The 100,244-nt window shown below is 59.5% G+C and carries 95 protein-coding genes and 1 tRNA gene; 47 read left to right on the top strand and 49 right to left on the bottom strand.

Features of this window, described 5'->3' with window-relative positions; genetic code table 11:
• The 13 genes from VMC84_RS05260 to VMC84_RS05200 form a co-directional block, all read right to left on the bottom strand.
• Window positions 1–148 (bottom strand): formaldehyde-activating enzyme (locus VMC84_RS05260; protein WP_325378819.1); only part of this gene is annotated, 148 nt, incomplete at its 3' end.
• Window positions 149–576: 428 nt separating this feature from the next.
• On the bottom strand, window positions 577–1,398 hold the full coding sequence (locus VMC84_RS05255; RefSeq protein WP_325378811.1) for a winged helix-turn-helix transcriptional regulator: 822 nt from the start codon (window positions 1,396–1,398) through the stop codon (window positions 577–579).
• 24 nt (window positions 1,399–1,422) lie between these two features.
• On the bottom strand, window positions 1,423–2,181 hold the full coding sequence (gene trpA / locus VMC84_RS05250; RefSeq protein ID WP_325378817.1) for a tryptophan synthase subunit alpha: 759 nt from the start codon (window positions 2,179–2,181) through the stop codon (window positions 1,423–1,425).
• A gap of 59 nt (window positions 2,182–2,240) precedes the next feature.
• Window positions 2,241–3,413 (bottom strand): tryptophan synthase subunit beta, encoded by a 1,173-nt coding sequence (trpB, locus tag VMC84_RS05245; RefSeq protein WP_349256746.1) that lies wholly within the window; start codon window positions 3,411–3,413, stop codon window positions 2,241–2,243.
• Entirely contained in the window at window positions 3,406–4,050 is a 645-nt protein-coding gene (locus VMC84_RS05240; RefSeq protein WP_325378807.1) for a phosphoribosylanthranilate isomerase, read from the bottom strand. Before VMC84_RS05240 ends, trpB begins: the two co-directional genes overlap by 8 nt.
• Window positions 4,047–5,090, bottom strand: coding sequence for an anthranilate phosphoribosyltransferase (gene trpD / locus VMC84_RS05235; protein WP_325378805.1), 1,044 nt, complete (start codon window positions 5,088–5,090; stop codon window positions 4,047–4,049). The genes VMC84_RS05240 and trpD overlap by 4 nt, the downstream gene beginning before the upstream one ends.
• Window positions 5,091–5,660: an aminodeoxychorismate/anthranilate synthase component II gene (locus VMC84_RS05230; RefSeq protein WP_325378803.1), complete on the bottom strand. Its 570-nt coding sequence runs from the start codon at window positions 5,658–5,660 to the stop codon at window positions 5,091–5,093. It abuts the gene before it with no gap.
• A 1-nt stretch (window position 5,661) separates the two neighbouring features.
• Window positions 5,662–7,146, bottom strand: coding sequence for an anthranilate synthase component I family protein (locus tag VMC84_RS05225; RefSeq protein ID WP_325378801.1), 1,485 nt, complete (start codon window positions 7,144–7,146; stop codon window positions 5,662–5,664).
• A complete protein-coding gene (locus tag VMC84_RS05220; RefSeq protein ID WP_325378799.1) occupies window positions 7,147–7,905 on the bottom strand; it encodes an indole-3-glycerol-phosphate synthase in 759 nt (252 codons plus the stop codon).
• Window positions 7,906–8,030: 125 nt separating this feature from the next.
• Complete coding sequence (locus tag VMC84_RS05215) at window positions 8,031–11,639, bottom strand: efflux RND transporter permease subunit (RefSeq protein WP_325378797.1); 3,609 nt, start codon at window positions 11,637–11,639, stop codon at window positions 8,031–8,033.
• Window positions 11,640–11,650: 11 nt separating this feature from the next.
• Window positions 11,651–12,262: a TetR/AcrR family transcriptional regulator gene (locus VMC84_RS05210; RefSeq protein ID WP_325378795.1), complete on the bottom strand. Its 612-nt coding sequence runs from the start codon at window positions 12,260–12,262 to the stop codon at window positions 11,651–11,653.
• A gap of 259 nt (window positions 12,263–12,521) precedes the next feature.
• Window positions 12,522–13,427, bottom strand: coding sequence for an adenosylcobinamide amidohydrolase (locus VMC84_RS05205; RefSeq protein WP_325378793.1), 906 nt, complete (start codon window positions 13,425–13,427; stop codon window positions 12,522–12,524).
• A gap of 52 nt (window positions 13,428–13,479) precedes the next feature.
• A complete protein-coding gene (locus VMC84_RS05200; protein WP_325378791.1) occupies window positions 13,480–14,955 on the bottom strand; it encodes a cobyric acid synthase in 1,476 nt (491 codons plus the stop codon).
• A 159-nt stretch (window positions 14,956–15,114) separates the two neighbouring features.
• On the opposite strand from VMC84_RS05200, the gene VMC84_RS05195 reads away from it, so the two are divergent.
• The 3 genes from VMC84_RS05195 to VMC84_RS05185 all read left to right on the top strand — a co-directional run bounded on the left by VMC84_RS05195 (window position 15,115) and on the right by VMC84_RS05185 (window position 18,631).
• Window positions 15,115–16,092, top strand: a complete 978-nt coding sequence (locus VMC84_RS05195) for an ABC transporter substrate-binding protein (RefSeq protein ID WP_325378789.1) — start codon at window positions 15,115–15,117, stop codon at window positions 16,090–16,092.
• Between the two features lie 167 nt (window positions 16,093–16,259).
• Complete coding sequence (acs, locus tag VMC84_RS05190) at window positions 16,260–18,350, top strand: acetate--CoA ligase alpha subunit (protein ID WP_325378787.1); 2,091 nt, start codon at window positions 16,260–16,262, stop codon at window positions 18,348–18,350.
• A gap of 74 nt (window positions 18,351–18,424) precedes the next feature.
• Entirely contained in the window at window positions 18,425–18,631 is a 207-nt protein-coding gene (locus tag VMC84_RS05185) for a hypothetical protein (RefSeq protein ID WP_325378785.1), read from the top strand.
• Between the two features lie 383 nt (window positions 18,632–19,014).
• On the opposite strand, the gene VMC84_RS05180 is transcribed toward VMC84_RS05185, so the two are convergent.
• A complete protein-coding gene (locus VMC84_RS05180; protein WP_325378783.1) occupies window positions 19,015–19,575 on the bottom strand; it encodes an XTP/dITP diphosphatase in 561 nt (186 codons plus the stop codon).
• 106 nt (window positions 19,576–19,681) lie between these two features.
• Here VMC84_RS05180 and VMC84_RS05175 point away from each other — a divergent pair, with 106 nt between their 5' ends.
• Complete coding sequence (locus VMC84_RS05175; RefSeq protein ID WP_325378781.1) at window positions 19,682–20,875, top strand: FprA family A-type flavoprotein; 1,194 nt, start codon at window positions 19,682–19,684, stop codon at window positions 20,873–20,875.
• Window positions 20,872–20,979 (top strand): rubredoxin-like domain-containing protein, encoded by a 108-nt coding sequence (locus VMC84_RS05170; RefSeq protein WP_325378779.1) that lies wholly within the window; start codon window positions 20,872–20,874, stop codon window positions 20,977–20,979. Before VMC84_RS05175 ends, VMC84_RS05170 begins: the two co-directional genes overlap by 4 nt.
• On the opposite strand, the gene VMC84_RS05165 is transcribed toward VMC84_RS05170, so the two are convergent.
• From VMC84_RS05165 to VMC84_RS05120, 10 genes are all read right to left on the bottom strand, one after another.
• Window positions 20,976–21,743 (bottom strand): HEAT repeat domain-containing protein, encoded by a 768-nt coding sequence (locus VMC84_RS05165; protein ID WP_325378777.1) that lies wholly within the window; start codon window positions 21,741–21,743, stop codon window positions 20,976–20,978. The genes VMC84_RS05170 and VMC84_RS05165 overlap by 4 nt on opposite strands.
• Before the next feature lie 95 nt (window positions 21,744–21,838).
• A complete protein-coding gene (locus VMC84_RS05160; protein WP_325378775.1) occupies window positions 21,839–22,378 on the bottom strand; it encodes a zinc ribbon domain-containing protein in 540 nt (179 codons plus the stop codon).
• 40 nt (window positions 22,379–22,418) lie between these two features.
• Complete coding sequence (locus VMC84_RS05155) at window positions 22,419–23,186, bottom strand: uroporphyrinogen-III synthase (protein WP_325378773.1); 768 nt, start codon at window positions 23,184–23,186, stop codon at window positions 22,419–22,421.
• Window positions 23,183–23,923, bottom strand: coding sequence for a uroporphyrinogen-III C-methyltransferase (gene cobA / locus VMC84_RS05150; protein WP_325378771.1), 741 nt, complete (start codon window positions 23,921–23,923; stop codon window positions 23,183–23,185). Before cobA ends, VMC84_RS05155 begins: the two co-directional genes overlap by 4 nt.
• On the bottom strand, window positions 23,916–24,833 hold the full coding sequence (gene hemC, locus VMC84_RS05145) for a hydroxymethylbilane synthase (protein WP_325378769.1): 918 nt from the start codon (window positions 24,831–24,833) through the stop codon (window positions 23,916–23,918). Before hemC ends, cobA begins: the two co-directional genes overlap by 8 nt.
• Entirely contained in the window at window positions 24,830–26,104 is a 1,275-nt protein-coding gene (gene hemL / locus VMC84_RS05140) for a glutamate-1-semialdehyde 2,1-aminomutase (RefSeq protein WP_325378767.1), read from the bottom strand. The genes hemC and hemL overlap by 4 nt, the downstream gene beginning before the upstream one ends.
• Window positions 26,105–26,109: 5 nt before the next feature.
• Complete coding sequence (gene hemB, locus VMC84_RS05135; RefSeq protein ID WP_325378765.1) at window positions 26,110–27,081, bottom strand: porphobilinogen synthase; 972 nt, start codon at window positions 27,079–27,081, stop codon at window positions 26,110–26,112.
• On the bottom strand, window positions 27,056–28,306 hold the full coding sequence (hemA, locus tag VMC84_RS05130; protein ID WP_325378763.1) for a glutamyl-tRNA reductase: 1,251 nt from the start codon (window positions 28,304–28,306) through the stop codon (window positions 27,056–27,058). The genes hemB and hemA overlap by 26 nt, the downstream gene beginning before the upstream one ends.
• Before the next feature lie 80 nt (window positions 28,307–28,386).
• Window positions 28,387–29,016: a bifunctional precorrin-2 dehydrogenase/sirohydrochlorin ferrochelatase gene (locus tag VMC84_RS05125; RefSeq protein WP_325378761.1), complete on the bottom strand. Its 630-nt coding sequence runs from the start codon at window positions 29,014–29,016 to the stop codon at window positions 28,387–28,389.
• Window positions 29,016–29,666, bottom strand: coding sequence for a DUF4013 domain-containing protein (locus tag VMC84_RS05120; protein ID WP_325378759.1), 651 nt, complete (start codon window positions 29,664–29,666; stop codon window positions 29,016–29,018). Before VMC84_RS05120 ends, VMC84_RS05125 begins: the two co-directional genes overlap by 1 nt.
• Window positions 29,667–29,771: 105 nt before the next feature.
• Between VMC84_RS05120 and VMC84_RS05115 the strand changes: the two genes are divergently transcribed.
• A complete protein-coding gene (locus tag VMC84_RS05115; protein WP_325378757.1) occupies window positions 29,772–30,899 on the top strand; it encodes a M20 family metallopeptidase in 1,128 nt (375 codons plus the stop codon).
• Window positions 30,900–31,235: 336 nt separating this feature from the next.
• On the opposite strand, the gene VMC84_RS05110 is transcribed toward VMC84_RS05115, so the two are convergent.
• Window positions 31,236–31,775, bottom strand: coding sequence for a molybdenum cofactor biosynthesis protein B (locus tag VMC84_RS05110; protein ID WP_325378755.1), 540 nt, complete (start codon window positions 31,773–31,775; stop codon window positions 31,236–31,238).
• A 156-nt stretch (window positions 31,776–31,931) separates the two neighbouring features.
• Here VMC84_RS05110 and VMC84_RS05105 point away from each other — a divergent pair, with 156 nt between their 5' ends.
• The 4 genes from VMC84_RS05105 (at window position 31,932) to VMC84_RS05090 (ending at window position 39,193) form a co-directional block, all read left to right on the top strand.
• Complete coding sequence (locus VMC84_RS05105; protein ID WP_325378753.1) at window positions 31,932–35,321, top strand: DNA polymerase II large subunit; 3,390 nt, start codon at window positions 31,932–31,934, stop codon at window positions 35,319–35,321.
• A gap of 272 nt (window positions 35,322–35,593) precedes the next feature.
• Entirely contained in the window at window positions 35,594–36,709 is a 1,116-nt protein-coding gene (locus VMC84_RS05100; RefSeq protein ID WP_325378751.1) for a hydrogenase small subunit, read from the top strand.
• On the top strand, window positions 36,706–38,454 hold the full coding sequence (locus tag VMC84_RS05095) for a nickel-dependent hydrogenase large subunit (RefSeq protein WP_325378749.1): 1,749 nt from the start codon (window positions 36,706–36,708) through the stop codon (window positions 38,452–38,454). Before VMC84_RS05100 ends, VMC84_RS05095 begins: the two co-directional genes overlap by 4 nt.
• Window positions 38,447–39,193 (top strand): cytochrome b/b6 domain-containing protein, encoded by a 747-nt coding sequence (locus VMC84_RS05090; RefSeq protein WP_325378747.1) that lies wholly within the window; start codon window positions 38,447–38,449, stop codon window positions 39,191–39,193. Before VMC84_RS05095 ends, VMC84_RS05090 begins: the two co-directional genes overlap by 8 nt.
• An 8-nt stretch (window positions 39,194–39,201) precedes the next feature.
• On the opposite strand, the gene mobA is transcribed toward VMC84_RS05090, so the two are convergent.
• A complete protein-coding gene (gene mobA / locus VMC84_RS05085) occupies window positions 39,202–39,807 on the bottom strand; it encodes a molybdenum cofactor guanylyltransferase (protein WP_325378745.1) in 606 nt (201 codons plus the stop codon).
• A gap of 123 nt (window positions 39,808–39,930) precedes the next feature.
• Window positions 39,931–41,322, bottom strand: coding sequence for a DUF92 domain-containing protein (locus VMC84_RS05080; protein ID WP_325378743.1), 1,392 nt, complete (start codon window positions 41,320–41,322; stop codon window positions 39,931–39,933).
• Window positions 41,323–41,383: 61 nt separating this feature from the next.
• Here VMC84_RS05080 and VMC84_RS05075 point away from each other — a divergent pair, with 61 nt between their 5' ends.
• From VMC84_RS05075 to VMC84_RS05060, 4 genes are all read left to right on the top strand, one after another.
• Window positions 41,384–42,025: an undecaprenyl diphosphate synthase family protein gene (locus tag VMC84_RS05075; protein WP_325378741.1), complete on the top strand. Its 642-nt coding sequence runs from the start codon at window positions 41,384–41,386 to the stop codon at window positions 42,023–42,025.
• Window positions 42,022–43,074, top strand: a complete 1,053-nt coding sequence (locus tag VMC84_RS05070; RefSeq protein ID WP_325378739.1) for a lysylphosphatidylglycerol synthase transmembrane domain-containing protein — start codon at window positions 42,022–42,024, stop codon at window positions 43,072–43,074. The genes VMC84_RS05075 and VMC84_RS05070 overlap by 4 nt, the downstream gene beginning before the upstream one ends.
• A 90-nt stretch (window positions 43,075–43,164) precedes the next feature.
• A complete protein-coding gene (locus VMC84_RS05065; RefSeq protein WP_325378737.1) occupies window positions 43,165–43,617 on the top strand; it encodes a bifunctional nuclease family protein in 453 nt (150 codons plus the stop codon).
• Between the two features lie 72 nt (window positions 43,618–43,689).
• The gene (locus VMC84_RS05060) at window positions 43,690–44,439 is read left to right on the top strand and encodes a hypothetical protein (RefSeq protein ID WP_325378735.1); all 750 of its coding nucleotides are present in this window, start codon (window positions 43,690–43,692) and stop codon (window positions 44,437–44,439) included.
• A 385-nt stretch (window positions 44,440–44,824) separates the two neighbouring features.
• Here VMC84_RS05060 and VMC84_RS05055 read toward each other — a convergent pair whose 3' ends face one another.
• Window positions 44,825–45,340 carry a GTP-binding protein gene (locus VMC84_RS05055; RefSeq protein WP_325378733.1) on the bottom strand — a complete coding sequence of 172 codons (516 nt, stop codon included), beginning with the start codon at window positions 45,338–45,340 and terminating at the stop codon, window positions 44,825–44,827.
• Between the two features lie 104 nt (window positions 45,341–45,444).
• Here VMC84_RS05055 and VMC84_RS05050 point away from each other — a divergent pair, with 104 nt between their 5' ends.
• Window positions 45,445–46,125: a site-2 protease family protein gene (locus VMC84_RS05050; protein ID WP_325378732.1), complete on the top strand. Its 681-nt coding sequence runs from the start codon at window positions 45,445–45,447 to the stop codon at window positions 46,123–46,125.
• 285 nt (window positions 46,126–46,410) lie between these two features.
• Here the strand turns inward: VMC84_RS05050 and tatC are convergent, their stop codons facing one another.
• Together tatC and VMC84_RS05040 are read right to left on the bottom strand one after the other, a co-directional pair.
• The gene (tatC, locus tag VMC84_RS05045; RefSeq protein WP_325378730.1) at window positions 46,411–47,133 is read right to left on the bottom strand and encodes a twin-arginine translocase subunit TatC; all 723 of its coding nucleotides are present in this window, start codon (window positions 47,131–47,133) and stop codon (window positions 46,411–46,413) included.
• Between the two features lie 37 nt (window positions 47,134–47,170).
• Window positions 47,171–47,572, bottom strand: coding sequence for a hypothetical protein (locus VMC84_RS05040; protein ID WP_325378728.1), 402 nt, complete (start codon window positions 47,570–47,572; stop codon window positions 47,171–47,173).
• 75 nt (window positions 47,573–47,647) lie between these two features.
• Here VMC84_RS05040 and VMC84_RS05035 point away from each other — a divergent pair, with 75 nt between their 5' ends.
• From VMC84_RS05035 to VMC84_RS05010, 6 genes are read left to right on the top strand one after another with little or no spacing between them, the layout of a single operon-like run.
• Complete coding sequence (locus VMC84_RS05035; RefSeq protein WP_325378726.1) at window positions 47,648–48,064, top strand: hypothetical protein; 417 nt, start codon at window positions 47,648–47,650, stop codon at window positions 48,062–48,064.
• Window positions 48,057–48,644 (top strand): hypothetical protein, encoded by a 588-nt coding sequence (locus tag VMC84_RS05030; protein ID WP_325378724.1) that lies wholly within the window; start codon window positions 48,057–48,059, stop codon window positions 48,642–48,644. The genes VMC84_RS05035 and VMC84_RS05030 overlap by 8 nt, the downstream gene beginning before the upstream one ends.
• A complete protein-coding gene (locus VMC84_RS05025) occupies window positions 48,622–49,053 on the top strand; it encodes a DUF7285 family protein (protein WP_325378722.1) in 432 nt (143 codons plus the stop codon). The genes VMC84_RS05030 and VMC84_RS05025 overlap by 23 nt, the downstream gene beginning before the upstream one ends.
• Before the next feature lies 1 nt (window position 49,054).
• Window positions 49,055–50,149: a DUF7284 family protein gene (locus VMC84_RS05020; protein WP_325378720.1), complete on the top strand. Its 1,095-nt coding sequence runs from the start codon at window positions 49,055–49,057 to the stop codon at window positions 50,147–50,149.
• Entirely contained in the window at window positions 50,142–53,102 is a 2,961-nt protein-coding gene (locus tag VMC84_RS05015; protein ID WP_325378718.1) for a DUF7286 family protein, read from the top strand. The genes VMC84_RS05020 and VMC84_RS05015 overlap by 8 nt, the downstream gene beginning before the upstream one ends.
• Window positions 53,099–53,650: a sarcinarray family MAST domain-containing protein gene (locus tag VMC84_RS05010; protein WP_325378716.1), complete on the top strand. Its 552-nt coding sequence runs from the start codon at window positions 53,099–53,101 to the stop codon at window positions 53,648–53,650. Before VMC84_RS05015 ends, VMC84_RS05010 begins: the two co-directional genes overlap by 4 nt.
• A 310-nt stretch (window positions 53,651–53,960) precedes the next feature.
• Here VMC84_RS05010 and VMC84_RS05005 read toward each other — a convergent pair whose 3' ends face one another.
• Window positions 53,961–54,533, bottom strand: a complete 573-nt coding sequence (locus tag VMC84_RS05005) for an aldolase (RefSeq protein ID WP_325378715.1) — start codon at window positions 54,531–54,533, stop codon at window positions 53,961–53,963.
• A gap of 97 nt (window positions 54,534–54,630) precedes the next feature.
• Between VMC84_RS05005 and VMC84_RS05000 the strand changes: the two genes are divergently transcribed.
• The 6 genes from VMC84_RS05000 (at window position 54,631) to rnhB (ending at window position 59,600) form a co-directional block, all read left to right on the top strand.
• On the top strand, window positions 54,631–55,230 hold the full coding sequence (locus VMC84_RS05000) for a class I SAM-dependent methyltransferase (RefSeq protein WP_325378713.1): 600 nt from the start codon (window positions 54,631–54,633) through the stop codon (window positions 55,228–55,230).
• 320 nt (window positions 55,231–55,550) lie between these two features.
• A complete protein-coding gene (locus tag VMC84_RS04995) occupies window positions 55,551–56,180 on the top strand; it encodes a hypothetical protein (protein WP_325378711.1) in 630 nt (209 codons plus the stop codon).
• A gap of 40 nt (window positions 56,181–56,220) precedes the next feature.
• On the top strand, window positions 56,221–56,991 hold the full coding sequence (locus tag VMC84_RS04990) for an HAD family hydrolase (protein WP_325378709.1): 771 nt from the start codon (window positions 56,221–56,223) through the stop codon (window positions 56,989–56,991).
• Window positions 56,992–57,023: 32 nt separating this feature from the next.
• A complete protein-coding gene (locus VMC84_RS04985) occupies window positions 57,024–57,905 on the top strand; it encodes an endonuclease III (protein WP_325378707.1) in 882 nt (293 codons plus the stop codon).
• Window positions 57,889–58,950, top strand: a complete 1,062-nt coding sequence (locus tag VMC84_RS04980) for a DUF2117 domain-containing protein (RefSeq protein ID WP_325378815.1) — start codon at window positions 57,889–57,891, stop codon at window positions 58,948–58,950. The genes VMC84_RS04985 and VMC84_RS04980 overlap by 17 nt, the downstream gene beginning before the upstream one ends.
• Window positions 58,941–59,600, top strand: coding sequence for a ribonuclease HII (rnhB, locus tag VMC84_RS04975; protein ID WP_325378705.1), 660 nt, complete (start codon window positions 58,941–58,943; stop codon window positions 59,598–59,600). Before VMC84_RS04980 ends, rnhB begins: the two co-directional genes overlap by 10 nt.
• A gap of 168 nt (window positions 59,601–59,768) precedes the next feature.
• Here the strand turns inward: rnhB and VMC84_RS04970 are convergent, their stop codons facing one another.
• The 3 genes from VMC84_RS04970 to VMC84_RS04960 all read right to left on the bottom strand — a co-directional run bounded on the left by VMC84_RS04970 (window position 59,769) and on the right by VMC84_RS04960 (window position 61,439).
• Entirely contained in the window at window positions 59,769–60,641 is an 873-nt protein-coding gene (locus VMC84_RS04970) for a presenilin family intramembrane aspartyl protease PSH (protein ID WP_325378813.1), read from the bottom strand.
• Window positions 60,642–60,742: 101 nt separating this feature from the next.
• Window positions 60,743–61,051, bottom strand: coding sequence for a DUF2102 domain-containing protein (locus tag VMC84_RS04965; RefSeq protein WP_325378703.1), 309 nt, complete (start codon window positions 61,049–61,051; stop codon window positions 60,743–60,745).
• Between the two features lies 1 nt (window position 61,052).
• Window positions 61,053–61,439 (bottom strand): hypothetical protein, encoded by a 387-nt coding sequence (locus VMC84_RS04960; RefSeq protein ID WP_325378701.1) that lies wholly within the window; start codon window positions 61,437–61,439, stop codon window positions 61,053–61,055.
• 92 nt (window positions 61,440–61,531) lie between these two features.
• Here VMC84_RS04960 and VMC84_RS04955 point away from each other — a divergent pair, with 92 nt between their 5' ends.
• From VMC84_RS04955 to lysS, 7 genes are all read left to right on the top strand, one after another.
• A complete protein-coding gene (locus VMC84_RS04955; protein ID WP_325378699.1) occupies window positions 61,532–62,170 on the top strand; it encodes a metallophosphoesterase family protein in 639 nt (212 codons plus the stop codon).
• A gap of 218 nt (window positions 62,171–62,388) precedes the next feature.
• Window positions 62,389–63,102, top strand: coding sequence for an RAD55 family ATPase (locus VMC84_RS04950; protein ID WP_325378697.1), 714 nt, complete (start codon window positions 62,389–62,391; stop codon window positions 63,100–63,102).
• A gap of 3 nt (window positions 63,103–63,105) precedes the next feature.
• Window positions 63,106–64,086, top strand: coding sequence for a phosphotransferase (locus VMC84_RS04945; protein ID WP_325378695.1), 981 nt, complete (start codon window positions 63,106–63,108; stop codon window positions 64,084–64,086).
• Window positions 64,083–64,886: an HAD family hydrolase gene (locus tag VMC84_RS04940; protein ID WP_325378693.1), complete on the top strand. Its 804-nt coding sequence runs from the start codon at window positions 64,083–64,085 to the stop codon at window positions 64,884–64,886. The genes VMC84_RS04945 and VMC84_RS04940 overlap by 4 nt, the downstream gene beginning before the upstream one ends.
• Before the next feature lie 43 nt (window positions 64,887–64,929).
• The gene (locus tag VMC84_RS04935) at window positions 64,930–66,252 is read left to right on the top strand and encodes a B12-binding domain-containing radical SAM protein (protein ID WP_325378691.1); all 1,323 of its coding nucleotides are present in this window, start codon (window positions 64,930–64,932) and stop codon (window positions 66,250–66,252) included.
• A gap of 45 nt (window positions 66,253–66,297) precedes the next feature.
• Window positions 66,298–66,708, top strand: coding sequence for a VOC family protein (locus VMC84_RS04930; protein ID WP_325378689.1), 411 nt, complete (start codon window positions 66,298–66,300; stop codon window positions 66,706–66,708).
• 35 nt (window positions 66,709–66,743) lie between these two features.
• Window positions 66,744–68,354, top strand: a complete 1,611-nt coding sequence (gene lysS / locus VMC84_RS04925; RefSeq protein WP_325378686.1) for a lysine--tRNA ligase — start codon at window positions 66,744–66,746, stop codon at window positions 68,352–68,354.
• Between the two features lie 215 nt (window positions 68,355–68,569).
• On the opposite strand, the gene guaB is transcribed toward lysS, so the two are convergent.
• From guaB to VMC84_RS04910, 3 genes are all read right to left on the bottom strand, one after another.
• Complete coding sequence (guaB, locus tag VMC84_RS04920) at window positions 68,570–70,039, bottom strand: IMP dehydrogenase (RefSeq protein ID WP_325378684.1); 1,470 nt, start codon at window positions 70,037–70,039, stop codon at window positions 68,570–68,572.
• A gap of 125 nt (window positions 70,040–70,164) precedes the next feature.
• Window positions 70,165–70,860 (bottom strand): (5-formylfuran-3-yl)methyl phosphate synthase, encoded by a 696-nt coding sequence (locus tag VMC84_RS04915; RefSeq protein WP_325378682.1) that lies wholly within the window; start codon window positions 70,858–70,860, stop codon window positions 70,165–70,167.
• A gap of 254 nt (window positions 70,861–71,114) precedes the next feature.
• Window positions 71,115–72,233, bottom strand: a complete 1,119-nt coding sequence (locus VMC84_RS04910; protein ID WP_325378680.1) for an OB-fold nucleic acid binding domain-containing protein — start codon at window positions 72,231–72,233, stop codon at window positions 71,115–71,117.
• A gap of 134 nt (window positions 72,234–72,367) precedes the next feature.
• Here VMC84_RS04910 and VMC84_RS04905 point away from each other — a divergent pair, with 134 nt between their 5' ends.
• The 3 genes from VMC84_RS04905 to VMC84_RS04895 are packed head-to-tail and all read left to right on the top strand — an operon-like array spanning window position 72,368 to window position 75,400.
• On the top strand, window positions 72,368–73,645 hold the full coding sequence (locus VMC84_RS04905) for a 3-isopropylmalate dehydratase large subunit (protein ID WP_349256745.1): 1,278 nt from the start codon (window positions 72,368–72,370) through the stop codon (window positions 73,643–73,645).
• 2 nt (window positions 73,646–73,647) lie between these two features.
• The gene (locus VMC84_RS04900) at window positions 73,648–74,223 is read left to right on the top strand and encodes a 3-isopropylmalate dehydratase small subunit (protein ID WP_325378676.1); all 576 of its coding nucleotides are present in this window, start codon (window positions 73,648–73,650) and stop codon (window positions 74,221–74,223) included.
• 37 nt (window positions 74,224–74,260) lie between these two features.
• Window positions 74,261–75,400, top strand: coding sequence for an isocitrate/isopropylmalate dehydrogenase family protein (locus tag VMC84_RS04895; protein WP_325378674.1), 1,140 nt, complete (start codon window positions 74,261–74,263; stop codon window positions 75,398–75,400).
• Window positions 75,401–75,415: 15 nt separating this feature from the next.
• On the opposite strand, the gene VMC84_RS04890 is transcribed toward VMC84_RS04895, so the two are convergent.
• Window positions 75,416–75,637, bottom strand: a complete 222-nt coding sequence (locus VMC84_RS04890) for a hypothetical protein (protein ID WP_325378672.1) — start codon at window positions 75,635–75,637, stop codon at window positions 75,416–75,418.
• Between the two features lie 157 nt (window positions 75,638–75,794).
• Here VMC84_RS04890 and VMC84_RS04885 point away from each other — a divergent pair, with 157 nt between their 5' ends.
• Together VMC84_RS04885 and VMC84_RS04880 are read left to right on the top strand one after the other, a co-directional pair.
• Window positions 75,795–76,586, top strand: coding sequence for a winged helix-turn-helix domain-containing protein (locus VMC84_RS04885; protein WP_325378670.1), 792 nt, complete (start codon window positions 75,795–75,797; stop codon window positions 76,584–76,586).
• 39 nt (window positions 76,587–76,625) lie between these two features.
• Window positions 76,626–77,270 (top strand): DUF2225 domain-containing protein, encoded by a 645-nt coding sequence (locus VMC84_RS04880; protein WP_325378668.1) that lies wholly within the window; start codon window positions 76,626–76,628, stop codon window positions 77,268–77,270.
• On the opposite strand, the gene VMC84_RS04875 is transcribed toward VMC84_RS04880, so the two are convergent.
• From VMC84_RS04875 to VMC84_RS04865, 3 genes are all read right to left on the bottom strand, one after another.
• Complete coding sequence (locus tag VMC84_RS04875) at window positions 77,267–77,596, bottom strand: hypothetical protein (protein WP_325378666.1); 330 nt, start codon at window positions 77,594–77,596, stop codon at window positions 77,267–77,269. The genes VMC84_RS04880 and VMC84_RS04875 overlap by 4 nt on opposite strands.
• 33 nt (window positions 77,597–77,629) lie before the next feature.
• On the bottom strand, window positions 77,630–78,598 hold the full coding sequence (locus VMC84_RS04870) for a hypothetical protein (protein WP_325378664.1): 969 nt from the start codon (window positions 78,596–78,598) through the stop codon (window positions 77,630–77,632).
• A gap of 234 nt (window positions 78,599–78,832) precedes the next feature.
• Entirely contained in the window at window positions 78,833–80,323 is a 1,491-nt protein-coding gene (locus tag VMC84_RS04865; RefSeq protein WP_325378662.1) for a DNA-directed DNA polymerase II small subunit, read from the bottom strand.
• A 121-nt stretch (window positions 80,324–80,444) separates the two neighbouring features.
• On the opposite strand from VMC84_RS04865, the gene VMC84_RS04860 reads away from it, so the two are divergent.
• The 4 genes from VMC84_RS04860 to hmgA all read left to right on the top strand — a co-directional run bounded on the left by VMC84_RS04860 (window position 80,445) and on the right by hmgA (window position 83,708).
• Entirely contained in the window at window positions 80,445–80,996 is a 552-nt protein-coding gene (locus VMC84_RS04860; RefSeq protein WP_325378660.1) for a S26 family signal peptidase, read from the top strand.
• Window positions 80,997–81,080: 84 nt separating this feature from the next.
• A complete protein-coding gene (pyrB, locus tag VMC84_RS04855) occupies window positions 81,081–82,010 on the top strand; it encodes an aspartate carbamoyltransferase (RefSeq protein WP_325378658.1) in 930 nt (309 codons plus the stop codon).
• A 1-nt stretch (window position 82,011) separates the two neighbouring features.
• Complete coding sequence (gene pyrI / locus VMC84_RS04850; protein ID WP_325378656.1) at window positions 82,012–82,482, top strand: aspartate carbamoyltransferase regulatory subunit; 471 nt, start codon at window positions 82,012–82,014, stop codon at window positions 82,480–82,482.
• A gap of 8 nt (window positions 82,483–82,490) precedes the next feature.
• On the top strand, window positions 82,491–83,708 hold the full coding sequence (gene hmgA, locus VMC84_RS04845) for a hydroxymethylglutaryl-CoA reductase (NADPH) (RefSeq protein ID WP_325378654.1): 1,218 nt from the start codon (window positions 82,491–82,493) through the stop codon (window positions 83,706–83,708).
• Between the two features lie 234 nt (window positions 83,709–83,942).
• Here the strand turns inward: hmgA and VMC84_RS04840 are convergent, their stop codons facing one another.
• Together VMC84_RS04840 and VMC84_RS04835 are read right to left on the bottom strand one after the other, a co-directional pair.
• Window positions 83,943–84,698, bottom strand: coding sequence for a tRNA (adenine-N1)-methyltransferase (locus VMC84_RS04840; protein ID WP_325378652.1), 756 nt, complete (start codon window positions 84,696–84,698; stop codon window positions 83,943–83,945).
• A 20-nt stretch (window positions 84,699–84,718) separates the two neighbouring features.
• Window positions 84,719–85,069: a nascent polypeptide-associated complex protein gene (locus VMC84_RS04835; RefSeq protein ID WP_325378650.1), complete on the bottom strand. Its 351-nt coding sequence runs from the start codon at window positions 85,067–85,069 to the stop codon at window positions 84,719–84,721.
• Window positions 85,070–85,982: 913 nt separating this feature from the next.
• Between VMC84_RS04835 and VMC84_RS04830 the strand changes: the two genes are divergently transcribed.
• Window positions 85,983–87,347: an ORC1-type DNA replication protein gene (locus VMC84_RS04830; RefSeq protein WP_349256744.1), complete on the top strand. Its 1,365-nt coding sequence runs from the start codon at window positions 85,983–85,985 to the stop codon at window positions 87,345–87,347.
• 107 nt (window positions 87,348–87,454) lie between these two features.
• Window positions 87,455–87,526: transfer RNA gene (locus VMC84_RS04825), tRNA-Arg, on the top strand.
• Between the two features lie 70 nt (window positions 87,527–87,596).
• On the opposite strand, the gene VMC84_RS04820 is transcribed toward VMC84_RS04825, so the two are convergent.
• The 6 genes from VMC84_RS04820 to VMC84_RS04795 form a co-directional block, all read right to left on the bottom strand.
• Window positions 87,597–88,115, bottom strand: a complete 519-nt coding sequence (locus VMC84_RS04820; RefSeq protein ID WP_325378646.1) for a DUF5788 family protein — start codon at window positions 88,113–88,115, stop codon at window positions 87,597–87,599.
• A gap of 377 nt (window positions 88,116–88,492) precedes the next feature.
• Window positions 88,493–89,986, bottom strand: a complete 1,494-nt coding sequence (gene pap, locus VMC84_RS04815; RefSeq protein WP_325378645.1) for a polyphosphate:AMP phosphotransferase — start codon at window positions 89,984–89,986, stop codon at window positions 88,493–88,495.
• Window positions 89,979–90,209, bottom strand: coding sequence for a hypothetical protein (locus VMC84_RS04810; RefSeq protein WP_325378643.1), 231 nt, complete (start codon window positions 90,207–90,209; stop codon window positions 89,979–89,981). The genes pap and VMC84_RS04810 overlap by 8 nt, the downstream gene beginning before the upstream one ends.
• Window positions 90,210–90,290: 81 nt before the next feature.
• Entirely contained in the window at window positions 90,291–92,321 is a 2,031-nt protein-coding gene (locus VMC84_RS04805) for a PAS domain S-box protein (RefSeq protein WP_325378641.1), read from the bottom strand.
• 409 nt (window positions 92,322–92,730) lie between these two features.
• On the bottom strand, window positions 92,731–95,382 hold the full coding sequence (locus tag VMC84_RS04800; protein WP_325378639.1) for a PAS domain S-box protein: 2,652 nt from the start codon (window positions 95,380–95,382) through the stop codon (window positions 92,731–92,733).
• 148 nt (window positions 95,383–95,530) lie between these two features.
• Complete coding sequence (locus VMC84_RS04795; RefSeq protein ID WP_325378638.1) at window positions 95,531–95,698, bottom strand: hypothetical protein; 168 nt, start codon at window positions 95,696–95,698, stop codon at window positions 95,531–95,533.
• 451 nt (window positions 95,699–96,149) lie between these two features.
• Between VMC84_RS04795 and VMC84_RS04790 the strand changes: the two genes are divergently transcribed.
• Window positions 96,150–98,525, top strand: coding sequence for a winged helix-turn-helix transcriptional regulator (locus VMC84_RS04790; RefSeq protein WP_325378636.1), 2,376 nt, complete (start codon window positions 96,150–96,152; stop codon window positions 98,523–98,525).
• Between the two features lie 115 nt (window positions 98,526–98,640).
• On the top strand, window positions 98,641–100,244 hold a 1,604-nt coding region (locus VMC84_RS04785), incomplete at its 3' end, for an RCC1 domain-containing protein (RefSeq protein ID WP_325378635.1).

Genomic DNA, 100,244 nt, shown 5'->3' with positions numbered 1-100,244 from the left:
CCGCCAGCAGCGGGGTGTGCCCCGCGGACATGTTCGTCATGCCGTTGGCGAAAGCCATGCCGACCGGGCCGGCCTTGTCTCCGACTAACAGATCGATGTGGGCGACCTCGTTGCCCTCGCCGATCAATGCTTCTCCGACTAGATACACGATTCCTACCTCATGACGCCTTAATACCCTGATACGTTATAAATTTTGGCGTAATCGTGTCAAGGCCCACAAAAATAGGTTAAGCTACACGAAGACCGTTATAGCCCCGCCAAGTGAAAACAAGCCCGCGAAGACTGTTTCGAGCGCTAAGGCCGCGAAGCTAACGCAAAGACCGCGAAGATATATAAATGAAGGTCATATCATAAATTGAAAAATCGAAAAGCCATTAGACATAAAATAATTATTAAATAAGTCTTCGCGGTCTTGTATTCACTTCGCGGGCTTAAAACAAGTCATCCAGAAAGACAACAGCTATTATACAACACAGCATAAATGTTAAATAATATCCTCGTGTCGCTTCAGGCCCGCTTCGAGTTACTTCGTGGCTGAAATAGTCTTCGAGCGTTCTTATTGAGCCTGGAGAGGCTTTATTCTTTCATGAGGCCCGGGCACTGGTAGTTTCGGGGCATGAGCTTGATAAGAGGCTCTTTAGCGCCCTGGCTGATATAATAGAGCTTGTTATTGCCCTCCCACTCGAAGGTGACGATGCCGTCGTCCAGAAGCTTTTGCATGTACCGGTAGACCAGGCTCTTCTCAATGCCCAGCTTATCGGATAGCCGCTGGTTGGTGATGCCTGGGGTGTCCATCAGCGCGCTAAGTATCTGGCGGCTGGAGTCGCTCCTCAGGTAAGATGCGATGAGCTTCTCCCGGTCGTCGTAGGTGTGCGAGTTCACGAAAATGCGGTTGAACTTGCCGATCTTCCGGAGCACGATGCGGCCCTCGGCCTCGAGGCACTGGACGTAATAGCGGACGGTGCCGATGTTCATGTATTCATCCCTGGCCAGCTCGGGCGCCGTGCAGCCCGGGTTGTCCGTAATATAGGTAAATACTTCGCGCTTATTTGGATTATTGCTCTTCCTGGTGCGGCGGACGACGAATACCGCCGCTCCGAACGAGGCGATGGCGCCGATCAGTATCCCCGGCAGGGCGTAGAGCTGTATCCACAGGGGCAACTGAAAAAACGAGACGGCGCTGTCGGCTCCGCCTGTATCGGCCCCGGCCATCTGCTCGGGCGTCCCGATGCCGACTTCATTCGCGCTCGAGTTATGGGGTACCACGACGTAGCCGCCGTTGCCGGCGGCAGTATGGGGCCTCACAATTTCCAGCAGCAGGAAATATGCCAGTACGCAGGCTACGATAAGCACCATTGCGACGGCTGCAAGCCTTAAAGCTCCCCGCTTCCCGGCCATGCTAAGAGGATACTGCTCAGGTTGTTATTTAATCTTTTCCTGCCCCGCAGAAACCGGGATTCCGGCGAGCGTGCCCTCCTTCAGCCGTTTCACAAAGCCCAGGGTCTCGCCCGGGCCCGCCCCCCTCGCAACCATGGCCACGATGGCGCTCCCCACGATGGCGCCATCGGCGCCCATGCCGATGATATCCCGCACGTGCTCCGGCCCCGAGATGCCGAAGCCGACGGCGACGGGCGTGCCGTTCGAGCACTCGACGGCGCGGGCGACCGATGCGCCCAGCCCCTTTGCCAGGTCACGGCGGGCGCCGGTGACGCCCATGCTGGAGACCAGGTATACGAAGCCCGAGGCGTTCTCCATTATCATCCGCATGCGGGCCGGGGGAGTGTTCGGCGTCACGATGTGGATGTAGTCGACGCCGTTCGCCCGGCAGGCATCACGGAGCCGGCCGCTCTCCTCGAAGGGCAGGTCGGCGACGATGAGGCCGCCGACGCCCGAGTCCTTGCAGTCGGCCGCGAACTTCTCCACGCCCCTCTGTAGCACGATGTTATAGTATGTGAGATATACGACGGGCACTTTTTTATCGAGCCTCTTCGAGAGCTCGAACGCCAGGTCCGTGTTCATGCCCGCCTTCAGCGCCCGGTCCACGGCCGCCTGGATGACCGGGCCGTCGGCGATCGGGTCGGAGAAGGGGACGCCCAGCTCGAGGACGTCGACGCTTCCGGAGTCGATGAGCGCCTGGGCCAGGATGAAGGACTCCTCGGGCGACGGGTCGCCTAAAGTAATATACGCGAGCAGGGCGCCCTCGCCCTTTTCCTTCAGCTCCGAGAACTTTTCGTCCAGCCTCAGAGCGACACCCCCATGTGCTTAGCCACCGTTTCGACGTCCTTATCTCCCCTGCCCGAGAGGTTGATGACCACGACGGATCTTTTATTGAAGTCTCCGCGGTTCTTCATGGCCCAGGCCACGGCGTGCGCCGACTCCAGCGCCGGCAGGATGCCCTCCACCATGCCCAGCTCCTGAAAAGCGGCGAGGGCCTCGTCGTCCGTGGCGTAGCTGTACTCCGCCCGGCCCACGTCGCGCAGTAAGGCGTGCTCTGGCCCCACGGCCGCATAATCTAATCCTGCCGAGACGCTGTGCGTGTCGAGGATCTGGCCATAGCGGTCCTGGAGGATGTAGGTGTAGGAGCCGTGTAGCACGCCCTTCTTTCCCGTCTGGAAGCGGGCCGCGTGTTTTTTTGTGGAAATGCCGCAGCCCCCGGCCTCCACCCCGATAAGCCGCACCCCTTCGTCGTCGATGAAGCCGGAAAAGATGCCGATGGCGTTGCTTCCGCCGCCCACGCATGCCACGACGGCGTCGGGGAGCCTGCCCTCTTTATCTAATATCTGCTCCCGCGCCTCCCGGCCGATGACGCTCTGGAAGTCCTTGACGATGGCCGGATACGGGTGGGGCCCGTAGGCCGTGCCGAACAGATAGTGAGTGTCGTCCAGGCAGGTGACCCAGGAGCGCATTGCCTCGCTGATGGCATCCTTCAACGTTCGCGTACCGTTCTTCACGGCGACCACTTCGGCGCCCAGGAGCCGCATGCGGAACACGTTCATCTTCTGGCGCTGGATGTCCACCTCCCCCATGTAGATGGTGCACTTCATGCCCAGCGCCCGGGCGGCAGTGGCCGTGGCCACGCCGTGCTGGCCCGCCCCCGTCTCGGCGATGAGCCTCGTCTTGCCCATCCGCTTCGCCAGTAATGCCTGGCCCATGGTGTTGTTGATCTTGTGGGCGCCGGTGAACGCCTGGTCCTCCCTTTTTAGATAAATGTTAAAGCCGTACTTCGCGCTCATGTTCTTCGCGGGCGTCAGCGGCGTGGGCCTGCCCACGTACTCCCGCAGGTAAGCTTCCAGCTCGCCGCGGAACGACAGGTCGTCCTTATACCGAAGGTATGCCGCCTCCACTTCCTGAAGGGCGGGCACCAGCATCTCGGGCACGTAGGTGCCCCCGTACTCGCCGTACCGGCTACTGATGGCCATCGGAGGCCTCCTTCGCGTTCTCGATAAATGCGGTGACGAGCCGGATGTCCTTGGCCCGGCCCTCGCCCTCGACGCCGCTGGCCACGTCCACGGCGTATGGCCGGACCTCCCGGACGGCGGAGGCCACGTTTTTGGGGTTCAGCCCCCCGGCGAGTATCACGGGCTTTTTCACGGCAGCGACGATCCTCTTAGAGATAGCCCAGTCGTGGATCGCCCCGCTGCCCCCGCGGTTCGGGGACGCGGTGTCCAGCAGGATGGCATCGGCCACCTTCTCGTATTCCAGGGCCTTCTCCATCTCCCGGCCCTCGCCCACGTGGACCGCCTTGACGATGCACGTCCCCGGCAGCGCCTTCTTTATTTCAGATACCATTTCGGGCGGCTCGTCGCCCTGGAGCTGTATGGCCCCGGGGCGGATGGCGTGCGCCGCATCCACTGCCTCGCCCACGGTGGATGGCATCATCACGATGACCGGCCTCACGGCCGGGGGCAGCGTCTTCGCGATCGCCCGGGCCTGCTCGACTGTAATGCGCCGCGGCGACCGGGCCAGGAGCATCCCCACGGCGTCCGCGCCCGCCTCGGCGCACTTCATGGCGTCCTCCGGCGTGCAGACGCCGCAGATCTTTACTTTCACGTGCCGGCCTCCGAGCACGAATATTCAATATATTCCATCAGCTTATCGTAGGCCGCGCCGGAGATGACCTTTTCCGCCGCGACGTCCAGGGCTTCCGGCAGCGTCGGCGCGCCGCCTCCCACGTAGATGCCGCACGCCGCGTTGAGAAGCACGATGTCGAGCTTCGGCCCGCGGGCGCCCCGGAGGATGTCGAGCGTCGTGGCGGCGTTCGCCTTCGCGCCCCCTCCCCCCAGGTCTTCTACGCTCGCCTTTTTGATGCCCAGGCTTTCGGGCGTCAGGGTGTACGGGCGGACCGTGCCGTCCCTTAATTCACAGGCGTATGTCGGCCCGAACGTGGAGGCCTCGTCGAGGCCCCCGGCGCCGTGGACGACCAGCGCCCTCTCGACGCCTAAATTGCTCAGTACCCGGGCGATGGGCACGACCAGGCCCCGGTCGTAGACGCCCATGACCTGGGCCCGCGCCGAGGCCGGGTTCGTCAGCGGCCCCAGCAGGTTGAACACCGTGCGGATGCCGAGCTCTTTCCTGGGGCCGAGCGCGTGGCGCATGGCCCCGTGGAAGGCCGGGGCGTACATGAAGCCGAAGCCGATGTCCTCGATCATCCGCTTCACGGCGGCCGGGGCCAGCTCTATGCGGGCGCCGAGGGCCTCGAGCACGTCTGCGCTGCCCGACTTCGACGTGACCGACCGGTTCCCGTGCTTGGCGACGGGTATGCCGGCCGCCGCCACGACGAAGGAGGCCGCGGTGCTTATGTTAAAAGTCTTGATGGCGTCTCCTCCGGTGCCGCACATGTCCACGAGCGGCCGGCCCACGTCGGGCGTTATGTTTAGGGCGAACTCTCGCATCCCCATGGCGAAGGCGGTCACCTCCTCCACGGAGGCGCCCTTCATGCGCAGCGCCGTCAGGAACCCGCCGATCTGGGAAGGGGTGGCCCGGCCGGACATGATGTGGCGCATGGCGTCGGCGGCCTCCTCCCGGGACAGGTCTTTGCGGTCCACGAGCTTCTGGATGAAAAAGCCCATGTCATGGGCGATCAGCTGCATTCAGACACCCCGGTATAAAAAGTTCTTCAGCAGCACCTTGCCGTAGTCCGTGAGGATCGATTCCGGGTGGAACTGGACGCCCTCGATGGGGTACTCCCGGTGCCGTATGCCCATGATCTCCCCGTCGTCGCTCTTCGCCGTGACCACCAGGCACTCGGGAAGCCCCTCTTTTTTCACGGCGAGAGAGTGGTACCGGGCGGCCGTGATGGTGTCCCGTATGCCGGCGTAGATGCCCCGGCCGTCGTGCCGGATGCAGCTCGACTTGCCGTGTAATGGAGCGCAGGCCCGGGACACGACGCCCCCGAAGGCGATGCCGATGGCCTGGTGGCCCAGGCACACTCCCATGATGGGTATCCGGGGCCCGAGCTCTTTTATTATCTGGACGCAGCTCCCGGAGTCCTCGGGCTTGCCCGGCCCGGGGCTCAGGATGATGCGGTCTGGCGCCTTTTCGAGCACCTCGTCGACGGTGATGGTGTTCGGGACTACCTCGGGGTCGGCCCCGAGTTCGCCGACGTACTGGTACAGGTTATACACGAACGAGTCGATATTGTCGATGATCAGCACTTTCACGCTATTCGCCTCCTTTAAGCGATCTTCCCAGGGCGCCGAGCATGGCCGCCCCCTTATTCATCGATTCCAGGTGCTCCTTCTCGGGCACGGAGTCCATGACGATGCCGGCGCCGGCCTGGACGTACGCCTTCCCGTTCTTCAAAAGAATGGTCCGGATGGCGATGGCCAGGTCGGAGTTCGAGTTAAAGCAGAAGTAGCCCACGCAGCCCGCGTAAAGTCCCCTCCGGCGCCCCTCGAGCTCCTCGATGATCTGCATGGCCCGCGTTTTCGGGGCGCCCGACACCGTGCCGGCCGGGAAAGTAGCCACGAGCACGTCCACGGCGTCCATGTCGTCGCGCAGGTCGCCCACCACGTTGGACACGATATGCTGGACGTGGGAGTACTTCTCCACGGACATGTAGTCATTGACCCTGACGCTGCCGAACTTTGCCACCTTGCCCACGTCGTTCCTCCCCAGGTCGACGAGCATCACGTGCTCGGCCAGCTCCTTGGGGTCTGACTTCATCTCCTGCTCCATGAGCAGGTCCTCCTCCCGGGTCCGGCCGCGCTTCCGTGTGCCGGCGATGGGGCGGACGGTGACTTTCCTGTCCTCGACCTTGACGAGGATCTCGGGGCTGGAGCCCACGATGCCCGTGCCCCCGCACTCGAGGAAATACATGTACGGCGACGGGTTGATCTCCTTGAGGGCCTGGTACAGCGCCACCGGGTCGAAGTCCGCCTCGGCCTCCGCCCGGAGCGAGAGCACGATCTGGAAGGCGTCCCCGTCCAGGATGTACTCCTTCGCCCGCTTCACCATCTCCATATATCGCTCCCGTGGCATGGAGTATGTAAGCTCCAGCTTCACGGCCTCCGACGAGGGCGGCCGGGCCGTCTCGCCGCCGGCCAGTGACCTCTTCATGGCGGCTATGCGGGCCTTTGCCCCTTCGATGTCGCCGGAGAAGTCGTTCGATATCAGGAGCAGCTTTTTTAAGCCGTGATCGTACACGGCCAGGTCCCTCACGAAGGCCAGCTCCGCGTCGGGGCAGCCAAGGTCGTCGCACGCCGAGCAGCCCACGCTGTCGAAGTACCGGATGAAATCGTAGGAGATATACCCGGCGAGCCCCCCGTAGAAGACGGGCAGGGGCGCCTTCTCGTTCACGAAGACGGGGCCCGCGGGCCGGAAGCCGGCCAGCACGTCCTTGAGGAATGCGACGGGGCCCTTTTTGTAGGGTATTTTTTTACCGTTGAGGAGGATGGAGCCGTCCTTGACGGTTATGAGTTCGCCGCCGGCACCGACGAACGAGAACCTGGCGGACTTTTCTCCGAGGTCTGCCGACTCGAACAGGAAGGCGCGGTCTCCATGGCCCTTGAGGCGCAGGTACGCGTCCAGAGGCGTGGCTGACGGCCTGGCCACTTCGATGATCGGCGTGACACACGCCGGCCTCCGGAGGCGTTCCCGTATCGATGCCGGGCTCAGCAGGGGCCGGCTATAGTCGTATTCGAGCATCTACGGCACCCCGTAAACGAGCAAGCTCAGGGCTTTTCCGGGGTCCTTCGACCGCATCAGGGCGCTCCCGACGAGGGCGGCGTCGCAGTATTCGAGCGCCTCCATGAGCTGCTCCCGCGTCCCGATGCCGGACGCGCTGACTACGGTGCCGTCGATGAGCGGCGCCAGGCGGGCCGTCCTGCGGAGGTCGACCTCGAGCGTGTCCTTGTCCCGGTTGTTCACCGCGTACAGCGTGGCCCCGGCGGACCCGGCGCGCTGGATGTCGTCCTCGCCGTGCACTTCCACCAGGGGCTCCATCCCGTAGGACCGGGCTTCGGAGATCATGTCGGAAAGGCAGTCGGGGGAAAAGAAGGAGGCGATCAAAAGTAGGCTGTCGGCGCCGAGGGCGAACGATTCTTTTATCTGGGCGGGATGAAAGAGGAAGTCCTTCCGGAGCACCGGCAGGCCGCAACTGGCCTCTTTCAGGCTGGCGGTCGAGCCCCCGAAGAACCGGGGCTCGGTGAGCACCGATATGCCGCAGGCGCCGTTATTTTTAAAGGAGAGCGCCAGGGACGATACGTCGGCTACCCGTCTCAGCCGGCCCGCGGTGGGCGAGGCCGGCTTGACCTCGGCAATGACAGGGGGCCTTCCGTCCTGTTTTGCCGCCGCAATAAATTCCACGAGGCTTAATGGCCGCCTGTCGGGGCCTGCGTCGCCCTCGTATGGCACGTAGTCGCGCTTGCGGGCCTGGAGTATGTCAGTAAAGTTCAACCGGTTCACCACGTACAACTTTATACTTTGATGTATAAAAACATACATCAAATTATTTATTTATACTTTCCGCATGGCCGGCGAAAACGATGGTAAAAAAAGGGAAAAGTGGAGCCATAAAGGCTCCGGCGCTTTTATTTGGGCTTCTGGATTTCCGGTACGGCGGCCAGCTTTGCCTCATCGTCCTTGACGAACGGCATCCACCAGTTATACTTTTTAAGCAGGACCATGATTGACGGCACTATCACCAGGCGCATCAGCGTCGCGTCCAGGAGGATCGCCATACACAAAACGAAGCCGAACTCCTTCAGCATGATGGTGCTCGACAACATCATGGACCCGAAGGCGGACGCCATCACGAGGCCGCACAGGGTGATGATGGTGCCGGAGGACTCGATGGCGTTCTCGATGGCCGCCTCCTCGCTGAAGCCCTTGTAGACCTCCTCCCGTATGCGCGTCACCAGGAAGATGTCGTAATCGACGCCCAGGCCCATGAGCACGCAGAAAAGGATAATGGGCAGCATCCAGTAGACCGAGGCATGGAGCCAGAACTGGAACACCAGGATGAACACGGCCAGCGTCCAGAACATGCTCATCAGCAGGGTCATGATCAGCCGGGCGGGCGTGAAGACGGACCGGAGCAGGACGAGGAGCACCAGGAATATGCCGATGAGCACGACCGGTATGACCAGGATGTACTTGTCGGTGCACATCTTCTGGTACTCGTAGGAGCCCACCGAGCTACCGCCCAGCAGGAGCGCGGTCCCGGGGTTTTCGGCTTCGTACGCCTTTAGCTCCTGCTTCATGGCGTCGGTGGACCTCTGGGCCTGGTCTGAGAACGGCGAGCCGTTGAACGCCACGTAGATGACCGTGGTGCGCCCGTCGATGCCGGTGCTGTTGTCCATGTAGTTCTGGTAGTACTCCTTTTCGGCGCCTTTGTAGGCCGACAGGTTGTCGTACTCGATGGTCACCCCCTCGGGGCGGGTCATGGAGTACACCTTATCGACGCCTGGCGTGGCCGCGAGCATGGAGGACAGGGCTTCCACCCGGCCCAGGGCGGCGGCCGAGTAGTTCCCGTCCGGCCCCGCCAGGTTCTCCGGAAGCGTGGCGACGACCATGCCCTTTTCGAGTGCTCCGCTGCCGAACTCGCTGTTCATGAGGTCGTAGCCCATCTTGCTGGCGTAGGAGTCCGGCATCATTGAGACGAAGTCGTTGCCCAGCTGGAGGTTCGAGTAGATATAGAGCGCGGGCACGGTGATCAGGAGCGCGATGGCGAATATTACCTTTGAGTGCTTGAGCACTTTATGGGTGATCGCCCGCCAGGCCTTGCCGAGCTTGCCCGGGCCGGACATGTAAAGCTTCTTGGGCCAGAAGAGCCGGTCTCCGGCGATCGTCAGGACGGCGGGCACCAGCGTCAGCGCCACGAGCATGCAGAAGAGCACGGCGCTCGCGGTGCCGATGCCAATGGACCGGAATATGCCGTTGTCGATGAGCATGAGCGAGCTGAAGCCGATCATGGCCGTCGTGCCGCTGGAGGCGATGCTCTTGCCGGCATTTTCCATGGACGAGATGACCGAGGCCTTTATTTCCGCGCCCTTCGAGCGCTCCTCCGCGTAGCGGGAGAGGATGAACACGCAGTAGTCCGTGCCCGCCCCCAGCATGATCACCACCATGAAGGTCATGACCAGGTAGAACACATCGATCTGGGTGGTCACGATGCCCATGAAGCCGAACGCCACGACGACCCCGATGCCGGTGATGAGCAGCGGGATGAACGGCGTGAGGAACGAGCGGAAGTAGATGGCCAGGATTATCAGGACGAGCACGATGGTCACCTTGTCGATGTTGTTGACATCGTCCATGGCGGACGCCTTGGTGTCCATGGATATCGCCGTGGAGCCGGTGACGTAGGCCCTGACGCCCGAATAGCGCTCGTCTTTGGCGAGGCCGGCCACGTGGTCCTGGATGGCCTTGACGGAGTCGCTGGCGCCCGTGGACGACTCGAGGTCGCTGGTGGTGACGATGTACAGCGTGACCTTACCGGCGGCCAGGCCGCTGACCACCGAGTCCGGCAGTATCTTCGGGTCATCATAGCCATGGGACGCTTCCCAGCTCCGGGCGAAGTCCTTGAGCTGGTCATCGGTCAGGTTCCTGTCCAGGCTCAGGAGGGCCATGAAGTAGGTGGTGTTAGACGTGAGGTTCAGCTCGTCCAGGGCCTTGCCGATGACGTAATTCTTTATGGTGTCGTTGCTCGCGTTCCGGCCGAGGGCGTATATTTCGGCCAGCGTCCGGTTCTCCGAGGCGTTCAGGTCCTTGCCGGCTTCCCTGAGCACGTATGAGCTGATAACGGAATCATTCGGATTTCTGCCCCAGCCCCAGATCTCCTCCACCGTCTGCCTTTCAGTGGAGTTCAGGCCCTTCTCGGCCTTGCTCAGGACGTAGTTGTCGAAGTTCTGCTCTGTAGCCGAGGGCCCGAGGTTCCAGGCGTCGTGAAGCATGTCGGTCGCGTTCTGCAGGTCCGACGCGCTCATGTTCCTGCCGTCGGCCGAGTCCCTCAGGCTTTCGACCGCCTTGTTCACCACGTAGTTGCCGATGGTGCCATCTGACGGGTTCCTGCCCAGGTAATAGATATCCTCGATGGAGCCTTTATCAACGCCCCCCTGACTCGCCGCCATGCTGATCACCAGGTTATCTATGGCCGTGGAGGACGGCGACGCCCCCAGGTCATAGGCGGCATAGAGCTGCTGCTTCAGGGACGAGTCGGTGATGCCCTGCATGCCGGCCACGGTGTTCACGCAAAAGTCCCTCTCGCCGCCGGGATAGTTCGAGAGTGGAAAATTATTCACTATATTCAGCATCATCGGCCTCTGACTTTCGGGCATGGCGCCGATGAAGCCGGACACATCAGTTGAGCGTATGGAGTTCTGCGCTCGCGTCATCGGCTCTCCTGAGCCGGTGGTCCAGGCGTGATAAAATGCATCGAGGTAGTTAGAGGCCGGGCCGGATAGAGAACTTTTTACCGCCTGATACGCGACCAGGCTGCGGTTTGCGTCATCGAGCGACGAGTCTGTCCCATTATAGGCCTGCACAAAGCTCATCGGGACTCCGAGGATCATGTCCGCGGCGCCTTTGATCTGGTACAGGCCATCGTGGGCCGCGACGATCTGGTCCCGGGCGGAGTACAACCGGGCGCTGGAGTCGACGATCTGCTTGCGGGCCTTGTAGAACTGGTCGTTGGTCTTAGTGACGTTATCCCACAGCCAGTACAGTCCGTTACTGCTGTTGCGGACTTCGTCCGTGGCGTTGTATAGTTTCTTGTTCCCGTCGCTGGTGTTGTCCATGGCGTCGTACAATGAATGGAACAGGTCGGGCGTCATGTTGACGACCGCGTCCCGCTGGATGTTGTAGATGGACGACGTGCCGGTGACGTTGGTGACGTTCGCGTCGGCAAGGACGGCGGCGTCCAGGTCGTCCATGAAGTGCATGGCGGTGGTCTTGTTGTCCGACTGAATGACCACCAGGATATGATTCGAAGAGTTGCCCGGGAACTGCTCGTCGTATTTGTCCTGGGCCGCGATGGCGCCCAGGTCCTTCGGGATGAACCCGGTCGTATCGTATTTCAGGTTTGACGTGAACACGCCCAGTAGAGGAAGAGATACGACGAGCGCCACGATCCATAAGGCGACGAACGCCCACGGGTGCTTCGTGATGATCTCGCCGAACGTCTTGAAGATGGAAACCATGATGATGCCTCTCAGATGTTAAGCTCTATGCCTTTTTCCTTTAGCCCTAATACCTTTACCACGATGTCCTCGGCGGCTTTGACCTTCCTGCCATAGTCCCCGTTCGCTGACCTCTCCGCCGATTCGTGCATGTACGTGAACATGACCAGAAGTAGCTCTGCAGTCTCCCGGGGGTACGGCACCGTGAACATGCCCGATGCGATGCCCTCCTCCAGGACGTCGGTGATGATCGGCACGAACATATCCCGGACCTTCAGCATGTACTTCTGGCGGGATGCCATGTTCTTGTCTGTGTGCAGGAACTCCATGACCTTCCTCTCTCCCATCTGGAAGCTCAGCGACTCTTTAATGATCCGATCGATCTTCTGCATCGTGTCCAGCGAGCCGTCGGCCATGATGCCCTTGACGGCAGGCTCGAGGTGGTCTTTCAGGTAGTGGTCGAGCACGGCGTCCAGGATGTCGTCCTTGGACTTGAAATAATAATAGAAGGTTCCCTGGGCGACGCCGACCTTCTTCACGATGTCGCTCACCGACGTTTCCTCGCAGCCGTTTTCCCTGAAAAGTTCCTCGGCCGTATCGATGAGCTCATTTCGCCTCACTACGGGGTCCTTGGCCACACGCATAATAACACGACGATGTATTGACTGACAGTAAGTCAGTGTAACAACGTTTAAAGTATTTAAGGGTTGCTTTAGGAGAAAAGCGCTTATTCGCTTGGAGTTATTATAAATAATTGGTGCATATGGTGTAAGCTCCGTGCGATTGAAACCATCGTGCTCACAAGTAGTACCAAGGTTACACCAAATTCACTAAAAACTGTTATAATCACCAATTACACCAGGTTTACACCAGGCGGCACCAACTCTTTTTTAATATTAATTGTTATTCCAGATGCTTGAGTTCTTTGGTGCTTGTGTCCGGATGCTTAGCCAGATAGTCCACGGCCTTCTTGTGATGTAAAAGAGTGCAGTCCTTGCAGGTCCACACCGGGTAGCCCCGGCTGCTCTTTATCCACTCGCCCAGCTCCGGGTCCTCGCAGGGATAGAGCGGGCAATAACAGCACGTGCAGTCCTGGCCCTCGAAGTGGCACGGGTAGTACTCGCACTTACCCTTTCCGCAGTTCTCCCGGGGGAACTCGATCCAATAGGGGCCTTCGTCGGAGACGGCGTATACGAACAGGCGGCTCCTGTTGTTCCCGCCCACGAGGGCGTGCTGGCGCTTGATGCCCTCCACGACGCCCTTTTTCACGCACCGGTAGATGCTATGGCCAATGTCCGTCCCGGAGCCCGAGTACTCGAAGTACACGGGGCCGCAGACGTCGGTCTTTAATTCCTCGCTCAGGACGGCGACGGCGTCGGTGGTCGTGCCCGTGAAGTCGAAGCCCATGTCGAAGAGCGCTTTGGACTTTGCTTCGGTCGCCGTTATCACGGCGCTCGCCATGGCGCCCTCGGACATATGGCCATGGACCACTAAAATGACGTTTATGGTGCCCGGCGCCTGGCACGGGTTGCTCACGCCTGCCGTGACGAAGGCCGTCACCTGCCGGTCCCGGACGACGCACAGGTTTTCCATGTAGACTGCCGTTAAAAAGTAAAAGCAGGGGCATTCGACGCCCAGCTTCGAGGCCACCGCGTCCATATAGGCGACGGGCTCGTCGTGGCCGAAGTCTTTGTCGACCTCGTGGTTAATGATGGCTTTGACGCGTCGCCGGCCGCCGTTTATTCCCGTGCTCAGGCCGTCGAAGTCGCCTTTGACGACGAGCGTCTTATCCACAACGTAGTACCTCACTTACGCACCTCGAAATGCTAAAGGCCATTATATCACGGCCGGCCTCAAATAGTTAATCGCAGCCGGCCTCTATGATTGACATGAGCGCTTTCATGTCCAGGCATGGCTCGACGATGCCCGCCAGCTCATCGTATGCGTCCCGGGGCTCGTCACCCGGGGAATAATCGAGGCCTTTTCTCCTGCACGCGTACGATAATAGCGAGTCCGTCAGGCCCCTGTTCTCGAACAGGCCGTGGAGATACGTCCCGATCACCAGGCCCGAGGGGTCCGCGCAGCCGTCGTCCTCGAAAACATGGCTGCACGACGCCGTCTGGCCCATATGGATCTCGTATCCGCTGACCGTCGAGCCCTGCAGCGGGCCCAGGATCGGCCCGTCGCCCGTGACCCGTTTCGTGACCTGGCGCGCGGTCTTCTCATAGGCGTCGAACCTGGTCTCCACTGGCAACAGGCCCAGTCCCCTCAGCGTACCCGCATTATCGCCCTCGATGCCGCTATCGACGACGCGCTCGCCCAGCATCTGGTATCCGCCACAAATGCCGATGACGGGCGTGCCGCCCGCGGCAAGCGCCTTTATTTTTGCGAACATGGGCGAGCCGGAAAGGTCCCTGAGGTCGCTCACGGTATTTTTAGTGCCAGGCAGGATGACGATGTCCGGGTTCCCGAGGTCGCCGCCGAGCGGAACGTACCTGACGCCCGCCACGCGCTCCAGCGGCTCGAAGTCCGTGAAGTTGGAGATGAGCGGGAACCGGATGACAGCGATGTCGATCGGCAACCGGCCTGTTTCTCTTTTATCCTCTATGGAAACGGAGTCCTCCGACGGTATGGACAGGCGCTCGTAGGGGATGATGCCGAGCACGGGAACACCGGTCATTTTTTCCAGCGCCTCGATGCCCGACCTTAGTAAAGACGGGTCGCCCCGGAACTTATTGATGATGATCCCTTTTACGAGCTTCCTGTCCTCTTCCGGGAGCAGCGCGATGGTCCCGTAGAGGCTCGCGAAGACGCCGCCCCGCTCGATGTCGCCGACGAGAATTACGGGCGCTCCGGCCGCCTTAGCCATCCTCGTGTTGGCGATATCCCTGTCGTATAAGTTGATTTCCGCCGCCCCTCCGGCGCCCTCCATGACGATGACGTCGTAGGAGCTCGATAACCGGCCCAGGGCCCCGGTCGCTATGGCCATCATCTCCTCCGTTGTGGTATAGTACTGGCCGACGCTCCGGTCTCCCAGGGGCACGCCAAGCACGATCACCTGGGACGTCATCCCGCCCTTGGGCTTCAGGAGCACGGGGTTCATGTCGGCCGAGGGCTCCGCGCCCGCGGCAAAGGCCTGGACGGCCTGGGCGATGCCGATCTCCTTATTGTCTTTCGTGATCCAGGAGTTGAGGCTCATGTTCTGGGACTTGAAGGGTGCGACGCGATAGCCCCGGTTCTTCAGTATCCGGCACAGGGCGGTCACGATGACGCTCTTCCCGGCATGCGACTGGGTGCCGAGCACGGCGAGCACTTTTGCACGGCCATTGGGAGACATAGCAACTCCGTTTTACTTTATATCGCTAAATTAAACTTGATTTACTATAAAAGCCCTCGCAATATGCATGGATGACGAAGGGTTAACGAGTAATTTTTTATATGAGTAGCACATACTAATCAAAAAAAATTGATTTAAATCAAATTATTTTGAGGTAATATGGTGAAATATAAGGACCTGACCATTATCGTTTCTATCTGTATCGTGGCGGTAGTGCTCGCGCTCTGCGGCTGCACCACCAGCTCGCCGCAGGCGTCGCCTACCCCGGCGCCGACTACAACGGCCGGATTCCCGATGAACGTCACTGATAACTTCGGGAGGGTCATCACGCTCTCCCACGCGCCCGAGCGCATCGTGTCACTATCGCCGGCCAACACCGAGATCCTGTTCGCCCTCGGCGCGGGCAATAAGCTCGTCGGCGGAACGGACTACGACGACTACCCGGCCGAGGCGAAGAACGTTACGCACGTAAGCGGGTTTAGCGGCGTCAGCTACGAGAAGATAGGGAACGCCAGCCCCGACGTGATCTTCGCCGAGGACATCACCAGCGAAGATGCGGTCAATAAGCTGACCAGCATGGGGTATCCTGTCATCATCTTAAAGAACAGCAACATGACGAACATCGAGAAAAATATCCTGCTGATGGGCAAGGTCACCGGCAAGGAGGCCAATGCGACGGCCATTGTCAAGAACATCGACGACCGGATGGCCGCCATCACGGCGAAGGCGGCCAGCCTGAACGATAGCCAGAAGCCCTCCGTCCTGCTCCTGGTCGGGTATGTTCCAGGGGAAAGCATCTACGTTTATGGCTCGAATACATACGGGGATGACCTCATCCGGCAGGCCGGCGGGAAGAATACGGCCGCGAACGTCAACGAGTTCGCGGTGATGAGCTCCGAAGCCATCGCCAGCGCCGACCCGGATTACATCATTGTGCCGGTTGACGGGCTCATGACGACCACGGACAGCTTCAACGCCTTCAAGAACGGCAGCCTGCCGTGGATGGCGAACATGAAGGCCTACAAGAACGGCCACATCATCATGGTGGACGGCAACCTCATGGAGCGCCCCGGCCCCAGGCTTCCGGACGCCGGCCTAGCTATTGCCAGGGCCATCCACCCCGAGCTATTCAGTTAAGGAGCCTCCTGGCTCCCAATAATATTTTTTATAATTTATCATTATTTTTCATTGAGTTTATAGCAAATGTTATTTATTATAAGCGTTAACATCTGCTAGCAAATTCCTCCGGTAATGTTGCAAGGATGACATATTAACGCGTAAACAACTTTCAGGTATGGAGCTACATGTTGGAGAATATGTTTAACCCGGAAAGCGTTGCGATCATTGGCGCTTCGCACGTCAAGGGGAAAGTGGGCAGGGCGGTGCTCGACAACCTCCTGAACGGCTATGAAGGAAAAATATATCCTATTAACCCGAATTCCGACGAGATCGAAGGGCTCAAGTGCTACAAGACCGTGCTCGACGTGCCCGGCCCCATCGACCTGGCGGTCATCGTCATACCCTCCAAGCTCGTGCCCCAGGCCGTGCGGGAATGCGGCGAGAAGGGCATCAAGTACCTGGTCATCATTTCTGCCGGCTTCAAGGAGGTAGGCGTCGAGGGCGCCCGGCTCGAGAACGAGGTCAAGGACATCGCGCGCTCCTATAGCATGCGCATCGTGGGCCCGAACTGCCTGGGCATCCTGAACACGCACACGAAGTGCAACGCCTCCTTCGCCAAGAAGATGCCCCCGGCGGGCAACGTATCCATCATCACCCAGTCCGGTGCCCTGGGCACCGCCATCCTGGACTGGTCTGACGCCACTGGCGTCGGCTTCGACTACTTCGCGAGCCTCGGGAATAAGTCTGACCTGAACGAGATCGACTTCATGGAGGCCTGGAAGAATGACGATAACACGCGGGTGATCCTCGCCTATCTGGAGGGGATCACCGACGGCCGGCGCTTCATCCAGGCGGCCAGGGACGTATCGAAGGCCAAGCCTGTCATCGTGGTCAAGAGCGGCAGGACCAGCGCCGGCGCCCGCGCCGTGTCCTCACACACGGGCAGCCTCGCCGGCTCGGACGCCGCCTACGATTCGGCGTTCATGCAGTCCGGAGTGATCCGGGCGGACACGATGTTCGAGTTCTTCGACATGGCGGGCGGCTTCTCCTGCCAGCCCGTGCCCCGGGGCGACCGCGTCGCCATAATAACCAACGCCGGAGGGCCGGGCATCCTGGCGACGGACTCCTGCGAGCGCTACGGCCTGCGCCTGGCTACTTTATCAAAGGAAACGGTGGACACGCTCAAGACGACCCTGCCGGCGGCGGCGAGCTTCTACAATCCCGTCGACGTGCTGGGCGACGCCAGCGCCCACCTGTACCACTTCGCCCTGGAGACCGTGGTCAGGGACGAAGGCGTGGACGGCATCCTGGTCCTCGCCACGCCACAGGCCATGACCGACCCCGTCGCCATCGCGGATGTCATCGGCGAAATAAAGAAGAAGACGGACAAGCCCATCCTGCCCTGCTTCGTGGGCGGCCTCGTCATGGACGAAGGCGTGCAGGTCCTGAAGCAGCACGGCCTTTACAACTATGACGACCCCGCCAGGGCGGCGTTCACCATGCGGATGATGTCGAAGTACCAGAAGATCAGCCAGCGCGTCTACGTCCCGCCGAAGCGCTTCGACGTCGACATGGAAAAGGTCCGGGGCATCATCGACCATTCCCGCAGCATGGGCATCACCGTTCTGGGCCTGGAGGCTTTACCGGTCCTGGAGGCCTACGGGATACCGACGCTCAAGTACCGGATCGCCTCGAGCGTGGGCGACGCCATGCAGGCGGCCCGCGAGATGGGCTACCCCATCGTGATGAAGATAGTCTCCCCCGACATTATCCACAAGTCGGACGTTGGCGGCGTAAAAGTGGGCATCGGCAGCGACGAGGAGCTGGAGAACGCCTATAACAGAATGATGAAGGACGTGACCCTGGCGGCGCCCCGGTGCCGCATCAGCGGCGTTTTAATCCAGCAGATGGCCACCGGCGGCAAGGAAGTAATTTTAGGCATGAACCGGGACCCCCAGTTCGGCCCGCTGATCATGTTCGGCCTCGGCGGCATCTACGTGGAAGTCCTCAAGGACGTGCAGTTCCGGGTAGCACCCCTCAACGAGAGGGACGCGTACGGGATGATCTACGGCATCAAGACTCACCAGATGCTCGAAGGCACGAGGGGCGAGAAGCCCTCCGACATTGAAAAGCTGGCGGAGTTCTTAGAGCGCCTCTCGCAGCTTGTCACCGACTTCCCGGACATCCTGGAGATGGATATCAACCCGGTCAAGGTCTACGAGAAGGGCCGGGGCTGTCTGGCATTAGACGTCAGGCTGGCCATATCGCCGAAATAAGCTCGTTTTTCTTTAGGGCACGAATAAGGATTTATCCCGCCTTAGCGTAAGTAGGACTAAGGGATGGGTGGCAATTGACGTTTAGCTCAAAGCTTCGCTATACGGTCGCGTCGATCATCATAGTGGCCGCCATACTGGCCATCGTCGTCATACCCTTCTTTAATTCGTCGCTGAGCATCTACGTCTCCGTCCTGGCCATCGCCCTCTCGCTGGCCCTGCAAAAGTACATGGCCAGGCTTCGCCGGCTACTTCGTCCACCTCCATCGCCGATAGGAACGTGATCAAGACGCGCATCTCCATGGCGTTCCTGGAGCGCACCAAAGGCGATCAGGACATCGCCATCGGCGAGAAATGACCACGGGGCGCACGGAGGCACCACGGAGGACACGGTTTAATATTCACCACAGAGGGCACGGAGGGCACGGCGCTCTTTAATATTCACCACGGAGGGCACGGAGGACTTTTATTTCCTGAAGGGGGCTGACGCCGCGCGGAGCGCTCTTGATTACCCCTCGGAGACCCCTTACTTAATTATATTATCAGGAAGCCGTGTCGCCGTGCGTCCGCCGTGCCGAATATTAAAGAGCGCCGTGTTCGCCGTGTCGCCGTGGTGAATAATTAACCGTGTCCTCAGTGGCGCCTCCGTGCGCCCCGTGGTGAACTTTTACTTGATTTTGCTCAGGTACCAGTCCCGGAACTGGATCATCGACCGCCGGCGGTGGCTGACCTCGTTCTTCTGCTCCACGGTCATCTCGCCCACTGGGTACTTGCGATAGGAGAAGATGGGATCGTAGCCGAACCCGTTCCTGCCGGTCTCCTCGGTTAAGATGTCGCCCCACCAGATTCCCGTGAACGTTACCGGCTCCTGCCCGGGAGCACAGTATCCCACGACGGAGCGGAACTCGGCGCGCCGGCCCTCGACGCCTTCCATTAGCTTGAGAATGCCTTTGTTGCCCAGCGTCTTCTGCACGAACGCCGAATAGGGCCCGGGAAAGCCCTTGAGGGCGTCGATGAACAGGCCGGAGTCCTCGACGATGACCTCCTTGTTCAGGGCGTCGGCGCAGTAGCGGGCGCCGTAGGCGGCTATTTTACTTAAATCGTCCTCCTGCAGCTCGGGGTACGTCGTGTCGACCTGCTCCACCTCGAAGTGCTCTTTAAATAAGTCCTTCGCCTCACGGAGCTTGCCCGCGTTGGTCGTGACGAAACAAATAATGGGCCTCAGCATGCTAAAATAAAGTACTTGCGGGCAAAAAAACGTTTCCTAAAGCCAAAATATATGCCCGAATAAATAAATTATCTTTAGATGATTAAAACGTCCAGGGAGTAATATCGTGAAGTGCGAGGTCAAGAACGGGATCTACTGGGTCGGCGCCATAGACTGGAATATGAGGGACTTCCACGGCTACGACACGCCGAAGGGGACTAGCTATAACGCGTACCTCATCGTAGACGAGAAGATCGCGCTCGTGGACACGGTGAAAGGCGGCTTTTCCGAAGAGATGTTCATGGGTATCCGGGAGCACGCGGACCCGGCGAAGGTCGACTACGTCATCGTCAACCACCTGGAAAAGGACCACTCCGGGTCCCTGGAGGACGTCATGGCCGCCGCGAAGGGCGCGCAGATCTACTGCTCGACAAGGGCGAAGGCCGGCCTCGTCGACAAGTACGGCGAGAAATGGCCCATCAACATGGTGAAGACGGGAGACACCCTGAAGCTGGGCAAAAAGACCCTGCGCTTCATCGAAGTGCCCATGATCCACTGGCCCGACAGCATGTTCACCTACGCCGAGGGGGATAAAGTACTGTTATCGAACGACGCGTTCGGCCAGCACCTGGCGACCTCGCAGCGCTTCGAGGACGAGGTGAGGGCGAACGTCCTGTACGACGCACGCGCTTATTACGCGAACATCCTGATGCCGCTGTCCCCTATCATCGCCGAGGCGCTCAAGAAATTACCGGGGCTCAACATCGCGCCCGAGATCATCGCCCCGTCGCACGGGCTCATCTGGCGGAAGGACCCGGGCCGGATCGTCACCGCCTACGCGGCCTGGTCGAGCTTCCGGCCAAAAGCAGAGGCCGTCATCGCCTATAGCTCCATGTGGGGCCTCACCGACATGATGGCGCGGCTCATCGCCTGGGGCATCATGGACGAGGGCGTCGACGTGCGGCTCTACGACATCCACGCCTCGACCCTGGCCTCGATCATGACCGACCTCCTGGAGGCGAAAGCGGTCGTCGTCGGCTCTTCCACACAGAACAACATCATGCTCCACAGCACGGCCGAGTTCATGGCCTACCTGAGGGGCCTGCGGCCGAAGAACAAGATAGCCGCGGCCTTCGGCGCCTACGGGTGGGCCGGCGGGGCCGTGAAGGAGATAGACGACGGCCTCAAGGCCGCCGGCCTGGAGACCATGGAGCCGCTTGCATTTAAACACATCATGACCACGCTCAGCGAGGACGATAAGGCGAAGTGCGTCGAGTTCGGCCGGGGCATCGCGAAAAAGGTCAAAGGAGGCTTACAATGAAGTGGATGTGCAAGGTGTGCGGCTACATTCACGAGGGAGAGGAGCCGCCCGAGGAGTGCCCGCTCTGCGGGGCCCCGAAGTCGGAGTTCGAAAAGGTACCCTAGAGCATTTTCCGCTTCATGGCGGCCACGATCGTGTTCATGACGCCCGGGTCGCCGATTCTGCTCAACGAGGCCAGTGCCTCTTTCCTGACGGCCTCGTCGCCGTCCTCCAGGGCCGCGGATAGCGCGCCCATCGCCCGGCGGTCGCCGAGCTTGCCCAGCGCTTCCGCCGCATGGAGCCGGACGGCGGGATCCTTATCCCGCAAAGCGTCCGATAGAAGGCCTGCCGACCGCCTATCGCCCGTCCGCTTCAGCGATTCTGCGGCCTCAAAGCGGACCGGGTAGTAAATATCATTGAGGCAAATGGCCACGAGCACCGCGGACGCCCGCTCGTCGCCGACCTCGCCCAGCGCCGCGACCGCGTTCAGGCGGATGGAGTCGTCGATGCTGTAGGCCGCCTTTATCAGCCCGTCGATGTCGGGCTCGACCTTCAGGCTGTGGACGTGGCTGATCAGCATTTTCTTGGCGAGGGCGCGTATGCCGGGGTCCGGGTCATTTAATGCTGCGGAGAGCACGTCCATGGAGCGGGGGTCTTTTACTCTTCCGAGCGCGTGCACAACGTCCAGCCGCACCCGGGAGTCCTCGTCGTCGAGGGCCCTGCCCAAAGCGACCACCACCCGGCCGTCAAAAATATCGCCCATCGCCAGGGCCGCCTCTGACCTGACGGTGCTGTCCTTTTTATAGTTCAAGGCATCGATCAGTCCCTCGACGTCGCCCTTCTCCTTCAGCTTTTCCACGTCCGGCCTTCCAAAGCCCTTGATAGCCATTGACCCCGCCCTGCTTGTTTAAGCTGATAGTAAGCGCCGGGGGTTTAAATAAATTTGTTTGATATGGCCGAAAAAATAAGTTTAAAAGCAACTATTTAGGCTTTATTTGTTCCAAGGAATACGGCTACGGCCACGGCGATGACGAGCACTCCGCCGGCCACGATGATGAGCGGCCAGAGGGGCTTCGCCCAGCTGACGTAGAACGCAGACAGCCCTGCGGCGCCCAGCGCCATAAAGAGTACCCCGACTACCAGGGCGCCGATGCCGTGATAAGTCCGGCCCGGTATCAGGAAGCCCAGCAGGTACTGGATGAGGATCAGGGCGCCTGCGCCCAATAGCAGGTAGGCCCAGAAGTTGGCCCAGGTCACCAGGGGCGTGACCTCCCACGCGCACATGAGCAAAAGCCCGCCCAGCAGGACGATGAACAGTCCGGCCATGACGGCCCGCAGCAGGCGGTATTCCGGGGACCAGTACCACCCGGAGCCCGTGGCGCGCATTTCACGCCGCATCCGGCGCCACGCGTGCCGGTCCATGTACATTCCCGTATCCTTTTCCATGCCTGCGGGTGCGCCGCATTTCGGGCAAAAGCCCGCGCCCTCGGGCATCTCGGCCCCACATTTAGAGCAATATACCATGATAAGACCTCAGTAAAAGGAAGATTATGCCACGATGGCTTTAAAGCGCTTTCGCCAGCGCGTCGATCATGTCCTCGAAGGTGAACCTCTCGGGCACCACGTCGACCCGGATGCCGTTCCCGGCAAGGTACTGCGCCGTCGGGTTCCCGATGACTGCCACTTTTTTCGCGTTGATGGCCCGCTTCAGCTCGCTTAAAACGCCCATGGACTGCGCCTTGAGGAAAAGACTTTTCGCCGTCATGGTGCTCGTAAAGGTGAAGGCGTCGATGCGGCCAGCGAGCACTTCGCGCACGAAGGCCTCCTGCTCCTCGCCGTCCAGAGGCACGATATCGTAGAGAACGGTCTCGTGCACGACGGCCCCGCCGTCTTCCAGGCCTTTTATGAGGGCCGGGTTGCCGTGGTCGCTGCGGAGGACTTCCACGTGCTTCCTCGGGAACGAGAACTCTTTGACGATGCCCTCGCTCGAATACGTGGAGGGCACCAGACTCGCCCATATGGCGTGCTCCTCAAGCGCCTTCTTCGTCTTCGGGCCGATGGCCAGCACCCTGACGCCGTCGATGAGGCCCAAAAAGTGCTCCACGTCGTCGCCGAGCCGCTCCAGAAGGAACAAAAAGCCGTTCTGGCTGGTGAGGACCATGACGTCCACCTGGCCGGCGCTGAGCCGCTCCAGAAAGGCGTCGATGTCGCCGTCCTTCCTGGGTACCAGCTCCATCATGGGGACGGGCACGGCCTCCATGCCCTTCAAGCGCAGGTACTCCGCCGCCGCCGGCAGGAACTTCGCCGGGCGGGTGACTGCCACCCGCTTCATTTGAGTATGCTCCTGAGCCGGACGACCTCGCCGATGACGATGATAGCCGGCGGGCGCACGCCTCTTAATTCGGCCAGGCCCACGATGTTGCCCAGCGTCCCCGCGGTGATCCTCTCTTTTTCAGTCGTCCCCCGCTCGATGACGGCCACCGGCGTGTCCCGGGGCCTGCCGCCGGCGAGCAGCGCCTCGACGTTATCCTTCAGCCGGCTCACGCCCATGAGGATGACGATAGTGCCCCGCATCTGCGCCAGCGCCTTAAAATTCAAAGCCGACTCCCCCTTCGTCGGATCCTCGTGGCCCGTGATGAGCGTCACCGCCGAGGCGCAGCCTCTGTGCGTTACAGGTATGCCCGCGTGCTCCGGCACGGCGATGGCCGACGTGATGCCCGGCACCGCCTCGACCTCGATCCCGGCCTTTCTCAGGGCTTCGGCCTCCTCCCCGCCACGGCCGAATACGTAAGGGTCGCCGCCCTTGAGCCGGACCACGTTTTTATATTTTAGGGCGGTCTCTACGAGCATCCGGTTGATCTCGTCCTGCGGGAATGTATGATCGTCGGCGCGCTTACCCACGTCCACGAGCTTCACGCCCTGCGGGAACAGCTCTTTTATGCCTTCGCCCACGAGGGCGTCGTAAAGGATGACGTCCGCCTCTTTAATGAGGCGCTCCGCCTTTCGCGTTAAAAGCTCCGGGTCGCCAGGCCCCGCCCCGACCAAGTACACCTTGCCTTTCTCAATCATCGCATCGTAACTCCCGCTTTGCCTCGTCGACCAGCGCTCTTCCGCCGCAGGCGGCCAGCTCTTCGGCCAGCCTGAGCGCGTGGGCCTCATGGCCTTTTACAGGTATCGCCTTGCGGACCCGGGCATGCCTTCGGCCGTCCAGGGACAGCACCTCGGCGACCACGTCAAGGAATTCGCCTGTACGACGTGCGTACGCGCCCATGGGCGCCACGCACCCGCCGTCCAGGGCAGAGGCGATGGCGCGCTCCACGCCCGTCTCCAGCCAGGTGTCGGGGTCGCTGAGCGCCGAAACCGCGTCAAAGGCGGCCGTCCCGGGCCTGGCCACGACGGCGATGACGCCCTGGTTCGCCGAGGGCACGAACTCGTAAGGGTCCAGCCGCTCGGCCTCGATATCCATGCCCATCCGTAACAGGCCCGCCTCGGCCAGAAGGATGGCGTCGTACTCTCCCTCGCGTAATTTCCTCAGCCGCGTGTCCACGTTGCCCCGGATGTTCTTCGTCAGCAGGCCGGGGTAATATTTTTTTATGAGCGCCATGCGGCGGGTGCTCGATGTCCCGACGACCGCGCCGTCCTTTAGTTCGGCCAGCCTTTCGCCGTCCCGCGTTACGGCCACGTCCAGGGCGGACTCGCGCTTGAGCGTAGCAGCCGTCGCCAGCCCCGCTGGCCGCTTCGTGGGCACGTCCTTGAGGCTGTGCACGGCGACGTCGAGGTCGCCGGCCAGGAGCCGGTCGTCGATCTCCCGGACGAAGGCGCCGACGCCCTTCATGGCGTGCAGGGGCTCGCTCGCGTGGACGTCGCCCGATGTCCTGATGACGACGGGGCTCGCGGCCACGCCCTTTTCGGCGAGCAGTCCGCAGACCTTACGGGCCTGCGCCAGGGCGAGCTTACTGCCCCGGGTCCCCACCTTCATTTCAGCGCTCCGCAGGACTTGATGAACGCTCTGAGGAGGTTCTCGAAGTCCCGCTTCTCGTGGGCCGTGGAGAGGAAGCACGTCTCGAACTGGGAGGGCGGCAGGAAGACGCCGCCCTCCAGCATGTGCGACCAGAATTTGCTGTATAGCTCCTTATCGCAGAGCAGCGCCTCCCGGTAGTTCTCGGGCTTCCCGCCGAAGAATACCTGGAACATGGAGGCCGTGCCCGAGACCGAGTAGTCCAGCTTCATCCGCTTTAATAATTCTGTCAGCGCCTGCCGGAGGGCCTCGCCGTCCTCGTTGAGCTTGAGGTGCACCCGGTTCTTGTCGCAGTACTCGAGCGTCGCCATGCCCGCCGCAAGGGACAGCGGGTTGCCGTTGAAGGTGCCGGCCTGGTATACGCCGCCCTGCGGGGCGACCGTTTCCATGATCTCTTTTTTGCCGCCGAAGATACCGATTGGCAGGCCGCCGCCGGCGATCTTGCCCAGCGTGGTCATGTCCGGCTCGACGCCGAAGTAGCCCTGGGCCCCGAACATGCCGATGCGGAAGCCCGTCACGACCTCGTCGAAAATTAAGACGGCGCCGTACTCCCGGGTGAGGTTGCGCACTGCCCGGAGGTACCCTTCCTTCGGGAGGATAGGGCCCATGTTGCACATGATCGGCTCCATTATGACGCAGGCCACCTCATCCTTATTTGTCTCCAGCGCCGCCTCCATGGCGTGGACATCGTTGAATGGCACCTGTAAGGTGTGCTTCGTGAAGTCCTTCGGGACGCCCAGAGAATCCGGCACGCCCATGGTGGCCGCCCCCGACCCGGCCTTCACCAGAACGCCGTCGTGGGCGCCATGGAACCCTCCCTCTATTTTGATGACCTTATCCTTGCCCGTGTAGCCCCGGGCGGCCCGGATGGCGCTCATGGTCGCCTCGCTGCCGGTGCTTACGAACCGCATCATCTGCATGCCTGGCATATAATTCATTATCTTTTGGGCGAAGCGTACCTCGAGCTCGCAAGGGGTACCGTAAAGCCAGCCCGCGTCGAGCTGCTTCTGGATGGCCTCTTTGATCGCAGGAGGCTGGTGGCCTAAAATGAGCGGGCCGTAGCCCATGCAGAAATCAAGGTAATCGTTGCCGTCGGCGTCCGTCAGCCGGCATCCCTTCGCCGACTTCGTGTAGAACGGGAACGGCTTCGCGGCCCGAACGGGGCTGGAGACGCCCCCGGGCATGACCTGTAACGCTTCCTCAAAAAGCGCCCTGGAAGTATCGAGCTTCATAAACCTCACTTTAATAGCGTTGCGACGTCTTTAGCAAAATACGTTATGAGCATGTCCGCGCCGGCCCGCTTCATGGATGTCAGCATCTCAACGGCCGCCTTCTTTTCGTCCAGCCAGCCATTAGCGGCAGCGGCTTTTACCATGGCGTACTCGCCGCTCACGCTGTAGGCGGCCACGGGCACGCCGAACTCGCGCTTGACGCGATAGACGATGTCCAGATAGGAGAGAGCGGGCTTGACCATGACGATGTCGGCGCCCTCCTCCAGGTCCATCGCCACCTCGCGCAGGGCCTCGTCGCCGTTGCGATAGTCCATCTGGTATGAGGCGCGGTCGAAGCCGGTGAAGCCCGAATCGGCGGCCTCCCGGAAGGGCCCGTACATTGCGGACGCGTACTTGGCCGCGTAGGACATTATTATCGTATCTTTGAAGCCGGTGAAGTCCAGCTCGCTCCGTATGGCGTGCACCATCCCGTCCATCATGCCCGAGGGGGCCACGATGTCGGCGCCCGCCCGGGCGTGGCTGACCGCGACTTTCGCTATGATATCGAGCGTGGCGTCGTTATCCACAGTCCCGCCCTTGACGGGCCCGCAGTGGCCGTGCGTGGTGTATTCGCAGAGGCACACGTCCGTAATGACCAGCAGGTCCCGGCGTTTCTTTTTCAGGCGCTTCACGGCCGTCTCGATGACGTTGCCGCTCTCGAAAGCGCAGCTCCCGGTCTCGTCCTTGTGGCCGGGGATTCCGAATAACAAGATCGCCGGGATGCCCAGCGCCTCAAGGGCATCGGCCTCTTCCTCGACGTCAGCGATCGGGAGCCTCTCTACGCCCGGCATCGACTTTATCGGCGCCCGCTTCTTCGCCGTCTCGTCGATGAAGACAGGGCATATGAGGTCGCGGGCGCTGAACGAGGCTTCCGCGGCGAGGTCCCTTATAAGCCTGTTCTTACGCAGCCGCCTAGGCCTTGTGACCGGGTAGCTCATCGTGTTCCTCCAGGTCGAAAAGTACTCTCGCTGTCCTTATATATTCGTCGTCGCCCCTCTCCGCCGCCAGCCGGAGCCGCCGGGCGGGCACCGCCAGGATCTTGCCCGTCAGGGAGCGGGAAAACTCGTACAGGATGTCCTTCTGGGCCTCGTTCAGGCCCCCGTGAGAGGATAAACGATTTACCGCCCGGTCCAGTTCCGCGAGCCGGAGGCTGTCCGCCTGCAGATAAAGGTCGCCGATGACGTGGTCTGCGCGCTGGCGGTTATACGCCTTCTTTATTCGGCCCAGCTCCTCCTGAATGATGCGCTCGACCGGGGCGACCTCCGCCCTGCGGCGCTCCAGGTTGGCCTCGTTTATTTTGCGGAGGCCGTCGATGTTGTACAGGACGACTCCGGGCACCCGGGACACGGTCTCCTCGACGTTCCTGGGGTTGGTGATGTCGATGATGATGAGCGGCCGGTCGCGTATGCGGGCCTCCACCATCTTCTTCGTGATAATGAGGTGGGGCGCCGCTGTGGCGCAGATGATGACGTCTGCGGTTGTAATGTGATTGCAGATGTCGTCGAGCCTGACCGCCGTGCCGCCCAGGCTGGCGGCCAGCCTCTGGGCCTGCTCGAACGTGCGATTCGCCACGTAAATCCCCTTTAGATTCTTGTCGGCGAGGCCGTTGGCCACGAGCGTGCCCATCTCCCCCGCGCCCACGACCAGGATGGACTTGTCCTTCAGGTCTCCCAGCAGTGACTCGGCCAGCTCGACGGCCGCCGAGCCGATGGATACGGAGCCCCTATTTATCCGGGTCTCCAGGCGGGCGCGCCGGCCCGCGTCGATGGCCCCGAGGACGGCCGTGGACAGGATGCCGCCCATGCAGCCGCTATTTTCCGATATAAGGTATGCCGACTTGAGCTGGCCCAGGATCTGGTCTTCCCCGATGACCATGGAGTCCAGGCCGCAGGCCAGGCGCAATAAATGCAGCAGCGCGTCGTCGCCGCACGCGTGCTCCAGGGGGGGCATGCCCTCCCCGGCGGCGAATTTTTTGAGCAGCCCGGAGTCCTCCGATACCGCGTAAAGCTCTACGCGGTTACATGTCTGGAGGACCATGGACTCCGAGGCGCCCGCGGCCTTCAGCCTTTTGAGCGTGGCGTCCGCGTCCCGGAACCGGGCGCGCTCGATGTCTTCTATGGGAGCCTTATGGTGGTTTATGGACACGCTCGTTATGAAAGTCATGCTATCCCTTAAGACTTAGTAACATTTTTTTATACAATATTAGCACGACTACAAAATAATTATAGTTTGCGCAATTCCCTCTATGGCCGGGCGTGCCTCATGGCGAGCTCGAAGGCCTTGTCCTCTTCTTTTAAGGCCTCCCACACGTCGGAGTCGTCTAAAATAGTCCTGAGGACCTCTTCCCGCCCCTTCTGGTCTTCAATGGTTTTTTTAAGCTGCTCCCGTACTCTTTCCTGGAGCTTCGCCATCCGCTCCAGGTCCCCGCCCAGCGCCGCCTCCAGCTTCAGCCGGAGGTAACGGGATAAGGCCGGGCTGCGGCCGCCTGTTGATACCGCTACCATCACGTCGCCTCTCTTCAGGAGCGAAGGCACGATGGCAGACGACTCGCCCGTGGCGTTGTTGGCCAGGATGCCCGCCGACTCCGCCGCACGGGCGATGGCGTCGTTGAGCCTCTTGTTCCCCGTCGCCGCCACGACGAGGAAGGCGCCCTCGATCAGCCCCCCGACATCCTCCTCCCGGACGGCCCGCCGCTCCAGCCTCACGATGCCGTCGGCGCCCATGGCATCCAGGCACTCCGTGAACCCGGGGCTGACCACCACGACTTCGGCCGGTAAAAAGTACTTGGCCTTCCGCTCGCCCACGGCCCCTCCGCCGAAGATGACGACCTTTTTACAGGAAAATTCCAGAAATAGCGGCAGGTACTCGCCCATTATACCATTCCCCGGTTAGCCTGATAGTACTTCGAGTATATGAACGAGAGTGACGAGAACGCGGCGAACCCGACCCAGGGTATGATCACCACAAGCAGGGCCGACACTGAGGCTATGGCGATGATGGCCACGGACGCGAGCAGCGCCACCACGTACCCGTTCGGGTTCCGCGAGATCAGGCTCTGCACCCGGCCCGGCGTCAGCGCTACCCGGATGCTGCCGGTGGTCGCGAAAAGTACCCATGAGGCGAAGAATACCACGCAGAAGATCACGGCCACTATCGCCATGGTCAGGACGAGCACGATCGTGCTCAGCAGGACCATGTTCGGCATGTTGAGCTGCCGGAAGATGTACACGGGTATGGCGATGAGCGATATGATGACCAGGTAGGCCAGGGCGTAGGCCAGGAATACGATGACCATGTGGAGCCCGACCCAGAACATGTCCATGATATTGTCCCACTCTGGCAGGATTCCGTTGCCCGTGATGGTCTCGCGCATACAGCGGGTGATATAGCCCAGGAAGAAGGGGAGCCCTACGATGAAGGCCGATAGCAGAAATACGATGCCGCCCACGAGGAGCGCCGAGATGTTCGACGATGCGTATTTTAGAGCATCGATGAGGGTCTCGAGGAAGTCGTTCCGGGGCATTATGTTAATACCTATTGTGCAATGGCAAATATAGCTTTGGTGGTAATAATCAGTAAAAAAGGCTGGCGCAAACCATACATATGAACAACGTTTATCTTTTTGCAGATGTCCGATTTTAAGACGCCCGCCGAGCAATTCCTAAAAGACATGATCGCCATACCTTCGGTCACCGGCCACGAGGGCTCCATGAAGGACTACCTGGCCGGCGCCTTTGCGAAGATAGGGCTGGACGTCGAATTGCAGCAGGTCGAAGGGGACCGCTTTAACGTCATCGGAAAGCTGGGAGAAGGACCCATAAAGCTCATGCTCTGTACGCACACGGACGTCATCCCGGCGCTGGACGAGTCGCTGTGGCATTCTCCGCCTTTCGAGGCCACCATGAGGAACGGCCGCATCTACGGGCGGGGCGCGACGGATGCCAAGGGCTCGCTGGCCGCCGCCATCGATGCCATGCAGCGGATAAGGCCAAAAAACAATAGCGGCTCCGTGGCGCTGGCGGCCGTCGTGGAGGAGGAGACGGGGAGGTCCCTGGGCGCTCGAAAGCTCATGGAAGCGTATAAGCCGGAGGCGGGCATCATCCTGGAGCCCACCGGCCTGCGGGTCGCCATCGCTCACAAGGGGGCCCTCAGGCCCGTCATTACGGTGCACGGCCAGGCCGCCCACTCTTCGAGCGCCGACATGGGCGTCAACGCTGTCTCCATCTCGGGCGAAGTGCTCCGGGACCTGGAGCGCTATCGCAATAAGATCATGAACCTGGTCGACCCGATGCTGGGCCGATCCTCGCTCGAGGTGACCATGATCCGGGGCGGGGAGCGCATCAACGTCATACCTGTGAAGTGCCTCATCTACATTGACAGGCGGCTCACATCCGGCGAGACCGTTGAAGGGGCGTTCGACGACCTCGTCAACGTGGTGGAGAGGATCGGCGAGGAGACCGGCGCCCGGCTGGACGTGGAGCGGCTATGCTCCTATCCTTCGTCGAGCGTGAGCGAAAATGAGCCCGTTGTCTCGCTCATCAAGGGCGTGCTGGCGGCGCATGGCCTGCCCTCGGCGCCCGTCGGCTTCCCCGCGGGCTGCGACATGTGGACCTTCAGGAAGAACAGCGTGCCCACTGCAATTTTGGGCCCGGGATACCTGGACCAGGCCCACGGCGTGGACGAGTACATCGACCGGGAGCAGCTGAAGCTGGCGGCGGACCTGTACGAGGACATCATTAAAAAAGCGATGATGTAAAGCTCCTCTAAGCCTCATAAGGAGCCACTAAGACGGTTTCAGCCACGAAGCTACACTAAGCTGGCCTGAAGCTGCACGAAGACATTATTAAATATATTTAAAATTAGTTGGTGTCGCCTGGTGTAAACCTGGTGCCACTTGTAAGCACATGATTTCAACTCCACCAGGTTTACACCAGGCGGCACCAATATTATTTTATATCACCAGGCGGCACCAGGTTTACACCAAGCCGCACCAACGATTTTTAATTAGTCTTAGAGAACTTAGAATCAGCTTAGAGCCACTTTGAGGCTGAAAAAGTCTTCGAGCCGCTTATCAGGCTTAGAGCGGCTTCAGCTATTTTTTTCTGATGTGCGAGATGACGTGTCCCAGCTCCGGAACTATTAACCCCGAGACCGCCGTCTTCGCAGCGTTCGGGGAGCCCGGTATGCAGAACACGGCCTTATCCTCTATGACCCCGGCCATGGAGCGGCTCAGCATGCTCGCCGTGCCGACCTCCTCGTAGCTCTTGATGCGGAACAATTCCCCGAAGCCAGGTATCGTCTTTTGCAGCATGGGGGTGACCGCCTCGATGGTGACGTCGCTGGCCGTCAGGCCCGTGCCGCCGCAGACGATAGCCGCGTCCGCGTCCCGAAGCATCTCCATGACGCAGCGCTCGATCATGAGCCGGTCGTCCGACAATAGCCGGTAGGCCGTCCTGTGGCCCGCCCCGCGTAAAAGGTCGATGATGATCTTTCCCGACTCGTCCTCGCACTCCTCCGGCGAGCCGGCGGCGCCGTACTTCGCGTAGCGGGAAGTGCTCACCGTGATGACGGCGCACTTATACGCCATGCCCTTCGCCTGTTCCTTATGCTTCTCGTGTGAAGGCCTGTCCACGCTGTCCACCATAGTGAAGATTAGGCCGGAGAACGATAATGATTGTGGGCGTAGATAAGGGAGATAACATAAAAGACGCGTGGCGGCTCTTTTCGCCCAATTGCAACTAAATTTCCGCCCTGCGGGCTCAAAAGCTATTTCTTAGTGGGCAATAGTATGTTAAGGTACATGGCGGGGACGAGCGAAGCGCAGGAGCGGTACTTTAAAAGCCTTGAGGAGGAGTTCGGCCGGTGCAGGGAGCTTGCCGGCCGGGCGCGGGCGGCCGGGCACGACCCCAGTACAGAGGTCGAGGTGCCGTCGGCCAACGACCTCGCCGAGCGCGTCGAGGTGCTCATGGGGATACCAGGCCTGGCGCCCCACATCCGGAAGTGCGAGGAGAAGATGTCCCGGGAGGAGGCCTCGCTGCAGGTGGCCGCGGACATCGCCTCCGGGGTGGTCGGCAGGTTCGACAATAAGGTCGACGCCATCCAGTGCGCCGTGCGCACGGCCGCCGCCATAATAACCGAGGGCGTGGTCGCCGCGCCCCTCGAGGGGATCTCCCAGGTCTCGATCGCAAAGAACGACGACGGCACCGAATACATCAAGATATACTTCGCCGGGCCTATCCGGAGCGCGGGTGGCACGGCCGAGGCTCTCTCCGTCCTGGCGGCCGACTACGTGCGCCGCAAGGCCGGCCTGGCCCCGTACAAGCCCCGGCCCGAGGTCGTCGAGCGGTACGTGGAGGAGATCGCCCTCTATAAGTCCCTCCAGCATTTACAGTATACTCCCACGGACGACGAGATCCGGCTCATCGTGCGGAATCTGCCCGTCTGCGTCGACGGCGAGCCCACCGAGGACGAGGAGGTGCAGGGGTACCGGGACGTCCCGGGCGTCGAGACGAACCGGGTCCGGGGAGGCATTGCGCTGGTCATCGCCGAGGGCCTCATCCTCAAGGCGCCCAAGGTCAAGAAGCACGTCGAGAAGCTCAGGTTCGACGGCTGGGAGTTCCTGGACAAGGTCATCGCGGGCTCGAAGCCGGCCGACGAGAGCCACGACGAGAAGATCAAGCCGAAAGAGAAGTTTTTAGTCGACCTCATCGCGGGCCGGCCCGTGTTCGGCCACCCGTCCCGGGCCGGCGGCTTCCGCCTGCGCTACGGGCGGGGCAGGAACACGGGGTTCGCCGCCGCGGGCATCCATCCGGCCTCCATGGTCATAATGGACGATTTCATCGCCACCGGGACACAGCTTAAGGTCGAGCGGCCGGGCAAGGCCGCCGCCATGGTGCCCGTGGACAGCGTGGACGGGCCGACCGTCCGCCTCATCAACGGCGACGTGCTGTACGTGGAGACCGCCGAGCAGGCGCGCGCCGTCCGCAGGGACGTTTCCGAGATACTCGATAACGGCGAGATACTCATCAACTACGGCGACTTCCTCGAGAACAATCATGTCCTGATACCGTCGCCCTACGTGCAGGAGTGGTGGGAGCAGGACCTCGCGCTGGCCAACGGCAACAAAGTCCAGGTCCGCTCGGCGGGCGAGGCCTTCGAGGTCTCTGAAAAGTATAATGTGCCCCTGCATCCCCGGTACACGCTCATGTGGAATGACGTCTCCACTGAGGACATCCTGCAACTCCGGGAGCAGGTGGTCACGAACGGCCGACCGGAAGACGGGCTCCGGATCGCCGTGGAGCCCCGGTCGAAGCGCACGCTTGAATTACTCCTTTTACCCCACAAGGTGAGGTCGGGCATGGTCGTCCTTGACGGCGACCGGGCGGACCTGCTGACACGCTGCCTGGGCCTGAACCCGGACCTCTCGCCCAAAGAAATAGAGGTTTCAGGGCTCGAGCCCCTGGATGCGGTTAGCCGCTTTGCCGGCGTCACGGTCAGGGACCGGGCGCTGTCCCGTATCGGGGCCCGCATGGGCCGGCCGGAGAAGAGCAAGATGCGGGAAATGAAGCCGCCGGTGCACGTCCTCTTCCCGGTGGGCGAGGCCGGCGGGAACCGCCGCTCGCTGGAGAACGCGGCCGCGTTCACGAAGACCATGAACGATAAGGCCGGGCTCATAGAGGTGGAGATGGGCCGGAGGAAATGCCCCGACTGCGGCGCGGTCACGTTCAAGAACCGGTGCGAGTGCGGCGCCCACACGGAACCCGACTACGGCTGCCCGGACTGCAAGATCGACAGCATCACCGGCAACTGCCCGAAGTGCGGCAAGCCGGCGACGCCGAACGTCCCCATGAAGGTCGACCTGAAGGGCCTGTATGCAGAAGCCCTGTCGAGCCTGGGCGAGAGGGGCAGCTACGAGATACTTAAGGGCGTGCAGGGCCTCATCTCGAGCGAGAAGACGCCCGAGCCCCTGGAAAAGGGCGTGCTCCGGGCGAAACACGGCGTCTACGTGTTCAAGGACGGCACCATCCGCTACGATTTGAGCGACGTGCCGTTAACGCACTTTAAGCCCCGGGAGATCGGGCTGCCGCTGGAGAAGCTCAGGCAGCTTGGATACGAGAAGGACGTCTACGGAAAGCCCCCCGAGTCAGGGGAGCAGGTCTTCGAGCTAAAAGTGCAGGACATCGTCCTCTCCCACGACTGCGCCGGCTATTTAATAAAGATCGCCGGGTTCATCGACGACCTGCTGGAAAAGTTCTACGGGCTGCCCCGCTACTATAACGTCAACTCGGAGGAGGAGCTGATCGGCCACCTGGTCATAGGGCTGGCGCCGCACACGTCGGCCGGCGTGCTCGGGAGAATGATCGGCTTCACTGGCGCCTCCGCCGGCTACGCGCACCCCTTCTTCCACGCGGCCAAGCGCCGGAACTGCGACGGCGACGAGGACTGCGTCATGCTCCTCATGGATGGCTTGATCAATTTCTCGCGCTCCTACCTGCCGGACCGCCGGGGCGGCAAGATGGATGCGCCGCTCGTGCTATCCATGCGCATCGACCCGAAGGAAGTGGACAAGGAGTCCCAAAACGTCGATGTGATGGCCCGGTACCCCCGGGAGTTCTACCAGGCGTCGCTGGAATACAGGTCGCCCAAGGATTTAGAGAAAACGATGGACCTGGTGTCAAAGCGGCTGGGAACGCCGGCCCAGTACGAGGGCTTCATGTTCACCCACGACACGGGCGACATCGCCGCCGGCCCCACCAACTCCGCCTATAAGACGTTAGGCTCCATGGAGGATAAGCTGAAAGCACAACTAGAGCTGGGAAGGCGGCTCCGGGCGGTGGACGAGAAGGACGTGGCCGAGCGCGTCATCAACTCCCACTTCCTGCCCGACCTTATCGGTAATTTGAGGGCTTTCTCGACCCAGCAGATGCGCTGCGTCAAGTGCGGGGCAAAGTTCCGCCGCCCGCCCCTTTGTGGCACCTGCCCTAAGTGCGGGGGCCGGGTGATCTTAACGGTGCACGAGGGCGCCGTGACCAAGTACATGGAAGTCTCCATTAACATCGCCCGGGAGTACGGCGTCTCGAAATATACGCTTCAGCGGCTCGAATTGCTGGACCTCTCCATAAAGAGCCTCTTCGAGAACGACAAGTCAAAGCAGGTCATCCTCTCCGACTTCATGTAATTATATAAAAAGAATTGGTGCCACTTGGTGTAGCCTTGGTGCCACTTGGTGATTATATTATATTTTGGTGCAGCCTGGTGTAGCCTTGGTGCCACTTGAGAGCAACTATAGTTTCAACCCCACCAGGATTACACCAATTGGCACCAATTTGTTATCATATCACCAGGCGGCACCAATTCTTTTTTTAAAATTTTATAGCAGCTTTTTGAGAAGGGAAAAAGATTTAGTAGCCGGAGCCTATGGGGGTATAACTATTACCGGTGGTCGAGGGTATGGGAGAGGGCAAAAACGACCTTACGTTAACTCGAAGGAGCTTTCTGGCCGCGGCAGGAGCCGTAGGTGCGGCCTTATTCTTAAAGGCTAACGCCCCAATGGTGGCCGCGGCCATCGCCGATTCAAACAAAAAGCTGGTATGGCTCCGGGGGTCGGGATGCGGCGGGTGCACCGCCTCGCTGCTCAATGGAGGCAACCCCGACGTGCTGTCGGCACTGGAAAAGATCAGGCTTGAGCCGGCCTACCACGACGAGCTCATGCTCCAGCAGGGCATGTTCGTGGACGGCAGCCCTGCGGGCGATTCCACCCACAACTCTAACGTCCTACTGCAGGACCTCATCGATGCGGAAGGCTACGTCCTCGTCGTAGAGGGCGCAATACCCGATGGCCCGGAGGGAAGCGGCCGGTACTGCATGTCGGGCGCCATGTCCTTCAAGGAGCTGTTCATCGAAGCTGCGCCCGGGGCTTCCTGCATCGTCGCCGCGGGCACCTGCGCCGCCTACGGCGGCGTCTCCCGGCTATTCAGCACCGCCGAGGCGGCCGGTGTTTCCTTCGCGGGGACGTCCAAAGGCCAGGGGGCCATGGCCCGCTACGGCCTCGAAAACACGGTCATCAACGTGCCGGGGTGCCCCACCCACCCCGAGTGGCTGCTGCTCGTCCTGGCGGACGTGCTCGCGGGCCGCGACGTGGACCTGGACGTGTACGGCCGGCCGAAGGCGTTCTTCAGCGCTGCAGTCCACGATTCCTGCCCCCGGAGGGGCGCGTACGACCGCGCCGGCAGGGATGGCCGGTTCTCCGACGGCGGATGCCTATACGCGCTGGGCTGTAAAGGGCCGGTGGCGTACGCCGACTGCCCCACGAGGCGATGGAACGGGGCCGCGAGCATGTGCACCCAGGCCGGCGGCCCCTGCATCGCCTGCGTCGAGCCGTCTTTCCCCGGGGCGTTCATGCCCTTCTTCAGCACGGGCGAAAGCCGGGACGTCTTCTCCGACCTGAACGTGGACGACGTCGCCAAGGTCATCGTCGGGGCGGCGGTCGTAGGCGCCGGCATCCATGCCGTAAAGCGCCTCGCCATCGGCGAGAGCGGCCGCGAGGAGAAAGGGGGGAGGAAATGAGGATCACAATCGACCCGGTGACCCGCCTCTCCAGCGGGCTGCGCGTGTCCGTCGAGCTGGAGGACGGCGCCGTGACCGGCGCGAGCGCCTCGGGCATGAGCTACCGCGGCCTCGAGCGGATGCTCGTGGGCCGGCCGCCCGCGGACGCGCCGTACTTTACTCAGCGCATCTGCGGCATGTGCTCGTCGCCCCACGCGACGGCGTCCGCGGGCGCGGTCGAGAGCGCCGCCGGTGCCATGGGCCTCATACCGAAGGACGCCCTGGTCATCCGCAATCTTCTCAACGGCCTGGGATGGATGAAGAACCACGTCGAGCACCTCTACCTGGGGTTCCTGCCTGACCTGGCCGACCCCTCTTACGGGGACGCGTTGAACTCGTCTGGCCTGGGGAACCTGCTGTGGAAGGAACTGAAGAAGCGGTATGCGGCCGCGAGCGGCCAGGCCTGTGGCGAGGCGCTCCTGTGCATCAAGGCCATCGGCCGGGCCGAGGGCATACTGGGAGGGCGTTCGCCCTGCTCGCCGGCCATCGTGCCCGGTGGCGTCACCGCGAGGCCCGCGAGGGGCGATATCGATGCCCTGGATCTCTGCCTGGCCGACGTGGACAGTTTTCTGCAGAAGCGGCTGGTCGGCGAATTATCCCTGGACGAGTGGCTGCAGAACACGCACGACCAGGACACGGGCTTTGCCTACGATTACGTCCAGGAGCTGCCGATGGGCGACCTGTCGTCCTCCGTCGGCTGGGGCGACCTGCCGCTTTTCCTGATGTTCGGCTCCAGGATGTTCGCCAGGGACGTGATGACCCTGCCGGCCTACATCGGCCTCGACACCATGGGCGGGTACCCGATCGACGACCAGCTCATCGGCTTCCTCAGCTACGGGTCCTTTTATAACGTCCGGGACGACTCGGGACAGTTCCGCGACGGCTATACGGCGGTGGAGGACGATAAGGCGAACGCCTTCGAGATGCCGGCGGGGTTCACGCCCGGCAGCATGACGAACATATACCGGGACGCCGATAAGGTCGACACCAGCCTCATCGTCGAGCACGTCCACGCCTCGTTCTACGATTACGGCGACTCGATGGCGGCGAAGACGCCGCTGGACGGGGAGACGTCCGTGACGGATAAGGCCTCCGCCATCGGCTTCGACGGCACGAAGTACAGCTTTGTCAAGGCCCCGAGGTACGGCCGCGTCCCCTGCGAGGTCGGCCCCCTGGCGAGGCATATTAATGCCAGGGAAAAGCTGGTAATCGACGCGATGAGGAGGCTTTTCGCTCATAACACGACCGTGGTGAGCTACCCCATGGCCAGCGTCTATACCCGGACCATAGCCCGGATGCAGGAGACGCTGCTCCTCTCCCGTATGCTGCACGCATGGCTCCGGGACCTGGAGGTCAGCGACGACGGCCGGAGGTACAGCGTGCCCGTATCCGTGAAAGCCAACAGGACGGGAAGCGGGCTCATCGAGGCCCCCCGGGGCGCGCTGGGGCACTGGCTCAAGGCAGGCAAGGATCAGATGATCTCGAACTACCAGGTCGTTGCCCCGACCACCTGGAACGCATCGCCCGTGTGCACGGAGCAGAAGAGCGGCCCCATCGAGCTGGCCTTGATGGGAAGCCACACGACGCCTTCGGGCTACCTGCCGGGCTCCGAGGCGAACCCGGTCGGCATCTACCACATCATCCGGTCCTTCGACCCCTGCACCACCTGCGCCGTCCATACCATACAGAGGGGTGGCCGTGGATAAGCTGATCGTGACCAGGCACACGACCCTGGAGAGGCTCTCGCACTATACCAACATCGTCTCAATGGCGCTCCTGCTCGCCACGGGCTTCATCATGTACCAGGGCCTGCCCTACCTGTCCTACAGCGACGCCTACGCCGTCCACATGATCGCCGCGGCCGCCTTCATCGCCAATAACTGGATCGTGATGCCGTACACGGCCTTCGTGAACCTTTCAATGCAGAGCTACATGTTCTGGCCGGCCGACTTCGGGCGGCTGTGGGGCGTTCTCAAGAACTTTTTTACCGGCTCGGAGTACCCGCCGTATACCATTTACGACACGGGAAAAGGCCGTTTCGTCAACCGGTTACACCCGGCCGCCAAGCTGCTCCTGTACTCGCACTATGTGGCTCTTTTCGTGGCCACCATTACCGGGATCGTCCTGTACTCCAGCTCGCTCTCCATTCTCGGGTTCGGAGTCTCGGCTTTTATCATCAGGGCCCTGGACGTTCTCGCCCCGTCGTTGCGCCTGTCGGCCCCGGCCCTCGCCCGGGTACTACACGTCGCCGCCGCCTACTGGTTCGTGGCCGAGATCGTCATACACGTGGGCCTGCTGCAGCTTGACCCTAAGAAGTTTTCGCACACCCGGTCCATTTTCACCAACGGCAGGGAGAACCTGTACACCGACCCGACCGCGGACATCGTCGATACGTCTGCCCGCTCCGAGGACTTTGAGCAGAAGGCAGCAATAAAAATAAAATAAATATTGAACTATTTTTTTAGCTTAATGCGCTCCATGTCCTCGGCCCTGTTTACATTCAGAAAAGTCTCGAGCTCAGGGTCCACTCTTCTGATCTCCTCGTCGGGCACGTAGACCACGTCCTTCATCCTCATGAGGGGGGCCGAAATCTTGCTCTCCCCGGCGGCGATGGACTCTTTGACGGCCCTGAGCATGTGTTCCCTGTGATAGACGGTGTGCAGGGGCTCGATGAGGCCGCCGGCGTGGCCGGGGACAGCGGCATCGTGGCCCTGCGCCCTCTCGAACAAGAGCCGGACGGCGGCGGTGTTGATGAGGGGCATGTCGCAGGCGACGACCACGACGTAGTCGCCCCGGGCTCGCTCCAGGCCGGCGAGGATGCCGGAGAGCGGGCCGATGTCTTTTATCGGGTCATAGACGAATTCCATGCCACGGATAAAAGGAAAAAGAAGTTCTTTCTGGCGCTCGTCCCTCACCGAGATGACCAGCTCGTCGGCGACGGGGCAGAGCGCGTCGATGACGCGGCAGATCATGCGCTTTCCCCCCACGAGCCGCAGGGACTTTTCGCCGCCTCCGAACCTCGTGGAGCGGCCGCCGGCTAATATTAAACCTGACCTCATGATTTTCCCGGGAACGATTGTTGTTTAGATGAGATAGTATAAAAAAATAGCTTAACACTTCAAATTTTAGCTTAGCGTCAGTCTTTTTTCGCAGCGGCTATTCGTGCACCTGATTATCGGGCCTTAATGCATGAAGAACGCATAATAGAGAGCCATCGCTATGACGCCGCCCAGCATAGTGGCATAGAAGTTGACGCCCTCGTTCGTCAGGAGCTTTTTCTGCTGAAACGTGGCGCCGAGGACGCTGTCTATGTTCGTGCCCAGGACGCCGCCCAGCACCGCCAGCAGGAAGGCGACCTTGATGTCCGGGCCGGCGACGCCCATGACGATTGCCACAATGGCGATGGCGACCGAACCTGCGAGGGCCGCGAGCTCTCCGAGGGATGAGACCGCGCCGTCGGTTCCGGACTTTACCTTTTTCAGCGTGGTGATCATGCGCGGCTGGCCACTGTAGGTAGAGCCGATCTCGCTTGCCAGGGTGTCCGCGGTCGCCGTGGCCATGGCGCCCAGATAGCCCATGACGAAGATGTTCCTGTCGACGGCGCCGATGAAGGGCAGGCTGAAGCTCCCGATCGCCCCATAGGCGACCACGAAAACGAGCGGGATGAGACAGTTGCCGAACACGTTTCGGTAGCCCCGTGAGCCTTTGTTAGTCTGGGCCGCGCCGATCTCGACCTTGTACTTGTACTTGTACTTGGTGAAGAACGTGCCCAGGAAGAAGAACACGAGCAGCAGGGCGAACCACCCGATGCCGCCGAATAATATCATTAGCAGGCCAGAGAGCACGCCGGCCAGCGCTCCGGACAGGTCGGCGGCGTTCAGCTTGTACGAGACAATGCCGATTATTAATGGGAACGTCGTGGCGATGGCGATCTCTGCCGCCGTGGGTATGCGGGCGTAGGTGAAGGACGAGAACAGCCACATGGCCATGCCCGCGCCCAGCGGTATGGCGATGCTCTCCTCGTCCACGATGGTGTAGAGTAGCGCGCCGGTCACCGTGCCGATGACCGCCAGAAAGAGCATCAGGTCCAGCCTGTCCGTGCCCATGCCCATGTTCACCATGGACCAGCCGCCGAATATGAAGCCGAATAAGGTGCCCAGTATCAGCAGCGTCACGATCCAGAAGATGGCCTTGTCCCGGGAGACGAGGACATTGACGAGCGTGGCGGCGCCCTCGCCGAACGCCACGATGCCGATGGTGGCGGCCATCACGTAGACGGGCAGGTCGAGCGAGACGACCAGTATCGCGAGCAGCAGGATGGCGAAGCTGAACTTCAGCGGCCCGATGAGCACGCCCGCCTCCATGTCCCTCTCGGAGGCGAACGCCCTGAAAATAAATGAGTTCTTGGGGATGTACAGTATGGCGACCGTCCCGAAAAGAATTCCCAGGACTATGACCCATTTAGGGACGAAAGGGAATAAGAGCGCCAGGAGGCCAAGCGAGATATATGCGGACTGCCTTTTTAGCTCGGCGTCGAGCGAAGGCTGTCCTGGCGTGCTGGGCCTCGGGTACATAGAGGCAGTATATTCGGCCGATACACAAAATACTTTACCCTATAGTGAACTAATAGGTACGATGCTCGTCAGGCAGCTGGCATACAAGATCTACGAGATGTCCCTGGCACGCGGTATCAGGCAGAGCCCGGTGCCGCGGTGCATAGCGTTAGTCATATCGGACGGCGATCTCATCGATAAGCCGTCGCTCAACAAGCTGCTCCAGCTCATCGAGTGGTGCGGCGAGCTCGGCATCCACGAGGCCTCGATCTACGTGAGCGTTACGGACCCCGGGGCGGTATCGAAGCTCGCTGAATGTATCCACGACGTTTTCAAGGACGCCGGGTTCCCGGGAAAGATAGTATCCCCCGGGGGCATCGCGCAGATCGGCGGCGACAGGCCGTGTACGGTCAGCGTCTCCATCGGCTACGGCGGAAAGCACGAGCTGACTAACGCGCTCCGGGCGGTCATGGAGGACGTGCAGGAAGGCCGGGTCGCCCCGGACAGCATCGACGAGCAGGCCATCGACTCGCGCCTGATCTTCAAGTGCGAGCCCGACCTTTTCATTCGCACGGGCGAGGCCAGGCTCACCGATTTTCTCATATGGCAGGCAGTTTACTCGGAGCTCTACTTTACCGACGTGAACTGGGAGGACTTCCGGAAGATCGACCTGCTCCGCGCTATTAGAGACTACCAGTACAGGCAACGCAGGTACGGCACATGATCACCGAGCAAGACATCAAGTTCCCGGACATACCTTTCGGAAAGACCGCCGTGCTCATCGTCCTCGGCCTGGCCATCTATTTTGTCTACCTGTACGTGGTCGGCTTCGACAGCGTCATGAACGTGCTCCGGCACGCCAACTACTGGTACATTGTGCTGGCCATGCTGGTCGTATTGGTGTCAAACGCCTTCCATACGGCCGGATGGTGGGTGTACCTGCGGAACGTCGGCTATAAGATCTCGTTCATGAAGGCGTACCAGATGTACCTGTCGTCCATATTCTTCGTCAACGTGGTCCCCACCATGGCCGTGAGCGGTGAGGTGTCCAAGATATACTTCATCCAGAAGAGCACGCCGGATACCCGTTTCGACAAGACGCTGGCCACGTGCCTGATCAGCCGGGTGCTCGAGATAATCCCCATCGCCACGGGCGCCACCGTCGGCGTGCTTTACATGGCCTTCTTCTACGGCATGCCCCTCTGGGCCACCATTTTTTGCTTATTCATCGCCCTCGTCATGGTGTCTCTGGCCATCGGCGGGCTCGTCGTGGCCATGGACAACGCCCTGTTACGAAGGCTGACGGGCGCCGCCTTCCGGCTACTAGGCCGCCTCCTGAAAAGGGACCTTAGCGTGCAGGCGGAGCAAATCGACGTCATCCTGATGCAGTTCGACACGAGCCTTAAGGGCATTACCGGTAACAAAGCCCTGATAGCCGGGTCGCTGTTACTTATATTCACGGCCTGGTGCCTGGACGTCTCGGTCGCCTACATCGCATTTATGGCCGTGGGCAGCACGGTGTCGCCGATGCTCGTAATCACCGTGTTCTCCGTCATGGTCATCCTGCAGATGCTGCCCCTATTTTTACCGGGAGGAATAGGCGTCGTGGACATCGTCATGACCACCCTGTATATGACCGTGGGCATACAGAAGGAGACCGCGGCCGGGGCCACCATGATCGTGCGCTTCGTCACTCTCTGGTTCCTCACTGCCGTGGGGGGCCTCGTCACGCTCTACCTGGTGAAAGCTCATGGGAAAAACGGCGTCAAATAAGGAGAAAGAAGCAGAATATTTTATCGGCCAATCGTACGCGGCCATATAAATTCTAGGATATATTATATACCCGGAGGCAAATTTCTATGTATGAGCGACTATGTGCCCGTCAAGGTGAGGGGCGTCTATTTTGTGAGCACGATCACCGGGCCGCAGGCGGTCGTGTTCATCGCTGCGGACAACGAGCGTATGGTCCCCATCTACATCGGGCTCGCTGAGGCAATATCCATCGACATCGCGCTCAGGCAGGAGACCACGCCGAGGCCCATGACCCACGACCTCATGAAGACCATGATGGACAGCTTCAACATCAAGATCGACCGGATCATCATCGATGACCTTGACGAGCAGGTGTTCTACGCCAGGCTCATGCTCAAGGACACCGGACGGGAGATCGAGATCGACGCCCGGCCCAGCGACTGCATTGCCCTCGCTGTGCGGATGAACGCGAGCATCTTCATCGATCCTGAAATATTCGACAAGGTCGCCGTGGACCGCAAGGACATCGAGGCGGCCGGCAACCTGGAAGAGTTTTTCGAATAGATAATTACTTATTATTACTTTCAGAATGCTCGAACTGCACGTTTAACTACTTATTTTCATCATTATGGAAATATGTTCATTCCATTGACCATCAACCATCGCCGTGATGGGCTGCCGAACGTGCTCATCGCGGGCGACACGGCGGGCATCTTCTACCTGCTCAGCCATCTTACAGGATTTGAATATAACGTCTTTTTAGCAGACACGGGCATCCGCAGGCCCCTCCGAGAGTTCCCATGCCACCGGGGGGCCTCGAAGGACCGGGCCAACGTTTACTACGACTTCTTCGACGGCGGAATCGGCGCCGGCATCCCCAGGCGCATGGACGCGGTCCTCACGACCTCGTGCGGCCTGAAGCGGTGGACCAGGGGCTTCCAGGTGCCCGCGATGCACCTGTGGCAGGACGCCTCCGGCACATGGCTGGAGTTCGAGGGCGTGGGGCTGAGCCCGGAGAAGAGGTCGGTCGGCGGCCTTCTGGAGGAGTTCATGGCTGCATCCCGGGGGCGGTACGTCCCGGCATCTTTCCAGGCCTTACTGGATAAGGACGGCGGGCTCCACGCCTTCCCGGCGGTCGAGAAGTGGGAACCCGCAAAAATATCGCCCGGCGAGTCGACGTTCAGCGCCTGGGACCGCGCCCGCGACCTGCTGAAAAAAGGGGAGAAGCTCGCCATTGGAGAGGACAGGATAGACTCGGGCGAGGAGCGGAGGCTCATCGAGCTGGGCGTGCCCGAGCTGGACGTCGTCGCCATCGAGCGCCCCGGAAAGGAAAAATACGTCGAGCTGACGGGCGACCTGGCGAGGGTGTTCGACGGGCTGTTCTAAAATGGGGCTGGCCACAGAGGCCACGGCGGGCTTAACCACAATGGCCACAATGACTTATAATTTCACCACAGTGGTCCACAATGGGCACAGTGGTTTATACCACAATGGCCACAATGACTTATAATTTCACCACAGTGGTCCACAATGGGCACAGTGGTTTTTTAATAATGGGCCACGGAGGCAGCACAGAGTTCGCCCGGACGGCCTAACGAGCGGGGTCTGCGAGGGGGGACCGCGCGGAGCGCTCTTATAAAAGCCGAAGGCAAGTCCCCTTTCAGTATATAAAAAACAATTATATTCATTGTGGACCCCTGTGGTGAATAATAAATAGTCCTCAGTGGCCATTGTGGACCCCTGTGGCGTATCACAAGTTTCCGTGTCCGGCCTACGCGGCCCGGACGAGGTCCACGATGCGGTCGAGCACGGCGCCGACGCCCTGGCCCGTTCGTGCCGATATGGGAAATACTTCGCAGAACCCGTTGGCCTCCTTCCTCACCCGGTCCAGCGAGGCCCCGGGCATGTCCTGCTTGTTGGCCAGGACGATGCAGGGCACCTTGCTGGCATGCAGCTCGTTGAGGATGCTCTTCTCGAAATCCGTCATGCCCCGGGTCGAGTCGACGACGACGACGCCCGCGTGCAGGCCGAAGGAGACGACCTCCCGGGCCACGTCGAAGCGCTCCTGGCCCGGCGTGCCGTATAAGTAGAGCCGATAGCCGTTGTGGTCCTTTACGGCGAGGTCGAAGGCGACGGTCGTGGTGCCGTTCCCGCTCTTGACCTCCGTGGAAATGGGATTCGGGTTGACGCAGCGAATGAACGAGGTCTTGCCCGAGTGGTAAGAGCCGAAGGCGACGACCTTGATGCGGTTGCCGTTATCGGCTTTTCTGGCTACGTTTTCAAACATTAGACAATGCCCTAACACAAATACATTTTTATAAACATAATTCTTTCTATGCGGGCGCCTGGCATCAACAAATTGATATACTTTACATATTTTATTAAAAGCACATGGCCTATTCCAGCGGTATCGGCACGTCCGAGCTGATAGACTTACTTTTATCCTTCGCAGTGCTTACCATATCCTTCGCCCTTGTGGACGGCGGCCTGGACGGCCTCACGTCCGAGCGCCTGGCCATCGTCGCCGTCGCGGTCGGCACCGGCTTCATACTCCACGAGCTCGCCCACAAGTTCGTCGCGCAGCGATATGGCTATCAGGCGGAGTACAAGGCGAGCATATTCGGCCTGGCGCTGACGGTGATCATGGCCCTGACCATCCACATAGTGTTCGCGGCGCCCGGCGCGGTCATGATCCGAAAGCCGGCCTACTCGTCGTCCCAGACGTCCCATAATTTTGAGGGGGACAGCGACGCCTACTGGGACAGCCTGGAGCAAAAGGCCGGCAATGAGGAGCTCTGGATAGCGCTGGCGGGGCCGATGACCAACATTATATTGACGATGTTCTTCTTTGCCCTGCTCATGAGCGGCCTGCTCAACTCGCCATTGCTCGTCGGCATAGCCTGGGCGTCGTTCCAGATCAACCTGATGCTCGCGGCGTTCAACCTCATACCCATTGACCCGCTGGACGGCGGCAAGGTCTTCCGGGGCAACCCTCTCATATGGGTGATCGTGGGCGTGCCCACCATACTGGCGGCGCTCGCGATATTGTTCCTGGGCGTCGGGGTCACTTAAGCCCCTCTAAGTCGCAATCGAAGACTGTTTCAGCCACGAAGCTATACTAAGCTGGCCTGAAGCTACGCGAAGACATTAATAAATATTTTATAATAATATTGTTGCCGCCTGGTGTAAACCTGGTGCGGTTGAAACAAGAGTGCTTACAAGCGGCACGGAGTTTAAACCAGGCGGCAACAACGATTTTTAATAAGTCTTAGAGAACCTAGAGCCAGCTTCGAGCCACTTTGAGGCTGAAAAAGTCTTCGAGCCGCTTATCACGCTTAGAGGGCCCTGACAGTGGTGTTAAATGAACCTGGAAAGCAGGAGGCTCAGCTCGAATAAGACGATAAGCACAACGCCGACGATAAGCTGCGAAAGCATCGTGGGGTCGGGCGAGATGAATACGGCGAAGCCCACGAGAAGCCCGTAGACGACGAGCCGGCTGTCGGCCAGCATCTTTCTCCTGACCAGGCCCATCCTGATGGCCAGGAGGATCACGAGCGGCACCTGGAAGACGATGCCGAAGCCCAGCATGAAGTTCGTGGCGATGTCGAACGTCTGCCCGACAGAGAGCTCGTGAGAGGCCAGAGAGCCCTCGTAGTTGAATACCATATTAAAGAATAGGGGCATGGTGACGAAATACGCCAGCGCCGCCCCCACAACGAACAGGAGCAGGGAGAACGGGAAGACCGCGTAGATGAAACGCTTTTCGTGCCCATAGAGCCCCGGCGCTGCGAAGCAGAATGCCTCGTAGACGAGGAGGGGAAATCCGACGGTGACCGCCACCAGGAAAGATGCGATGATGCGCACCTTGAAGAGCTCCAGGGGCTCGTAGGCAATGAGCTTTGCCGAAGCCGGCACGATGTGCGCCAGGATGGCGTCGACAATCCGGGGCGAGAAGGGAAAGGTCGCGGCCATGAGGACGAGCGTGACCGCCAGGACGATGACCACGCGGTCCCGCAGCTCTCTCAGGTGCTCGGAAAGGGGCATTTCCCGGTCGTGGGGCGGGAGCGATGTTTCCTGCATCGGTTATGAGAGTTCACGCATGAAATAAAAAACTTTGTCAGCCGGCTAGAAGCCGGTAGCCGGTGCAGGCGAGAATGACGAGGCCGCCGGCGAACGCCAGCAGCGGGTTTCGGAGCAGGTCGAAGCTGCCCGTGGCCAGGAGCACGCCCACCGCCAGCATGGAGAGGCCCACGATGAGCCCCGTCACGTCGAACATGGACACCTTTTGCGGGGGCGCTTTTTTACTCATCGCCGCCTCAAGAGCCGCCACCCTGTCCTCCAGGCGGGCGCCGCCCGCCGGCGGCTCGCCGGGCACGAACTCCACAGGATCGCAGGCGGACTCGCCAGAGAAACGAAGCTCCAGCGCGCTCACCCGGCCGCTAAGCCCCCTGGTGCGCTGTTCCAGCGCCATGACCCGCCCTATGATGTCGGGCTCCCCGCTCTTATTCGTCGCTTCCATAGTTATCACGAATTTTGCAATTATGTTAAAGTAAGTCGTAAACTATAAGTATTTTACCGCTAAATGAAAAAAAGTATGCTCGACGAGAGAGGCGTGGACTTCCTGGGCATGAGGCTCATCGTGGTGCTCATAGCCGCAGCCCTGCTGTTATCTGGCGTTGCCGTTTACGTGGAAGAATATGCCGAAAGGTCCTCGATGGAACAGGCGAGGCGGGAGGCCTCCCGCGTCGATAGCCTAGCTCGCGCTGAATATGATGCCGGGGGCCCGGGAAGCAGCGCCCCCATAACGGTTTGTATACCAATGAGCGTAAAGTGCATGGTCTTCAACGGCACTACGTATTCCATCGAGTTCGCCGACGGGTCGCAGGAGACCCGGGCCTCGGGCTGCCGGTTCTCGCCGGCCGCCCTGTACCCGGGCACTTACAGGCTTGACGTGGCCGTCGCTGATAATGGCAGCTATGCGGTCTTACTGGAGGCGGCGCGGGATGCTTGACGATAAGGGCTTTGACTACGGCGTCCTCACCGGCATAGGGCTGGCCATCGCGGCCGCCGTAGTGCTTCTCATCGCCCTCACCATGCTCCGGTCCTCGGAAACGGCCGACGCATCCGTAGCGCTCCAGTCCGCCGCCTCCGAGGTGTGCGGCGACATCGAGGCCGTCGGGGCCATGGCCGTGCCCTATAAGGCGGAGCGCTATTACGAGTTCGACGGCGTGGATGTGCGAGTAAGCTCCGGATACGTGAACGCCTCGAGCGGAAAAGGTACTTTTTTCAGGCCCTTCGCCGGCTGCATCGTGCCTGGAAAATATGAGGAAAACGGCACGGTGATCTGGAACGGCACGGCGGGCATGCGGGAGTATCTGAACGCCTCGTTCAACGCCACGGGCACGAAAGACAGGCCCGTCGACCGTAACCATACGAAAGCGCTTATAGCCCTCATGGTCCGGGCGGGCGTGAGCACGATAGTGAGCCCCGTGGAAGTGCCCCGCGGGCGGCCCCTCGTCATTGAAAAGACGCTTATATACGCCATGGACGGCGCGGAGGCGGAGCCCTGTGTGCTCGTTTACGCGGGATGAGCGGGGAGTGACCGAGCCGTTCACCGATATGCCCGCCCTGGGCATCGTGGCCGTGGGCATGATAATATTCTCGTACCTGATGCTGTCCGCCTACTCCTCCTACGCCTCGTCCGCGTATTACGCCGACGTCCGGGGCGACCTGAGGAGCGTCGCCCATGCCGTCGCCGCCGACCCCGGGCTAACAGATTCGCCGTACACGCTCGACGCCCGCAAGCTGGATAACGCGTCTGTCGTAACCGATTACGGGTACAGGGCCGTTCAAATTACAGTAGATGCCCCCGGATATCGATGGACGCGGGGCCGCGCTTCCGGCGGCACATCGGCAAGCTGCGCGCTGCCGGTATCGGTCAGGCTGAACGACGCCCGGTGCGTCGCGGGCATCCTCAGGGTCTCCATGTGGGAGCGATAGCGTGCACGACGACGGCTATTCGACCATCATCGACGCCATCATGTTCCTGGCCATGGTGTCCGCCTGCGCCCTGATCCTGTCCCCGGCGATCGCCGGAGGCGAGCGCCAGGAGGCCGCGGCCGACTCGGGCCTCAGGGCCATGGCGTCCTCGTGCCTGGCCTCGCTGGAAAGCGGCCGGGTGGACTACTTCGAGTACCGCATCCTCGGCGACCGCGTCGACAGCATCGCCGGACAGTGCGGGATTGACCCTGGAGCGTGGCTCTATCGTGAGGCGACGAAGGCCGTCCTCGGCAGGGGTAATCGCCACAAGGCCACGATGGAGATCGCAGCGGAGGCCGCGGCCTGCCAGTTCACGATTCGCATTGAGAACAGCACGATGACGCTCAACCCGCTCACGGGAGAATACCGCAGCGCCGTCCAGGGCGCCGTGGAGCGGCAGGTCCGGGTCGGGCTGGACGAGCGCTACGGGTATCATTTTTCGCTCCGCTGGGTCCCCTTCGCCGGAGTTCCATTCGAGGGCTCCGTCGATTCCGGCGTGCCGGAGCCCGAAGAGGCGGCGTCCGCCTCCACGCTCGTCACCATGCCGTACCGGACCGACGTCACGGGAAGCCGCATCGAAGAGGCCATCGCGCCCGAGCTGGCGGACATCGGGAACGCGACCCGGGAGTACCGGGCCGGCGGCCCGGAAACGGTCTACCGGGAGAGGCTTAAGGCAGGCCTGAGCGGCTCCCTTAAAAAGTCGAGCCGCCCCATGGTGGAAGAAGTCCTGGGGAACACGCTCTACGAGGTCCTTCCCGCGAACGACGTGGGGAACCCCCTCGGCATGCTCGCCACGTTCTCGGACAACGACACGGTCTCCGCCGGCCCCGTCCTCCTGAACGCGACCCCCGACCTCGAAAGCCTCCTCTGCGACATGGTCGTGCGGTACAACGCTGAGCCCCTGGAGGCCCTGGCCGATAAGATCGTCGAGGGCGTGGACGACGGCACAATCGGCCCGGGTGAAGAGCGGGATATCATCGTGCGCTGGCTGTGCACGCGGTATAACCCTTCCATGGCGCGGGCTACGCTAAGTGTGTGGGTGACGGCCGATGCTTAAGGACGATACCGCCCGGGTCCCGTTCGCCGTCATCGGCATATTATTGATCGTCGTGTCCACCGTGACATCCGCATATCTCATGGCCATGCAGTCTAAGGGCATCTCGAACGCCATCGACGACGAGAGGGAGGGCGAGCTGAACGACGCCCTGGCCTGCGCGGAGGGCGACATCGATAACGCCCTCAACTATGCCTGCATCTACGCCGAGGAGGACATCGGCGAGAGGCCCATCGTCAACTCGACCATGGATCCTGGAGAGGCTAACCTGCTCAGGCTAAAGCGCATGGCCTGCCGGAACCTGTCGCAGTACCTGGAGGCGAACTATCGGGGCGATTTCGTGTACGGCGAATACAGGATCGACGCCAGCCCGGGCGGCGACGTCAGCGTCGAGCCCGTAAGCATGAACATGAGCCGCGTCGTCTACCACCCTGTCCTTCAGTGCAATATCAGCTACCCGGCCTATTACGTGGCCTCGATTCCCGTGCGGCTTCATATCACGAGCCCGGGCACATCCCTCGACCATACGGAGGATTACACGGCCAGGACGCTGGTTACCTCCAGGCTGCCGCTGCTGGAGAGCCTGACGGGGGAGTACGAGGCCCGCCTGAACGGCACTGCCATGCTCACGGACATAACGGCTGCCTCGTTCGCCTATACCTGGGCCCGGGGCTATTGCCAGTACTACACGGGAGAGCCCTCGAACATCGTGGATGACAAAGACCTCGCTCTCATCGCCAACGCTGCCTCGCTCCTGGAGCAGGGCTGCGAGTATAACTCCGTGGACCCCGTAAGCCTGGCGTCGCTGGTAAAATACACTTATGACAGTTCCCGTTCCACGAAGGACGTGGAAGAGCACAACAGCCTCTCGTACATCAACCAGTACAACTTCAGCAACGCCTCGAGGCAGTCGCTGTCCGATGACCGGGTGCCCGACGAGTACCATTTCAATGCGGACGAGGTTGTGGATAAAGCGCTGAGGGATGCCATCGCGGACCCGGTCAGCCGCTACGACGTGGACCGCGCATACGGCTGCCGCATGTACATAGAAGTCCATAGGAGGGAGACCGCGGAGCGGTATAATGATTCGGGAAGCGTGTGCCAGGAATCGTATCCTCTCACGCCGAACGCTAACGGCACCGGGCCCTTCTTCCGGGAAGTATGGAAGGCCTGGGCCAACAACTCGACGGGCAGCGGCTGGGACGAGACCGTGACCATCGACTACGTCATGGAGGACGGCTCGCTGCTCTTCGTGTACAATGATATACAAGCGCCCCACCAGGAAACGGAGTTCACTTCGGGGGGCAGGGCGTACGCCGACTCAAACCTCGTGCGGGCCGTGGACGGGTACCACGCGGCCGTTCCTGTGCAGGACATCCTGTTCGACCGCGTCCTGTACCCGGACGGAGGCTCCGGGCCCACCGTGGAGCTGGCATGCGAGCATAACGAGTGGGTGGAGTACGCCTCGGTGTCTGAACTTAGGGCTCTCGCCCCCCTTGTAAAGCAGGCCATAAACGTCACGCTCCGGGCTTCGGACTACGCCTCCTACGACGAGATGATGACCGACGCTTACGGCCGGATGAGGGAGCAGTTCCGCCGTAACTATTCCGACTATTTATCCGAGGGCAGCTATCGCGAGGACGGCATTTTCAAGGGCTGTGGCGCCAAGTACATTTTCTACCAGCGGAGGGCGTTCATTGACGGCATCCGGGAGGCGCTGGACGCCTCGGCGAACGCCTCCGCGGACGCGGACGGCCGCATCGACCGGAAGCTTGGCGAGTACTCGGATTCCATGAACTCCTCGACGGTGAAAGACGGCGCCCGCAAATCGAAGGATCTTCTGGATAACACGAAGATGTTCATACCCTTCGGCCTGAACATGACGCTATCGGGAGGAGAGGGCAAGGACGACCCTTATAAATGGGAGGAGAACGTGTCCCTGGCCATCGACCAGAGGCCGAACTACCTGGACGTGGAGAACTACACTGACCCGGAGACGGGTTATACCGTGAGGCCCCTCCGGGTGAGAAATGTGTGCGCCTTCGCCCTGCCTACGGACATCGTCGACACCGGGGCGGCGACGGGCGCCGTGCTCGACGGCATCGACGCCGTTTCGGGCGCCGCATGCAGGCTCGCCAACGATACCATAACGGCCGAGACGTCGCAGCTCGTGGACGGCGTCTCCTCGCAGGCGAAGCAGGCCGTGAAGGACCGGATCAACGACGCCCTCGTCCACGACCAGGACCTGCGGGGCCAGGTCACCCGGGAGGACGTGAACGGCACGGTGGAAAACTCCTTCAATGGCCGCACGCCAGGGCAGGCCGTGCGGGACATGAAGAACGGCTCCCTGCAGCGGGAGATCGCCGGCGATCTCGCACAAAAGGCTAAGGCCCGCGCGGAGAGCGGGCTGGCGAAGAAGTCCTGCGAGTACGTAGACACGTACGGCGACTACATCGAGAGCAAGGCCGAGGAGACGATCCTCGGGGCAGAGCAGCAGGCCATCTCCTGCGTCATAGGCACGCTCTCGGATAGCGTGAAAAGCGTTTTTAAGGACTTCATGGCCGAGGCGGCGGGCAGGGCCGGCGACGCGGCGATTAGTAACGCGCTTAAGCGCATCCCAATGGGCCTGCCCCTCCTGCCGCCCTGGGGCTGGTGGGCGACAATGAACATGTGGTACATAGAAATTAAGGGCGAGATACCGTACCTGGCCGTCTACGATGCAGATAACGAGCCCATGCCCGACCCCATACTGGGACAGCGTGCGACAGTCTACGTGCGCCGCCCCATGCTCGACATCCGCGAAGGCGACGACATCGTGGGGAATAACGAGCCGGTCAGGTTCTACATCCGGACGTGCACCTTCATCGTCGTTCCGCCCGGGCCCCAGGGCATCGGCGATAAGCTGGGCGGCTGGGAAGAGAAGAGCCCGGGGTTCGACGAGGAGGCGAAAGCATGAAGGCGTATATTTTGCTGCTCACGCTGGCCGTCGTGGTCTCGATGCCGGCCGTCGCCGAGGCGAAGCACGTCATCAAGGCTTACTATAACGGGCAGGAGGCCACTGTAACGGGCGTCACACTCAAAGTCGACGAGCCTTTTACGATTGACCTGTACGTGACTCCGGACAGGCACACGACTGTGTCTGCAAGACTTAGGGAGCCCGGGGGAGGGCTGGAGTCGTACCGGCGGATATCCGGAGACCCAGAGGATATCGTGCGTAAGAAAGGCGGCCCGAACGATACGGTGCATTACCAGTGGGTCATGGCCCCGACGGACGCCTGGACGGGAGGCACGGCGCCGCTCGACATCCAGTACAACGTCTGGGGCGAGACAATGGACGGCGACGTGCAGGGGTATTTTACGGTCATGGAGGCGTACATCTCGCCCGAGAAATATCAGCCGCCGGCGCAGGCGGGCCCCGACTCATTGATGCAGGCCGGGGCGGCATTAGCCATGCTATCGCTCGCCGCGCGCCATCGCATATCACGTATCACAAAGCATATTTAAGCAGGCGGCGATTAATACTAAATCATGTTAAAAAAATTATTAAAACAATTAAAAATAAAAAGGTCCATAGAAGCCAGGGACTGGACCCGCAACAACAGGCTGATCCAGTCGGGCGCCTACAGGATGTTCAACTACAACCGCTAACCTATTTTTAACTATAAAAAGTGAAAATAGGAAGGGTCAGAGGCCCTTCCGGTCTAATATCAGGTATATGCTAACAAGGCACACGATATGTCCGTCATGATGTGGCAAAATTAAACGTGATAATTGAAAAACGGGCTTATTCAGGCTTTATAAGCTTATGGGACCGTTATTTGTCCTTCCCGCCCCGGCGCGCCAGGTCGGCGAAGTATTTGACCTTGGAGCTGTGCTCTATCATCGTCGTGGTGTTGAAGCAGTCCTTCAGGTCGGGGCCGATGGCGAAGGACCCGTGGCCGCGGTTCATCACGCCCCGGTACTTCGTCGTGGTATAGACCCGCGTGAGGTTATCGAAGAGCTCCTTCGAGCCCGAGTCGCCGTCCACAACTGGTATGGTGCCGAGGAAAGGTATGCCTTCACTGTCCATCGGCTTGATCTCGTCCCCGCACAACAGGGATTCCACCACGGCGAACTGGGGATGCGCGTGAATGATGGCCCTCGCGTCCGTGGCCAGATAGATAGCACGGTGGCTGGACGTCTCCGACGAGGCCTCGCGGTCCGCCGGCGAGGGATGCAGCCCGACCTCGACCACGTCGTCGGCGCCCTCGATGGAGTCCAGCATGACGCCCGTCTTTTTTATGAGCAGACCGCCCGGCGTCCGGACGCTGATGTTCCCGAACCGCGAGCTCACGAGGCCGCTGGCGGCCAGCTTTTTGCCCCAGTATGCGATATCCCGCCACATCATATCCCCATATCTCACGCATATTATTAAGGCTATGGATGGCGACATGTAAAATAAGCCCGCCGGCTGAATTTCCACAGGAAACAATGGGGTTTTAATCGTGGTATCACATCTGAAGGCCTGGGAGGACGAATACACCCGTACCACCTGGAGGGGCCCCTACAGCATCGAGCCCTTGAAGGAGCACCTGAAGGCGGGCGCCCGCGTGCTCGACGCCGGCTGCGGCAACGGGAAGATGCTGGCCCCGCTGGCCAGGGCAGGCTTTGACGCCGTGGGCATCGACATATCGAGGGGGGCGCTGTTAACCCTCGCCGAACATGGGGTCGTGCAGGGCGACGTGCGGAACCTTCCGTTTAAAGACTGCTTTTTCGACGGTATCGTGTGCTATGACGTGCTCCAGCACCTGCTTGAGGGCGAGAGGAACGCGGCGGTCATGGAAATAAAGCGCGTGCTCGTCCCGGGGGGCTTACTATTTATTCAGGTGTTCGGCAAGAAGGACATGCGCTATGGCGGCATCCTTGTGGAGCCCGATACCTTCCGCCGGCACAGCGGCATCATATACCACTACTTTTCCGAGGAGGAAGTGAAGTCCATGCTGTCCGGGTTCACGCTGCTCCGGATGGACAGCGCCATATCGCAGAAGACCTTCAGCGGCGAGGAGTTCACCCGCCACAAGATCACGGCCGTCGCCCAAAAATAAGCCCGACGTAAGGCCGCGAAGCATGCTTCGCGGACTTAGCCAGATTTTAGAGCTTAAGATCCGGGGACCACAAAGGTCATATACCGAATTATCACTATGGGCTATTAGGGGAAATGGAGAGGAAATCGCGGCAACGCAGGCGTTTTTACGATTCCCTGCCCGGGCCCTGTTCGGAGGGCGAATTTTGTATTGCAACCATTAGTTTACTATATAATACATTATATAAAAATGCCTCGGAGTCTTTTGATTCAGGACACGATTCAGGACACAATTTAAATATCAGTTAAACAAATGGTAGTTAGCTGAGGGTTGAGTAGGAAATGGATATAGCTGATGGCTTGTACGGTTTTTTCGGCGCGAGCGACCCCGCGACGCTGCTGCTCGACTTCCTCGTGGCGGCAGTGCTGGCGGTTTCCATCGCCTACCTGGCCCTGGAACTGTACCGGATCTACCGGGAATATGCCCGGAAGGAGGTCCCTGCGACCGTAAAAGAGACGCCGAAGCCCGAGGCGGCTAAGCCGGCCGCGAAGCCGCCCATGCCAGGCCCGATGGAGGCCATGAAAACGCCCGTGTCGGGAAAGGTCGAGATCCCCGCCATCGACGTGGTCAAAGGCTCTCTTTCGGAAAGCATGGTCACGCTCACCCAGAAGTACCGGCTGAATTCTCTGACGCTCGCTTCCAGGGACGGCCTGGTCATCGCGTCCACGAGCAAGACGCCCGACCAGGACGCCGCGGTGTATTCGGGCCTGTTCCAGGAACTTTATAATGTCAAGCAGGAGCCATACTATTACGTCGAGGCAAGGGGCGTGGGCCTATACTCCGTGGAGAGCGGCGCCCAGAAGGTCATCGGCATCGCGGGAAGAAAGGGCGGGCTCGCGCCCGAAGAGGTCCGGGCCATACGCGAGGACACGAAGAAGGTCGTCGACCGTTTCGCCTCCAGCCCGAGATAATCAAAAAGTTATTAATGTTTAGCCGTAGAGCTTTTTTTAAATGAAGCCCATAGACACAGTCACCTTCGACGTCTGGAACACGCTTCTTGTGCACGAGTTCTACGATGACCGCGTCAGGCTGGCCCGCATCGGCCGGGTCGAGACGGCCTTAAGGGACGCGGGCTTCCGGTTCACCATGGAGGAGGTGTCGAATGCTTACGAGCACTCGGAGGCGTGCCTGTCCGGCCTCTGGAGGGACGAGCGGGACGCGAGCCTGGACGGCCACGTCGCGCTGCTCCTGGACGGCCTGGGCCTGGAGGCGGACGAGCCCAATAAGAACATCCTTCGTAAGCCCTACGCCGACGCGCTGCTTGATTTTAAGCCCCTGATGGTGGACGGGGCGCCTGAGGCTCTTGAAAGCCTTAAAAATAAAGGCTTCCGGATCGGCATCATCTCCAACACGGGCCGCACCCCGGGCGAGACCATCAGGCGCGTGCTCGACGGCTATGGCATCCTGAAATATTTCAACGCCACGGTATTCTCCAACGAGGTCGGCTACATCAAGCCTAACAGGCGCATCTTCGAAAGGGCGCTGGCCGGGCTGGGCTCTGAGGCGTCAAGGACGGTGCACGTGGGCGACAGCGTGCTCCTCGACATCTACGGCGCCCGGGAGGCGGGCATGAGCGCCATACTCTTCAACAAGTACTCGGCGGGCTTCGAGAAGTACGCGACCCGTTACTACGATGCCGGTGGCCGCTGCGGCACGCCGGACGCAACGGTCGTGCGGCTGATCGACGTGGCGCCGGCCGTCGAAGCGCTCAAGATAAAGTAAATATAGGATATGATGCCGTATCTGAGGCTTATATGATGGACATCGACCTTCGCTCGACCATGGACATCCAGATCACCGCACTGGAGTGGATGCTTCAGGAAGACGGCAGCTATGTCCGGTACTACCCCGGGGCGGAGCGGGACGTGCGCCTGGAGCAGCTACCGGACGGGTCCCTGAGGGTGACGCCGCCCGAGTTCCACGACGAGGTCGTGTCCGTGTTCGATTATCCCCTGAACGACGTCTATAAGGGCAACAATAAGATCCTCCTGCAGCTCCAGGAATTCTATAAACGCTGCTGGGTCATGAGGCTCCAGGACCCGTATATCTCCCTTATGATCACTATCCTGACCCAGAACAAGACGGCCGACAGCGCCCGGAAGACGTTCCACAGGCTGCAGCACCGCTACAGGGGCATCGACGTGTACAAGATGGCCGGTGCCGATAAAAAAGAGCTGGAGGAGCTCATCCATTTTTCCGGCCCGTATAAGGCCGTCTACATCATCCAATGCTCGAAACAGATCATTGAGAGATGGGGTGGAAGCCTGGAGTGGATGAGGGCGGCCCCTGCAGAGGAGGCCCGGGATGCGCTGCTGAGCTTATACGGCGTGGGCCCCAAGACCGCCGACTGCGTGCTGTTGTTTTCTCTGGGGCACAGCGTGACCCCCGTGGACACGCACATCTGCCGCGTATCCCAGCGGCTGGGCCTGAGCCAGTCCACAGGCGACAGCGAGGTCGCAAAGCGAAAGGTCAAGGAAGACCTCGAGAAGAAGCATAAAATACCGGGCATGGCCCATTTACTCATCATCAACCTGGGGAGGGACTTCTGCAAGGCGCTTGTGCCCCTGCACCATATCTGCCCGGTAGAGGACGTGTGCCCCAAGCGGGGGGTGGTTCGGCCTGAGCGGCTCCTGTGACTTCGGCGTAATCGTCCACGGCCCGGAGGCCGTCTATTCGGGCGAGGTCGCGAAGGTCATCGCCTTTTTGGGGACCCGGGGGGACGTGCGCGCCTGCGCCGCGGGCACCATGTGCCGGACGGCCATCATCGACATGAGGCTGGAACACGCCGTCGATATCGCGCGATGCGAGCTTCCCAGCCGGACGCTGGCCGCGATACCCTGCCCCGTGCCCGTCCTGGTGAACAACGGAAAGACCGTCGACTCGGGCCTGGCCTTCGGGGACATCGTCGTCGGCCGCGCCGGACGCACCGCCATACAGGTCGAGCGGGCCTCGGAAAAGGACGGCGTTATTATACTATGGGAGGTCGAGCCGAACGAGACGGCCGCATGGGTCGCGAAGGCGCTTTCGGAGCATTTCTCGCTGCCCCTGAGGCGGCTCCGTCCATCTGAAAATGAGGATGGCGAGTGCCATAGTGTAAGGTGTGCCTGCCCGGGCGAGCCGCTCTTCGCCAACGGGATCCTTATCGGCGTCGTGGAAAGCCCCGACGTGAAGGTCCACATGAAGGACGGCCGCATCGTGCGCCTGGAGGGCGTCACGGCCAAGGATACGGGGCTGGCCCGGCTGGGCCAGGCGGCCGACGTGAAGTTCAAGTCTGGCTACATCCGGTATAAGGCCGGGCCGGAGTGCGACTATCCCGTGCGGTACGGCAAGGGGCATATGGCCGTCATCGACCACATCGCCTTCGGCTCTCTGGAGAACGTCGACGCGGACACGGTCTGCGCCCTGGCCGTGGGCGACGACACGACCGAGGTGGCGGGCGACGTCCTGGCCCGGAGGGGCGTGCGCATCGTCGGCATCACCGACGGCGACCGGGACGGCGTGCTGAAGGGCCCGGTCAGGGCCTGCGGCTCGGTCGTCCTCAGGGTCTCCGGCACGACGGACGACGAGGCGGGCGCGGCGCTGGCTAAAAAAATCGGCGGCACGGACACCTTCGAGGGCTTCGTGGAGAGAATAAAGGATGAGCTCTCGCGTCTGGAGATCGCCTACGAGGTGTGCCCTTGATCGCTGGCATCGACGAGGCGGGCCGGGGCCCCGTTATTGGGCCCATGGTGGTCTGCGGCGTCTCGGTCAGCGAAAAGAAGCACAGGAAGATCAAGTCCATGGGCCTTAAGGACTCCAAGCTTCTCACGCCTAAAAAAAGAGAGGAGTTCGCCGTAAAAATTAAAGAGGTCTGCGAGTATGAGCTCGTTGTGGTGAGCCCGGAGCGCATCGACTCCAGGGCCGACGACGAGACGAACCTCAACGAGCTCGAGGTCGAGTGCTTTTCGAATATCTTAAGGGCGCTGAGGCCCGCGGTCGCGTACGTCGACGCCTGCGACGTGAACGCGGAGCGTTTCGGCATCAACGTGAAAAAAGGCCTGGATTTCGAGCTCGATATCGTCTCCAGGCATAACGCCGACCGGGACTATCCCGTTGTCTCTGCCGCCTCCATCCTGGCCAAGGTCCACCGGGACGCCCTCGTTCAGGAGATCTGCGAATCCATCGGGGAGGACGTGGGGAGCGGGTACTCGCACGACCCCATCACGAGGGAGTTTTTACGGGGCTATTATAAGAAGAATAAGTGCATGCCGCCGTTCGTGAGGAAGTCCTGGAAGACCACGACGGCCATCATCAACGACTGTTTGCAGGCCCGGCTTTTCCAGTTCGATTAAGCCAGTTCAGCGGCTTTTTCTACTGTTGTGTTGGCGACTACGGGGCTTTGCGGTGAAAATAGAATTCACCACAGCATCTAATTATAAAATCTTAGAGCAGCTTAGAGCCGGCTTAGTGTTACTTCGTGGCTGAAACGGTCTTCGAGCGCTTTTTAGCCTTAGCGTGGCTTAGAAGGGCCGGACGCCCGCCGCGAGGCAGCCGAGCAGGAAGCCCGCGATAGCCCCGGTGCAGAGGAACGGCAGCCCGGCCTGGGGCTTTTTCAGCTCCACCACGATGTACATTAAGACGACGTAGCTGACCAGCGTGCCCAGGATGCAGCCCAGGGCGGGCACGTTCACGAAGCCCAGGAGCGGGGGCGCGCTGAGGAAGGCGTTGGCGGATACGGCCAGCATGGTCGGCATGACCGCGTCGCCCAGGCCCATGAAGTACGCCTCCCTTTCGGCACCCTCGGCCGGCAGGCCCTTATTATTCTCCATGAACGAGTAGCCCCACCGCCGGGGCATGACGAACATGATGGGCATCTTCAGGTCCATGAAGCCCTCGGCCAGCTTGAGCATGTGCTTCGTCTTGTAGACGGAGATATAGTCATAGACGGCCAGGATCACCAGCAGTACGATGGTCGGCAGGATGGCCAGCGATATGCCGAAGAGGGCGCTCGCCCCCGCCGCCACCAGCACGCCCACCGTGTCGATGATGTACCATTCGGGGTAGACGATGAGAAGCGCCGTGAGCAGCAGGGAAAGCACGACCGATACGCCCCCGGCGATCAGCGGGTCGACGGACGGCACGAGCAGCACGGCCAGGCCGAACAGGACGTAGACCAGCGTCGATAATACGGCGACGGCCATGATGGCCTGGATCAGCCAGTTCACCTTGTACCTGACTATGATAAGCATGGCCCCGGTGAAAAGCAACAGCAGCACCACGTAATAAAGCGAGTTCCAAACGCTCTCCGGGTTCCCGAAGGCATTATCCAGGTGGTAGCTCTGAAGGGGAGGCACAAGCAGCAGCGAGATGGCCTGCACGAGCAGAAGGAACAGCGCGATGCCGGCGATGACCGCCCACTCCCCGATCTTCAGCTTCTCCAGTGTAACTCCTCTCTGCTATTGGCGCGCTATAGAAATAAAAAGCTATGCCATCATCACGATGTATAGCGCCTTATCTGCCCCGTATAGCGGGGCAGCCACGGGGGGCTCTCGTCGAGGCGGAATGTTCGGGCACAGATCACGGTGTCCTCGATCGAGAAGCCCCGGCGCCGGGCGTATATCGACCCCCGGCAGTTCCGCCTCAGGCCGTCGACGAAGCTACGTACCTTCGACTCCTCGCCTTCGGCGAGCGTGCCGAAGCACGTCGCCTTCGTCCTCAGGCCCGCCTTTTCCGCCTGCTGCGCCAGGTCCCCGGCGCAGAGCCCTGTCTCGGGCATCACGAAGATCATCCACGTCTCGTCCATGCTACCTCCGCCAGCTCTTATCGAACGCGTCGAACCTGTATAGCCGGGTGAACAGGCATTTTTCGCAGGCTACCAGGGCCATGGCAGGGTCGATCATGACTTCGCTGGGGGCCTCCGCCCCGCAGTGCGGGCAGCATGCCTCATGACAGAAGCGCCAGGCGCCGAACTCCGCGTCCACGCCGGTGCCCTCCAGCGCGGGCATCTTTTTCTCCTCGTGGGCCCCATACTGGGCGTAGTGGGCCTCCGCCCCGCAGCTCATGCACTGCGTCAGCAGTTCACGGGGCAGTATTTTTATGCGCTGGATGGCCTGGGCCCGGCAGTTAAAGCAGAGCTCCTCTATGTCGAACTCCCACCCCATCGTTTGTAGCCTGTTTCCCATCTTTTCCAAATAAAAAATAAACCGGCGGGGTTAAAATGGTTGCCTGCGTTAAAAGGGCTACTTGCCAATCTTTATGTGAACAAGAGAGATAAGATAAGGCTATGAGAATATTGGCCCTCTCGGACATCCACGGCAAGTTTTTCCGGCTGGACGGCATCATGAAGAAGAGCGATCCCGTCGATGTCGTCGTTGTCGCCGGGGACCTCACCCACGGCGGGCCTCCGGAGAACGCGGTGAGGAGCATATCGGAGCTCAAGCACTTTTGTAAGAACGTCCTGTGCGTCGCGGGCAACTGGGACACGCCCGAGGTCAAGGAGGCCATCGGCCATTACGCCGTCGACCTGGAGGAGACGCCGAAGATCTATGGCAACACCGAGTTCATGGGCCTGGGCGGCTCGAACCCGACCGGAAATAGCACGCCGAACGAGTACACGGAGGAGCAGCTCGCCTATAAGCTGGACGTGCTCCTGAGCCATACGCCGCCTCAGCGGACTGTTTTAGTCACACATACTCCCCCCCAGAACACGCTGGACATGACGCCTAAAGGCGCCGCCGGCAGCCCGGCCTTACGCAGTGCGCTCGACAGGGTGGACGTCATCATCTGCGGCCATATCCACGCCGCGCGCGGTAAGATCAAAGACGGGGCCTGGATCATTAATCCCGGCTATGCCGCCGATGGCCAGGCCGCAGTCATCGATCTGGATACGATGGATATCATCTGGATCGATTCTGTCGTGTAGCCCCCGATGGTCGGGCAGATGGTAATTCTTTTACTGAGGCTGAAGGTGGACCTTCGCTGCGCTTCGGCCCCCTCGCGGACCCCCGGAGCTCGATTGCCAGATGGCAAACGGATAAAACGCCCGACCATTGTTCGTGAAAATTATTGATACATTGAAATAGTCATGGGTTTTTGGTAATATTATTATATAAACAATTATATATTCTTTGATTGAACCACATGGCGCAACATATCGAACTCGTCCGGACCGGGGTGCCCGGCGCTGACACTATTTTAAATGGCGGCATATACCCGGGGTCCGCCGTGCTCGTCTCCGGGCCGCCCGGCTCGGGCAAGTCCATCTTCGGCATGCAGTTCGTCTATTCCGGGGCGAAGGACTACGGCGAGGGCGGGCTCGTCGTGGCCATGGAGGAGACGGACCGCTCGCTTTCGGAGTACGCGGGCTCAATAGGGCTGGAGGCCTGGGACGGCCTCGTGGAGAAGGGGGCCATAACGATGGTAACCGACGACTACTTCTCGAAGATGGACCTCCCGGGCTCGCTGGAGGGCATCATGGAGCTGCTGGGCAGGACGGAGGCGAGGCGAATGGTCGTCGATCCGATGAACCTGTTCAAGTTCTACTTCCCGCAGGACGTGGATCGGCGGCGATATCTGCTGAAATTCATCCGCATCCTGAAAAAGCGCGGGATCACCTCGCTGCTCATATCGGAGGTCATGGGCGAATTCCCCAACATGCCCCTGACCGAGGAGATGTACATGAGCGACGGGAATATCAACCTCATTTTATCCAGGATGGGGAACAACGTGGAGCGCTGCTTCCGGGTGACCAAGATGCGGCGCCAGGCATTCAGCATGAAGATCGTGCCCATGGGCATCGGGCGGGGCGGCATCGAGGTCTTCCCCGAGGCGGTGCCCTACTCACTAGGGGAGTGACCCATGCAGAGCACGGCCGCGCCCGACTGGCTGGCGGGCCTCGCCAGGCAGCACCCGGATGTGTTCGGCGCCAGCTCCGGCCCGCTGGCGGAAATGGAAGTGCCGCCGGCGTCGTCCCACGAGTCCCGCGTGTACGGGGCGGACGTCCCCCGGGTCCACGTCAAATTTTTCCGCCGAACCCTGGGCCGCACCGGCGTCACCTATGACCCGTGCCGGGAGATGCTCTCAGAGTACGGCATCCTCCGGGAGTTCGAGAAGAACGGGTTCGCCTCGGGCAGGCACAGGGTCGTGAGGGCGCTGGGCGTCAACGAGGGCCTGGACTGCGCGCTGGCCACGGCCTACGTGCCCGGCGAATCATTGCTGTCCATCGTCCAGCGGACGCTGAATGGCGGAGAAGACCGGGAGCTGCTGAGCGCCCTGGACCTGACGGCAGGGCTCCTCCGGAAGATCCACACGCTCATGCCCCAGAGCCCGAAGGTGGACGGCGCCGATACCTTTTACTCGTTTATGAAGCCCCTGTTTTATCTGGAGGACCAGGGCGCCCTGGACGGGTCCCACCGCCGGATCATGAAGGGCCTGAGCCGCTGGCACGGCCGCCGGCCTCTCTTCGAGCAGAGGGGCGTAACCGTCCACGGCGACGCCAACCCGTCGAACTTTAAGATACACGAGGGCATCATTTACGGCTTCGACCTGGAGCGCAGTCGCCCGGGGCGGAGCCCTCTCCTGGACGTGGGCACTATGGTGGCCGAGCTCCAGCACCAATGCGGGTACATTACGAAAGACATGCGGAGGGCTGGGCCCTACGTGGAACATTTTCTGCATGCCTATGCGCCCTCGGCCCTGGAGTCGGACATGATCGAGGGGCTACTTCCGTTCTACGTGGCCCTGGGCTTTTTCAAAATAGCCATGCTGGGATACTGGAAGCGCGACTACAGGCGCTATCTGGTCGAGGCGGGCGCGCGGCTCATCGAGGAGGGGCCATGATCACGACCATACTCTTCGACATTTATGGCACGCTCATCGATATCACCACGGACGAGAACGATCCCGCGTCCTACGATGCGCTGTCGAAGTGGCTCGAGTACAAGTATATTTACGTCTCCGGCGACCAGCTTAAGTGGCTCTATAGGGAGGAGTTCGCACGCCGCCTGGGCTCCGCCGAGGCCCGGAGCCGGGCGGAGGCGGACATCTTCAAGAACATCATAGAGGAGTTCGAGTTACGGGTTGGGGAGCAAAAGGAGATGTACCCCGACTCTGATGTGCGCGAAGTATTCAGGGCAATCGTCATGAAGTTCGCCTCGAGGACGCCCGAGGAGCTGGACCACCTGTCGTCGGACCTCTCCCAGCTTTTCCGGGCCATGACGCGGAAGCGTATCTTTATTTACCCCACGGTGAAGCCGGCACTCGACCAGATGCAGAAGAAGTACCGCCTGGGCATCGTGTCCAACGCTCAGGAGGCGTTCACCATGCCCGAGCTCGGCCTGTACGATCTGACCAGGTATTTTGAAACTATAGTGCTGTCCAGCCAGGCGGGCGTCAAGAAGCCCAACTCCCGGATCTTTACAAGAGCGCTGAGTAGCCTGAACGTGAAGCCGTCCGAGGCCGTCATGGTGGGCAACGACATGACGGCGGACATGATGGGCGCCTCGAAGCTCGGCATGCGCACCATCTTCGTATCCGACAGGCCTGCCCGGGCCATCAAGGGGGTCACGCCCGACGCCGTCGTCCCCGGCATCAATCTATTCCAGGTCCTGGAGCTCGTTGACGCGTGGAATGTAAAATGATACCGAGAAAATTAATATAATTTGTCATATAAAATCATTAATTATGAAGGTCCTCCTGGTCTACATGAACCGCTATCGCCCGATGGCGCCTCCGCCGATCGGCATCGCCTACCTCGTGGAGCCGCTGCGCCGGGAGGGCCATGACGTGAAGGTCGTCGACCTCATGTTCTCCAGGGACCCGGAGGGCGAGCTCAGGAGGGCCATCGCAGGGTTCAGGCCGGACGTCGCGGGGCTGTCCTTACGCAACGTGGACAACCAGGACATGCGCCACACGCAGTACTTCGTGGATGACGCGAAGCGGCTGGCGGGCATCGTTAAATCCGCGGGCGTGACCACGGTGCTCGGCGGCACGGCGTTTACGACGTTCCCGGCCCAGATGCTCGAGTACCTGGGCGCCGACTACGGCATCGCGGGCCAGGGCGAGGAGAGCCTGCCGCGCCTGCTGGCGTCGCTGAACACGGGCAGCCTGGACCGGGGCATACCCGGCCTGGTGTGGAGGGAGAACGGGCATATAAAGGCTAACCCGCCCGACCTTGGAGGATACCGCTCTAAGGCCCGGTGGGACCTGGTGCCCATGAACGGATACGCGAAGGGCTTCCTGGCGGGCGCCGTCGTCACCAAGTCCGGATGCCCGTACCGCTGCGCCTACTGCAACGTGACCACGGCGTTCGGCGGAGAGCTCAGGCCCAGGAACGTGGATGACATCGTGGGCGAGATCCGGGCGCTGAAGGCGCAGGGCACCCGGGTGATTACGCTCACCGACGCCTGCTTTAACACGCCTGCCGGCTACGCCAAAGATGTACTGAGCGCTATCATCCGGTCGGGCCTGAAGGTATATCTGAATACCACCATCGTGCCGGTAGCCGGCCACTTCGACGACGAGCTCCTGGGATTATTTAAAAAGGCCGGAGGAATCTGCGCCTCGCTTGGCGCGGAGACGTTCTCGAGGCGGATGCTGCGGAGCTACAATAAGCCCTTTACGCTGGAGGACGCGCTGGCATGTGCCAGGCTGCTCGACCGCCATAAAATACCGTTCATGGTGCAGGCCCTGTTCGGCGGCCCAGGGGAGAACGCCTCCACGATCAGGGAATCGCTCGATACGCTCCGTCACGTCCATTATGCGAGTTTCACTTACACCATGGGCATCCGTCTGCTGCCCGGCACCCGCCTCTTCGAGACGGCGAAGGGCGAAGGCCTCGTCAATGACGCCTCCGAGCTGTTCAAGCCCAGGTTTTATATCTCCCGGGACCTGGACGTGCAGTGGGCCGAGCGAATGATAAAGAGGACAATGCTCCGCTACTCGTACCGGAACCTGAAGATGCTCCCCGTCAGGGCCAGGCGGGCGCTGGCCGGCATCATCCGGTAAACGACATTTTATTTCCATCTGCGCATATGTAATTAGGGATTTCTGATGATCGAGAGAATATCGCACGTGACCGTCCTGGTCCGGGACTACGACGAAGCGCTGGACTTTTACACAAATAAGCTCGGGTTCGAGAAGGCCGAGGACTCGAAGATGCCCTCGGGCGACCGGTGGCTGACCGTATCGCCGAAGCAGGGGCGTGACGTGCAGATCGTGCTGCAGAAGCCGGGCAAAGCCACGTTCGGCGACCTGACGGAGGAGATGCTCGGGCGGATCGGCCAGGGCACCGCCTGGGCGTTCAAGGTGGACGACTGCAAAAAGACGTGCGACGAGCTCGCGAAAAGAGGCGTGAAGATACTGAGCCCCCCGCAGGACTTCGGGTTCGCCATCGAGGCCATGTTCGCCGACCTCTACGGTAATCCGTATATCCTGATGCAGCCGCCGGCGGGCAGAAAGTAACTTATAGCATGAAAGGATAGATTGTGCCGGATAACATGACGTACAGGGTATTCTGGGCCGATTCGATCGCCGACGAGGTCGTCGAGCGCTATGGAAAGGGCGAGGTCGTGGTCAAGTGCGCCGCGTCCCCCTCGGGCGGCAAGCACATCGGCAACATCAACGACATTCTCAGAGGCTATTTTATCAGCGAGTCGCTAAAGAGCATGGGCGTCAGGACCCGGCACGTCCACACGAGCGACGACCGGGACCCGCTGCGGAAGATCCCGGAGCGCATGCCGGACCGCGAGGGGAAGTGGAAGGTCCTCTCCGAAAAGGAGCTCGGGGAGCTGGGCAAGTACATCGGCATACCCTATGTCCACGTTCCCGACCCGTTCGGCTGCTGCAAGTCGTGGGCCGAGCACTTCAACAAAGTCTGGCTCGACGGCGTCGAGGCGCTGGGCGTCCACGTGGAGGACTTCAGCAACGACGCGCTCTACAGCGAGGGCAGGTTCGAGCCGCCGATGCGGACGATCCTGTCGGACATCCCGCTGGCCCGGGAGGTCATCTCGAAGTTTCAGATGAACACCCCGGCCGACTACATTCCATTTAACCCCATATGCGAGAACTGCGGCCGGATCACGGCGAAGGCGACCGCGGTCCATCTGGACGACTGGGCCGTGGACTACGTGTGCGAGTCGAAATCGCTCGCCGGCGAGTTCGAGGTGCCCGGCTGCGGCCACCAGGGGACCACGTCCCTCAACAACGGCAAGCTCCCCTGGCGCTTCGAGTGGCCCTCCCAGTGGCAGATCTTCGACGTCAGGATGGAGCCCTTCGGCAAGGACCACTACGAGGGCTCGTGGCCGTCAGGGCAGGAAATATCGAAAGTAATTCTCAAAAGGCAGCCGCCCGTATACACCGTCTACGAGTTCTTCCTGATCAACGGGGCCAAGATGTCCACGCGGCACGGCAACGTGTTCATCACCCAGGACATGCTGGAGATCATGGAGCCGGAGACGTTTTTGTACTTCTACTCTCTCAACCCCATGAAGCAGAAGAACCTGGACGTCAAGAACATCAACTTTATTGTCGATGCTTTCGACCGGTTCGAGCGTATCCATTATGACGAGGTGGAGACCCCGGACCCCGAGGAGAAGGAGACCGCGAAGCGCGTATATCCCATGCTGCCCATAGGCCGCCGGAAGGTGCGCATACCCTACACGTTCGCCGCCATGGTGAGCGTCTCGAAGAACGACGAGCACATCATCCGTACGCTCAAAAAGACCGGCCACCTGCCCCAGGACGCCACAAGGGAACAGGAACAGGACGCCCTGACGCGCGTATACAAGGCCGGCACCTGGGCGCACAAGTACGGCCCCGAGGAGTACAACGTCACGATAGCGGAAAAGCTCGAGGTGCCCCCCGACATCGACGCCGCCGAAAAAGAGGCGCTCTCCGAGCTGGCCGACTACATCGAGGCGAAGCACACCGAGGAGGAGACGCAGTACGAGATCTTCGAGATGGCCAAGCGCCGGGGCATCAAGCCCGGAAAGCTGTTCAAGACGGCCTACCTGCTGCTCCTTGGAAAGCCCAGGGGGCCCAAACTCGGGCCGTTCCTGCTGGCGCTGGACACTGACTTCGTCGTGAAGAGGCTGCGCCTCGATGCGTAAGTATTTCCCCCTTTTTCTATTTTTTCTGTTGCTTTTTTATCCTTCGCCATTTAAGATACTAAGGGTATAGAGGACGCCATTTTTCCGCCACAAAGGCACGATATTAAACCGGTAAAATAAAGCATATCCTTCCCATGATCCGGGCCGCACCAGCGTCCCAATTATGGAGAAGTGCCATTAAAGATTTAGCGAGGGCGTGCGGAGCCCGCGATCCGTCACTGCCATAGGGTTAAAGGGTAGTTCGGCGCCTCGTCGGTGATTATGACGTCGTGCGGGTGGCTCTCGGCTATGCCCGATGGCGTGACCCGGATAAACCGGGCCTTCTCCTGCATCTCCTTTATGTTATTCGCCCCGCAGTAGCCCATGGACGCCCGCAGGCCGCCGATAAGCTGGTAGACGATGTCGGCCACGGTGCCCCGGTACGGGATGGCGCCCTCGACGCCCTCGGACACGAACTTTGCCCGGCCCATGTCGCCCTGGGAATACCGGTCGGAACACTCGCCGCCCGCCATTGCGCCAAGCGATCCCATGCCGCGGTACTGCTTATACTTCCTCCCTTTGACCGTGATGAGCCGGCCCGGCGCCTCCTTTGTGCCGGCCAGCAGGTTGCCCAGCATGACGCAGTCGGCGCCCGCCGCGATGGCCTTTGCCACGTCGCCCGAGTAGCGCACTCCGCCGTCGGCGATGACCGGCACGCCCGCGGCCCGGGCCACGTCCGCCGCGCTGGCGACCGCCGTTAGCTGGGGGACGCCCACGCCGGCCACCACCCTTGTCGTGCAGATGGAGCCCGGCCCTACGCCCACCTTGACGCCGTCCGCGAACCCTGCCAGATCCTCGCACGCCTCGGCGGTGGCGATGTTGCCCACGACCACGTCCGCGGCCACCATCTTCTTTATGCGGCGGGCGGACTCGACGACCCGCATGTTATGGGCGTGGGCGCAGTCGACGCAGATCGCGTCCGCGCCGGCCTTGTCCAGGGCCATGGCCCGCTCGATGTCGAAGGGCCCGACCGCGGCCGCGACCCGGAGCTGGTCCTCGCCGTTCTTATTGGCGTTCGGGTACTGCCGCCTCTCGATGATGCTCTGCATGGAGATGATGCCTATCAGGCTGCCCCGGTCGTTTATGATGGGCAGCCTCTCGACCTTGTGCTCGTACATGATGTCGATGGCCTCGTCTATCGTGACGCTCTCCCGGGCGGTGACCACGTCGCGGGTCATGACCTCGACGATCTTTTTGTTTGGGTCGGCCTTGACGATGGGCCGGATGTCCCGGCGGCTTAAGATGCCGACGAGCCGGCCATTCTCGATTATGGGAATGCCGCTGATGCTCTGCTCTGTCATGACCTTCCAGACCGAGTCGATGGTCTGCGACGGGCTGGCGGTCGTCACGTCCCGGGTGAGGATCTCCTCGCCGCGCTTGACCTTCTTTATTTCCTCGACCTGCGCCTCCCGGGCCATGTTGCGGTGGATGACGCCGATGCCGCCCTCCCGGGCGACCGCGACGGCCATCTCGGCCACGGAGACGGTGTCCATGGCGGCGCTGACGATGGGGACGCCCAGGACGATGTTCTTCGAAAAACGGGATTTGACGTCCGCATGGTCCGGTTCAACGTACGACTTGCCCGGGACCAGAAGGACGTCGTCAAAAGTAATACCGAGCGGGGCGTCGAGCTTTTTTAAGAACACTATGGATCACCATACCCTTTTGGGTAAGTATGCCCGAACCCAATATTAATAAATTTCCTCTTTTGGGTTTTTTATAGCGCGTGGGGCGTTCTTAAAAAAATGTCCATGCCGGATGCAGGCGATTTTTATCCCAGCATGGCCTTGAGCTTCCGGACGAGCTCGGGCCGGATGGCCTCGGTGCGGTCCCCGCCGCATACCATGCCCCGGACGCCGATGATGTCCGGCGCGATATTTTTTATCGCCGGGATGTCCTCGAATTTGATGGAGCCCGCGATGGCGCAGTGGAGCCGGTTATCGTGAGCCAGGCCGACGAATCTTTTTAATTCCTCGTTACTCATGAACTCGAAAGTGGACTTGCCGTCCTTGATGCCCGTGTCCACCATGACCACGTCGACGTCGGCCTTCTTCGCTGCCTCCGGCAGCTCATAAGGACTGATGGACCCGATCCTCGAATAATCGGAGTAAGCCGAAGCGACGATGGTCTTTTCAGCGTCGAAGGTGCGGACGGCCCTGGTGATGCCGGCCAGGAGCTCGTAAGCCTGCTCCGGCGTGTGAATGTCGTACAGCCCAACCTTGATGTACTGCGCGCCGGCCACCGCCGCGCCCAGCGCCGCCAGGGAGGCCGTGCCGGGCTTGAAGCCGAAGTCGCCGATGGTCGCGCTCAGCGGTTTCGTTATACTGGACTTGATCTGCGCGATGACCCACGGGAAGTTGGCGCCGAGGGAGCCCTCCTTCGGGTTCTTGACGTCGATGATGTCGGCGCCGCCCTGCTCGGCCGCGATCGCCTCCTGAACGTTCATGGGGCTGACTAATAGCTTCATGTAAACCACCATAATACCGTTTTGGTATTTAATTGTTATCAGGTTGGGCGATTTTCATCATACAGGAGAAGCCCCCGCGGAGCGTACGGTTTCTAATTCGCCATGGCGACACGGCGAACACGGCGTTTATTAAAAATCGGCACGGCGAACCCACGGCGACACGGTTTCCATTTTGTTAATAAGTAAGAGCAAGAATTCGCATCAACGAAACGACACTCCATGAAGGCAAAACGAATGCAAAAAGGTTATAGCGGTTATTCGAGCTTCCTGACGGCGCTGCGCCAGTTCGCGGAGAGCTCGAGCTCCTGCCGGAAATTCAATTTCGCCTGGGCGTCCGTGACAAGGATCTTGTCGCCCACGGAGAGCGCCTCGGCGAAGTTCGCGTGTTCGCCCCAGAACACCACGCGTACCCGCCCCGTCTCGTCCGACACGTGCACGCCGCACAGCCGGCCGAGCTTGCCGTCCTTGGTGGTGAACTCCCGCACGCCGTCGATGCCCGTGACCACGCCCTTGATATTATACGACTTATCCGCCTCTATGTCGCCGATCTTCGTGACCGGCTCCTCGTACTCCACCTTCTTATCGGACTTGCGGATGATGCCGCGGTTTCCGACCTGTATCTCCACGCCGCCCATGGACTCCCGGGTGTAGGCGTGCAAGACCTCGATGGAGTCGCCAGGGTTGAGCGCCTCGATGTCCTTGAGCTTGTTGTCCCAGACGGTCAGGCGGATCTTGCCAGACTCGTCGCCGATCATGATGCCCTGGACCGAGCCCTGGGAACCGTCCTTCCGGTTAAAGGTACGGGGCTCCTGCCTGGACAGGATCATGGCCCGGACGCACACGTTGCCCATGCCCATCCGGACCTCGCTTATGAGGACCATCGGGTCTTTAACGGTTATCTTCGTGCTCTCGTCCCTCGCGATGCCGCCGCCCCGGCCGATGTTCACTTCCAGGCCGCGCTGGCTCTCCTTCAGGTAGCCGCTGACCTTGAGCACGTCGTTCTCTTTTATGTCGCCGGTCATCACTGCGTCTGCGAGCTCGTCCCATAGAACCACTGTGATCTCGCCGGTCTCGTCTGCCACCGTGAGGTTACATACCCGGCCCTCCGTGCCGTCGTTGCGGCTGAACTTCCGGACGTCGGAGGCCCCGGTCACCTTCGCGATGAACTGCACGTTCTTCTTGTCGAGCGTGATCTCCTTTATCTTGATGGCGCCGGCGCCCTCGACGCCCAGGTCGTGGGCCACTAGCAGAGCGGCGGTGTGCTCGTCGCACAGGCCGCCCATGATATCCATCTTCTCGTCCACCAGCTTTTTGAACTCATTCTGGGTGATCTTCCCGTTCAGTTTTTCATAGACTTCAAGCACGTCGGACATATGTAGCACGCTCTTCTACGGTAGGGCTTGACCACTATTAATACTATTGATTCAAAAATCTGGCGGGTGCAACTAACATTCTATTATGGTTAAATTTATAATGACTTCAAGGCATTATGCTACCTTGGATTCACATGTCGAATGACCTCACCATAACGGAAAAGATCTTCACCAGGGCGTCCGGCAGGCCCGTGAGAGCGGGCGATTTCGTGATGGCGTCCATCGACAGGGCTATGACCCACGACATAACGGGTCCCCTCGCCGTCGAGGGCTTCTACGAAATAATGCGGGATGAGGACGAAAAGAAGGTTTGGGACCCTAACAAGATCATTATTTTATTCGACCACCAGGTCCCCGCCGATTCGCTCAACGCCGCTGAGAATCACATTTTACTGAGGAAGTTCGCGAAAGACCAGAAGATCAGGCATTTCTACGACCTGCACGAGGGGATCTGCCACCAGGTCATGCCCGAGAAGGGCCACGTGTTGCCGGGACAACTGGTCGTGGGCTCGGACTCCCATACCTGTGCCTACGGCGCGGTCGGCGCCTTCGGCACGGGCATCGGCTCCACGGACATGGCGGCAGTATTTGCCCTGGGCAAGCTATGGTTCCGTGTGCCGGAGTCGATACGGTTTGAAGTCAATGGCAGGCTCGGGGACCGCGTCTACTCCAAAGATATCATCCTCAAGCTGATCGGGGACGTGGGGGCTGACGGCGCACGCTATAAGGCGTGTGAATATGCCGGCGACGCCATAAAGAGGCTGGATATGTCCCAGCGCATGACGATAAGCAACATGGCCATCGAGATGGGCGGCAAGGCGGGCATCATCGAGCCCGACCGCACGACGGAGAAGTACGTCCAGGAGCGCTCGAAGGGGTACAAACTGGACAGGAATTTGAAGAGCGATAAGGGCGCCATCTACTCAGAGGTCAGGGAGTACGACGCCGGCAGGCTGGAGCCCCAGGTCGCCTGCCCCCACAACGTCGACAATGTGGTCGACGTCGGTAAAGTCGAGGGCAAGAGGATCGACCAGGTCTTCCTGGGCTCGTGCACCAACGGCCGGTTCGAGGACTTGAAGGTCGCGGCCGATATCATGGACGGCCGGCCCGTGGCTAAGGAGGCCCGCATGATCGTCATACCGGCCTCGCACACCGAGTATATGAAAGTGCTGAAGGCCGGCCTCGTAGAGGAGTTCATGAACGCCGGGGCGCTGGTGGAGTCGCCATGCTGCGGCCCGTGCATGGGCGGCTCGTTCGGCCTGCTGGGGCCGGGCGAGGTGGGGCTGTCCACGTCCAACCGGAACTTCAAGGGCCGTCAGGGCAGCCCGGACGCCTTTGTGTATTTATGCAGCCCCGCCACGGCGGCGGCCTCTGCTATCAAGGGCAGGATCACTGACCCGAGGAGCGTGTGACCATGGCAAGGAAAGCGACAAAGAAGCTGGTAATGGAGAGCGCGAAGGACCTCGCGAGGGCCTGGAAGTTCGGGGACGACGTGGACACCGACGCCATCATCCCCGGCAGGTTCTTGATCATCAATGACCCGAAGGAGCTGGCGAGGCACGCCTTCGAGGGCGTGAGGCCGGACTTCAGGCCCTCTCCCGGGGACGTCGTGGTGGCCGGGGAGAACTTCGGCTGCGGCTCCTCGCGGGAGCACGCGCCCCTGGCGCTCAAAGGGGCGGGAATAAAGTGCGTCATCGCGAAGTCCTTCGCCCGCATCTTCTTCAGGAACTCCATCAACATCGGCCTCCCCATGCTGGAGTGCAAGGACGCCGGCCGCATCTCGGACGGCGACATCCTGGAGCTCGAGGGCAATAATATTAAAAACCTTACGAAGAACGAGACTTACAGGACCGTCCCCCTGCCCGAATTTTTAGAGGACATCGTGGATAAGGGCGGGCTCATCGAGTATGCCAGGGCCCTGGTCTCGAAGAAGAGCAGGCCGGCCGCGAAGAAGCCGGCCAAAAAGCAAATGACAAAGAAGAATAGATGAATAGCACTCATACTACTATGGTTCAAGAGGTTACTGGATGACATCGTACAAGATACCGGTGATCCCGGGGGACGGCATCGGCCCCGAGGTCATTGCCGAGGGTAAAAAGGTCGTCGAGGCGGCGGGCGAGGTCTACGGCTACGACGTGGACTGGGTGGTCATGCCCCTGGGCGCCGACCACTACCTGGAGACGGGGGAGACCGTTTCCGAGGACACGCTCAGGGAGCTGGGCGGCTACCGGGCGATCTACCTGGGCTCGCTGGGCGATGAGCGGAAGGTCAAGACGGGCATTCTGGAGAAGGGCGTGCTGCTGAAGATGCGGTTCTACTTCGACCAGTATATTAACCTGCGCCCGGTTAAATTACTGGAGGGCGTGGACACGCCCATTAAAAACAAGACCTCGAAGGACATCGACTTTTACGTCGTGAGGGAGAACACCGAGGACTTCTACGCGGGCATCGGGGGCCGCGGCGTGAAGGGGCTGTCCCACCAGCACTTAAAGCTAATGCGCGAGACGTTCAGCGCCAAGTTCGACCTGGACGTGCTCACGGACAGCGACGAGATCGCCTACCAGATCGGCGTGATAAGCAAAGAGGGCACCTGGCGCATTATCGACTACTCATATAAGCTGGCGCAGCAGCGCCACAAGCACTTATCGAGCGTCGACAAGGCCAACGTCATGACGGACATCTATGGCTTCTGGAGGGAGATATTCCAGGATGTGGGCAAGGGCTACCCGGACGTCAAGACCGATTTTAATTTCGTCGACGCGGTAACCATGTGGTTCGTGAAGAACCCGGAGTTCTTCGACGTGGTCGTGGCCCCCAACATGTTCGGCGACATCATCACGGACCTGGGCGCCATGATCCAGGGCGGCCTGGGCCTGGCCCCGGGCGGGAACATCAACCCGGAGGGCACCAGCATGTTCGAGCCCATGGGCGGCTCCGCTCCCAGGTATAAGGGCCTAAACAAGGTCAACCCCATCGCCACCATCTGGGCCGGCGCGCTCATGATGGAGTATTTAGGGGAAAAGGAGGCGGCCGGCGGCATCCTGACGGCCATCGAGAAGAACCTCGTGGACAGGAAGGTCCGGACTTATGATCTGGGCGGGTCCTCGAAGACGTCGGACGTCGGCTCGGACATCGCCCGAATCGTAAAGGAGCAGGGGCGCGTTTAAGCCCCTTTTACCATTTTATCGATAGTACCTCGGCCCCTGCCATGTATCGGCTATCGCCTGTGCCTCGTAGCATCTCTTGCGGTTTTCAGCCTGGCGTTCTGCCTCTGTCTTCGCTCTCTCGCCGCTGGACAGGCCAATTTTTAGAATAGAATGCGCTATCCTGAAGAACTTATTGACAGCGTGGCCCTGAAATACGGTTGTTAACACATTTTTATCTTTACTGGTGTACATTTCCATGTTCAGCCTCACGGGCTTATTGGCGAATGAAGATGATATCTGTTAAGGTAAAATTTGTATATCGAAAACTTACCTTATGGAAATATGGCTAGAATTTTATCCGGTTTTAACTAATATACGGTAATTTTATTATACTTCAGAGCTAACATACAGATCGATGAGGAAGGACAGGATCGAGGAGCGGATCGCGGGCATCGAGCGGGACATGAAGGAGATGCGCTCGGAACTCCGGCAGGAGATCGCATCCATGGCCGCCGAATTAAAAGAAGCCCAGGTGGCGATGCTCGAGGACATGACGGCGGGATTACAGGACGCCATGTCGGCCGGGTACAGGCAGATCGCCTACGAGATGTCCATCGGGGGCGCGGAAAAGCGGTTTAATGAGGAGATGTGCCACGATTGCCCGCCGACGGAGAGGGACTCGTGCATCGCGCACTTCGTCGAGGAGCACTTACGCAAGGGCATCGACAGCATGGACGGCGCCCCGCAGGAAACAAGGGAAAAGGCGCTGGCCGCCATCGTCGCCCACGACGACGACGATTCCCGGAGCTTCAAGGGCACGGCCTGCGAGCGCTGCCAGTGGATCTACATCGCCGAGCGGGACCGGCTGCTGGGCATGGAAAAGAAGTTCACCGCGTACCGGAACGAAATAGCGGTGAGGCGAAGCCGCACGTATTTCAAGCAGCTTCCGGACGACCTCACCGTGTCAGAGCTCATCGACCCGCTGTCCCACAGGGGCCGGTTCATCATGCTTAAACACCTGACGTCAGGGGGCATGTCGTTCAAGGAGCTGGGCAAGGTCACCGGCTACGGGGGAGGCCACCTCATATATCACCTGAACAAGCTGGCCTCCTCGGGCCTGGTCTCAAAAGAGGACAGCGGCCTCTACCAGATCACTGATAAGGGCATGGGAGTCATGGAAGTCGTCCGGAAAATGTACGGCCGGTAGACAACACTTTTTTATCGTCCGGCAGCCCACATTATCGCGATGACCACGCTACAGCCCCACCAGTTCACCTGCCCGTTCTGCGGCAACAAGTTCGAGTCGCAGATGGTGGCTTCCACGAATTCCTTCGGGAGGCTCCACTCCGACCTCTATAAGGAGGCCGAGGGCCTGCAGCCCGTCTGCTACTTCGTCCACACGTGCGCGAGCTGCGGCTATACGGGCTACGAGGGCGACTTCCAGCCCCAGAGCTTCACGCCCGTTTTCAAGGGAATGCTCGAGGAGAACATCACGCCAGAGATAAAGAAGGTCAGGATCGGCACGAACGGTAACTATTACCTGGCGGCGCTGTGCGCCGAGTGGCGGGGCGCCCCGTTCGCGGTGCTGGCCCGCATCTACCACATGGGGGCCTGGTGCTGCCGCATCAAAGGCGAGAAGGATAATGAGCGTTTCTACCTGGAGAAGGCCATGTTCTACTTCGAGAGGGCGCTGGAGCAGGCCGACGCGCCGAACGAGAACAAAGCCGTGTATACGTACCTCATCGGCGACATCGCCCGGCGCCTGGGCGATGCGGAGAAGGCGAAATCGTACTACGGTAAAGTGGAGCAGGCCTTAAAAGAATGCGGGGGCGAGCCCGGGATAGGGGACTTCGCCCGCCGCCAGCTTACGAGCCCTTCCGATTACTTTTAATCCACCGTGGGCGTGGGAAGCCCGTCATCGGAGAAGCCTCCCTCATCCTGGTTCTCGCCGGATATGCTCAGCAGCGAGGGGTCGAGGCCGGCCACTCCTGGGCTCGAATTTTCAGTAATGGCCGTGGAGGGGGCAGGCGTGGCACTGGCCTGGCCGGGGGCGGCCGAGGGCTGGACGGTCGCGCCCGCCGCCGGCGTGACGGTCGTCACTGCCGCGGGAGCGGTCGTCGGGGTCGATGTCGCTTCGTTCCTCCGGCCCGTGCAGCCCGCGATGAGGCAGGCGGCCGTGAGGAGTATGAGGAACATTGCCAGAACCTTTCTATCCATGAGTTTGACACCTCAAAAGCAGGGGTAATCGAGTTATCCCTGCTTGTTCTGGCTGTTAAGCTCCTTGAGAATCGTCTTCAGCCCGTCGGAAGCGGCCTTCAGGTTGTCCCATATCTGGCTCTGCTGGTCCGAGGTGTAGGGGTTCGTGCCCACTACGTTCAGCGTGCCCTGGGCGCTGGAGAGCTTCGCGTTCGCGTCGGCGAGCTGCTGCTGTATGGTCGCGTTATCCGTGCTGGCGCCGATCTTCGCGCCCGTCGCCGTCAGGGCCGCCAGGTCCGTCTTCGCGAAGAAGTGGTCGCTGTAAGGCTGGCCGTTGCCAAGGCATTTGTCGTGCAGCTCTGCCTTTACGGCATCGGCGTTGCCGGAGCTGATGGCCGACTGCAGAGGTGTGACCACGCTGGACATGGCTTCGGACTTCACGCTCTCCATGCCCGAGACGTCGATGCCCCTGGCGCTCAACTGCGACATGCGCTGATCATCTTTTGACATGGCATCATTATAATAGTTCAGCCGGACGTTGCCCAGCTCGATGATGGCAGCGTCGGTCTGCTGGTCGAAGGTGCTCTTCCGGGCCTGGTAATCGGCCTTGAGCTGCTGCTTCGTCCCGGCGCTGACGCCCCATTCTTTGAATTTAAGCATGTCCGCCTTCAGCGCCGCCATGCCGGACGCCATGTCCGGCTGGACGGTCCCGGTCAGGAAGCTGTTGAAGCCGCTCCTGCCGCCGGAGCTCGCGTAGCCCTTCAGCGTTCCGAGGTCGCTGTTCAGCCTGGTCACGTGCACGTTCAGGTCCGAGGCGTTCGCCACGAGCGTCGCCGTGTCGGCGTAGACGCCCGTGGCGAAGTTCACCCGGGCGCTCACCAGGTCATACCGCGCCTGGAGCAGCTGCTGATCGTAGCCCGTGCTCGCCGCGCTCGCGCTCATCGCCAATGCCGGTATGGCCAGCATCATGGCGAACAGCACAGCCGTCGCCGTGATACTGACCCTTTTCATCTGGATCTTCATCCTATTTTCCTCCCTGTGATCGATTATCTGCAGAGGCCCTCCTTTCTGGAGAGCGCCGCACTACAATCCATCCAGGGGAAGGGGATTATAAAAGCATGCTTGCTGCTGTCAGGCTTTATAAGCTTTATACATAACCCGATAGCTTATTACGGCTTTAGTTTGCTTTAAATATCTTCAACATGCCATATCCTCGTCTAATAAACTATTTAGAACAAGATTTACCGGGGCGAGCCTTCATTCCCCAAAGTTTACGATGGACACGTCGCCGGACTGCAAATCAACAACGGGGATGCGGGCAGGGTCCGGCTGTATGTTCATCCGCTTCTGGAACTCGGTCTGGGACTGCCAGGTGCCCGAGTTGACCAGGGTGACCCCCCGGTAGCGGCATACTCCCACGGTATGCACGTGGCCGCTGTGCATGATGTCCGGCAGCGGGTCGATGACGAAGTGGTCCTTTGCCTCGGGGGCGATCATGACCTTGCCGCCGTAGATGGGCGACAGGTGCCGGCGTTTCAATAATTCGACCATGGCCTTCTCCGGCCTCGCATAGGAGACGCCGGGCAGGTTCGAGACCAGGTCATCAAGCGAGCGGCCGTGGTAGATGAGTAGCCTGACCCCCTCCATTTCAACTGCAGACGGATTACCGGCGAAGGTGATGCTGGGGTGCCTGAACATGCGCTGCATTTCCTCTAAAAGCGCCGGCTGGGGCTCGGCCTGCCTCACGGCATCGTGGTTACCGGGAGTGATGATGATCTTCAGGCGCTTCGGGAACTGGTCGAAGTACTCGGCGGCCTTCCGGTACTGGTCGTAGATGTCCATGATGCGGAGCTCCTTCTCCTGGCCGGGGTAGACGCCGATGCCGTCCACAATGTCCCCGGCGACCACCACGTACTTCAGCCTCGACACCAGGTCGTGCTGCGTCTCGAGATCCCCGTTCAGCCAGTCGATGAACCGCATCCAGGGGTCTTCCAGGAAGGTGTTGCTGCCGATGTGCACGTCGGAGATGAGGGCCGCGGCGCAGGGCTCCTCCGCCCGGCGGGGCACGTTGGTGTTGGGCACGTCTGGGTAGGCTATGCCCGTGGCCATGAGCAGCCCGCCCTCCCGCAGGGTGCCGGTGACGCCGACCACCTCGTCCAGAAGGAGATGCGCATTGAAAAAGTCCTTATCCTTCGAGATGAGCACGCTCACCGAGCCCGTGCGGTCCTCCAGCTCGACGAGCCGGTTGCCGTTGGCCGTGTCCCGCAAGTCGGACACCATGCCGATGACCGCTACCTCGGCCTTCTCGCCCCGGGACAGGCTTTTCTTCTTAAGGCTCTCGATGGGGCGGGAGCTGATGCGGTGGCGCATCATGTCCCCGAGCCGGCCGTACCGGTCACGGAAATATCCCACGAACTCGTCGTAGTCCCCGATACAGGTCGAGTTGTTGGTGATGTCCGACAGTATCTTCAGCGTTGGCTTACGGGAGATAAGCCCTGAGGGCACGCCCATCTGCCCCGCGGGCACACCCATCTGCCCCATGAGCGCGACCTTATTTTGCGAGGCAACGCCGATTTGCAGGGAGCGGGCCACGTCGTCCCGGGAGATGGTCAGCGCCGCGGGGTCCAGGCATGAGACGAGCCGGTCCACTATCCCGGGGTCCGGGTCCTGGCCCAGGGCGTCGAGGGCGTCGGGCTCGACCATGTATCCCTTTGACGCAAGCGCTTTTACGATTTCAATGCCGTGCATATGCTTACATGCCAATCATAGGCGAAACGGCTTTAAGGTTTTGCCTCGCCATAAGAACGTTTATATTATATAAAAAATATAATAAAATGCAATAATTAAAAAAGGAGTTTTTAGCCTGGCAATGAAGGATACCTTCCACACGTTCATGAAGAGCGACAACTTCTGGGTCTCGCTGGCGAGGGAGACGCTGACCGCCCTCCTGGCCGTCGGGGCCATCGCCCTATTGCTGTTCTTATACGCGGGCGTATGGCCGCCGATGGTGAGCGTGGACGGCCTGAGCATGTACCCCAACATGCACGACGGGGATCTAATAATCATCCAGGGCATCCAGAAGTCGCCCATCACCACGTACCAGGCCGCCCTGGGCACGAACTATTCGACCTTCAATGGCGCCGGCGACGTCATCGTTTACCAGCCCTTCGGCCTCAAGAACATGACGCCTGTCATACATCGGGCGCTGTATTATGTAAATGCCTCGCAGCCCATGTGGAACGGGGGCATCGCGGCCCCCAGCTCCGGCTATATCACCAAAGGCGATAACAACTTCCTCTTCGACCAGAGCAGCGGCATCTGCCCCAACACGCCCGTCAGGGATGAATGGATACTGGGCGTGGCGAAGTTCCGCATCCCGTACCTGGGTTATGTGAGGAGCCTCTTCTCATTTATACACTAATGCACACATTTGGCCGGTGATGCTTAAATTACCGGTTGCGGCTTATAGGCAACTATTTTATGGGAGGGCGGCCTACTATATGCGATGATTTTCGAGAGAAGGCACATCATATCCACGAAGGACTTCTCAAGAGAAGAGATCGACTTTATTCTGGACCGCGCGGAGCGCCTGGAGCCCTATGCCAGGACGGGCGGCCTGGACCTGCTAAAAGATAAAGTGGTGGCGACCCTCTTTTTCGAGCCCTCCACCCGGACCCGGCTCTCCTTCGAGGCGGCCGTCAGGCGCCTCGGCGGAAGCACCATCGGCTTCGACTCGGCCGAATCCACGTCCGTCGTCAAGGGCGAGACGCTGTCCGACACCATCAAGATCATCGAGTCCTACGCGGACGCCATCGTCATCCGCCACCCCAGGGAGGGCGCGGCCCGGATGGCCTCCGAGGTCTCGCGGGTGCCTGTTATTAACGCGGGCGACGGCGCGGGCCACCACCCAACGCAGACCCTTCTGGACCTTTACACCATGCGGAAAGAATGCAAGAAGCCCATAGGCGAATTAAACGTCGCCCTCGTGGGGGACCTGCGCTACGGAAGGACCGTGCATTCGCTGGCCTACGCCCTGTCCCTGTATAAAACGAGGCTGAGCCTGGTGTCCCCGGAGCCGCTGCGCATGCCCGAGAGCATAATAAACTATTTGAGGGTGCATGGCGTCGAGCTGGTCGAGACGCCCCGCGTCGAGGACGCCCTGGAGCAGGCGGACGTGCTCTACATGACCCGGATCCAGAAAGAGCGGTTCCCCGACCCGTCGGAATACCTGAAGGTCGCCGGCTCCTATCGCATCACGCCGGACACCCTGGACAACGTGAAGAACGACATGATAATAATGCACCCGCTGCCGCGGGTGAACGAGATCGACCCGGGCGTCGACGCCACGAAGCACGCCCGGTACTTCCAGCAGGCCTTCTACGGCGTGCCCATCCGCATGGCCGTGCTGTCGCTGGTCATGGGCGGGGAGATCTAGCATGAACGTGAACGAGCGCGAGCTGCGTGTCAAGCCGATCAACAATGGCACAGTCATCGACCACATCGAGTCAGGCCAGGCGCTCAACGTGCTAAAGATCCTGGGGATCGGCAGCCACTCGAAGAACGTGGTCAGCCTTTTAATGAACGTGCCCAGCGGCGCCATGGGCGCCAAGGACGTGGTCAAGGTCGAAGGCCGGGAGCTCGAGCCCGAGGAAGTCGATACCATCGCCCTTATCGCCCCCCGGGCCACCATCAATATCATAAGGAATTACGGCGTCGCCGAGAAGTTCCGCGTCGGCATGCCCAAAAACGTCGTGGGGATCGTCAAGTGCGGCAACCCCAACTGCATTTCTAACAGCAACGAGCCCGTGAGCTCGAAGTTCACCGTCGAATCGGCCGACCCGGTGCTCCTGCGGTGCTCCTATTGCGAGTTCGTGCTCGACAAGAACATAGCCGACAATCTATTATAGGGATATACATGAGCGAGGACATCGTAAAAAAACTGGCGAGTGGCGAGCTTAAGCTTCACCAGGCAGACGAGAACGCTTCGACGCGCCGGGAGGCGGTCGACATGCGACGCGAGGCGGTCGAGCGCATTACCGGCACCGACCTCTCCAGCATCGGCAAATACTCATACGACCCGGAGGTCGTCACCCGGAAAAACATCGAGAACGCCATCGGCGCCGTTCAAATTCCACTGGGCATCGCCGGGCCGATCGCCATTAACGGCGAGTACGCGAAGGGCGACTTTTACCTGCCCCTCGCGACCACGGAAGGCGCCCTGGTGGCCAGCGTGAACCGCGGCTGCTCCGTGTGCCGGGCCAGCGGCGGCGTGGCCGCGGCCGTCCTCCAGGACGAGATGACCCGGGCGCCCGTAGTAAAGGCGAAAAACCTTAAAGAGGCGAGGCGCCTGGCGGAGGCGGTAAAAACGCCAGAGCTGTTCGCCGAGATGCGGGCCATCGCCGGCACGACCACAAAGCACGGCGAGCTCCTGAGGGTCGACCCCTACGTGGTGGGCCGGAGCGTGTTCCTGCGCCTGGCGTTCGATACCAAGGACGCCATGGGCATGAACATGGTCACCATCGCCTCGGATGCCATCATGAGGAGCCTCGAGAAGAAGTTCGACGTGAAGCTCGTGGCGCTGTCGAGCAACATGTGTACAGACAAAAAGCCCGCCGCCATCAACGTGATCGAGGGTCGTGGCCGCACGACGGTCGCCGAGGTCATCGTTCCCAGAAAGATCATCGTCGAGAAGCTCAGGGCCACCCCGGAGGACATGTGCGACGTGAACTACCGGAAGAACTTTTTGGGCAGCGCCCGGGCCGTGTCCTTCGGGTTTAACGCGCAGGTCGCCAACATCGTCGCCGCCATGTACATCGCCTGCGGCCAGGACCCGGCGCACGTCGTAGAAGGGAGTAACGCCATAACGTCCGCGGAGATGGACGGGGAGGACCTGCATTTTTCGGTCTCATTCCCCAGCCTGCCACTGGGCACGGTGGGCGGAGGCACCGGCCTCGCCACCCAGAGCGAGTGCCTGAGCCTTTTGGGCGTACGGGGAGGCGGCAATCCCCCCGGCTCGAATGCCCGAAAATTCGCCGAGATCGTGGCGTCCGCAGGGCTGGCCGGAGAGCTATCCTTACTGGGCGCGCTGGCCTCCCAGGACCTTGCGAAGGCCCACGCGAAGTACGGGCGCTGAATGTAAACAGGAAAAATTCAAAAACGCCATTTCATTTCTTTTTAATTTTATAGGGGCGTTTTACCCCTTTATTTCCTCTGGAGAATTTTATTCCAGGCCATGATTAAATCGCTTAATGGAGTTGCCTATTAATAAACGGTGCCTCAATCAGCTCTGTGCCCCGTGTTAGCAAATAAACCGGGCCCTCTGCAGGCGCCTCTAATATAAGCACGGAACTAATGATATGAATTAGCATTATTTTCTGGCTATGGTGATGAAGCCGGTGTGGCCAACCCGGGTTGACGGGCGGGTGCCGCGCCTGCCGACCTCGAGCTCCTGCTCGCCGACGATGATAGTGTCGGCCTCTGAGAAGCCGGCCCGCTCGACGGCCCTTCTCGTCTCTGCGGCCTGCTCGAAGAACGGGGAGTAAGCGGCCAGGAAGCCGCCCGGCCTGAGCACCCGGAGGGCGCCCGGGACAACGGCCGCGGCGTCCTGCATGTCCAGGGTGACCACATCGAAGGGGCCTTCGAGCTTTTCCATCTCCAGGAGTATATCGCCGTGGCGTACCTCCACGTTCGCCAGGCCCGCCAGCTCAATATTTTTTCGGGCATTGCTGGCGAACTGTTCGTTGGACTCGTATGTGATGACTTTTTTAGCGATAGTGCCCAGGTATACGGCCAGTACTCCCGAGCCGGTCCCCGCGTCCAGGATGACGTCCGACGGGCCGACCCCGGTGTAGGCGATGATGGCGCCGATGTCCTTGGGCATCATGGGGGCGCCAGTGCGCCGCATGTGCTTAAAAAAGTCCGGCGCCCGGGGCTTCAGCACGACGAACGGCTTGCCCATGTGCGACTCGATGGTGGAGCCCCACTCCATGCCCTCGAGTCTTTTCAGGTCGACGATGCCCAGGTCCGTGTGGAGCTTATCGCCCCCGGCTACGGCGAAGTATTCCCTGCCTCCCGCAGCCCAGAGAAGCACCAGGTCTCCAGGGGCTATGCTCGACGATGACATTTATTTATTACCCGCTTCGCTTACTTCGACAGCCTGACGATGGCTTCCGCGAGGTCGCCGTTCGTGTCCTTGAGGGCCTGCTTCGCCACGTCCTTCGGGACGTTCGCCTGCTGGGCGACGAGCTCGATGTCCGCCTCGGGGATCTCCTTCTCCAGAGGCTTTTCCTCCGGCGTGCCGGCCAGCTGGTACATCTTCTGGCCCCGGGCGTCGATGACCGTGACCTGGGCGTCGTTGAACACGATCTCCTTGTCCGCAGTTTTTATTATCACTTGCTTTACTCCCTCTATCTCGTACATGTCGATGCCCATCGACTTCATCTGCCTCTCGAGCTGCCTGGGGTTGATGCCTTTTCCTCCCATTCCCGGGAACATATAATTCACCTTCGTCGCCCTATAGGTCGCGGAGGGGTATATAGCTTTTTGATTACGCCACTGTTCGGCCCAACATGGATAAGATTAGAGATATGATCAATGATACGAATAGGCAATGATACGAATAGGGCGTTTTATCCAGGCTTATACCTTACTTATGAGACCTACCCCTTTATTTCACATGGAAAATATTTCTGGCCGGATAGCTAAATATAGCAATATTTTTTACGCTTATATGGAGTGATATTTTTCATAATATAGTCTTCTGTACGTGGAAGACAGAATTGAATGACATAAGGATATCATAAATATAAGATGAAAAAACGAGGGCAAAAGAAGGCTAATATAAGAATAATGATAAAAAAAGTACGTTTTGAATGTCGAAAGTACGTTTTGAATGTTGAATTTTATACAGGTATTAACTTTATAAGCATATTACTGGTTATATTACTGATTATTACTGGTTATTTGCGAGTATAATAATTATCTTTTAAAAGGTATTAACTTTCTATTTTACTCTCTAATTTGCAATAAAGTGAAAGTTAGTTATTTATAGTTTTAGTGTATAACCAATACAACATCGTATTTTCATCTTGTTAGAATACAAATGTCTCATTTGTATTTTTAGTGTTCCAGTGGAAATAATGGGGTGGGCCTGTCATAAGACTCATAACTTCCACAGGAAATGATGGATGTACGTCGAGGCTATTTTGTTTAAAACAGTTTATTTTTTAATATATGGATATAAAACAGTTTAAAAATCAATTATATGGTATTTTTTTCTTTTAAGTTAAAAAATAAGTTTAAAATATCCCCCGTTCCACAGGAAAAGAGGGGGATAATGCTACCACAACTATTAATATGCAGCGTGACTATCATTTCGTTTGGAAATGCTCGGTTTGGGAGGACTTAAATGTTAATGGATAAGACAGCTCAGCAGGCCAGGTCTCAGGAACCCTCTATTCAGGGCCCTGCCCCTTCTGAAACAAAGGGCCTGTTCGAGGACCTTATCAGGGAAAGCCCGGAGGAGAGCCACATCGACAGGCTATTCGAGAACCTTCTGAGCATAAAGCCGATCTTCGTTAACAGGGAAGTGCTTCGGCCGTCCTATACTCCCGATTATCTACCCCACCGTTTAGACCAGATCAACGCGGTGGCCGAGATCCTGGTGGCTGCGCTGCGGGGCGAGTCCCCCTCGAACATCCTCATATACGGCAAGACGGGAACGGGCAAGACCGCCACGCTGGAGAGCGTGAGCAAGAAGCTCATGGACCTCTCGGACAAGATGCACATCGAGTGTAAAGTCCTTTTCATTAACTGCGAGCGCATTGACACACAGTACCGTATCCTGGCCCACCTCGCCCGGCACTACAACCGTGACGTCCCCATCACCGGCTGGCCCACTGACCAGGTGTTCAACGAGTTTCGCGAGGCCCTGGACAAGAAAGAGCAGATTGCGATAATAATCCTGGACGAGATAGATAACCTGGTCAAGAAGAGCGGCGACGACATTCTCTATAACCTGTCGAGGATCAACGCCGACCTTAAAAAGGCGAAGGTCAGCATCATCGGCATATCCAACGACCTCACCTTCACCGATTATCTGGACCCGAGGGTGAAGTCCTCGCTGGGCGAGGAGGAGATCATATTCCCGCCATATAACGCCGACCAGCTCAGGGACATCCTGGAGCAGCGAAGCAGGATGGCCTTCAAGGAGAACACCCTGGAGCCGGCGGTGATCCCCCTCTGCGCCGCCTTCGCGGCCCAGGAGCACGGCGACGCCCGCAAGGCGCTGGACCTTCTTCGCGTTTCGGCCGAGCTCGCAGAGAGGCTCCGGGACACCGTGGTGAGAGAGGACCACGTCCGCAAGGCCCGGGAGAAGATCGAGATCGACCGCATCACAGAGGTGGTCCGTACGCTCCCGACCCAGAGTAAGCTTGTATTATACAGCATCGTGCAGCTTGACTCGGCGGGCTCCCATGAGCTGAACACGGGCGACGTCTACAACGTTTATAGACGCCTGTGCCGGATGATCGACATGGACGTGCTCACGCAGCGCAGGGTGACCGACCTCATCTCCGAGCTGGACATGCTGGGCATCATCAACGCCATAGTGGTCAGCAAGGGCCGCTATGGCCGCACGAAGGAGATCGCCCTGAGCGTCCCGGCGGAGAGCACGCGGAAAGTCCTGCTGGACGACTATCGCTTGAGGACGTTAAAGGACGCCCGCCCCTACTTTGAGACGCAGCAGCGCTTTAATGATAAGGCGGATAATTAGCTCTTCGTCTTTTTCTATATTTTCGATATTCAGGCAGCAACGATAAGTTTATGTATGATGTAACGTCAACTAAGAGCGCAGCACGTCCGCAATAAAGAACAATTTATGCCCCGATAGGGTAGTGGACATCCTTGGAGCCTGCGGAGCTCTAGACCTGGGTTCAAATCCCAGTCGGGGCGCTTTAACCCTAGGTTAAAATCTATATTATTTTATGCTGTCCAGCCCGACGTCCATGGGGATGCTACGAATTCATAGGGTTTTTACCGAATTCACCATCCCCATCTGGCGTAGGAACTCCATCCACCGCTTTGCCTTCTCTTTTTTGGCGTATCTCATTCTCCGTTGCATCTCCGTTGCCCCGTACACGTGCTCCTCATTAGACTGGACGCCCTTCAGCGTGATTATGGCCCGCAGCAGACCCGCGGCTTCGCTGTAATCGCTCAGCGCTTCGTTTTCAGTGGTATCCACCTTATCGATCCTATCCATGTCTGCATGTAATCGCTTGTCGAGTTTCTCCTCCAGGTTCAGCAGCAGGCTTTCATCCTCCCTGGAGAGTTTCTCTTTGTTCACCAAATCCCAAATGACCTGGTGCAGCGGGACTTTGCTATCGTCTAGCACTATCTGGTCGGGTATCCGGACACCGACCCACGCCAGCACCCGGTGCAGCTTTGCCTCAAGCCGGCAGCGCTCCTCATCGTTGAGCGGGGCGCTACCAATGGCCGCTGTATCGTTGCTAAGGCGGACATTGAGCGAATTTTTCATATCCATGGTATCATCCTCCGGGACCGTCTAACTGAGAATCGTCACCATAATTAATAAAAATGGGGACTTGCGATCATCCCATCCTGGTGCGGATTCTCGTGCGGTATGTTCGGCTATGTGAACAGATTGTCTAATCTACCCGCGTCCCGTAAAACTGACCACTAAAAAGAACAAAAAGAAATCACAATATATCTAAAAATAACAATCGAGCGAGCCTGTCGTGGAAATTTTTATTGTATCAACCACGCGCGACAGGCAAAAGGTGGGCGGGCCCCGGGCTGGATACGAGTCTGAGATCCTGCAGGTGCCCGAGATCGACGGTGGGCGGTAAGGCCACGAAATGGAACTATGCGGCCGTTAATCCCTTAACTCGTTTTTGCCGGTCAGTCGAGTTCTCCCAGCTTCTCCTCGACGGCCGCGGCCACCGACTGAAGCACCTTGATGCGAGAGAAGTTCTTGTCGTTCGACTCGATGATCGTCCAGGGCGCGTAATCCGTACTGGTCCGATAGAGCATTTCGTCTGCCGCCGCCCAGTATTCGTTCCACTTGCCCCGGTTCCGCCAGTCGTCCACACTGAGCTTCCACTCCTTCTCCGGGTTCCGTTCCCGGTCCTCGAACCGCTTGAGCTGGGTGTTCTGGTCGATGTGTAGCCAGAACTTTACCAGGACAGTCCCGCTGTTGACCAAATGTTCCTCCATCTCGTTGATTTCGGCGTATGCCCGCTGCCACTCGTCGGGCCGGCAGAGGCCCTCCACCCGCTCGACGAGGACGCGGCCGTACCAGCTCCGGTCGAAGATGGTGAAATGCCCCGCCGCCGGGAACCGTGTGCAGAACCTCCAGAGGTAGTTGTGGGCGAGTTCGGTCGGGCTCGGCGCCCTGATAGGCACCACGGTGTAGCCCCGCGGGTCCATGTTCGCCGTCAACCGCTTGATATCCCCGCCCTTGCCGGCGGCATCCCAGCCCTCGAAGACGACGACGATCGGTACCCCGGAGGCGTAAGCTTTCATCTGGGCTTTCCGCATCCTGTCCTCGCAACCGGGCAGCTTTTTATCGTATTCGGCGCTCGTCATCGACTGCGAAAGGTCCACCCGGTCGAGCACGGACGACCGGAGGGACATAATCTCTACCGTGGCCTCGGGCGGCGCCGGGCTGGCGGCGTTTTCGCCCCGCGCCCGGGCGACGGCCTTCTCGTACGCCTCGATCACCGTCGTGATGATCTTCGCCGCGGCAAAGTTCCGGTCATTTGCCTCGACGATGATCCAGGGAGCGTGTGCCATGTCGGTCCGCTCCATGAGCGATTCCATGGCGGACAGGTACTTATCGAACTTTTTATGGCCATCCCACTGTTTATCTGTCACTCTCCAGCTCGTTGCGGGGTCTTTCTCTAGTATTCGATACCTTCTCTTCTGCTCCTTTTTGCTGATGTGCAGGTATAGCTTCAGGATCAGATAATCGTCGTCCGCGAGGGCCCGCTCGAACAGGTTAATCTCGTTGGCCCACCGCGCGGCCTGCGGGTCGTTTTTGCCGTGGCGCCGCTCCACAATGGTCCGGTGGTACCAGCTGCGGCTGAACACCGCCAGGCGACCCCGGGCCGGCGTATTCACCCAGAACCGCCAGAAGAACGGCCGGGCGCGCTCCGCGTCGTTCGGGTCGTTGATGGCGTACACGTCGAAGCCCCGGGGGTCCAGCGGCTGGATGAGCTGGTTGATCTGCACGCCTTTTTCCGAGCCGTCCATGCCCTCGAAGACGATGATGGCTGGAATGCCCCGCCCGGCGGCCGCCCGCTGTAGTTCACCCATCCTCTCGGCCAGGGGCGGCATGATTCTCCGGAACTGTTTATCGCTCATCGAGCGGTCAAGGTCGATTTTTTCAAACATGTGAACAGCCCGCCTTTCTGGGTTTCGAGGCTTTCCTGGAAGATTCGGCAATAACCTTGCATGCCACAAAATTTTCTTTTTTTAGCCCTTTATACCTCTGGACGGCCTCGCTTACCACGCCGAAATGAGTCTCAAAAATACGGAGGGTATTTTTTATCCTGATATGCAAATCTTTTAACTGCCCATCTATTTTTTGCATTTCCGCCATCATCACCCTATCCAACCCATACCATGAAAAGGATGAGCACAAAAAAATGCCCATAACAAACAGTAAAAACTACGAAATACTACCGAGGTACCGCTATTAGACAGCTGGCAGTATGACCACGAACCGGGCGCCCTGCGTATGGTCGCCTTTAACCCGGTCTTCGACCCACGCCAGGCCCTTATAGCTGTCGACGAGGGTCTTCACCATGAGCAGGCCTATGCCGCTGCCCTTCGTTTTGACGTCGCCCGTCAGCTTGCGCTCGAATATTCCCGCCTTAATGCTATCCGGTATGCCTGGGCCCCGGTCATCGATGCTCACCCTGTAGTATTCGTGGCCGTCCTCCGTGGAAGGCTGAACGCTAATGTCGACGACGGGGTCGCCCTTAGAGTGTTTTATGGCATTTCCGACGAGGTTCGAGAACAAATCGTATAACAGTTCATTAGCCTGGACCATGTAACCCACGCCCGCGTGGTTACGAATAGTCGCGTTGCCGTACTGTTTTGAATAATTATCCTGCACGCTCTTGAGTACCTCGCCGATATCCATTTTCTTATACTGGCACTCGCACGATTTAACCATCCGGAGCTTCCTCACATTGTCGATCAGCTTAGAGCTGCCCTCGAAGGCCGATCTGGGCCTCAGCAGCATCTCCTTGCCGGCTTCATCCAGGTCCAGCATGTCCAGCGCTATCTCCAGGAAGCCCAAGCCCACCTGGTTCATGTTGCTGATATCGTGGCACATGAGGTCGACGTAGAGGTCGGCCAGCCGCTTCTCCTCATCCAGCTTACGGGTACGTTCCTGCACCAGGTCTTCGAGGCGCTTCCTATAATCATCCAATTCTTTTTCAGCCCGTTTGCGCTCGGTAATGTCCCGCACCGTGCCCCGCATCATCAGGTCGTCGCCTTCTAGATCGTAAGTCGCCGTGGCCTCGAGCCAGCGGACCGCCCCGTCCGGGTGCATGAGTCGAAACTCGATCTGAGTAGAAATGCGGGACATATTACGGGCTTTCTCATGCGCCTCAGTAAGGGTGCGCTCAACAGTTTCCCGGTCATCGGGGTGTACACCCTGGAGCCACGTTTCATAGGTCCCCGGGGAGCCCGGTTCGAGCCCGAATAGCTCGTAAGTTTCGGAGCTAAAGTAGATCTTGTCCCGGTCGACGTTCCACTCGAAGAGGCCGATCCGGCCCGCAATACTCGCCCGGCGCAGCCGCTCCTCGCTGACCCGCAGCGCATCCTCGGCCCGCTTCCGCTCGGTGATGTCCCGGTTACTTGCCCGGCGCCCGAGCCATTCTCCGTTGTCCTTGAACACGGGCCGGCAAACATGGTTGATCCAGCGTGTCTCGCCGCTCGTCGATATGATACGGAAATCGAAGCTACCGCAGAGCGACGCATTACATAGGTAAGAGTCTATGTGCTGCTCGAATGCCGTCAAATCGTCTGGATGAACTATCCTTTTCATCAGGCCCGGGTCATGATAGAACTCGTCTGCCCCGTGGCCGGTCATTCTCTCGCAGGAAGGCGAGACATAAATATAATTCCCCGCCGGGCTGTTCCATGCCACCCAATCGTACGTGGAATCCGCCAGTATGTGGAACTTCTCCTCGCTCTCCCGCAGAACATCCTCCATTTGCTTGCGCTCGGTGATGTCTTCCTTTACGGCCATGAAGTTCGTTATTTTCCCGCAGTCGTCCATGACCGGGGATATGATGGCCGATTCCCAGTACAGGTCACCGTTCTTCTTTTTGTTATGGAAAACGCCGCGCCATTCCCTGCCCGATTTGATCGTCTCCCAGAGTTGCTTATACTCCTCGGGCGGCGTCTCGCCCGTCTTCAGGATACGGGGGTTCTTGCCGATCGCTTCCTCGAAGCTGTATCCAGTGAGCTCGGTGAACTTCGGGTTGACGTACTGGATGCTGCCGGTGGTATCGGTGATCACGACGACGCTCGCGCTCTGTTCGACAGCCTGCGAGAGTCCCCTCAGCTTTCCGTTCAGGGCGGCGAGGTCATCGTTCTTTTTCTCCAAAACAGCGATACGGCGCTTTAGTTCGGCGATGAGCCGATCCTTATCCACGGCGCCTTCACTAGAGACGCTCTCGGACTTCTTCCTGAACACGGATTTTGGCACCATGGCTACACTCGCAAAATATACTATTGCCACTGTTCAATATTTGTTCATGTCTGATACGGATTCATTATTATATAAATATAATACAATAAAATATAGGATGATACAGCAGGCTCATCGTCATTATTTTGCGATGTTAGCCTTGGCTTAATCGTACAGCTATACTTTATCCCCATCTCCGAGGTTCTTCTGAATTTGCCATAGCGTCGACTTGTTGATGCCTGGCTTCTTCCTCTAATCGGGAGTCACGCGAAGTATCTTTCCCCGATTTTCTTCCAGGTCATCGTTCCGCTTTATTTGTGCAGCAACCGTGGCTCGCATCGACGCTTTCCGATTACTTTCCAAGAGCTGATAAAAAATTCGTTTGATATACAATGATATTTTACTATATTAGCACGTTTTTGTAGTAAAGCTACTTTTCTACGGCAGGCAGCATGACCACAAACCGGGCGCCCTTCGAGGGGTCACCCAGCACCCGGTCCTCGACCCACACTTTTCCATGATAACCTTCGACCAGCGTCCTCACCAGGTACAACCCCAGGCCCTTACCGTGCGCCTTCGTTTTGCCCCGCTGGAACCGGTGGAACAGCTTACGCTTCAGCTCATCTGGAATGCCCGGCCCATCGTCCTCCACGGTACACCGGTAATACGCCCGGCCATCCTGGTCCATGCGGTCAGCCCTCACATCAACCGTTACCGGCCGGTCTGGCCAGGCATGTTTGACCGCATTGCTGATGAGGTTAAAGAACACGTCCTGGAGCAGGTCACTGCCCTCCACCAGACAGTGCGGAGTATCGTGAATGTTGATGGTGGCATCCCTGTCGCCGATGTGGAAGTCGAGGGACTTGAGTTCCTCGTACAGGTCGCGCAGGTCGACGGGCCGGGTCTTCACGCCCTCATCTGCCAACCGCTGGAGCTTACGGACGTTCGATATCAGCCTGGAGCTACTCTGTACTGACTGTAATGGCTTCTCTATCAACACTTTGCCATCCCGCCCGATCTTTCCATCTATCTCCAGCATTTGAAGCGCCAGCTCAAGGAAACCCTGGGCGGACTGGTTCATGTTGTTGATGTCATGGGCCATCAAGTCCAGGTACAGCTCGGCCCGCGCCTTCGCCTCCGCCAGCTCTTTTTCGGCCCGCTTGCGCTCGGTGACATCCTGGGTGATGCCGTACAGCCGCATTACCTTTCCCGAATTATCCCGGACCGCCTTGTCCACGATCGAGTTGACGTATCTAACGGACCCATCCGGCCGGATGATACGGTAGTCGATGCTCCCCCGTTTTCCATCCCTCACGCTGACCTCCATGAAGTCAGCTACCACCTTACGGTCTTCAGAGTGGACCCGGGATAGCACCCATTCAGGGGTCGGCTTGACGTCGCCAGGCTCATAGCCGTTGATCCTGTGCATCTCATCCGAACCCGCGAATTGCCCGGCCGCCGCGTCCCACGCCCAATTACCCAGGTGGGCCATCTCCTGGGACTTGGTGAGGATATACTTTTCTCTGACCAGCGCTTTTTCGGCCCGCTTGCGCTCGGTGATGTCGAAGTACGTGGCCATGCGTGTGGGCTCTCCCTGGTACATGATGAGCCCGGCGGAAACTTCGAGCCATCTTGTCTCGCCGTCTTTCGTGATAACGGGGAACTCGTAGCTTTCCGGCACGCTCTGGCCGCGCTGCCGGTCCATGGCCCGTTTCTTTACGAGTTCGCGGTAATCGGGATGCACGTAGTCCCAGATGGCCTTTGATAAAAGTTCGGCACTGGTGTAGCCGGTGATCTTTTCTATCCCGGGGTTGGCGTAGATGCTTTTATCGCCCCGGTAAAGGCTAATGCCTGCTTTCGTGGTCTCCGCCAGCACCCGGAACTTCATCTCGCTCTCCAGGAGCGCCTCCTCGGCCCGCTTGCGCTCAGTGATGTCCCGGATATACGAACAGTTATATTCCTTCCCATCGTAAGCGAGGTAGTTCACCGTGATCTCGCCGGGAAAGAAGGTGCCGTCCTTTCTCCTGAGCCTCGCCTCGAAGGTGTAGGAACCGCGCTCTTTTACCTCCTTCAAGTGTTCGCCCCAGTTATTCTCGTTAAAGTATGGGTCCACGTCAAAAGCCTTCAGCGAAAGGAATTCTTCCCGCGAATAGCCGAAGGCCTTGCTGGCAGCCTCGTTGGCGTAGATAAAGCGGCCGTCGTGAGCCATCCACAATGCCATGTCTGCCGCCCGGTCGATCGAGAACTGGGTAAGCATCAAGTCTTTTTCGATCCGCTTGCGCCCGGTGATATTGAAGAGCGTGGCAATGACCGTAGGCTCGCCCATATAATAGATCAGCGCGGCCGATGCCTCCTCCCATAGCGTCTCGCCGCCCTTGGTCAGGACCTTTATCTCATATGTGGAAGGCACCGGTATACCCTGCAATCGCTTAAGCCCCTGGCTCCTCACCAGCTCCCGCGAGTCCGGATGAACGACATCCCAAAAATTCATGGCCAATAGCTCATTCTTCGTATAGCCCAGGTCGTTAATCGTCTCCGGATTAACATAAATGAACTTATCGCCCCTGAAGAGCACGATCCCCGCCCGGGCCGACTCGGCGAGGGCCCGAAACTTTTCCTCGTTTTCCCACAGCGCCTGCTCGGCCCGCTTACGCTCGGTAATGTCCCTCACGATTCCTACCTGGCGGAGAGGCTGACCCGCATCTTCGTAAATCATTTTGCCCAGCGCCTCGACCCAGAAGACACGCCCGTCCTTACCCTGCCACTTGAACTCGGTCAGGAACGACTCTCCCTGGCGCTCCTGGAATTTCCGGAGGACATATTCCCGGCAATCGGGGGCGACGAACTCAAAGAAATTTCGGTAAAATAACTCTTCAGGCTCATATCCATAGCGAGCCACCTGAGGGCTGACATAGGTGATAGTTCCATCGAGCTCGACCGAGTACACAACGTCTAAAAAATTTGCAATGAGGGATCGGCATTTTTCCTCGTATACAGGCAGGCAGCTCGAGCTTTGTCTATCCGTCTTGGAGCTCTTGTATCTACTATATACCCGTTTTTTTCCGATCCTCCCGATAAGCAACCCACCAAGCAATTAAATAATTAATATATGCTGATTAATGTTCATAACAATTTTCTATGAACCAAAAAGACATGTCAACCTTATTATAAATATTTTGCAATAAAATAAAAGCTAACACGCCAAGTACTATCTTCTTACTATTGGATTTTTACCTTTCCTTATCGTATATCTTAACCTTCTCGCACGCCCGCGGGGTTTTCTGGATATACCATAGCGTCGACTTATTTATGCCTAGTCCTTTTCGCTGCTCCGTCGTCATGTTCAGGATATCGTCCCCGGTGACGATATCGTTCCGCTTTATCGGTATGCCGGGCACGGCGAAGTGCAGTTCCTTCTGCTTGTCGACCAGGTAGTTGGCGAGCTTTTATACGTTGTCATTGGCGAGAGTATAGTTGGTAGTGCCTTACCGGGCGTTCGAGCGTTCAGTCGGGGCGCTTTACCTTTAGGTTCAAATCCTCAAGAAACCCGAAATGACTTATCCAGAACTAAGCCACCAGAATACGGTTCAAATTTAGCTTGTCCCACTTCTCTTTCGGGTATATAGATAACGCTATTGATTTTGCACATTTTACACGAGACTGAAAATAAGCCCAATACCTTGCTCAACATTTCATAATATGGATGTCCCACCCCAATTTCGGGGTATATGGTATCTTTTTAATCTGGACTTTTTCTTGTAAAAATCAATGAATAGTAATATCCTTTAAGTTAACAGATTGGGAGAGAAGCTATATTTAAGCTCCATCCCATTGAACTCTTGATGTCCTATGAAAAAGTCGAAAGCCTTTGAAGCGGTACTTGTCATTGGTCTCATCTGCCTTGCCGGCCTTCTGTACTACATGATCGCCTCCAGCCCCCAATCATCGTCCGGCTGGGAAAAGCAGGCGAACGGCAGTGTGGACTATATGTTCGCCGGCGGCGACGACACGCTGTACACGTTCAGCGGCAACGATATATCGGCCTTTTCAAAGGATGGCTCTTTAAAATGGCACATGAGTATACCCGGCGACTGGAGGGTCCTGAACACCTGGAGCATGCCGGCGATCGCGGTGTCCGGCGATACCGGTTATATCGGCGGCGATTTCTACTCATATCCTATCACGGGCGAGAACAATGGCACCATGTACCTTCTGGAGGTCTACGCGGTCAACGAGTCGGACGTGGCGCTCGCCGGAAAAAACCTGACCATGAAGAGCATCGGAACCGAGTTCTACTACGAAACCCCCGAAATAGCATATATTAGCAAGCCAGCAAAGGTCGTTGAAATTTCGCCTGCGGGCAAGGTCACGTGGGAATACACGTTCATGACGAACCTGTCGACTTGGAACATGGGCGGCCTGGTAAAGCCCGATTACTATGAAATGATGGAGCCGATCGCTATCAGCGTGCATGGCGACCGCATTTACGTGTTCCACGACTATATGGAGGATATTCTTGACGAAAAGGGATCGCTCTTATTCAGCATCCGCAACGCATCCGCTCCAGCGGCAGTAGATGGCAGTGGGCGGATCTATGTCGTTCATGCGGTCCCTCCGTCCGTGGAGCGCTTTAACCAGTCAGTGATGGGCATGGGCGGCTATTCGAATAACAGTACGGCCCTGGACCGATATGAATCGAGCATGATCTACCAGGACGCGACGTACATGCTCACGAGCGGCACCGTCGAGGCCTATTCGCCCGCCGGGAGCCTGCTTTGGAGCCGGTACATCGGCGTGAGCGCGATCCGGCCCCACATCGACCGGCAGATCTGGCCGAGCTACAATACGCTGCCGCTTTTATCCAACGGCGAGCTCTACGTGCCGGTGGACAGCGGCATCGTCGCGCTCGACGAGGACGGCGGGATAAGGTGGACGGCATCCCTGAATGACAGTGGATACACGCTCTTCTCGTCGATGCCGCTCGACGGCCGGGGCAACGTGTATATGGCTAAACTTAACGAGCCGCCTGCGCAGTCCTACCTCACCATGATCTCCGCCGACGGCCGCGCCTCGGCCATTTCCTGGCCATTCTATGCGTACGGCGGTATGACGATTGACCATCCGGACCTCGTCCCCGTCGGGGGGAAGGACGGCATCGTATATGCCATTGAAAACATGTGGCATTCCAGCGAGGATAATTTTAATAAGTCCCTGGCGTCCCGGCGCTTCAGCGAAGATACCATTGTCGCCAATGACGTGACGAGCGGGAGAGAGTTGTGGAACTTCACGATACCCTCGGCGGACGTTCACGTGATAACGCTGAACAGGAATAATGCAGGCGATGCCTTCGTCGAAACCGCTTCACTTTACCCGGGCAGCTTCACGTCGACGGTGCCCCTGACGCCCGTGACCCAGGAATTAATAAACGTATACCCAGGCCGAAACGTGACATACGTAAATTTCTATTACGCGAGCTACGAGGCGCCGCTCTTCCCCAACCTGTCCCGGTGCATCTACGCCAAAGGCATCTACGCCCTCGACAATAACGGGAAGCTGCTCTGGGAAAAGGATCCAGACGGCTTTGTTAGGAACATGGCAGTCGGCAACTCGACGATCTACTACAGCATGGATAACGGCCGCATCGGCGGCACCTCGCTGAACATCGCCGCCGGGGCGATTCTTACCGCCTTAACCTATCTTTTCCTCCGCTTCTTCGCGGCAGGTTCGGTTACCCGTGCCCGAAGCCGGATCGATAAGAACGAGAAGCGAAACGAGGTACAGAAGTTCATTGTCGACAACCCCGGCTCCACCCTGCGGGACATCGCCCGGGGTACCGGCGTGAACCTGGGCACGGTGCGCTACCACGTCTTAATCCTCAGCCTCAATCACCGCATCGTTTCTTATGCGGCAGATGACAAGCACGTCCGCTACTTTACGAACTCCGGCGCTTATAGTAAGGAGGAGCAGCTAGTCATTTCATTGATGCGGCGCGACAGCATGGGTCGGATATTGGCTCTTTTAAAGAAAACTCCCGGGCTGACCAATATCGAGATCTCTTTGTCCCTTGGCAGCCAGGAGAGCGCTGTAAGTCGATATATGAAGGAGTTGTCGGAGAAGGGCGTTGTCACCCGGAATGGTGCGTCCGAGGGGAGGTCCGCCTACTCCATCAATGAGGAATATAAGACGGCTGTATCCACGGCTCTTGGCCTACGATATTCCGCCTGAAACCATCTTTTCATTCGACTGCATCCATGTTGGGCGAATATATATCTGATTGTGATATAACCTTCATATACCAACCCGTCGAGCAACTACTAGCAACAGTATGGCAGGAATCATCATGAGAAGCTGGACATGCGTCGTCGCACTGGTATTTGTTTGCTCGCTCGGGCTTTTAGTGGGGCCCGGCATAGCTGAATCGAGGATAACTGACGTTTCAGCGGATGCCAGCGGATGCGGCATCGCGCTGAACGATAACGGGACCATCTGGCTATGGGGTACGGTGTCGTACAACGATGACACCGGCCTCCAGCCTGTCATCATGCCGGGCATTGACCACGTCAAATCTATTGGCGGGGACCTTGGCCCGGTCATACTCAAAGATGATGGCACAGTCTGGCTGATTCGTAACTATCCCATGTTTGAGAACACGACCAAATTCAATAACTGGCCAAACACAATGCCAGAAAAGGTCGACGGCTTGAGCGACATCGTCGCCATCGACGGGAGTCAGAGCGCGGGCTATGGTGATGACCTCATCGCCCTAAAGAAAGACGGCACCGTCTGGACGATGGGAAGCAATAGCCATGGCCAGCGTGGTACAAGCGATGGCTTCGGGAATAATAATTGGCAGTCGAAGGCCGTCGACCAGGTCGCCGGGCTTACAGATATAAAGGCGGTGTCCATGGGCGATGCCCATGCCCTAGCGGTAAAGAACGACGGTACCGTCTGGTCATGGGGATTTAATAATATGGGTCAGCTTGGAGACGGCACGGTCGCCCATGATCCCCATAATGACGGAGGGCAAACATCCCCTGTACAGGTCAAAGAATTAACCAATGTCACATCGGTCGCCGCGGGCATGGAATTCAGTATGGCCCTGAAGGACGATGGCACTGTCTGGACCTGGGGCAGAAACACCTTCGGCCAGCTAGGCGACGGAGTGCCCGGTAACGTGGAAGATTATAGTACCACCCCCGTACAGGTCAAAGGCCTGACCAACGTTATCGCTATATCGGCAGGGCGATGGTATGCGCTGGCGCTGCGGGATGATGGGACGGTCTGGGCCTGGGGTGACAACAGGATTTATGGCACTCTGGGCGATGGCACGCTGGATAACAAGAACGTCCCCGTGCAGGTAAAAGGCCTGTCGGGCATCGTAGCGATATCCGCCGGGAGCACGAACTGCTACGCGCTGGATAAGTATGGTGTTGTTTGGGGCTGGGGCGACGACAGCGCAGGCCAACTTGGCGACGGGCAACATGGTATGAACGTATACCGGGCCACGGCGGATAAGGTGCACTTCACCGAAGCTCTGGCAGGGCCTGCAATCGAGCTTCCCGGCATGAATAAATCCTCACCTCAGGCACCGATCACCGCCCCTGCTGCGGTTGATAACTCCATTGAATATATGTCGTATGTGGATGGGACCATATACTCATTCACAAAAAATAGTCTTACCACAATGGACAACAACGGAATGGCGAAGTGGAATATCACCATACCAGGCAGGTGGACATATGAAAAGGGATATAACCTGATCGTCGATCCACATACAAAGTCGATCAGCACCAGTTACGTAAATGGTGTAACAACGACGATGGAAGATGAGAATTCCACCACTTGCACCGCCGTTAAGACTGTGCCGATCTTCACGGCCAACGGAGGCTATGTATACGCATATGTCCTATCCGACGCGGCAGATGCAGCATTTCAGCCCATGGA

The organism is Methanocella sp., from assembly GCF_035506375.1.
GTDB lineage: Archaea > Halobacteriota > Methanocellia > Methanocellales > Methanocellaceae > Methanocella.
Note: the sequence above shows the minus strand (reverse complement) of the source record. Positions and strands in the feature narration are given on the sequence as shown.

Bases quoted from the DNA above. Each gene is read 5' to 3' on its own strand.
- VMC84_RS05255 (WP_325378811.1), bottom strand. From the start codon at position 1,398: ATGGCCGGGAAGCGGGGAGCTTTAAGGCTTGCAGCCGTCGCAATGGTG.
- trpD (WP_325378805.1), bottom strand. From the start codon at position 5,090: ATGCAGCTGATCGCCCATGACATGGGCTTTTTCATCCAGAAGCTCGTG.
- VMC84_RS05225 (WP_325378801.1), bottom strand. From the start codon at position 7,146: ATGCTCGAATACGACTATAGCCGGCCCCTGCTGAGCCCGGCATCGATA.
- VMC84_RS05215 (WP_325378797.1), bottom strand. From the start codon at position 11,639: ATGGTTTCCATCTTCAAGACGTTCGGCGAGATCATCACGAAGCACCCG.
- VMC84_RS05210 (WP_325378795.1), bottom strand. From the start codon at position 12,262: ATGCGTGTGGCCAAGGACCCCGTAGTGAGGCGAAATGAGCTCATCGAT.
- VMC84_RS05200 (WP_325378791.1), bottom strand. From the start codon at position 14,955: ATGTCTCCCAATGGCCGTGCAAAAGTGCTCGCCGTGCTCGGCACCCAG.
- VMC84_RS05195 (WP_325378789.1), top strand. From the start codon at position 15,115: ATGGTGAAATATAAGGACCTGACCATTATCGTTTCTATCTGTATCGTG.
- acs (WP_325378787.1), top strand. From the start codon at position 16,260: ATGTTGGAGAATATGTTTAACCCGGAAAGCGTTGCGATCATTGGCGCT.
- VMC84_RS05180 (WP_325378783.1), bottom strand. From the start codon at position 19,575: ATGCTGAGGCCCATTATTTGTTTCGTCACGACCAACGCGGGCAAGCTC.
- VMC84_RS05170 (WP_325378779.1), top strand. From the start codon at position 20,872: ATGAAGTGGATGTGCAAGGTGTGCGGCTACATTCACGAGGGAGAGGAG.
- VMC84_RS05165 (WP_325378777.1), bottom strand. From the start codon at position 21,743: ATGGCTATCAAGGGCTTTGGAAGGCCGGACGTGGAAAAGCTGAAGGAG.
- VMC84_RS05160 (WP_325378775.1), bottom strand. From the start codon at position 22,378: ATGGTATATTGCTCTAAATGTGGGGCCGAGATGCCCGAGGGCGCGGGC.
- VMC84_RS05155 (WP_325378773.1), bottom strand. From the start codon at position 23,186: ATGAAGCGGGTGGCAGTCACCCGCCCGGCGAAGTTCCTGCCGGCGGCG.
- cobA (WP_325378771.1), bottom strand. From the start codon at position 23,923: ATGATTGAGAAAGGCAAGGTGTACTTGGTCGGGGCGGGGCCTGGCGAC.
- hemC (WP_325378769.1), bottom strand. From the start codon at position 24,833: ATGAAGGTGGGGACCCGGGGCAGTAAGCTCGCCCTGGCGCAGGCCCGT.
- hemL (WP_325378767.1), bottom strand. From the start codon at position 26,104: ATGAAGCTCGATACTTCCAGGGCGCTTTTTGAGGAAGCGTTACAGGTC.
- hemB (WP_325378765.1), bottom strand. From the start codon at position 27,081: ATGAGCTACCCGGTCACAAGGCCTAGGCGGCTGCGTAAGAACAGGCTT.
- hemA (WP_325378763.1), bottom strand. From the start codon at position 28,306: ATGACTTTCATAACGAGCGTGTCCATAAACCACCATAAGGCTCCCATA.
- VMC84_RS05125 (WP_325378761.1), bottom strand. From the start codon at position 29,016: ATGGGCGAGTACCTGCCGCTATTTCTGGAATTTTCCTGTAAAAAGGTC.
- VMC84_RS05120 (WP_325378759.1), bottom strand. From the start codon at position 29,666: ATGCCCCGGAACGACTTCCTCGAGACCCTCATCGATGCTCTAAAATAC.
- VMC84_RS05115 (WP_325378757.1), top strand. From the start codon at position 29,772: ATGTCCGATTTTAAGACGCCCGCCGAGCAATTCCTAAAAGACATGATC.
- VMC84_RS05105 (WP_325378753.1), top strand. From the start codon at position 31,932: ATGTTAAGGTACATGGCGGGGACGAGCGAAGCGCAGGAGCGGTACTTT.
- VMC84_RS05100 (WP_325378751.1), top strand. From the start codon at position 35,594: ATGGGAGAGGGCAAAAACGACCTTACGTTAACTCGAAGGAGCTTTCTG.
- VMC84_RS05095 (WP_325378749.1), top strand. From the start codon at position 36,706: ATGAGGATCACAATCGACCCGGTGACCCGCCTCTCCAGCGGGCTGCGC.
- mobA (WP_325378745.1), bottom strand. From the start codon at position 39,807: ATGAGGTCAGGTTTAATATTAGCCGGCGGCCGCTCCACGAGGTTCGGA.
- VMC84_RS05080 (WP_325378743.1), bottom strand. From the start codon at position 41,322: ATGTACCCGAGGCCCAGCACGCCAGGACAGCCTTCGCTCGACGCCGAG.
- VMC84_RS05075 (WP_325378741.1), top strand. From the start codon at position 41,384: ATGCTCGTCAGGCAGCTGGCATACAAGATCTACGAGATGTCCCTGGCA.
- VMC84_RS05070 (WP_325378739.1), top strand. From the start codon at position 42,022: ATGATCACCGAGCAAGACATCAAGTTCCCGGACATACCTTTCGGAAAG.
- VMC84_RS05065 (WP_325378737.1), top strand. From the start codon at position 43,165: ATGAGCGACTATGTGCCCGTCAAGGTGAGGGGCGTCTATTTTGTGAGC.
- VMC84_RS05060 (WP_325378735.1), top strand. From the start codon at position 43,690: ATGTTCATTCCATTGACCATCAACCATCGCCGTGATGGGCTGCCGAAC.
- VMC84_RS05055 (WP_325378733.1), bottom strand. From the start codon at position 45,340: ATGTTTGAAAACGTAGCCAGAAAAGCCGATAACGGCAACCGCATCAAG.
- VMC84_RS05050 (WP_325378732.1), top strand. From the start codon at position 45,445: ATGGCCTATTCCAGCGGTATCGGCACGTCCGAGCTGATAGACTTACTT.
- tatC (WP_325378730.1), bottom strand. From the start codon at position 47,133: ATGCAGGAAACATCGCTCCCGCCCCACGACCGGGAAATGCCCCTTTCC.
- VMC84_RS05040 (WP_325378728.1), bottom strand. From the start codon at position 47,572: ATGGAAGCGACGAATAAGAGCGGGGAGCCCGACATCATAGGGCGGGTC.
- VMC84_RS05035 (WP_325378726.1), top strand. From the start codon at position 47,648: ATGCTCGACGAGAGAGGCGTGGACTTCCTGGGCATGAGGCTCATCGTG.
- VMC84_RS05030 (WP_325378724.1), top strand. From the start codon at position 48,057: ATGCTTGACGATAAGGGCTTTGACTACGGCGTCCTCACCGGCATAGGG.
- VMC84_RS05015 (WP_325378718.1), top strand. From the start codon at position 50,142: ATGCTTAAGGACGATACCGCCCGGGTCCCGTTCGCCGTCATCGGCATA.
- VMC84_RS05010 (WP_325378716.1), top strand. From the start codon at position 53,099: ATGAAGGCGTATATTTTGCTGCTCACGCTGGCCGTCGTGGTCTCGATG.
- VMC84_RS05005 (WP_325378715.1), bottom strand. From the start codon at position 54,533: ATGATGTGGCGGGATATCGCATACTGGGGCAAAAAGCTGGCCGCCAGC.
- VMC84_RS04995 (WP_325378711.1), top strand. From the start codon at position 55,551: ATGGATATAGCTGATGGCTTGTACGGTTTTTTCGGCGCGAGCGACCCC.
- VMC84_RS04990 (WP_325378709.1), top strand. From the start codon at position 56,221: ATGAAGCCCATAGACACAGTCACCTTCGACGTCTGGAACACGCTTCTT.
- VMC84_RS04985 (WP_325378707.1), top strand. From the start codon at position 57,024: ATGATGGACATCGACCTTCGCTCGACCATGGACATCCAGATCACCGCA.
- VMC84_RS04965 (WP_325378703.1), bottom strand. From the start codon at position 61,051: ATGGACGAGACGTGGATGATCTTCGTGATGCCCGAGACAGGGCTCTGC.
- VMC84_RS04955 (WP_325378699.1), top strand. From the start codon at position 61,532: ATGAGAATATTGGCCCTCTCGGACATCCACGGCAAGTTTTTCCGGCTG.
- VMC84_RS04950 (WP_325378697.1), top strand. From the start codon at position 62,389: ATGGCGCAACATATCGAACTCGTCCGGACCGGGGTGCCCGGCGCTGAC.
- VMC84_RS04945 (WP_325378695.1), top strand. From the start codon at position 63,106: ATGCAGAGCACGGCCGCGCCCGACTGGCTGGCGGGCCTCGCCAGGCAG.
- VMC84_RS04940 (WP_325378693.1), top strand. From the start codon at position 64,083: ATGATCACGACCATACTCTTCGACATTTATGGCACGCTCATCGATATC.
- VMC84_RS04935 (WP_325378691.1), top strand. From the start codon at position 64,930: ATGAAGGTCCTCCTGGTCTACATGAACCGCTATCGCCCGATGGCGCCT.
- VMC84_RS04930 (WP_325378689.1), top strand. From the start codon at position 66,298: ATGATCGAGAGAATATCGCACGTGACCGTCCTGGTCCGGGACTACGAC.
- lysS (WP_325378686.1), top strand. From the start codon at position 66,744: ATGACGTACAGGGTATTCTGGGCCGATTCGATCGCCGACGAGGTCGTC.
- VMC84_RS04915 (WP_325378682.1), bottom strand. From the start codon at position 70,860: ATGAAGCTATTAGTCAGCCCCATGAACGTTCAGGAGGCGATCGCGGCC.
- VMC84_RS04910 (WP_325378680.1), bottom strand. From the start codon at position 72,233: ATGTCCGACGTGCTTGAAGTCTATGAAAAACTGAACGGGAAGATCACC.
- VMC84_RS04905 (WP_349256745.1), top strand. From the start codon at position 72,368: ATGTCGAATGACCTCACCATAACGGAAAAGATCTTCACCAGGGCGTCC.
- VMC84_RS04900 (WP_325378676.1), top strand. From the start codon at position 73,648: ATGGCAAGGAAAGCGACAAAGAAGCTGGTAATGGAGAGCGCGAAGGAC.
- VMC84_RS04895 (WP_325378674.1), top strand. From the start codon at position 74,261: ATGACATCGTACAAGATACCGGTGATCCCGGGGGACGGCATCGGCCCC.
- VMC84_RS04890 (WP_325378672.1), bottom strand. From the start codon at position 75,637: ATGGAAATGTACACCAGTAAAGATAAAAATGTGTTAACAACCGTATTT.
- VMC84_RS04885 (WP_325378670.1), top strand. From the start codon at position 75,795: ATGAGGAAGGACAGGATCGAGGAGCGGATCGCGGGCATCGAGCGGGAC.
- VMC84_RS04880 (WP_325378668.1), top strand. From the start codon at position 76,626: ATGACCACGCTACAGCCCCACCAGTTCACCTGCCCGTTCTGCGGCAAC.
- VMC84_RS04875 (WP_325378666.1), bottom strand. From the start codon at position 77,596: ATGGATAGAAAGGTTCTGGCAATGTTCCTCATACTCCTCACGGCCGCC.
- VMC84_RS04870 (WP_325378664.1), bottom strand. From the start codon at position 78,598: ATGAAGATCCAGATGAAAAGGGTCAGTATCACGGCGACGGCTGTGCTG.
- VMC84_RS04865 (WP_325378662.1), bottom strand. From the start codon at position 80,323: ATGCACGGCATTGAAATCGTAAAAGCGCTTGCGTCAAAGGGATACATG.
- VMC84_RS04860 (WP_325378660.1), top strand. From the start codon at position 80,445: ATGAAGGATACCTTCCACACGTTCATGAAGAGCGACAACTTCTGGGTC.
- pyrB (WP_325378658.1), top strand. From the start codon at position 81,081: ATGATTTTCGAGAGAAGGCACATCATATCCACGAAGGACTTCTCAAGA.
- pyrI (WP_325378656.1), top strand. From the start codon at position 82,012: ATGAACGTGAACGAGCGCGAGCTGCGTGTCAAGCCGATCAACAATGGC.
- hmgA (WP_325378654.1), top strand. From the start codon at position 82,491: ATGAGCGAGGACATCGTAAAAAAACTGGCGAGTGGCGAGCTTAAGCTT.
- VMC84_RS04840 (WP_325378652.1), bottom strand. From the start codon at position 84,698: ATGTCATCGTCGAGCATAGCCCCTGGAGACCTGGTGCTTCTCTGGGCT.
- VMC84_RS04835 (WP_325378650.1), bottom strand. From the start codon at position 85,069: ATGTTCCCGGGAATGGGAGGAAAAGGCATCAACCCCAGGCAGCTCGAG.
- VMC84_RS04830 (WP_349256744.1), top strand. From the start codon at position 85,983: ATGTTAATGGATAAGACAGCTCAGCAGGCCAGGTCTCAGGAACCCTCT.
- VMC84_RS04820 (WP_325378646.1), bottom strand. From the start codon at position 88,115: ATGGATATGAAAAATTCGCTCAATGTCCGCCTTAGCAACGATACAGCG.
- pap (WP_325378645.1), bottom strand. From the start codon at position 89,986: ATGTTTGAAAAAATCGACCTTGACCGCTCGATGAGCGATAAACAGTTC.
- VMC84_RS04805 (WP_325378641.1), bottom strand. From the start codon at position 92,321: ATGGTGCCAAAATCCGTGTTCAGGAAGAAGTCCGAGAGCGTCTCTAGT.
- VMC84_RS04790 (WP_325378636.1), top strand. From the start codon at position 96,150: ATGAAAAAGTCGAAAGCCTTTGAAGCGGTACTTGTCATTGGTCTCATC.